General features: G+C 39.8%; 84 protein-coding genes, 1 tRNA gene and 2 pseudogenes. 66 read left to right on the forward strand and 21 right to left on the reverse strand.

Going from position 1 to position 85,496, the window contains the following annotated elements; genetic code table 11:
* Positions 1-41 precede the first annotated feature (41 nt).
* The gene (locus DPG01_RS08055; RefSeq protein WP_110974730.1) at positions 42-893 is read right to left on the reverse strand and encodes an SDR family oxidoreductase; all 852 of its coding nucleotides are present in this window, start codon (positions 891-893) and stop codon (positions 42-44) included.
* Between the two features lie 112 nt (positions 894-1,005).
* Between DPG01_RS08055 and DPG01_RS08060 the strand changes: the two genes are divergently transcribed.
* The 3 genes from DPG01_RS08060 to proB all read left to right on the forward strand — a co-directional run bounded on the left by DPG01_RS08060 (position 1,006) and on the right by proB (position 4,057).
* A complete protein-coding gene (locus DPG01_RS08060) occupies positions 1,006-1,389 on the forward strand; it encodes a winged helix-turn-helix transcriptional regulator (protein ID WP_086210870.1) in 384 nt (127 codons plus the stop codon).
* A gap of 296 nt (positions 1,390-1,685) precedes the next feature.
* Positions 1,686-2,897 carry an Obg family GTPase CgtA gene (gene cgtA, locus DPG01_RS08065; protein WP_086210871.1) on the forward strand — a complete coding sequence of 404 codons (1,212 nt, stop codon included), beginning with the start codon at positions 1,686-1,688 and terminating at the stop codon, positions 2,895-2,897.
* Positions 2,898-2,923: 26 nt separating this feature from the next.
* Complete coding sequence (gene proB / locus DPG01_RS08070) at positions 2,924-4,057, forward strand: glutamate 5-kinase (protein ID WP_005399671.1); 1,134 nt, start codon at positions 2,924-2,926, stop codon at positions 4,055-4,057.
* A gap of 57 nt (positions 4,058-4,114) precedes the next feature.
* Here the strand turns inward: proB and DPG01_RS08075 are convergent, their stop codons facing one another.
* A complete protein-coding gene (locus tag DPG01_RS08075) occupies positions 4,115-4,711 on the reverse strand; it encodes a phosphatase PAP2 family protein (protein ID WP_110974731.1) in 597 nt (198 codons plus the stop codon).
* Positions 4,712-4,919: 208 nt separating this feature from the next.
* Entirely contained in the window at positions 4,920-5,624 is a 705-nt protein-coding gene (locus DPG01_RS08080) for an SIMPL domain-containing protein (RefSeq protein ID WP_086209585.1), read from the reverse strand.
* 473 nt (positions 5,625-6,097) lie between these two features.
* Here DPG01_RS08080 and DPG01_RS08085 point away from each other — a divergent pair, with 473 nt between their 5' ends.
* From DPG01_RS08085 to DPG01_RS08095, 3 genes are all read left to right on the forward strand, one after another.
* On the forward strand, positions 6,098-7,471 hold the full coding sequence (locus tag DPG01_RS08085) for a diaminobutyrate--2-oxoglutarate transaminase (RefSeq protein ID WP_086209584.1): 1,374 nt from the start codon (positions 6,098-6,100) through the stop codon (positions 7,469-7,471).
* Positions 7,472-7,473: 2 nt separating this feature from the next.
* The gene (locus tag DPG01_RS08090) at positions 7,474-9,006 is read left to right on the forward strand and encodes a pyridoxal phosphate-dependent decarboxylase family protein (protein WP_086209583.1); all 1,533 of its coding nucleotides are present in this window, start codon (positions 7,474-7,476) and stop codon (positions 9,004-9,006) included.
* A 272-nt stretch (positions 9,007-9,278) separates the two neighbouring features.
* A complete protein-coding gene (locus tag DPG01_RS08095; RefSeq protein WP_162622329.1) occupies positions 9,279-9,632 on the forward strand; it encodes a hypothetical protein in 354 nt (117 codons plus the stop codon).
* Between the two features lie 120 nt (positions 9,633-9,752).
* Here the strand turns inward: DPG01_RS08095 and DPG01_RS08100 are convergent, their stop codons facing one another.
* Entirely contained in the window at positions 9,753-10,805 is a 1,053-nt protein-coding gene (locus DPG01_RS08100; protein WP_110974733.1) for a Rieske 2Fe-2S domain-containing protein, read from the reverse strand.
* 621 nt (positions 10,806-11,426) lie between these two features.
* Between DPG01_RS08100 and DPG01_RS08105 the strand changes: the two genes are divergently transcribed.
* The 5 genes from DPG01_RS08105 to sohB all read left to right on the forward strand — a co-directional run bounded on the left by DPG01_RS08105 (position 11,427) and on the right by sohB (position 17,496).
* The gene (locus DPG01_RS08105; RefSeq protein ID WP_086209581.1) at positions 11,427-12,452 is read left to right on the forward strand and encodes a substrate-binding domain-containing protein; all 1,026 of its coding nucleotides are present in this window, start codon (positions 11,427-11,429) and stop codon (positions 12,450-12,452) included.
* Positions 12,453-12,555: 103 nt separating this feature from the next.
* Positions 12,556-13,935 (forward strand): phosphate ABC transporter permease subunit PstC, encoded by a 1,380-nt coding sequence (gene pstC / locus DPG01_RS08110; protein WP_110974734.1) that lies wholly within the window; start codon positions 12,556-12,558, stop codon positions 13,933-13,935.
* Positions 13,935-15,323 (forward strand): phosphate ABC transporter permease PstA, encoded by a 1,389-nt coding sequence (gene pstA / locus DPG01_RS08115; RefSeq protein WP_110974735.1) that lies wholly within the window; start codon positions 13,935-13,937, stop codon positions 15,321-15,323. The genes pstC and pstA overlap by 1 nt, the downstream gene beginning before the upstream one ends.
* A gap of 13 nt (positions 15,324-15,336) precedes the next feature.
* Positions 15,337-16,251, forward strand: a complete 915-nt coding sequence (pstB, locus tag DPG01_RS08120) for a phosphate ABC transporter ATP-binding protein PstB (protein WP_110974736.1) — start codon at positions 15,337-15,339, stop codon at positions 16,249-16,251.
* 261 nt (positions 16,252-16,512) lie between these two features.
* Entirely contained in the window at positions 16,513-17,496 is a 984-nt protein-coding gene (gene sohB / locus DPG01_RS08125) for a protease SohB (protein ID WP_322873879.1), read from the forward strand.
* A gap of 78 nt (positions 17,497-17,574) precedes the next feature.
* Here the strand turns inward: sohB and DPG01_RS08130 are convergent, their stop codons facing one another.
* Positions 17,575-18,786 (reverse strand): aspartate aminotransferase family protein, encoded by a 1,212-nt coding sequence (locus DPG01_RS08130; protein ID WP_110974738.1) that lies wholly within the window; start codon positions 18,784-18,786, stop codon positions 17,575-17,577.
* A gap of 162 nt (positions 18,787-18,948) precedes the next feature.
* Between DPG01_RS08130 and grxD the strand changes: the two genes are divergently transcribed.
* Positions 18,949-19,290 carry a Grx4 family monothiol glutaredoxin gene (gene grxD / locus DPG01_RS08135; RefSeq protein ID WP_086209575.1) on the forward strand — a complete coding sequence of 114 codons (342 nt, stop codon included), beginning with the start codon at positions 18,949-18,951 and terminating at the stop codon, positions 19,288-19,290.
* A gap of 55 nt (positions 19,291-19,345) precedes the next feature.
* On the opposite strand, the gene DPG01_RS08140 is transcribed toward grxD, so the two are convergent.
* Positions 19,346-21,979, reverse strand: coding sequence for a Lon protease family protein (locus DPG01_RS08140; RefSeq protein ID WP_110974739.1), 2,634 nt, complete (start codon positions 21,977-21,979; stop codon positions 19,346-19,348).
* Positions 21,980-22,160: 181 nt separating this feature from the next.
* Here DPG01_RS08140 and DPG01_RS08145 point away from each other — a divergent pair, with 181 nt between their 5' ends.
* The 5 genes from DPG01_RS08145 (at position 22,161) to rpmE (ending at position 26,991) form a co-directional block, all read left to right on the forward strand.
* Positions 22,161-24,302, forward strand: coding sequence for an AmpG family muropeptide MFS transporter (locus tag DPG01_RS08145; RefSeq protein WP_110974740.1), 2,142 nt, complete (start codon positions 22,161-22,163; stop codon positions 24,300-24,302).
* Positions 24,303-24,425: 123 nt separating this feature from the next.
* On the forward strand, positions 24,426-24,827 hold the full coding sequence (gloA, locus tag DPG01_RS08150; protein WP_086209572.1) for a lactoylglutathione lyase: 402 nt from the start codon (positions 24,426-24,428) through the stop codon (positions 24,825-24,827).
* Between the two features lie 168 nt (positions 24,828-24,995).
* Positions 24,996-25,967 carry a bile acid:sodium symporter family protein gene (locus DPG01_RS08155; protein WP_110974741.1) on the forward strand — a complete coding sequence of 324 codons (972 nt, stop codon included), beginning with the start codon at positions 24,996-24,998 and terminating at the stop codon, positions 25,965-25,967.
* 255 nt (positions 25,968-26,222) lie between these two features.
* Complete coding sequence (locus DPG01_RS08160) at positions 26,223-26,369, forward strand: hypothetical protein (RefSeq protein ID WP_162622330.1); 147 nt, start codon at positions 26,223-26,225, stop codon at positions 26,367-26,369.
* A gap of 394 nt (positions 26,370-26,763) precedes the next feature.
* Positions 26,764-26,991: a 50S ribosomal protein L31 gene (gene rpmE / locus DPG01_RS08165; RefSeq protein WP_086209570.1), complete on the forward strand. Its 228-nt coding sequence runs from the start codon at positions 26,764-26,766 to the stop codon at positions 26,989-26,991.
* A 147-nt stretch (positions 26,992-27,138) separates the two neighbouring features.
* Here rpmE and DPG01_RS08170 read toward each other — a convergent pair whose 3' ends face one another.
* From DPG01_RS08170 to epmB, 3 genes are read right to left on the reverse strand one after another with little or no spacing between them, the layout of a single operon-like run.
* Complete coding sequence (locus DPG01_RS08170; RefSeq protein WP_110974743.1) at positions 27,139-29,265, reverse strand: EAL domain-containing protein; 2,127 nt, start codon at positions 29,263-29,265, stop codon at positions 27,139-27,141.
* Positions 29,247-30,992, reverse strand: a complete 1,746-nt coding sequence (locus DPG01_RS08175) for a GTPase (protein ID WP_086209568.1) — start codon at positions 30,990-30,992, stop codon at positions 29,247-29,249. The genes DPG01_RS08170 and DPG01_RS08175 overlap by 19 nt, the downstream gene beginning before the upstream one ends.
* 14 nt (positions 30,993-31,006) lie before the next feature.
* On the reverse strand, positions 31,007-32,023 hold the full coding sequence (gene epmB, locus DPG01_RS08180; protein ID WP_110974744.1) for an EF-P beta-lysylation protein EpmB: 1,017 nt from the start codon (positions 32,021-32,023) through the stop codon (positions 31,007-31,009).
* Positions 32,024-32,335: 312 nt separating this feature from the next.
* On the opposite strand from epmB, the gene efp reads away from it, so the two are divergent.
* The 8 genes from efp (at position 32,336) to DPG01_RS08220 (ending at position 40,862) form a co-directional block, all read left to right on the forward strand.
* Positions 32,336-32,905, forward strand: coding sequence for an elongation factor P (gene efp / locus DPG01_RS08185; protein ID WP_086209566.1), 570 nt, complete (start codon positions 32,336-32,338; stop codon positions 32,903-32,905).
* 168 nt (positions 32,906-33,073) lie between these two features.
* A complete protein-coding gene (locus DPG01_RS08190; RefSeq protein ID WP_086209565.1) occupies positions 33,074-35,176 on the forward strand; it encodes a carbon starvation CstA family protein in 2,103 nt (700 codons plus the stop codon).
* 13 nt (positions 35,177-35,189) lie between these two features.
* The gene (locus DPG01_RS08195; protein WP_086209564.1) at positions 35,190-35,492 is read left to right on the forward strand and encodes a YbdD/YjiX family protein; all 303 of its coding nucleotides are present in this window, start codon (positions 35,190-35,192) and stop codon (positions 35,490-35,492) included.
* A 234-nt stretch (positions 35,493-35,726) separates the two neighbouring features.
* Positions 35,727-36,746: a 2-dehydropantoate 2-reductase gene (locus DPG01_RS08200; RefSeq protein ID WP_110974745.1), complete on the forward strand. Its 1,020-nt coding sequence runs from the start codon at positions 35,727-35,729 to the stop codon at positions 36,744-36,746.
* Positions 36,747-36,868: 122 nt separating this feature from the next.
* Positions 36,869-37,825 carry an AAA family ATPase gene (locus DPG01_RS08205; protein WP_110974746.1) on the forward strand — a complete coding sequence of 319 codons (957 nt, stop codon included), beginning with the start codon at positions 36,869-36,871 and terminating at the stop codon, positions 37,823-37,825.
* A 16-nt stretch (positions 37,826-37,841) separates the two neighbouring features.
* Positions 37,842-38,741, forward strand: a complete 900-nt coding sequence (locus tag DPG01_RS08210; RefSeq protein ID WP_086209563.1) for a DUF58 domain-containing protein — start codon at positions 37,842-37,844, stop codon at positions 38,739-38,741.
* Between the two features lie 9 nt (positions 38,742-38,750).
* A complete protein-coding gene (locus tag DPG01_RS08215) occupies positions 38,751-40,742 on the forward strand; it encodes a transglutaminaseTgpA domain-containing protein (protein WP_110974747.1) in 1,992 nt (663 codons plus the stop codon).
* Positions 40,743-40,785: 43 nt separating this feature from the next.
* A tRNA-Val gene (locus DPG01_RS08220) sits at positions 40,786-40,862 on the forward strand.
* Positions 40,863-41,001: 139 nt separating this feature from the next.
* Here DPG01_RS08220 and DPG01_RS08225 read toward each other — a convergent pair.
* The 4 genes from DPG01_RS08225 to DPG01_RS08240 are packed head-to-tail and all read right to left on the reverse strand — an operon-like array spanning position 41,002 to position 43,701.
* The gene (locus DPG01_RS08225) at positions 41,002-42,144 is read right to left on the reverse strand and encodes a phage integrase Arm DNA-binding domain-containing protein (protein ID WP_110974748.1); all 1,143 of its coding nucleotides are present in this window, start codon (positions 42,142-42,144) and stop codon (positions 41,002-41,004) included.
* Between the two features lies 1 nt (position 42,145).
* A complete protein-coding gene (locus DPG01_RS08230; RefSeq protein ID WP_110974749.1) occupies positions 42,146-42,412 on the reverse strand; it encodes a hypothetical protein in 267 nt (88 codons plus the stop codon).
* A complete protein-coding gene (locus DPG01_RS08235; protein WP_110974750.1) occupies positions 42,402-43,511 on the reverse strand; it encodes a hypothetical protein in 1,110 nt (369 codons plus the stop codon). The genes DPG01_RS08230 and DPG01_RS08235 overlap by 11 nt, the downstream gene beginning before the upstream one ends.
* A gap of 4 nt (positions 43,512-43,515) precedes the next feature.
* A complete protein-coding gene (locus tag DPG01_RS08240) occupies positions 43,516-43,701 on the reverse strand; it encodes a hypothetical protein (protein ID WP_110974751.1) in 186 nt (61 codons plus the stop codon).
* Between the two features lie 220 nt (positions 43,702-43,921).
* Between DPG01_RS08240 and DPG01_RS08245 the strand changes: the two genes are divergently transcribed.
* A complete protein-coding gene (locus DPG01_RS08245) occupies positions 43,922-44,833 on the forward strand; it encodes a hypothetical protein (protein WP_110974752.1) in 912 nt (303 codons plus the stop codon).
* A 57-nt stretch (positions 44,834-44,890) separates the two neighbouring features.
* On the opposite strand, the gene DPG01_RS08250 is transcribed toward DPG01_RS08245, so the two are convergent.
* The 3 genes from DPG01_RS08250 to DPG01_RS08260 are packed head-to-tail and all read right to left on the reverse strand — an operon-like array spanning position 44,891 to position 48,381.
* The gene (locus DPG01_RS08250; protein ID WP_110974793.1) at positions 44,891-45,760 is read right to left on the reverse strand and encodes a DNA adenine methylase; all 870 of its coding nucleotides are present in this window, start codon (positions 45,758-45,760) and stop codon (positions 44,891-44,893) included.
* Between the two features lie 20 nt (positions 45,761-45,780).
* A complete protein-coding gene (locus tag DPG01_RS08255; protein ID WP_110974753.1) occupies positions 45,781-47,583 on the reverse strand; it encodes an ATP-binding protein in 1,803 nt (600 codons plus the stop codon).
* Positions 47,584-47,601: 18 nt separating this feature from the next.
* Positions 47,602-48,381, reverse strand: coding sequence for a LexA family protein (locus DPG01_RS08260; RefSeq protein ID WP_110974754.1), 780 nt, complete (start codon positions 48,379-48,381; stop codon positions 47,602-47,604).
* Between the two features lies 1 nt (position 48,382).
* Here DPG01_RS08260 and DPG01_RS08265 point away from each other — a divergent pair, with 1 nt between their 5' ends.
* The 10 genes from DPG01_RS08265 to DPG01_RS08310 all read left to right on the forward strand — a co-directional run bounded on the left by DPG01_RS08265 (position 48,383) and on the right by DPG01_RS08310 (position 55,412).
* A complete protein-coding gene (locus tag DPG01_RS08265; protein WP_110974755.1) occupies positions 48,383-48,628 on the forward strand; it encodes a transcriptional regulator in 246 nt (81 codons plus the stop codon).
* A 24-nt stretch (positions 48,629-48,652) separates the two neighbouring features.
* Positions 48,653-49,102 carry a phage regulatory CII family protein gene (locus DPG01_RS08270; RefSeq protein WP_087011036.1) on the forward strand — a complete coding sequence of 150 codons (450 nt, stop codon included), beginning with the start codon at positions 48,653-48,655 and terminating at the stop codon, positions 49,100-49,102.
* Between the two features lie 9 nt (positions 49,103-49,111).
* The gene (locus DPG01_RS08275; RefSeq protein ID WP_110974756.1) at positions 49,112-50,167 is read left to right on the forward strand and encodes a replication protein; all 1,056 of its coding nucleotides are present in this window, start codon (positions 49,112-49,114) and stop codon (positions 50,165-50,167) included.
* Positions 50,168-50,327: 160 nt separating this feature from the next.
* A complete protein-coding gene (locus DPG01_RS08280; RefSeq protein ID WP_110974757.1) occupies positions 50,328-50,759 on the forward strand; it encodes a hypothetical protein in 432 nt (143 codons plus the stop codon).
* 7 nt (positions 50,760-50,766) lie between these two features.
* Positions 50,767-51,186, forward strand: a complete 420-nt coding sequence (locus tag DPG01_RS08285) for a Mor transcription activator family protein (protein WP_110974758.1) — start codon at positions 50,767-50,769, stop codon at positions 51,184-51,186.
* A gap of 68 nt (positions 51,187-51,254) precedes the next feature.
* The gene (locus tag DPG01_RS08290; protein ID WP_110974759.1) at positions 51,255-51,623 is read left to right on the forward strand and encodes a hypothetical protein; all 369 of its coding nucleotides are present in this window, start codon (positions 51,255-51,257) and stop codon (positions 51,621-51,623) included.
* Complete coding sequence (locus DPG01_RS08295; RefSeq protein WP_110974760.1) at positions 51,620-52,237, forward strand: lysozyme; 618 nt, start codon at positions 51,620-51,622, stop codon at positions 52,235-52,237. The genes DPG01_RS08290 and DPG01_RS08295 overlap by 4 nt, the downstream gene beginning before the upstream one ends.
* A gap of 6 nt (positions 52,238-52,243) precedes the next feature.
* Complete coding sequence (locus DPG01_RS08300; protein ID WP_110974761.1) at positions 52,244-52,837, forward strand: hypothetical protein; 594 nt, start codon at positions 52,244-52,246, stop codon at positions 52,835-52,837.
* 93 nt (positions 52,838-52,930) lie between these two features.
* A complete protein-coding gene (locus DPG01_RS08305; protein WP_110974762.1) occupies positions 52,931-53,428 on the forward strand; it encodes a terminase small subunit in 498 nt (165 codons plus the stop codon).
* Positions 53,421-55,412 (forward strand): phage terminase large subunit family protein, encoded by a 1,992-nt coding sequence (locus DPG01_RS08310; RefSeq protein WP_110974763.1) that lies wholly within the window; start codon positions 53,421-53,423, stop codon positions 55,410-55,412. The genes DPG01_RS08305 and DPG01_RS08310 overlap by 8 nt, the downstream gene beginning before the upstream one ends.
* Before the next feature lie 60 nt (positions 55,413-55,472).
* Here DPG01_RS08310 and DPG01_RS08315 read toward each other — a convergent pair whose 3' ends face one another.
* A complete protein-coding gene (locus DPG01_RS08315) occupies positions 55,473-55,769 on the reverse strand; it encodes an XRE family transcriptional regulator (protein WP_110974764.1) in 297 nt (98 codons plus the stop codon).
* On the reverse strand, positions 55,769-56,113 hold the full coding sequence (locus DPG01_RS08320) for a type II toxin-antitoxin system RelE/ParE family toxin (protein WP_227556864.1): 345 nt from the start codon (positions 56,111-56,113) through the stop codon (positions 55,769-55,771). Before DPG01_RS08320 ends, DPG01_RS08315 begins: the two co-directional genes overlap by 1 nt.
* Before the next feature lie 242 nt (positions 56,114-56,355).
* Between DPG01_RS08320 and DPG01_RS08325 the strand changes: the two genes are divergently transcribed.
* The 26 genes from DPG01_RS08325 (at position 56,356) to DPG01_RS08450 (ending at position 79,172) form a co-directional block, all read left to right on the forward strand.
* A complete protein-coding gene (locus DPG01_RS08325; protein WP_110974765.1) occupies positions 56,356-56,901 on the forward strand; it encodes a hypothetical protein in 546 nt (181 codons plus the stop codon).
* Between the two features lie 8 nt (positions 56,902-56,909).
* Entirely contained in the window at positions 56,910-58,472 is a 1,563-nt protein-coding gene (locus tag DPG01_RS08330; protein WP_110974766.1) for a phage portal protein, read from the forward strand.
* Positions 58,472-60,460: a phage major capsid protein gene (locus DPG01_RS08335; protein WP_110974767.1), complete on the forward strand. Its 1,989-nt coding sequence runs from the start codon at positions 58,472-58,474 to the stop codon at positions 60,458-60,460. The genes DPG01_RS08330 and DPG01_RS08335 overlap by 1 nt, the downstream gene beginning before the upstream one ends.
* A 51-nt stretch (positions 60,461-60,511) precedes the next feature.
* Positions 60,512-60,802, forward strand: coding sequence for a hypothetical protein (locus tag DPG01_RS08340; RefSeq protein ID WP_110974768.1), 291 nt, complete (start codon positions 60,512-60,514; stop codon positions 60,800-60,802).
* A 5-nt stretch (positions 60,803-60,807) separates the two neighbouring features.
* The gene (locus DPG01_RS08345; RefSeq protein ID WP_110974769.1) at positions 60,808-61,131 is read left to right on the forward strand and encodes a head-tail joining protein; all 324 of its coding nucleotides are present in this window, start codon (positions 60,808-60,810) and stop codon (positions 61,129-61,131) included.
* The gene (locus DPG01_RS08350; protein ID WP_110974770.1) at positions 61,128-61,637 is read left to right on the forward strand and encodes a phage tail protein; all 510 of its coding nucleotides are present in this window, start codon (positions 61,128-61,130) and stop codon (positions 61,635-61,637) included. Before DPG01_RS08345 ends, DPG01_RS08350 begins: the two co-directional genes overlap by 4 nt.
* Positions 61,622-62,200 (forward strand): hypothetical protein, encoded by a 579-nt coding sequence (locus DPG01_RS08355; protein ID WP_110974771.1) that lies wholly within the window; start codon positions 61,622-61,624, stop codon positions 62,198-62,200. The genes DPG01_RS08350 and DPG01_RS08355 overlap by 16 nt, the downstream gene beginning before the upstream one ends.
* Positions 62,197-62,721, forward strand: a complete 525-nt coding sequence (locus tag DPG01_RS08360; RefSeq protein ID WP_110974772.1) for a phage baseplate assembly protein V — start codon at positions 62,197-62,199, stop codon at positions 62,719-62,721. Before DPG01_RS08355 ends, DPG01_RS08360 begins: the two co-directional genes overlap by 4 nt.
* Positions 62,721-63,059: a GPW/gp25 family protein gene (locus DPG01_RS08365; protein WP_087011070.1), complete on the forward strand. Its 339-nt coding sequence runs from the start codon at positions 62,721-62,723 to the stop codon at positions 63,057-63,059. The genes DPG01_RS08360 and DPG01_RS08365 overlap by 1 nt, the downstream gene beginning before the upstream one ends.
* Entirely contained in the window at positions 63,056-63,973 is a 918-nt protein-coding gene (locus DPG01_RS08370; RefSeq protein ID WP_110974773.1) for a baseplate assembly protein, read from the forward strand. Before DPG01_RS08365 ends, DPG01_RS08370 begins: the two co-directional genes overlap by 4 nt.
* The gene (locus DPG01_RS08375) at positions 63,970-64,500 is read left to right on the forward strand and encodes a phage tail protein I (protein ID WP_110974774.1); all 531 of its coding nucleotides are present in this window, start codon (positions 63,970-63,972) and stop codon (positions 64,498-64,500) included. Before DPG01_RS08370 ends, DPG01_RS08375 begins: the two co-directional genes overlap by 4 nt.
* Positions 64,497-66,932, forward strand: coding sequence for a phage tail protein (locus tag DPG01_RS18905; RefSeq protein WP_228156978.1), 2,436 nt, complete (start codon positions 64,497-64,499; stop codon positions 66,930-66,932). The genes DPG01_RS08375 and DPG01_RS18905 overlap by 4 nt, the downstream gene beginning before the upstream one ends.
* Positions 66,932-67,390: a hypothetical protein gene (locus DPG01_RS08385; RefSeq protein ID WP_110974775.1), complete on the forward strand. Its 459-nt coding sequence runs from the start codon at positions 66,932-66,934 to the stop codon at positions 67,388-67,390. The genes DPG01_RS18905 and DPG01_RS08385 overlap by 1 nt, the downstream gene beginning before the upstream one ends.
* A 76-nt stretch (positions 67,391-67,466) precedes the next feature.
* Positions 67,467-68,660, forward strand: a complete 1,194-nt coding sequence (locus DPG01_RS08390) for a phage tail sheath subtilisin-like domain-containing protein (protein ID WP_110974776.1) — start codon at positions 67,467-67,469, stop codon at positions 68,658-68,660.
* A 12-nt stretch (positions 68,661-68,672) separates the two neighbouring features.
* Positions 68,673-69,182: a phage major tail tube protein gene (locus DPG01_RS08395; RefSeq protein ID WP_110974777.1), complete on the forward strand. Its 510-nt coding sequence runs from the start codon at positions 68,673-68,675 to the stop codon at positions 69,180-69,182.
* A 1-nt stretch (position 69,183) separates the two neighbouring features.
* Positions 69,184-69,456, forward strand: coding sequence for a phage tail assembly protein (locus tag DPG01_RS08400; RefSeq protein ID WP_110974778.1), 273 nt, complete (start codon positions 69,184-69,186; stop codon positions 69,454-69,456).
* Between the two features lie 218 nt (positions 69,457-69,674).
* Positions 69,675-72,416: a phage tail tape measure protein gene (locus DPG01_RS08405; RefSeq protein WP_110974795.1), complete on the forward strand. Its 2,742-nt coding sequence runs from the start codon at positions 69,675-69,677 to the stop codon at positions 72,414-72,416.
* Positions 72,416-72,874 (forward strand): phage tail protein, encoded by a 459-nt coding sequence (locus tag DPG01_RS08410; RefSeq protein ID WP_110974779.1) that lies wholly within the window; start codon positions 72,416-72,418, stop codon positions 72,872-72,874. The genes DPG01_RS08405 and DPG01_RS08410 overlap by 1 nt, the downstream gene beginning before the upstream one ends.
* A 1-nt stretch (position 72,875) precedes the next feature.
* Complete coding sequence (locus DPG01_RS08415) at positions 72,876-73,085, forward strand: tail protein X (RefSeq protein WP_110974780.1); 210 nt, start codon at positions 72,876-72,878, stop codon at positions 73,083-73,085.
* Positions 73,076-74,065, forward strand: coding sequence for a phage late control D family protein (locus tag DPG01_RS08420; RefSeq protein ID WP_110974781.1), 990 nt, complete (start codon positions 73,076-73,078; stop codon positions 74,063-74,065). Before DPG01_RS08415 ends, DPG01_RS08420 begins: the two co-directional genes overlap by 10 nt.
* Positions 74,066-74,162: 97 nt before the next feature.
* Positions 74,163-74,453 (forward strand): type II toxin-antitoxin system HigB family toxin, encoded by a 291-nt coding sequence (locus DPG01_RS08425; protein ID WP_110974782.1) that lies wholly within the window; start codon positions 74,163-74,165, stop codon positions 74,451-74,453.
* Position 74,454: 1 nt separating this feature from the next.
* Entirely contained in the window at positions 74,455-74,856 is a 402-nt protein-coding gene (locus DPG01_RS08430) for a helix-turn-helix domain-containing protein (protein ID WP_110974783.1), read from the forward strand.
* 60 nt (positions 74,857-74,916) lie between these two features.
* Complete coding sequence (locus DPG01_RS08435; RefSeq protein ID WP_110974784.1) at positions 74,917-75,201, forward strand: HigA family addiction module antitoxin; 285 nt, start codon at positions 74,917-74,919, stop codon at positions 75,199-75,201.
* A gap of 226 nt (positions 75,202-75,427) precedes the next feature.
* Positions 75,428-76,618: a DNA adenine methylase gene (locus tag DPG01_RS08440; RefSeq protein ID WP_110974785.1), complete on the forward strand. Its 1,191-nt coding sequence runs from the start codon at positions 75,428-75,430 to the stop codon at positions 76,616-76,618.
* 3 nt (positions 76,619-76,621) lie between these two features.
* Entirely contained in the window at positions 76,622-78,379 is a 1,758-nt protein-coding gene (locus DPG01_RS08445) for an AAA family ATPase (RefSeq protein ID WP_110974786.1), read from the forward strand.
* Entirely contained in the window at positions 78,372-79,172 is an 801-nt protein-coding gene (locus DPG01_RS08450) for an HNH endonuclease (protein ID WP_162622331.1), read from the forward strand. The genes DPG01_RS08445 and DPG01_RS08450 overlap by 8 nt, the downstream gene beginning before the upstream one ends.
* Before the next feature lie 76 nt (positions 79,173-79,248).
* Here the strand turns inward: DPG01_RS08450 and DPG01_RS08455 are convergent, their stop codons facing one another.
* Positions 79,249-79,728: an Arc family DNA-binding protein gene (locus tag DPG01_RS08455; RefSeq protein ID WP_110974788.1), complete on the reverse strand. Its 480-nt coding sequence runs from the start codon at positions 79,726-79,728 to the stop codon at positions 79,249-79,251.
* A 150-nt stretch (positions 79,729-79,878) separates the two neighbouring features.
* Here DPG01_RS08455 and DPG01_RS08460 point away from each other — a divergent pair, with 150 nt between their 5' ends.
* The 3 genes and pseudogenes from DPG01_RS08460 to DPG01_RS08475 all read left to right on the forward strand — a co-directional run bounded on the left by DPG01_RS08460 (position 79,879) and on the right by DPG01_RS08475 (position 83,033).
* A complete protein-coding gene (locus DPG01_RS08460; RefSeq protein ID WP_110974789.1) occupies positions 79,879-80,676 on the forward strand; it encodes a Bro-N domain-containing protein in 798 nt (265 codons plus the stop codon).
* Between the two features lie 503 nt (positions 80,677-81,179).
* Complete coding sequence (locus DPG01_RS08470) at positions 81,180-82,196, forward strand: tyrosine-type recombinase/integrase (protein ID WP_110974791.1); 1,017 nt, start codon at positions 81,180-81,182, stop codon at positions 82,194-82,196.
* Between the two features lie 30 nt (positions 82,197-82,226).
* Positions 82,227-83,033 (forward strand): annotated as a pseudogene (locus DPG01_RS08475) (phospholipase D-like domain-containing protein).
* 22 nt (positions 83,034-83,055) lie between these two features.
* Here the strand turns inward: DPG01_RS08475 and DPG01_RS08480 are convergent.
* Entirely contained in the window at positions 83,056-83,352 is a 297-nt protein-coding gene (locus DPG01_RS08480; RefSeq protein ID WP_110974796.1) for a hypothetical protein, read from the reverse strand.
* A 474-nt stretch (positions 83,353-83,826) separates the two neighbouring features.
* On the opposite strand from DPG01_RS08480, the pseudogene arsH reads away from it, so the two are divergent.
* Positions 83,827-84,330: pseudogene (gene arsH, locus DPG01_RS08485) on the forward strand (arsenical resistance protein ArsH); the annotation flags it as partial.
* Positions 84,331-84,370: 40 nt separating this feature from the next.
* Here the strand turns inward: arsH and DPG01_RS08490 are convergent.
* Positions 84,371-85,297, reverse strand: coding sequence for a LysR family transcriptional regulator (locus tag DPG01_RS08490; protein ID WP_110974792.1), 927 nt, complete (start codon positions 85,295-85,297; stop codon positions 84,371-84,373).
* Positions 85,298-85,496 lie beyond the last annotated feature (199 nt).

The following is an 85,496-nucleotide window of genomic DNA, read 5'->3' on the forward strand; positions in this document are numbered from 1 at the left end:
AATCATTGGTGGTGTTTTCATGTGAAAATCAAAAGGGTGGCTTAAAGTGCAGCTTTGATCGCATCTTGAATGTTCGTAGTTTTACGTCCAATCAATTGTTCTAGGTCTTGACTGTCACTATACATTGCACCTTGTATAGTTTGAATGTCTGCATCAACGATGACCTCAACTAAGCCAGCAGGTAAGCCCGCCTGAGTTAGGCCTTGAGTGTATTCTTCCGCACTTAGGTTTTGATAATTAATGGTTTTACTCGCTGCTTGACCAATCAATGTTGCAAGCTCTGAGAGGCTAAAGCTTTGTGAACCTGCTAGTTCATAGATTTGATTATCATGGCCAGTTGACGTTAAGACTTTCGCTGCAGCTTCAGCATAATCTATGCGTGATGCCGAGCTAATGCGACCATCTTGAGCTGCTCCAAAAAGCGTCCCAATTTCAATGGTGTGAGCAACACCTGCAAGGTAGTTTTCGCTATACCAGTTATTTCTTAAGAAGGTGTAGCGTAGTCCACTATCTTGAATCAGTTTTTCAGTTTCACGGTGTTCTTGGGCTAAGCCGAGTGGGGATGTATCTGCACGTAGTAAGCTAGTATAAGCAAGATAAGGAACACCGGCCACTTTTGCAGCATCAATCACTGCCTTGTGCTGAGGTGTACGGCGACCGACTTCATTTGCAGAAATGAGTAATAATTTATCTATACCTGATAAAGCAGGGACTAAAGTTTCAGGTCGGTCATAGTCAAACTCGCGCACTTCGATATTTTGTGCTGTGAGATGTGTCGCATTGGCTGGGTTTCGCACAAGCGCAACAATGTTGTTGGCCTCAGTTTGTAGTAAAAGTTTTTCTATCACAATAGAACCCAATTGGCCTGTTGCACCTGTGATTGCAATTTTCATAAGTCACCTATATTGGTTGTTTTCTGTACTTGATGGTTTTATCTTAATCTGATAACTTACTAAATGAAAGTACGTACCAAAAAGTAAGTAATAAACCAAATGGAGAGAAATGATGCACACCTATGCAACAAGCAAACTATTAGGTCAAGTTTTATCCACTGAGTGCCCATCTCGTGACATATTGGAACATCTTACGAGCAAATGGTCAGTACTGGTGTTACGTTGTTTGAGTGATGGCGTACACCGTTTTAGTGAATTGAGACAGCGTATAGAAGGAGTGAGTGAGAAAATGCTTTCCCAAACCCTTAAAACACTTGAGCAAGATGGTTTTATTTTACGGACGGTTTATCCTGTAGTTCCACCTAAAGTTGAGTATCAATTGACGATACTGGGCTCTCAAGCGGCCGAAAAAACCATGTATCTAATTGGATGGATTGAAAAAAGTTTGCCTGAGATCTTGGAAAATAAAGAGCGAGTCTCAGCTTTAAAAAAATAACTTAACAACAAAATAAGCAGAATAAATGGTTTGAATTAAGTGAGTTATAGGTTTCACAAAAAGCCATAGATTTGCTTGTAACAGAGTATATGCTGCTTAATTTATGTAAGTTGAGCATGGGATTAGGTTGATTGTTTTCAGGTACAAAACTGAAGAAAATCAAGAGAAAAAGAGCTAAATGCACGTTTTTAAGTGATTTGTCACTAAATTTCATGTTTCGCTGAATAATTCTATTCGAGAAATTTTGTAAAATATGGCAGAATATGCGGTTTTAAAGTATTTAGAGGATTGGCAGCATGCGCTTTGTTGATGAAGCAGTCATTACCGTAGAGGCTGGCGACGGTGGCAATGGCGTAGCCAGTTTTCGCCGTGAAAAATTCGTACCCTTTGGCGGGCCAGATGGTGGTGACGGTGGTCGTGGTGGTAGCGTATTTATCGAAGCTGATGATAATACCAGTACCCTTGTAGACTTTCGTTATACGCGCCGCTTTCGTGCGGAGCGAGCTAAAAATGGTCGTGGTGCAAACTGCGCTGGCCGTGGCGGTGAAGACACCGTATTAAAGGTTCCTGTAGGTACAACGATTGTTGACACTGATTCGGGTGACATTATTGGCGACTTGGTTGAAAGTGGTCAGCGTGTGCTTGTTGCAGCGGGTGGTGATGGTGGTTTGGGTAATACTCATTTTAAATCATCGACGAACCGTTCGCCGCGTAAGTGTACCCATGGTTTTAAAGGCGAATTCCGTGAAATTCGCTTAGAACTAAAAGTACTGGCAGATGTCGGCTTACTGGGTATGCCAAATGCAGGTAAATCGACTTTTATTCGTGCCGTATCAGCAGCAAAACCTAAGGTTGCAGATTATCCGTTTACTACAATGGTTCCAAACCTTGGTGTAGTCGATGCGGACAGTCACCGTTCATTTGTAATGGCAGATATTCCTGGCTTGATCGAAGGGGCGTCAGAAGGTGCGGGTCTGGGTATTCGTTTTTTAAAGCACTTGGCGCGTACGCGTATTCTGCTTCACATTGTCGATGTTCAGCCGATTGATGGTTCTGATCCAGCATACAATGCAAAAGCGATCTTGGCGGAGTTGGAGAAATTCTCTCCGACACTTTCAAAGTTACCGATCGTTTTAGTGTTAAACAAAGTTGACCAACTGGCAGATGATACGCGTGATGAATGGTGTCAGCATATCTTAGATGAAATGCAGTGGGATGGCCCTGTATTTAAAACTTCAGGTTTGATGTCTGAAGGGACAAAACCAGTTGTGTATTACCTGATGGATCAAATTGAGCAACAACGTGAACGTGAGCTTGAAGATCCAGACTATGCAGCAGAAGTGAAAGCATTCCGTGAGCAGCTTGAAGCTGAAACACGCGAACAAACGATTGCCGCTAAAGAAGCGTATCGTGAAATGCGTCGCCAACAACGTCTTGCGGGATTATTGGGTGATGATGAAGACGATGATGAAGATGATGGCGAAATGGAAGTGTACTACGTACGTTAAGCTCGTAATGAGTAACTGAGGACAAGATGATAGAAGTGGTAGATGGGCAACGTAAGCTCGAAGCTTGTAAACGAATCGTTGTTAAAATCGGATCATCTTTACTCACAGCAAATGGGCAAGGTTTAGATATAGATGCAATTTCGCATTGGGCGAAACAAATTGCAGATCTACACAATGCAGGACATGAGATTATTCTGGTGTCATCAGGAGCTGTGGCTGAAGGTATGGTTCGTATGAAGCTAGACAGCCGACCCACCGATCTACCCAGTCTTCAGGCGTGTGCTGCCATTGGTCAGATGGGCCTGATTCATACATGGTCGAGTGTGCTTGAAAAACACCATATTCAGACTGCACAAGTGTTGTTGACCCATGATGACTTGGCAGACCGTCGTCGTTACTTAAACTCATGTGATGCTTTACAGAACTTGATTGAATGGCATGTGATCCCTGTGATCAATGAAAATGACACGGTTTCGACCGATGAAATTCGCTTTGGTGACAATGACACGCTGGCCGCGATGGTTGCTGGTCAAGTGCATGCAGATTTGTTAATTATTTTGACTGATCAGCAAGGTATGTTTGACTCAGACCCACGTTCAAACCCAGACGCGAAACTGTTCCATACCGTGCGTGCTTTAGATGAAAGCTTGTTTGATATGGCTGGCGGTGGTGGTAAGTTTGGTCGTGGCGGCATGTTGACCAAAGTCCGTGCTGCACGCTTGGCTGCAAAGTCTGGCTGTCCAACGCTGATTGCCAGTGGTGAAAGTGATAATGTGCTTGCACGTTTGATGGATGGTGAAATGCTTGGGACATTGTTTATTACTGACAATGACCGCATTACGGCTCATCAACAATGGTTAGCGGCTCACTTACAAACAGCAGGTCGTTTGGTGTTGGATGATGGTGCGGTTAAGGCCATTAAAGATAATCATCGTAGTTTACTTCCAGTTGGCGTGAAAGCTGTGGAAGGGCATTTTGAGCGCGGTGACGTGGTTGAATGTGTTGATATTCAAGGCGGTCGCGTTGCAGTCGGACGTGTCAACTTTAGTTCGCGTTCTGCGGAGTTGGTCAAGGGCTTGGCGTCAGATAAAGTTCATCAAGTCCTAGGTGAAGCACGGTCACTTGAGATGATTCATCGCAACCACATGGCGATTTACTGAATAAAACGTATGAAAAAATCCTGCTCTCGAGCGGGATTTTTTGTTTTAAAGAGAAAGTTATTTGATATAGCCTTTTTGAATCAGTGGCTTAAATAAGTAAAAGTGAATGGTGAGTACCCATTGCATGATTTTCTCTTTATAGAGATTCCAAAGGGTTAAACCAAAGAAGTTTAAGGCAAAAGCCAATAGAAAAGCGCCGAGCATATCTAAAGGGAAGTGCACACCGAGATAGACACGTGACCATGCAACCAGCCAAGCCACGATCAAGAGAAAAACTCCCAGTTTGCGCTGTGCCGAGAACAGATAAGAAAAGGCAATACTGCTAAAAATCAGCATATGGTCACTCGGGAATGAACCATTAGGTGCATGGTAAATGAGAGTGCGTCCAACATCCATGACAAAAGGCCGCGGGTGATAATACACATGCGAAATACATTGGCTGATCAAAATGGCGATACTGGTAAAGATAAATGCCTTCAATATCTGCTTTTTAGTGTCATAGTTACCACGTAGCCAAAACCAAGCAAACAGTAAAATCATGCAATAGAGCAGGTCATTGGCAATGAAAATAGCAAAATGAATATTGGTATTGCTAGCTTCGGGAGATGCATTAATCCATGAAAAAAGCGATAAATTAAGTTCAGAGAGGGTCATGAAGTAGGGTGATATTTATAAAGTGCGAAAATGTGTCACAATTTTGTCATATTGTTAAAATAAAAAAGACCACAAAAATGTAGTCTTTTTTATCTGCTGCATGGATTTGAGTGAATTGGCTGTCAGCTTTAAAAGTAAAATCACGTTGCGCACTGAATTTAAAAGCTAGGTTTAATGTCGCTTTTCAAATTGCATGAGCGCTATTTCTTTATTTAAATTGAACAGTACCATTTGTATTTACGGTGATTTTAGACTCGCCACCTGCCACATCTTGCATTGGTGCTGCATCAGCCATTGCAAATTTTGCACTTTCAGCACGCATCATCACTGGACGAGGGTAATAGTTACTGGTGTTAATATTCAAGTTCACCAAGTTATAACCTGATTTGTTCCATGCTTGTGCTAAAGATTGCGCACGTTGTTGGAAGTTTTTCGATGCTTCAATAATCAGCTCATTTTCGACTTTTTTACGTTGTGCATCAGATACACTAAAACCAATAGATTGGGTTTGGAAGTTCTGTTGTAACTCACCAATCAACTGACTTGCTGCCTTAAAGTCTGTGCTTTCTAAATTAATTTCTGCACGACCACGCCATTCTTTTAGCTTTTGGTTGTCATCATTATAAATTGGGTAAGTGCTTTGAGAGCCCGTTTCGACTTTTACACTTGGGTATTTGCGTGCTAAAGCAGTGGCTTGATTCATCAACTGTGTAATTTGAGTAGCCAGTTCAGCAGGTTGCTTATTGCTGCGTTCAATGTACAACGTTGCATTCATGAGATCATTGGAAACTTGGCGTGTTGCTTCGGCCTGAACGTTGACAATATTGTAGTTTAATTGGTTATCTGACTGTGCAAAAACTGCGGAGCTAAATAAAGTGCTAAGTGCGATGGCTGGGATGAAGAATTGACGCATTTTTATTCCTTTTTTATTTACGAGGAGTTTTGCAACATTTATAAAAAGCTTAAAGCCAATTTGTGGTGAATTTGCGAAAATATTGTGGTTCGATTGTAAAAATGAGTACATATTATTTTTCAATAAAGTCTAGATATATTTAATTTTTTCAATCGCTTAATTTTCATCTAAGCTGAACTTTATTTTATTTTTTGGCAAAGTTGAAAAATAAATAAAATCATCGGGTTTTCTTTACGTTGTCACACTGTAAGATGATAATTTAAGCTATGGTTTAGGACGATCTATTTTTTTAGTAAATTTATGACAGATAATATCCAAAAGCTGTTTATTTTATTGAAAATTTCTGTATCATCCGCCTCCTAGTTATGAAGTATCTGAACACTATCTAACTAGATTTTATAAAGCGCCGAGTCAAAGGACCAAAAGTCACCCGACTTATTTCTTTCAACCCATATCAGAGATGGTAATTCGATATGAGCGTTTCTTCTGTAAACCCTGCCACTAATTCTACTAACGAATACTATTTGACTCGCCAAAGTCAGATGGAATCCAATGTTCGTAGCTATCCACGTAAATTACCGTTAGCGATAGCCAAAGCATTAGGTTGCTGGGTTACTGATGTTGAAGGTACAGAGTACCTCGATTGTTTAGCTGGGGCAGGAACATTGGCTTTGGGCCATAATCATCCTGCGGTAATTCAAAGTATCCAAGATACGCTTGCAAGCGGTCTACCATTACATACTTTGGATTTAACGACACCTTTAAAAGATGCGTTTACTGAAGCATTACTTGAGCAATTACCTGGTGGTAAAGAAGAGTATTGTTTACAGTTCTGTGGTCCATCTGGTGCAGATGGCACGGAAGCAGCAATTAAATTAGCAAAGACTTATACGGGTCGTAGTACAGTGATTAGCTTCTCTGGTGGCTACCATGGTATGACACATGGTTCGCTTGCTATGACAGGTAATTTGTCTGCTAAAAATGCTGTAAATGGTTTGATGCCAGGCGTTCAATTTATGCCGTATCCGCATGAATACCGTTGCCCACTTGGTTTAGGTGGTGAAGCGGGTGTGGATGCTTTAACGTATTTCTTTGAAAATTTCATCGAAGACGTTGAAAGTGGTGTAACCAAACCAGCTGCTGTGATTCTTGAAGCAATTCAAGGTGAAGGTGGTGTGGTAACAGCGCCAACTAAATGGTTGAAAAAAATCCGCGAAGTGACTGAAAAACACAATATCGTGTTGATTCTTGACGAAGTTCAAGCAGGCTTTGCACGTTCAGGCAAGATGTTCGCATTCGAACACGCAGGTATTGAACCTGACGTTGTTGTCATGTCTAAAGCTGTAGGTGGTAGCTTACCGCTTGCTGTACTGGGCATTAAGCGTAAGTTCGACGCATGGCAACCAGCAGGTCACACGGGTACTTTCCGTGGTAACCAATTGGCGATGGGTACTGGTCTTGCAACCATCAAAACCATCAAAGAACAAAACCTTGCGCAGAATGCGCAAGAACGTGGTGATTTCTTACAAGCTGAATTTAAAAAGCTGGCTCAAGAGTTCCCATGTATCGGTAACGTGCGTGGCCGTGGTTTGATGATTGGTGTTGAAATTGTTGATGAGCGTAAACCAGCGGATCATATGGGGTCTTTACCTGCAGATGGTCAATTGGCAGCAGCAATTCAAGCGGCATGCTTTAACAACAAGTTATTGTTAGAAAAAGGCGGTCGTAACGGTACAGTGATTCGTTTACTTTGCCCACTTATTATCACTCAAGCTGAATGTGAAGAAGTAATTGTTCGCTTTAAGAAAGCAATTGCTGAAGCACTTGTTGCAACTCGAGGCGCGTAATCATGGTTGATTTTGCAGAACACCGTAAGGCGTTACTCTGCAATGATGCTGCATCTATTGCTGACTACTCGTCAGCGATGGATCAAGCGACTAAAGCAGTTGCAGCATGGTTGCAAAACGACAAGATGTACACAGGCGGTAGCATCAAAGAGCTTCGCAGTGCGATTGCATTTAATCCTTCTAAAGAGGGTTTGGGTGTACAAAAGTCACTTGAACGTATGGTTGAGCTTTTCTTAAATAAAAGCTTAAAAGTCCATCACCCACACTCGCTTGCACATTTGCACTGTCCGACCATGGTCACCAGTCAAATTGCTGAAGTGCTGATTAATGCAACCAACCAATCAATGGACTCATGGGATCAAAGCCCTGCTGGTTCTTTGATGGAAGTACAGTTGATTGATTGGCTTCGTCAAAAAGTAGGTTATGGCGCAGGTCAAGCAGGCGTATTCACTTCTGGTGGCACACAGTCAAACTTGATGGGTGTACTGCTTGCACGTGATGCATGTATCGCGAAAAACTGGAAAGATGAAAACGGTAATCCGTGGTCTGTACAGCGTGATGGTGTGCCAGGCGATGCGATGCGTAACGTCAAAGTTATTTGTTCTGAAAATGCACACTTTTCTGTGCAAAAGAACATGGCGATGATGGGCATGGGTTTCCAATCTGTTGTGACCGTTCCTGTGAACGAAAACGCGCAGATGGATGTGGATGCACTTGAAAAAACCATGGCGCACCTTCAAGCTGAAGGTAAAATCGTGGCATGTGTGGTTGCAACTGCGGGTACAACCGATGCAGGTGCGATTGATCCACTCAAGAAAATTCGTGAAATCACCAACAAATATGGTGCGTGGATGCATATCGACGCAGCATGGGGTGGTGCTTTAATCTTATCGAACAATCACCGTGATATGTTGGATGGGATCGAGCTTTCAGACTCCATTACGCTGGATTTCCATAAGCATTACTTCCAAACCATCTCTTGTGGTGCGTTCTTGTTAAAAGATGAAGCGAACTATCGTTTCATGCACTACGAAGCTGAGTATTTAAACTCTGCTTATGACGAAGAGCATGGCGTGCCAAACTTGGTGTCTAAGTCACTTCAAACAACTCGTCGTTTTGATGCGTTGAAACTTTGGATGACTGTTGAAGCACTAGGTGAAGAGCTTTATGGTTCTATGATTGACCACGGTGTAACACTGACCCGTGACGTTGCTGATTATATCAATGCAACTGCGGGTTTAGAGATGTTGGTTGATCCACAATTTGCATCTGTATTGTTCCGTGTGGTTCCAGCAGACTACCCAGTAGAATTGCTTGATACCTTAAACCAAAACGTTGCAGATGAATTGTTTGCACGTGGTGAAGCGAATATTGGCGTTACTAAAGTAGGTCAAAATCAATCATTGAAAATGACGACTTTAAGCCCAGTTGCGACTTTAGATAACGTGAAGAACCTGCTTGGCCTTGTGCTTGCAGAAGCGGATCGTATCAAAGGTCCAATCGCAGATGGAACCTATATACCTGCAATTGCTTAAACGATTGTTTGTGTAAAAAAGGGAGCTCTCATGAGCTCCCTTTTTTACGGCATAATTTCTTTGAAAATACTATTTTAAGAAAAGATATGAATAAAAATGAATATATATTCGACTATTGGCTAAATATTGTGTAACCAATGGTGCAAGATTTCTTTGAATATAAGCATGATCTGCGAAAAGGTAGAATTGCTGCTATTGTTTTAGATCATATGTGAGATTATTGGGCAATTTATCTAAATAAAAATACGGAATGGTCTATTACAGAAAAATTGTTGAAAGAAGAAATTTATAGTATTTGTTCAGAAGTAGCATTGATCCGTGATGTTTGTAATGCAACTAAGCATGGAATACTGAGAGAATCTAAAAGCGATACAAATATTCCAAAAAGTATTCATTCTACAGAGCAAATAAAAGCAGAGCAAAATGAGGGCCTATTTGTTGATGGATTTGATGGCATGTTTGCAGAGTCGAATTTTGTTTTTATCCAGTTTGAACAAGAAATTGAAATAAATGGCGAATATGTCGGGTGTCGATTTCTACATGAAGCTATTTCTGAAGTTATGCGCTTTTGGGAAGAGGAATTAGATTGTAAAAGTCGTGCTTGCGTTTCTAGCGATCAAAAGTAGCAACATCCTATGTAGGCAGCATTGGAGGAATGTCCTATCCCCCAATGCTACCTAATAGCATGTATACAGCAAGTCAGCTAAGTTAACTCAGTCTAAGATTGAGGCATGTATTGATCACTTTTAAGCTGCAAATAATGGGCTAAATCCTTTTTTTCTGAGTAATTTTCGATACATGCTGGAACTGCGATCCGCAGGAAAATGGGCTTCAATACTCAGGTCTAATGGCAAGTATTCAGGTTTTTGGTTTTCAACAATTAGGCGGTCTTCTTCAAAGATTTTTAAGTTAAAAGCATAAGCATCTTCTACAGGTAGGTCTTTGTCATAATCACGGCAAATAGGTGCGAAAAGGCGTGTTTGGCGTGCGGACATGGGTGAAGCCGCGTTCATGATCACTTGTCGTGTCCCGTGTGGAAAATGAATGGTTAAAGTGGCTGTAAAGGGGAGATGAACCTCAAAATGCCTGAGCCACTGGAAGCCTGCTTCGCCACGTTGCACTTCTCCAATTGGATAGCGTCCTACACTGCTTATATAGTCGGCACTAAAACCATTCGCAGTTTCAGTGGTTTTATAATCAGGCACTTCAGCATCGTCTGGGTCACCAAACGTATCGGGATGTACCCATGCAAAATGCGCTACATCAATAAAGCCTTCCAGTTGACGACCTGCGAAGCATTGGATGTCTACAGGTGGACATACCAGTTGTTGAAACTCCATTTCATCCCAATGGGGCATGTCAGGAATATGGGGTATGCTGCCTATTTCTGCTTTGAGAGAGCACCACAGTAAGCCATAACGCTCTACATGCGCATAGGTTTTGAGGTTAAAGCGCTCCGATATCTTGTGTTCGGGATGGGCGGGGATGCGATTGCATTTGCCCTCATGTCCAAAGCGTAAGCCATGATAGCGGCAGACGACACCTTGTCCGTCATTCTTGCCCAAACTCAAAGGGACGCCACGATGGGGGCAGGCATCCTTTGCCACAATGATTTCATCTCCCATTTTATACATGACCAATGGCATGTCTAAAAGCAGAGTTGAAGTTGGTTGTTCCGTTAAGTCACTCACTAAAGCAATGGGATACCAGTATTCAGCCAAAATGTGCCAGTCCTGTTCCTCAAATGTCAGGTGAATAGGAAGATCTGGGTCAAAAGTACGGATTGTTTTGCTATTCATATTCATTTCTTTGCGCTGTCTTTTACAAAATATAGGACAAAGAACTGTTCTCTGAAATTTAAATTATTCGGACAAGTTTTTCTAAAAAATAGAAAGACCTGTGGTGAAGAAATAAAAAATGATGTGACTGTTAATGGTAGGGCTGTCATTTTGTCCGTCATAAATAAGATATGTGAGGGAGAAAAGAACATAAATGATGGTCTATTTTTTCAATATGGCTAAAATTTTTGTCATTTATCTGCGGTTAATTTCTGTGCTCTATGAGGGTGAATTGCTGTAGGTTTATCATTCTAGCAATAGGAGTAAAGTCTAAAATATAGAAAATTAAAAATGTACTGTATTTCTATTAATTATTGATTTTAAATATTTTTATGGATAGTTGTGGCAATGTTTCGACGCAGAATATCATTAATAATCCGTATTTCCCAAGCCGTTTAAAGCAAGTAAAAGGTGAACAAAGTGTAACGAATCATGGACAAATAAAACTAAACATCATGAAAGTGTCACAATGCTGTAACTTGCTTGTCATATTCTGAAATCAAAATGCAGTTATCCAAAAAAGTACAAGACTGAATAAAAAAGTGGCGTACTCCAAAATGTTTAATATGTGAGATAACAAATATGCGCTTAAACCATATCGCACTTGCAGTAGTTGTTTCTGGGGCAGCTGTAGCAACCACGGCAAATGCAGCTCGTGACACAATACAAATTGCTGGTTCTTCAACAGTTTTACCATATGCAAGTATTGTTGCTGAAGAGTTTGGTAATACTTTCCCACAATTTAAAGCACCAGTTGTAGGTTCAGGTGGTACTTCAGGTGGTTTAAAGCAATTCTGTAACGGTGTGGGTGATAATACAATTGATATTGCAAACGCATCTCGTAAAATTAAAGATACAGAGTTGGCTGCTTGTAAGAAAGCAGGCGTAAACCAAATTCTAGAAATCAAAGTTGGTTACGACGGTATTGTGTTTGCATCGAATGCAAACAAAGCAGCTTATAAATTACGTCCACAGCACGTATATGCAGCTTTAGCAGCTCAATTGCCATCTAACGGTAAAATGGTAGCAAACCCATATACACGTTGGAATCAAATTGACAAAAGCCTTCCAAATGAAGCCATCACTTTAGTGATTCCTGCTTCAAACCACGGTACACGTGAAGTATTCCAAGAAAAAATGGTTGATGCAGGTTGCGAAACTTACGCAGCAATCAAAGCAATGGATAAAGATGCACAAAAGAAAGCGTGTTCAACTTTCCGTAAAGATGGCAAAGTGATCGAAATTGCGGGCGACTACACTGAAACGCTTGCACGTTTAAAAACATCTCCAAATGCTGTAGGTGTGTTTGGTCTTGGTTTCTATGACCAAAACCGCGACAAGTTACGTGTAGCGACAGTAAATAATGTTGCGCCATCTGAAAAAACAATCTTGAACGGTTCATACCCAGTTTCTCGCCCACTCTTCTTCTACGTGAAAGGTGAGCACTTAAAATCAATCAAAGGCTTGAAAGAATATACTGAATACTTCATCAGCAAAAAAGTTTCAGGAAAAGGTTCAAAGCTTGAGCGTGCTGGTTTGATTCCAATGTCAGACAAAGAACGTGCAGCAGTGCTTGCGAACTTTAAAGCAGGCAAAGCCGTTAAGTAATTAGCATAGAAACAGTCAACGGTAGGCAAGTCCTACCTTTGGCTTTTTTTACTAGGATCAAGTTTTTTCAAATAATGAAAATTGAAAGAACCGTGGAGAATACATGAATCTGCTACTAATAGGTGTGTTATTGGCACTGATTGCCATAGCCTACCAAATTGGCTTAAGCAAGAGCCGTAACTTAGCAGGTAAGGGAAATAATTCTGCAAAATTACACTCGCGTCCGGGTTATTACGGTGCGTTGGTGGCTTTGTGGTGTGGTATCCCTGCTTTTTTAATTTTGATTGTTTGGAATATTGTTGAACCAAACATTTTGAATCATGTGGTGTTAAACCATGTGCCAGCACAAGTTGCTGCAACCTTAGATGCAGCAAGTACAGATGTGTTGATCAATCGTGTAGAAGCGATTGCATCAGGTTTCGGTGTAACCGATACACCAGCAGCGTATGAACTTGCTGCTGCTGAGCAACTGGCTAAGTTTCAAAGTATTGGTACATTTGCAAAAATAGCCGTGGTGATTTGTGCTGCATTAGCAGGTCTAGTGGTTGCAAAAAAACGTATTGGAACCCAATTCCGTGCACGTAACCAAGTTGAAAAGACCATCAATATTGCACTTGCATTGTGTTCGGGTGTTGCGATCCTAACGACCATCGGTATTGTCATGTCGATGTTTAGTGAAGCAATGCGATTCTTCCACTTTGTGAGTCCACTTGACTTTTTCTTCGGCACAGAATGGAATCCAGGTTTTAGTACATCTGGTAATGCAGAAGGAAGCTATGGTTTGCTGCCATTACTTTGGGGCACGCTTATGGTGAGCGGTATTGCTCTTTTGGTTGCAGTTCCTGTAGGTCTGATGATTGCTATCTACTTGGCTGAATATGCGCCTCCAAGTTTCCGTGCTTGGGCAAAACCAACCATTGAAGTTCTCGCAGGGATTCCAACCATCGTTTATGGTGTTTTTGCACTGATGGTGATTGGTCCATTCTTTAAAATGGTCGGTGAGGTGGTTGGCATTGAAATCAATACAACCAGTGCACTTACTGCAGGCTTTGTGATGGGAATCATGATCATTCCTTTTGTTTCATCACTTTCAGATGACATTATCACTCAAGTTCCGCGTGCACTGCGAGATGGTTCATTGGGGTTGGGTGCGACAAAGTCTGAAACGATCCGCCAAGTAGTATTGCCAGCAGCATTACCAGGGATTACAGGGGCATTTTTACTTGCTGTCTCACGTGCGGTTGGTGAGACCATGATTGTAGTGTTAGCAGCAGGAAACAGTCCGTTACTACATGCCAATCCATTTGAAGCAGTTTCAACAGTAACGGTAACGATTGTTAAACAACTTACGGGTGATACGGATTTTGCCAGCCCTCAAGCCTTGGTAGCATTCGCACTTGGTTTAACTTTGTTTGTAATCACTTTAGGTTTAAACATTATTGCGCTGTACATCGTGCGTAAATATCGTGAGCAATACGACTAATGACGACTTCTAATAGCACAGCAGATCAAGTTTTTGATCCACAACTTGCGGCAGAATTGCGAGAAAAGCGTAAGCAAACGATCAGTAATTCTTTGGCTAAACGTCACCGTAAAGAAAAGTTATTTCGTTTCTTGGGTTTCTCAGCGGTTATTACGGGTTTACTTTTTGTCGCACTTCTTTTCGGTAGTATTTTGTCTAAAGGTCTACCTGCTTTTTGGCAAAGTAGTATGAACCTACCTGTGTACTTTGATCCGGCTATTATTACCACTGGGGCAAAACCAGTGCAGCGTGCAGGTGAATCTCCAGCGCAGTTTGAAGAGCGTTTTATTGCTTGGCAGACTGAAGTGGGGATGGTTGATTGGGATGCGCTCATTGTGAATGCGATGATTGCAAAAGATCCAGCACTTGCAAGCAAGCGTGATGATTTAGCATCTATCTATACCAGTTCGGAGGCATATCGCTTACGAGATATGGTGATGAAGGATCCAACACTCATTGGTAAAAAAGAGGATATTAAAATCCTTGCCGATGCCAATGTGGATGTGTGGCTCGCAGGGAACATTGACCGTGCTTTACCAGATGAGCAACAACAGCTGAGCCCAGAAGTACGTCAAATTGCAGACCAAATGAAAGCTTCAGGTGTGATGGAAAATACCTTTAATACCAACATCTTTGTTAGTCCAGATTCACGTAGTTCTCCTGCAACTTCAGGTTTAGCGGGGGCATTTATGGGATCATTGTTCATGATGTTAATCGTGATCATTATTTCGATTCCAATCGGTGTGGCATCAGCGATTTACCTTGAAGAATTTGCGCCAAAGAACTGGATTACTGATGTCATTGAAGTCAACATTAACAACCTTGCAGCTGTACCATCTATTGTCTTTGGTTTACTGGGTGCTGCGATCTTTATTGGCTGGATGCATTTACCGCTTTCTGCACCCCTAGTCGGCGGTTTGGTACTGAGCTTAATGACTTTACCAACGGTGATTATTACGACACGGGCATCGTTGAAAGCAGTACCACCTTCAATTCGTCAGGCTGCATTAGGGCTTGGTGCATCGCGTGTACAAACCGTATTTCATCATGTTGTTCCATTAGCTCTACCAGGTATTATGACAGGTTCAATTATTGGTATTGCTCATGCTTTGGGTGAGACTGCACCATTATTGTTAATTGGGATGAGCGCATTCGTTGCAAGTGTACCTGCAACGCCGTTTGACCAGGCAACTGCTTTACCTGTACAAGTTTATTTATGGCAAGGGAATGAATTACGGAACTTCTTTGAAGGTCGTACTGCCGCAGCAATTATTGTCCTCCTTGCAATGATGATTGGACTCAACAGTATTGCAATTTGGTTACGTAAGAAATTTGAAGTCCGCTGGTAAGTGAGGGCAAAATATGAATACCGTTGTTAAAAACTCCTTAGATCAGGATCAGACAGTGAATCAAGAACACACTCAATTTACAAACCCAAATCCGACAAATGGTCAGCAGGGTACTTCATTTGTGTCGCAGTTCGAAACACCTGCTTCTGCTAAGAAAGATCAAGCACAAGGCCAAATCAAACTCAGCACGTCAGATGTGCATGTTTACTATGGCGAAGCTGAGGCAATTAAAGGGATTGATCTGAACATTTACGAAAATGAAGTGATTGCATTTATCGGGCCATCAGGTTGTGGTAAATCGACCTTCTTACGTACGTTGAACCGTATGAATGACACGATTGATAGCTGTCGTGTGACGGGCAAAGTGATGTTGGATAATCAAGATATCTATGACCCAAACCTCGATGTGGTATTGCTTCGCGCTCAAGTCGGTATGGTATTTCAAAAACCAAACCCATTCCCAAAGTCCATTTTTGACAACGTGGCTTATGGTCCTAAACTACACGGTTTAGCACGTGATAAGTATGACTTAGAAGAAATTGTAGAAAACAGCTTGCGTAAAGCAGGTCTTTGGGATGAAGTTAAAGATCGTCTAAACCAACCGGGCACAGGCTTGTCTGGTGGTCAGCAACAACGTTTATGTATTGCGCGTACGATTGCAGTGAGTCCTGAAGTGATTTTGATGGATGAGCCATGTTCAGCGCTTGACCCGATTGCAACAGCGAAAGTAGAAGAGCTAATTTCTGAGCTTTCAACGCAGTATACGATTGCTATTGTGACGCACTCAATGCAGCAGGCGGCACGTGTATCAGACCGTACCGCTTACTTCCATTTAGGTGACTTGATTGAAGTGAACTCAACCGAGAAAGTCTTCACTCAGCCAGATCATCAGCTAACCGAAGCCTATATTACTGGTCGTTTTGGTTAATTTGAAATATTTAAAAAAAACAGAGCCTAAGTGCTCTGTTTTTTTATGAACGAGCATTTAGTTTGCTGATTAAACAGCCATGATAATGGGCATTGTGTATTAGAGTCATAGTAGACAATAGGTGAGCAGGTGTGCTGTCTACGAGATTGACTCATCTTATAAATGATTAAATGTAAAAGATAATGCATTACAGAATAAAACAAAAAATGGCTATTGAAAAAAAATGCCATTGACCTAATCTAGGTCATATACCGATGTATTATTTTAGAGAATATAATTTCTATGTTATTTCATTTACCGAAACTTCCCGTTGAAATTCGAATTACACATTTAAACGCGCGTATTAATGAACAACGTAAAAAAATTGCGCAAACAACAGCATCTAAGCTTGAACTATTACAATTGACGCAACAGTTAGCAAAAGAGGCTCGTCACCGTAAGAAAGCTAATCAGAAAATTTATATTTTGGACTTTAAGGGGGATACCGCTGCATCTGCGGTAGAGACATTACGAGAAGAAATCACCTTGATTCTAGCGACAGCCAAAGCAGGGCGTGATCGTGTTGTGGTGCGCTTAGAGAGCCCAGGCGGTATGGTGCATGGATATGGTTTGGCTGCTGCTCAATTAGTGCGGTTACGTGATGCGGGTTTCAACCTCACTATCTGTGTCGATAAAGTTGCAGCAAGTGGCGGTTATATGATGGCATGTATCGCCAATCAGATTATTGCTGCCCCTTTTGCGGTTGTTGGTTCAATTGGTGTAGTCGCGCAAGTGCCTAACTTTAATCGTTTATTGAAAGAGCACAATATTGATTTTGAACTGTACACAGCAGGCCAATATAAACGTACAGTGACGATGTTTGGTGAAAATACAGCAGAAGGTAAGGCGAAGTTTGAAGAAGAGTTACAACAGACGCATGTGCTGTTTAAGCACTTTGTCGAAAAATACCGTCCACAACTCAATGTTGAAAAAGTGGCGACGGGTGAGCATTGGTATGGTCAAGATGCCTTAGATTTGAATTTGGTCGATCAGTTACAAACTTCAGATGCTTATCTATTAAGTTTATTGGCAGATCATGATACGTATATCATCTCAACACGTAAGAAACCAACTTTGGGTGAAAAATTAGGTTTACAGGCCGCGCAAATGGCAGATGCCTTAGTACCAGCTGTCATGAATAAAGTGATGGAAACCTTAACTAAAACCAATGCAAATTTGGTTCAAATACGTGATCCAAAACTTTAATTTTTAGTTAGCCAATTCATCTTAAAAGTCTGGTTCCAAAATGTGCCTAAAGCAATTTTAGAACCAGATTTTTTTGTCTTAAGCCAAGTAAGCTTTAATCATTTTCACTAGACGCTCAATCAATTGATCCGCCTGTTCTTTGCTAATGTTCAACGTCGGTAGTAAACGCACCACAGAACCCGCAGTGACGTTAATAATGGTGTGATATTCATCACGAGCGATGTTGACCAAGTCACCACATGCTTTTGGTAGTTCAATACCAATCATTAAACCAAAGCCACGGACAATCACATTTTGATCGGCAAGTTGCTTACGCAGTTGTTCTACGATGTAAGCGCCTTGTTCAGCTGCATTTTGTACAATGTTTTCTTTCTGCATAATGTCGATGATGGTATACACCACACGAGAAGCCAATGCTGAACCACTATATGTTGAACCGTGGTTACCTGCAGTTAGTACGCCTACACCACGACCTTGAGTCATCACTGCACCAATCGGGAAACCATTGCCTAAACCTTTGGCTGTGGTAAGTACATCGGGAATGATGTTAGTGTGTTGGTAGGCAAAGTATTCACCTGTACGGCCATTCCCTGTTTGAACTTCATCAAGCATCATCAGCCAGTTGTGTTGATTACAGATCTGACGAATCTCTTCCAAATAGCTAAAGCCTTGTGGAGCAGTATTGACTCCACCTTCGCCCTGAATTGGCTCGACAAAGATCGCGACAATGTCTGGATGATGAATTGCTGCTTCTTCAATGGCTTCAATGTCGCCGAATGGGACACGAATAAAACCTTCAACCAATGGGCCAAAGCCTTCTTGGACTTTTTTATTGCCTGTTGCTGATAGGGTCGCCATAGTACGACCATGGAAAGAGTGTTCTGCGACAATGATTTTGGGGTTGGCAATGCCTTGCATGTAACCAAATTTACGGGCAATTTTGATTGCACCCTCATTGGATTCTGCACCACTGTTTGAAAAGAATACTTCCTCCATGCCAGCAACTTCAGCAAGTTTCTGTGCGGCTGCTGTTTGCCAAGGCACTTCAAACAAATTACTGGTATGAATGAGCGTTGCAGCTTGTTCTGCAATTGCTTCTGCAATAACAGGATGTGCGTGACCTAAACCACAAACCGCAATGCCTGTTAGTGCATCGAAGTATTCAGTACCATCCGCTGTATAAAGATAAGACCCTCGGCCTCGGACAAAGCTGATCGGCTGACGGCCAAATACGGGCATCAAATGAGAGGGTTGATCAGTTTGTACAGGAGCAAGGGTAATGTTATTCATGACTAACTCTTATCTGTTAGAGGGTAAGTGAAATCCAATATTAAGCAATTATGCTTGTAGTTTTAAAGCCTAAATCTAAATAAAAGTCGAAATATTGCTTTAGGCATACTGTTTTTCTACGTTTTGGGTATAATGCGGGTTAGATTAGTTGAGGATTGATCAATGACTGAACAAGCACGCGATACCGAAGCGTTAATTCGTGACCAAATTGCAAAACACGCTGTACTTCTTTATATGAAAGGCACCCCACAGTTTCCACAATGTGGTTTCTCTGCACGTGCTGTAGAAGCGCTTAGTCAAATTGGTCGTCCGTTTGCTTATGTGAATATTCTTGAAAATCCAGATATTCGTGCTTTGTTACCACAAATTGCAAACTGGCCTACATTCCCACAGTTATGGATCAACGGTGAGTTGATCGGTGGTAGTGATATTATTTTAGACATGTTCCAAAAAGGTGAATTACAACCTTTAGTTGAACAGTATAGTCCAGCACCTGAAGCTTAATCTTCAGTTGTAAAAAAAGCGCCGTTGAGGCGCTTTTTTTGTTTGAGGGAAGGGGTTAATCCGCTGTAGTTACAGTACTTTCGCTTTCAGGAGATTGTTCCACTGCGTTTTCAGTTGCAACTGTCTTCTTTTCAGCTTTTGTCTTTTTTTTGTCTTTCTTCTTTTTTTTCTTTTTCTTCGGCTCTTCTTCAAACTCAGCACCATCTTCAATGGCTTGCCAATAATCTAGCTGATCCATCACCGCCGCATAAATAGACTTCTTGGTGTAGCGTCCTTTTTTGTCTAAAGTGCCGACTGGTCGAGCCATAAGTAGCTCAAGTGCTTGATCAATCGTGTCTATAGCATGAATGTGGAATTGGCCATTTGAAACCGCTTCAATGACATCTTTACGTAACATTAAATGCTGCATATTCTGACGCGGAATAATCACACCTTGTTTACCAGTTAAACCTTGCAGTTTGCATGCATCGAAGAAACCTTCAATTTTTGCATTGACGCCACCAATCGGTTGAACTTGACCCAATTGGTTCATTGAGCCTGTAATCGCCCAAGATTGATCAATCGGCAGTTGGCTAATTGCTGAGATTAAAGCAGAGAGTTCTGCAACCGTAGCACTGTCACCATCGACTTGACCATAACTTTGTTCAAAGGCAAGTGCTGCAGAGAAATGCAGAGTTTGTTCACGACCGAAATGTGCTTTTAAGAATGATGACATAAGTAACACGCCTTTGGCATGCAGAGAGCCACCGAGCTCAACACTACGTTCGATATCTAGAATATCGCCGCCACCTTGATACACAGACGCTGTTAGACGTGATGGTAAGCCAAACTCAACATCTGCATAGTGAATGACCGAAAGTGCATTAATTTGACCGAGACGGTGTCCACGTGTTTCGATGAGCTGCGTACCACGTGACAAATCCTGCCAATAGAGCTCACGTAAATAGCCTAAGCGATATTTGCGATGGTCTAATGCCATATTAATGTGTTGATCCGAAACGATTTTATCACCCGCTTGAAATGCATGGTGATGGGCTTCACGGATCAAATCCCCCAAAGTGAGGGCATGTAAGGATAGTGAGCTTTGATCTTCAGCTTGGCGGCTCGAATCGGTCAACAGTGCTGATAGAGCAGAGCGGTCAAAGGGGAGGAGTTTATCGGCTTGGACATAGTCTGCAATGAGCTGCATATAGGCTTGTTCATTGGTTTCATTACGCTGTAGCGTGTCGGTAAAATCGGCACGAATTTTAAAAACGCTGCCTAGTTCTGGCTCGACCTCGAGTATTTCATAGTAAATTTCAGGTTCAGCAAGAAGCACCACTTTCAAGTTCAGTGGAATCGACTCTGGTTCAATTGAAATACTCCCCGTAAGCGTTAACATGTGTTCCAAGGAGGATAGTTTTAACTGACCTGACTTTAACGCACGCTTTAAACCCTGCCATGCATAAGGTTGTTCAAGCAGTTGTTCTGCTTCGAGCATTAAGAAACCACCATTGGCTTTATGTAATGTGCCCGGGCGGATTAAGGTAAAGTCTGTAGTAATGGTGCCATGTTGAGTCAGTTGCTCTACGTGACCAAGTAAATTGTAATGGGTTGGGAAATCTTCAAAAATAACTGGTGCGCCAGCATTAGGCTTATGCGACACAATGACATTGGCTTGGTAACGTGAGGGAATACGGCTGAATAGACCTGGGCTAAAATCGTCTTCCTCTTGTTCTAAGACTATTTCAACATTGTTAATAATATCTTCGGCATAATGTTTTAAATAGTCTTTTAAGCCTTCAACTTCAGCAAACTTAGTGAGTAACTGTTCGACTTTAGGCAATAAAACTTGCTTGGCAATATCACGGTTTAATACTTGAACTTTATCGCGGGCATCATCTTCCAAGTCACCTAAATGCATACCCAAACGTTCAAGTTTTTTATCCATATGGCGGATATTGGCATTAATTTCAGAGCGTTCTTTAGAGCTGAGTGCGTTAATGTCAGCTTGTGTCATTTCTAAGACTTTATCGTCTACATATTGGACGGGAATAAAGCAGTGCTCATCATTGCGAGACACCAGTTTCAGATCGAGCTCTTCACCTTCTTTGGTTAGTTCAATCAAAGCTTGTTGCTGAACATCACCCGTTTGTTGGCGAATGGCTTCTATACGGTTGTGGTAGGTTTCAGCAGTAAAACGACGTTCAAGTTGTTTTAGTGTGGTTTGCCATGTTTGATGCAACATGGTTTGAAATTTTACCGCCTGACCTGCAGGGAGCTCTAAAGCAATCGGTTGACGTGGACTTTTAAAATTATAGACGTAAACCCAATCGTTTGGTGTCGGCATATTCTTGGCGTGTTGCTGTAGTAAACGCTTGACCATGGTGCGCTTGCCCAAGCCAGCTGTACCTACGGCAAAGATGTTATAGCCAGAATAAGGTAAGGAAATGCCTGCTTCAACTGAAGCACGTGCACGGTCTTGCCCTAAAAAATTATTGAGCGGTTTAATACGACGCGTTGAGGCTGGAATCTTATCCAGAGCAGGGCTATGCGTCAGTTGCTCTGCTTGAAGTTGAGTCTTTGCTAAAGTCGTTTGAATTTCGGGTTGGTCAAATGCTGAACTAAGGTTGTTTTCTAGAGTTTCTGGGGGATTTAATTGGATATTTGCAGATAAAGAAGAGTTCATTTGATCGTGTTTTTGGGTCACTTTGAAATCCGAAACTAAAGATTGCGTTAGAAACTTAAAGGTATACAGGTTTAGGGTAAAAGATCAAGCAAAGTCGCAGTCTTTGTCGACAAAAATAGAACATTGATTTTATAAATCAGGTTGAAACAAATTGTATTAAGGGTTTGAATAGCAACATTGGTTTTAAGACAACAAAAATGTAATGACAACACAATCTTCAGGATGGAAATCCGCTTTTACTGCATTTTTAGATCGCCGTGCGTTGATCATGCTGTTTTTGGGTTTCTCAGCAGGTATCCCAATCCTGTTAATTTTCTCTAGCTTATCATTATGGTTAGGTGAAGCAGGTATTGATAAAAGTGCTGTGACTTTTTTTAGTTGGGCAGCGTTGGGTTATTCCTTCAAATTTGTTTGGGCACCTTTGATAGATGAGTTACCCGTACCAGGGCTGACTAAACTGTTAGGACGTCGCCGTGCATGGTTATTAATCGCACAAATTTTAATTATTTGTGCGATTTGTATTATGGCCTTTTCAGATCCATCTCTTGGTCAGAGCTATCTTTACCAAATGGCTGCGGGTGCTGTGCTTTTAGGTTTTTCTGCTGCAACACAAGATATTGTGATTGATGCCTATCGTATTGAGCTAGCAGAAACGCAAATGCAAACGGTATTGGCTTCGACTTATAACGCAGGCTACCGCATCGGCATGATCGTTGCGGGCGCGGGTGCGTTATTTTTAGCGGCTTATTTGGGTACAGCCAAAGGCAACTATATTTATGAGGCGTGGAAGTGGACCTATTTGGCAATGGCTGCGGTCATGCTGGTCGGAATTGTAACCACTTTATGTATACGTGAACCACAAGTGGATCGGGTGCGTAAAGAATATAAACGGGTCGATTATTACCGTTTGGTGGCGGTTTTCTTTGTGTCTGTGGTAAGTTTTGTACTGAGTTATATTTACTCTGGCAAGCTTACAGAAATGCTGATTCAGCTTTGGTCGATCAAAGATAGTTTTGCACTGTTTTGTTTTGAAGCTATACGTTTTATTGGCTCTGGTGCTGTGGCTTTCTTTGTGGGTTCAAGCCTAGTAAAAATGGGCGCTGTGAACAAACAAATGGCTTATGAAACATGGGTCAACCCTGTTGCCGACTTTTTCAAGCGTTATGGCGTAAAGTTGGCGTTGGTATTGCTATTGTTGATTGGTTTTTATCGTATTTCCGACATCATTGCAGGTGTGATCTCGAATGTCTTTTATCAAGACTTAAATTTCACCAAAGAGCAGATTGCTGAAGCTGTAAAAGTGTATGGGGTGATTTTTAGTTTGGTTGGTGGCTTTTTAGGAGGACTACTGGCGCAGCGCATGAACATCATGAAATTGATGTTTGTCGGAGCAATCTTGGCCAGTTCGACCAATCTTATCTTTATTGGTTTGGTCAAATCAGGCCAGCCTTTAAATGATGTGGTGATTCATGTCGGTGAGCAAAGTTTCACAGCCCAAGTAGATGAGACAGGTGCATGGAAAATTAAGGTTCCTGTTGAGCAGCTTCAGGCAAATGAAAGTCTAACTGCAACCGCAAGTTTTCAGAATGGTACTTCACAGCCTATTTCGGTCACATTGCCATATATCAGCCAAACAGCTGCATCTACGGCATTGCTGTTGCTTCCGATCACGGCTGATAATTTGATTAATCAACGAGAGGCTGAAGGAAGCATTGTGGTACGAGGTCAATACCTTGCGACACTGGCTGAAAACCAGAGTATTCAATTGAACTTAGATGGTCAAAGCTTTGATGCAAAGTTAGACAAAGACGGTGTGTTTAGTGCAGCTATTCCTGCAAAACAGCTTCTTGATTCAAACTCTAAAAAGCTGAATGCCACATTGATGCAAAATAAGCGCGTACTGCAAGAGGCTACATTAAGCTACAACGTGGACACTGCTTCTGTGAACTCTTCGACTTTAGATGTTGATCTTCAACCAATCAACTTGAACAAAGTGGTTGATGGGCAGTTAGAAGTTAAAGGAAAGGTGATTAAAGAATATAGTTCAAAATGGCTCTATTTTGCGATTATTGTCGACAACTTGGCATCAGGTTTAGCAGGTGCTGCATTTATTGCATTCTTGTCAAGCTTAACCAGTGTGTCTTTTACTGCTGTTCAATATGCAATTTTTAGTTCCTTGATGACATTAACACCTAAAATTTTAGGTGGATACTCAGGGACGATTGTGTCGAATATTGGCTATCCAAATTTTTTCTTGATGACGACACTGATTGGCATACCTATTTTAATTTTGGTGGTTTGGGTGGCGAAACTTCTACGTGAGCATGCTGCTGAACAAAGTTAAAGCATCTATTTATATCGAAATGAGAAAGTAGTCATTGTGGCTACTTTTTTATGGCTGAGATTTGAAATATAGAGCAGCATTGCCTATATTGGGTGGCTGAAACAAAATCAAGAGGTAATTCCAATGCGCATGTTACATACCATGCTACGTGTAGGCAATTTAGAACAATCTTTGGCGTTCTATACTGAAGTGCTTGGTATGACTTTACTTCGTAAGCGAGATTATGAAGAAGGTCGTTTTACTTTGGCATTTGTGGGTTATGGCGATGAAGACAATCATACAGTTTTAGAGCTGACACATAACTGGGATACGGATAGTTATGAATTGGGCAATGCTTATGGCCACATAGCTATTGCTGTAGATGATGCATATAAAGCTTGTGAGGAAATCAAAGCACGCGGTGGCAATGTCGTGCGAGAAGCAGGTCCAATGAAAGGTGGAGTTACGGTGATTGCATTTGTTGAAGATCCAGATGGCTATAAAATTGAACTCATTCAGCAAGATAACAATGCGCGTAATAATTAAGCGGTGGCTCGGCAATGAACAGAGAAAAATTTTCAGTATTAATTAAAAAAATATTGAACATATCCTGTAAATGCTAGCTTTATTTATATAGCTCAGTAAGATGAATTTACCCAAAGGTAAATGAGTCGCTGGGCTTTTTCATTTTTAGAGGAATGACAGGATGTTGGTATGTTGAAATTATTGGCATTTGATCGGTTTACGCTATTACTCTTTGTTATGGTGCTCTTAGCTAGCTTTGCTCCAATTTCTGGTCAGGCTGCAGGTGTATTTAGCGTACTTACGACGGTTGCGATTGCCATATTATTCTTTTTACATGGTGCTAAGTTATCCCGTGAAGCAGTGATTCAGGGCATGATGCACTGGAAACTGCATGCTTTGGTGTTTGCCTTTACCTTTATTCTTTTTCCTATTTTAGGTTTACTGGCAAAACCTGTATTGGTGCCACTACTTGGGCAAGAATTGTACTGGGGATTTTTGTTTATGTGCTTTTTGCCGTCGACAGTGCAGTCTTCTATTGCGTTTACTTCGGTTGCGCAAGGGAATGTGGCGGGGGCGGTTTGTAGTGCATCATTTTCAAATTTGATCGGGATGTTTATTACTCCTGTAATGGTGGCCTTTTTTATTTTAGGCAAGTCAGAACATGGTTTTGACCCAACATCCTCTATTCTTCAAATTACCTTATTGCTTTTGGTGCCTTTTGTGCTAGGCCAAATACTCAGACCTTATGTTTTCCCGTATATGCAAAAGATGCCGAGCATCGTTAAAGCATTTGATCAGGGCTCGATTTTAATGGTGGTGTATGGTGCTTTTAGTGGTGCTGTGGTGGCGGGTTTATGGCAAGAAGTCAGCCTGAGTACACTGCTGATTCTGATTGTCGTTTGTTCAGTGTTACTGACGATTGTTATGCTTTTGGGATTATTTCTGCCACGTTGGTTAGGCTTTAACCGTGCTGATCAGAAAACAATTTTTTTCTGCGGCTCTAAAAAGACTTTAGCTAGCGGTGTCCCAATGGCACAGATCCTCTTTATTGGCCAGCCTTTGGGGATGATCGTTCTACCGATTATGATTTTTCATCAAATTCAGCTGATGGTGTGTGGAATTATTGCTAATTATTGGGCGAAACAAAGTACGGATGAATAATAAAATTTACAAAAGCTAAGTTCTGAACTTAGCTTTTGTAAATGTCTAAACACAGTTGAACACTTTTTTATATTAAATATATTAGAGAATAAAGTTATAAAGATAATAAAAAATATCTATTTTTCTGTGGGTTATAGTAATATCAGCCTTGAAAATGAAGACCTAAACATGAGAACAAATTGAGATATTGTTGAAAAAATACCATTAATGTCATTGCAGCCCATGTTAAATTTTTGTAGAGAAAATCAATCACAGATGAATGTTGAACTGGAGCAAGCTTATTTAGTTGTGAGACAGAAGCTGCTGAATACTGTAAAAGCAGGAAAAGATATCAAGTATAATGGCGTAAGCATCTTTCAAGAGACTGAAATGGATCAATCAATTGATCCTATGTTTAAATAAGAAATACAAAACATGTTGGACGAAATGTTTTCATCCATACGAAAAGTAAATACTAAAAAATATTGTCCTTTTTTGATTGAACGACCCAATCATTTTGATGAAGCTGAATTTCAACGTATGCTAGAAAAATAATATATTAACTATATGAAAAGCGCAGCTCAGAAGAAAGCTCAAAGCCAACAATGATCTATTTATTAATAGATCTATTTCAGTTATAATATTGCCCACTTGTTGTGCTTAGCTCTGACGGTATCCGTCTCGGTGGGCCAAAAGAATGGTCTGTTATGGTGTTGATCTGCAACTTAATTTAATTAAGTGGGCCTTTCCTCAATTTTGAGAGTGATCAATTGCGATGACAGCAAAACCTTCTTTAACTTTTATGGAGTAATCGACGATGCGCGCCGATATTCACCCAAAATACGAAACTTTAGTTGCTACTTGTTCTTGCGGTAACGTAATCGAAACTCGTTCTGCACTTGGTAAAGAAACTGTTTACCTAGACGTATGTTCAGCTTGCCACCCATTCTACACTGGTAAGCAAAAGAACGTTGACACTGGCGGTCGTATCGACAAGTTCAAACAACGTTTTGCTGGCATGTCACGTTCTATCAAACGCGACTAAGAGCAAAAGAAAAAAACGGGCATTTGCCCGTTTTTTTATGTCTATACTTTTTGCTATAAAGTTATAGCTCCTAGAGTTCAACCATATAACAAAAAGACTCCATCTAGGAGTCTTAACGTTTAGAGGTAGAGAACTTAGCTTTAAGCTTTACTGATCTTGCACGTCAATCAGATGATCCAGTTTTTTCTGGAAATAGTCGCCTTGAATAAAGCGGGCATCGACATTCCACGCATTAGCAAACGAAGTCATATCATTCAGATCACGCAACATAATTTGAATGTTTTTCAATTGATGATAGACCGCAACTTTTTCTTGTAATTCTTCTGTGTTGGCATCACTACTGAGCATACGAGTTAAGTTTTCATGCAGAGTCAAATTATTTATATCAAGTTGGCGTAGGATAGATTCGCTATAAATGGTGTTGCCAAAGTCACGAATTGAGATTTCAGCGCCGTATTGACGAAGTTGAGCAATATACTTCTGCGCTTCAGCAAGATTTTGGCTGATGTCATCCTCTGAGAATTGTAAGATAATTGGATGACTGAGTTTGCTACGGACAATCGTAATGAGTTTGGCAATAAACTCAGGGAATGAGCGGTCATTAAAGAGGACAGCTTTGTTTAAGTTTACAATCAGTTTTGCCTCAGGATATTGAGTAATAAAATTATGTAACTGTTTGCATGACTCAACTAAAATCCAACGATCAAGTTTAATAGACAGTTCAGGGTCTTCACTTAACTCTTTAAGACAAGAAAGATCTTTCCATGTGTTGCCATAAATAAAACCACAAGTCACTTCGTAAGTGTATAAATTGGTATCCTCTTTATCATAGAGCTGTTGGTATTTGAGGTGAATTTCACCACGGTCCAATGCTACATGTAAGGCTTTAAGTATCGTTGGTTCGTTTGCTGTTTTTTCAGTTTCGAGAGTTTCATTAACCGTCGGATTGATGAACTCCATTACGGGCATACTGATACTTGTTTTTTGGTCAATTTCGCAATCGTCTTGATTGGTTGGCAAGGAAGTCGTAAATGCAGTACAGAGTAAGCTTTCAAATTGGTCTTGATTTGAAACTTCACCCTTTAACAAAGTGTATCCAATACGCAAATTCACAGGATAGCTACTCTGATCAACAGTAATCAGCTGTGGTTTAGTTAGTGCATTTAAGGCGATGAGCTTAGACTCAAGTTTGGCTTGGGACTCTGCTTGGAATAATCCCACAATCGTTTGTCCACCTGCTTTGAACAGGGGGACATGAGTCTGTTCGTTTAAAAAGCTGTAAATATTATTGAAATAGTCGCGCGTGGTTGCCCAGTTGGCATTAAAAATTTCATCTGGACACGAGCTGAGAGCAAAGCTAACCAAAGAATTGTGATCTGAGGGTTGCTTGGTCAGACTACGATTAATTTGTTGATAAATATTTGGACTTATAGGCTGTTTTTCGTTCGGTGTTGTTGGTGTGGTGGCGATTTCAGATTCAACTTCAATTGTAAGTTGAAGGGCATCGTCTTCAGGAGCTGCTAAGAACTCGATTTTTAATGGATTCTTAGATTGGGCTTTGCTATTAAGGGTATGTACTTCAAATGCACCTAGGTCAAATTGACCTTGCGAAATTTTCTTGAATCGCTGTTTAAAGTCATTTACATCTTGAGGTTGAATAATATCGAGCAAAGGTTGACCGATAATATCGTCCTCAGAGTTTAAGCCGAACAGTTGGAGATACTCTGCATTAGCTGAAACATGAATGCCTTCTTGAATTAATGCGACAGCTTTATTGCTTTCTTCGACCAAAGCTTGCGCCTGATTTTGTGCAGTTTCAAGCTCATTCATGAGTTGCTGTTGGCTTTGAGATAAACGACTTAATGCTAAGGCGCGTAATAAACCTAAATAAAAGGGATCAGCTTGGTTTAAGTCCAAAATGTCATAGACACCCTTACGAATAAAATTTGCGTATTGATTGTCTTGATAGTCATCTGGTTTGAGTAATATTAAAGGTAAATTCACTTGTTTAGAATTGTGAATTAGAGTCAAGGCTTGTTCGTATTTTAAGTCATATGCACGACCAAAAATGACCACATCCCAAGATAGGTGAAGTTGCTTTTCGAAATTTTGTAAATCATCGAGCAAAGTTGCTTGGACTTGATGATCACTAGAAGTTAAAAGGTCACGAATTTGGTTATAACGGATCTGATTATCATCAATAATGAGTAAACGTGTTTCCGTACGTTTTAACTTTTTAGACAATAATGGATTTCTCACTTCAATGCTTCCCATAAATCGTGATTTTTAATAGCATTCATTTGCTTTTGAATAAAACTTTGAACCAGAGGTTCTTGTTGATCGTTTAATAATTCATAGTCAAAACGAATAAAACTTTGTGTAATTAGATGAGCTTTGACTAAATAAATTTTAAGATCTTGATTGCCTAAGCGTAAATGTATGGTCTGCTTTTCACGGTACATATTAGAACCAGGAACGATTAAGCTAGTGTGGACTTCATCAAGCTGTGAGGTTTGAACTAATAGGGCGGGCTGATAGTTCTGGCTATGACGGTCTGTTTTAACCATGACCGCACAAGGGAAGAGGTCTTGTGCCAAGATTTCTAAACCGAGTTCTAAACTTTTTTCGCTTGATTGTTTAATCCATCGAATTACACCGCCACGCCATTGGCTATGTGCATTTTCTTGAACCAAAATGAATTCACCTGTTTTGAGGTGTGCAGGTGTTGGGCCTGTCCAGCGTATACGATAACCATTGACGCTAATATCAAGTACTTCAGCTGGATAAATTTGTTTAGATTCTCGATCAATGACACGAACGGTACTCGTTTCAACAGGAATATTGCTATTCATCGAGTTGATCACGTGACTTTCATTCTGGAAATTATAATTTCCTTCGAGCTCTAAAGTTTCGTGAAAATTCTTGCCTTTAGATAAATAGAAATGCGCTACAGACAAGCCAAAACAAATTTGTAACTGAGCTGAATATTCGTAACGTTCATGTTTACGTTCAATATTATTGGTCAATAAATTATGAATATGGAAATGCAACGCAGGAGTAAGGAAAATCTTTTCATCCCGTGACAGTGGTTCAGCGCGTTTGGTTTGCATCTCTGTCAAATGATCAAGCAAAGCTTGCGTCGAAATAAAAATATTGGGTTGTATGTGACTATTCTTTTGAGAATTATAAGTTGGAGGATAGTCTTTCGACGCATCGACAATATAGCGAGATAAGGTCGTTTCTTTCGGCAGAATTTGTACTAGTTTTGCCCAATCAAAGCTACACAAAAATAAACCTTGAATTTCACCTGGGCGAATTTGGTGCGTATTAAAAATATCTAATAAAATCAATTGTGCATAAGCTTGGCTAATATTGCTAAGTTGATGCTGTGTTCCTTGAACCTGATTGATATTGGTCAAGTAGAAGTTATTTTGAATGGCTGAATCTAATAGTTGGTGTGCAGCGAGCCATTGTCCCGGAATAGGAGAGCTGTACAGTAAATGCTGTTGATATAACAACAAAGATAGTTGCTGTAACGCATAGTAGCTCGACACGGTGCGTGCAGTTTGCAGATTCTTTTTTTGATGAAATGCAAAAAGGGAAAATTTATTTTGAGTGATTTGCTGAGAAACACGTTTTGCAATGTCGATATACACTTTAGCAAAATGACTACGCATTAATAAGGCAAGCTCAATAATGTGGTCATTGCGATCTGTGGTAATTAAACCCTGATTAAAAAAGTGTTTTTCTAAGCTGGTCAGTACATTTTCTAAATTTGAATGAAGAACTTGAACTAAGTCAAAGCGAAGTGTTTCGCTGACTTGAAGTTCTGAAACTTCAAGGAGAGCTTGAAATAGAGAACGAGAAGAGTCGCCCAATTGCAAAATGGATAAATTCGCTAACCATTCTTGTAAGCCTTTGACTGTGCTTGGGCAGAAACTAAGCTTGTCCAACTTTAACTCAGTTGGCTTTTGGAAGATATCTGAAGTACTCGTCATCATCGTTATTATTTAACTCAAAAAGTTGAAACCCCGAAAAGTGGTGTCTTATTCTTTTCTCCCGCAATTTCCCTCACCAATTTGGGAACCAGATAGCCAGGTAGGTTCGCCAATAATGCTTGATAAAGAAAATCAATGTCCTGCGGGTTTAAATCAAAATGGTGCGCACCTTTTACTTTATCTAAAACATGTAAATAGTATGGCAAAACCCCTGCATCAAATAAACGGTAGCTCAAATCTGTCAAAATTTGAACATGATCATTGACCCCTTTCAATAAAACCGCCTGATTGAAAACGGTGATTTCTTCTGCGACTAATTGCTGTAATTGTCGGCAGGTCAAATCATCCAATTCCGATGCATGATTTGAGTGTACCACTAGAATAATGCGCAGCCTACTGTTTTTTAAGATGGAAATTAGCTCTTCATCGACACGGTTGGGGATTACGATAGGAACTCGTGAATGAATTCTCAAAAATTTAAGTTGAGGTAGACTTTCTAAACGCTCAATCCACACTTTTAATTTGCGATTTGACAGGGTTAACGGGTCTCCGCCACTCAAAATGACTTCATTAATGTCAGGTTGTGACCGAATGTAGTTTTGAATATTGATCCAATCTTCTGACTTTGGTAGGTTTTCTTGATAGGGAAAATGTCGACGGAAACAATAACGGCAATGAACAGCACAAGCTCCAGTTAAGGTCAATAAAAAGCGAGTTTTGTATTTGTGTAAAACACCGGGTTGTTGATTGGCTTCTTCTTCACCGAGTGGATCTGTCACAAAGTCAGGATGTTCTTCAAGTTCAAGGTGATGGGGCAATACTTGCAGTAGGAGTGGGTCAAGAGGATTGCCTTTTTGCATTCTGGCCACAAAAGCACGCGGAACACGGAGCTTAAATTGGGTCGAAGCGAGAAGGGCACCCGACAGCAGTTGCTCAGGAGAAAGCTCTAAAACGTGAAGTAATTCTAAAGGATCGGTAATTAAGTCACTGAGCTGAGATTGCCAATTTTGCTCTTGGTACAAATAATGTGTCATGCCAAATAAAGGGATCAAATGCTAGATAAAAGGAAGTTACGCTATCAAAAGTAATGATGCTGAAACGAGTTGTTGAGGTGTCTACAGCTCAAAAAAGATGTTTTCAAAACACATAAACAGACAAAACAGCGCTATTTTATCAAGATCTACGGCGTATAGGCAGTGGATTTTCATTGCTTCATAACGCCTTGCTCATTTACAATACGAGGCATCAAAAAAGATGCCCTATCTTAATAGCTAAGCGTTTCAGCGTTTTAGTGCTTAAGATTAAGACATAAATATTTAAGTTAGTTAGTTTGGAGTGCGCCAGTCATGGCCTATTATTCTACGAATGATTTCAAGTCAGGCCTTAAGGTTATGCTTGACGGTAACCCATGTTCTATCATGGAAAATGAATATGTAAAGCCGGGTAAAGGTCAAGCATTTAACCGTGTAAAACTACGTAATTTACGTTCTGGTAAAGTGTTAGAAAAAACATTTAAGTCTGGTGATTCTCTGGAAGCGGCTGACATCGTAGAAGTAGAAATGGAATACTTGTACAACGATGGTGAAATGTGGAACTTCATGGACCCTGTATCATTTGAACAGATCGCTGCTGATAAAACAGCAATGGGCGATGCTGCTAAATGGTTAAAAGACGATTCAAATGAAAAATGTACCATTATGTTGTTCAATGGCGTGCCATTAACGGTTAGCCCACCAAATTTTGTTGTTTTAAAAATTGTTGAAACTGATCCAGGTGTACGTGGTGATACGTCTGGTGGTGGCGGTAAACCAGCAAAATTGGAAACAGGTGCTGTAGTGCGTGTTCCATTATTTGTACAGCAAGAAGAAAGCGTTCGTGTAGATACGCGTACAGGCGATTATTTAGAACGTGCATAATGGTTTAAAAATAGACTATTATCGGAAGGGATGATGTGAATCATCCCTTTTTTTATGCCAAAGTCTTAGATCAAAACAAGGAGATGCAGAGTAAAGTCGCAAAGGAAAACAGCAGTACCTCGAATAATTAAATACGCTGATTGAATGCAACAAATATGAGGGATTGAAATGGAATCTGTTCAGCCGAAGTCGACCCTGACTTCAAAAATCATTTGGCTACTGGTAGCCATCGTCGGTGCAGTCTCTTTTGGGATCTTGGCACTAAGTCGTGGTGAGCATGTCAATGCCATCTGGCTCGTACTTGCTGCGGGCTGTATTTATAGCATCGCTTATCGCTTCTACAGTTTATTTATAGCAACTAAAGTTTTTGAACTGGATGAACGCCGTTTAACACCTGCACATCGTTTAAATGATGGTTTGGATTATGTTCCGACCAACAAGAGTGTATTGTTTGGACATCACTTTGCAGCGATTGCAGGTGCAGGACCATTGGTTGGCCCTATTTTAGCAGCACAAATGGGTTATTTACCGGGCACCATCTGGTTACTTGTGGGTGTAGTGCTCGCAGGTGCGGTTCAAGATTTTTTAGTCTTGTTTATCTCTACCCGTCGTGATGGACGTTCACTCGGGGAAATGGCAAAACAAGAACTTGGAACCTTTGCCGGCATTGTGGTTATGCTTGGTGCATTGGGGGTCATGATTATTATCCTAGCGGTCTTGGCGCTTGTAGTGGTCAAGGCACTTGCACACAGTCCATGGGGCGTATTTAGTATTGCAGCCACGATTCCAATTGCGCTCTTTATGGGAATTTATATGCGTTTTATCCGTCCGGGTAAGATTGCAGAAGTGTCTGTGATTGGTTTCGTGTTGATGATGCTGGGCATTGTCTATGGTGGAGATATTGCACAACATCCATATTGGGGTGAATTCTTTACCTTATCGGGCACTCAATTGACGTGGGCATTGATTATTTATGGTTTCGTGGCTTCAGCATTGCCTGTTTGGCTGTTGCTTGCACCACGTGATTATCTATCAACCTTCTTAAAAATTGGTGTGATTGCAGGCTTAGCGGTTGGTATTATTTTTGCCATGCCGGAGATGAAACTTCCTGCGATTACTAAATTTATTGATGGTACAGGTCCTGTGTTTGCAGGTTCGTTGTTCCCATTCTTATTTATTACCATTGCCTGCGGTGCAATTTCAGGTTTCCATGCTCTAGTATCATCAGGAACGACTCCTAAACTGGTCAATAATGAGCGCGATATTCGTATGATCGGATATGGCGGTATGCTTATGGAGTCTTTTGTTGCAATCATGGCCTTGATCTGTGCTGCAGTATTAGAACCAGGTGTATATTTTGCAATTAACTCACCAGCAGCATTGATTGGAACAAGTGCTGATACTGCTGCTGAAGCAATACGAAATCTTGGTTTTGTGGTTACTCCAGAAGCTTTAACTTTGTTGGCACAGGAAGTGGGTGAAAGTACGATTCTGTCGCGTACAGGTGGAGCACCAACTTTTGCCATTGGTATGGCACATATCATCACAGAGATTTTCAATAGTCGTGAAATGATGGCATTTTGGTATCACTTCGCTATTTTGTTTGAAGCACTGTTCATCTTAACAGCGGTTGATGCGGGTACGCGTGCTTGCCGTTTCATGGTGCAAGATACTGTAGGTATTGTGGTTCCTGCGGTGAAAAACTCACATAACTTCTTTGGAAACTTGTTGGGTACAGCGGTTGCTGTGTCAGGTTGGGGTTTCTTCGTTTATCAAGGTGTGGTGGATCCACTCGGTGGTATCAATAGCTTATGGCCACTGTTTGGTGTGGGTAACCAAATGCTTGCTGCCATGGCGCTAATGTTAGGTACTGTAATCCTCTTTAAAATGAAGAAAGAAAAATATGTTTGGGTCACGATTGTTCCAACAATTTTCTTATTAGTGACCTGTATGACTGCGGGCTGGCAAAAGATTTTCCATGAAAATCCAAAAATTGGCTTCTTAGCGCAGGCTGAACGTTTTAACAAAGCGATTGCAAATAATGAAATTTTAGCACCAGCAAAAACAGTAGCTGAAATGCAAACGGTTGCATTATCGAATCAGATCAATGCGGCACTGTGTGGATTCTTTATGATTGTGGCGATTGTGATGTTGTTTGCTGCAATTAAGGTCATTCGCCGTGCGCTTGCAAGCCCTGTCCCAACAGTGCACGAAGCTGAAGCGATTTATCGTGATCCTGAAGACATTCAGCCTTCAAAATCTGGACATTAAAAGGGGAATTTAGATGAATCTAAAGTTTGCCAAAAGTGGAAAGACGATGATTTATAAAATCATCAAAATGACCGTAATGTCGCAGAAAGATTTAATTCTCAATCCTAAAAATTGGTCTCGAATTGCGACGCTGTGGCAACGGTTGCAACAAAGTTTCCGTTTGATGGTGGGAGTGCCAGACTATCCCAACTATTTGGAACATATGAAAAAACATCATCCAGATTTAGAGCCGATGGATGCTAAAACATTTTATCGCCATTGTGTGGATGCACGTTATCCGTCTGCAAGTAACGGTATGAAAAAGTGCCCTTGTTGATTGAGTCCGTGACTTAAAAAACGACACTTCGGTGTCGTTTTTTATTGCAAACCAGATGTAATAAGCAAAGCGCCAAGCTGGATTGGGTTATATTATTTGAATTCGATAGCTGGATGGGCTGAGGTATCATCCTACATAGCATATTCACTACATAGGTGAAGATGTCGTATATCTGACAGCTTTGTAGGGAGAGAGGTTTTAAAATTGTCTGAATATTGGGAATAGGGCAATTTAGTGAAAATATTTATTTATGGTGCTGGAAGTATTGGGTGTTATTTAGGTGGAAGATTGGTTGCTGCTGGGAGTGATGTCACCTTTATTAGCCGCCCACGGATTTATCAAGAACTGTCTCAGTTTGGGTTGGAGCTCACTGATTATTTAGGCAATAATATCAAACTTGCGCCCCATCAACTCAAACTGACGACTGATCCTACTCAGGTTGTGGATGCAGACGTGATTTTTATTTGTGTCAAATCGGCTGCAACAGAACAAGTTGCATCTGAACTCAAAGAATATTTAGGGTCTAAAACTCCACTGATCATCAGTTTTCAAAATGGTTTGAGTAATGTCCCTATTTTAAAAAGCATTTTACAACAACATTTGGTTTTAGAGGGAATGGTTCCTTTTAATGTCGCAAGTCAAGGAGCAGGACATTATCATCAAGGCACATCGGGTGCATTAAGCGTTAAGCAATTTCCTCATCAACTTCTATTGGAAAAGCTATTTCAAAAATCGAGTTTGGATGTTGTTTTTGAAAAAGACATGCTTGCTGTGCAATGGGCCAAGCTTTTACTTAATTTAAATAATTCAATCAATGCCTTGTCAAAAAAACCACTAAAAGAACAACTGTCGATCCGCGGATATCGCCAATGTTTGGCTATGGTGCAACAAGAAGCCTTGGCGCTTCTCAGTGAAGCACAGATTAAACCTGCAAAGTTAACCGCAGTTCCTACACACCTCATTCCTAAGATTTTGAGTTTGCCCAATCCTATATTTAAATTATTAAGTCGAAAGATGTTAGAAATTGATCCATTGGCTCGCTCATCCATGCAAGATGATTTACTAGCAGGTCGGCTTACAGAGATTGATTGGATTAATGGTGAGGTTTTAAAACTCGCAGAGCAATTTGGTCAACAAGCTCCGATCAATGCAAGATTAATAGAACTGGTTAAACTCGCTGAGAAATCTCCTCAATCATTTTCAATAAGTGCGAGCGATTTGAAAGATCAGTTGAAGTCTGCTGCCAGAGAGTAGATCTAATAACAATATCTCACCTATTAACGCAAATATTGAATATTTATAAAGTTCATCTTTGAGTATGGTTTAAAAACCTGTATGTTAAACCTTGGTTTATATTTTGATTGGGGGCATACAACGTGCTTTGGGGAACAGAAAAGAAGATTACGCCTACGCAAGTAGATAAACTGGATCAGTCGAAAATCAATGCGTTTTATCCCAAAATTCAAGAATTCCTCAAGCAAGTGAATCAAATTGTTCTTGATAAAAACCAACAAACCAAGTTGGCTTTATCTAGCCTTTTGGCTGGTGGACATATTTTATTTGAGGATTTGCCTGGTTTAGGAAAAACGACATTGGCCAGTAGCTTGGCACATTTGGCAGGTCTTCAATTCAAACGTATTCAATTTACCAATGACATGCTGGCGAGTGATGTGATTGGGGTGAATATGTTTAACCAAAAAGAACATGTGTTTGAGTTTAAACAAGGTCCAATTTTTACCCAAATTTTACTGGCAGATGAAATCAACCGCTGTAGTCCAAAAACGCAAAGTGCGCTTCTAGAGGCAATGGAAGAAGGTGTAGTGACGATTGATGCAAGTCGTTATGTGCTACCACAGCCATTTTGGGTGATTGCAACACAAAATCCTCTTTTTCAAAGTGGAACCTATGCGCTGCCAGAGTCACAACTTGATCGTTTCCTCATGCGGTTATCTTTGGGCTATCCATCACGTCAGGCAGAAAAAGCGTTATTACAACAACAGTCCCGTCATGATTTGATCCAACAATTGATGACGGTATTTTCAGAGCAAGATATCCTTACCTTACAAGTTATGGTGCCGCAGATCTATTTGTCTGAAGAAATATTGGACTATATTTTAGATTTAGCGACTGAGACCCGTAAAGGTCGACATGGTTTATCTACCCGTGGCGTACTGGCTTTAAAAAAAGCAGCGCAAGCTTATGCATTGATAGAATCACGCTCATTTGTAACCCCAGATGATGTACAGGCTGTGTTTGTTGCAGTGACTGCACATCGTATTGGGCAGGGTGAAGCTGAAACTGAGCAACTTCTGAAGCAAGTCAAAGTTTACTGATAGGATAAGCAGACGCATGCTGTGGCAAAACTGGATTACGAAACGCTTTCAATTTAAGGCTGAAAAACAACTGACCCAAAAAGATGTATTGGTGTTTATTTATCAGCAAGGATATTTGTATTTGGTTTTGATTTTCATCACCTTCATTGCAGGGGTGAATTATGCCAATAACTTAATTTTAGCGTTTTGTTTCTTAATCAGCGCTGTGCTGTGTATGAGTTTTTATTTAACTTTTAAGCAGTTGCATGGTCTTAGTATTGATCTGGTTTTACCTGAAATAGGGCAGGTTGAGAGTGCATTGCAATTACAAATGCATTTCAAACAACATCATTCACAGCCTCGATACCTCTGGATTGCTTATGCAGATCATATAGAACAGTTGTTTATTCAAGATATCCATAAGGTGGTCGATTTAAATTTTTTTCCAAAAGATCGCGGGCAGTTTGGTTTCCCTCAAATCAAAATTTACTCAACATATCCGTTTGGCCTTGTTCGTGCATGGAGTTATTTTTTTATCCAAGCACCTGTGTGGATAGCACCTCAAGCTAAGTCTTTGGCGGCTGAAAACAAACAACAGCAACACAGTTTTGAACCTGATATGGATGAATTCCGCGAATTGCGAAATTTTAAAGAAGGTGACTCTCTACAGGCTGTTTCATGGAAACAAGTGGCGCAAGGACAAGGTTTATTCATTAAAGTCTTTGAACAACATCAGGATCAGCACAGTTTAGAAATCCACTATGCACATATGCCGAGCCCTTCGCATGAAGAAAAGTTAAGTTTGATGATGGGCTTGGTTGAACAATGTGAGCAGTTGCAGTACGCCTATGCATTGTATTTACCACATGCTGAGCTAGCCAAAGGCATAGGTCGAGAACAATATTTTCAAGCTAAATTACTTTTGGCACAGGCATAGGAGAGAAATATGCATTCTTCTATTCGTATTGCCATTGTACTGACACTGAGTTTGATTTGGGTCACACAACTAAGTTTTAGCCCTGTGCTATTGAGTGTCATTTTCGCCATTTGTATCGGTTGTCTGTGGAATTTCATGCAATCTACGGGCAACCATTTCCCGAAATGGGCAATTTACATTTTGACCCTTGCTGCTCTAGCGGTCACTTTTTGGAGCTATCAAAGCTTTTTAGGGGTGGAAGCGGGCGTAGCTATTTTAAGCATCTTTCTCTTTGCGAAAGCCTTAGAAACAAAAACGCAGCGTGATGTGATCATTTTGTTTAATTTTGCATTATTTGTTGCGGCGAGTATGTTTCTACATAGTCAGTCATTTATGATGGCTGCCATGGTTTTACTGTGCTTGCTCAGTTGTTTATTGGGACTGTATCGAGTTCAAACCAGTTTTTTCGTATCTCAAAATTCGAGTAGTTTGGCTTTAAAGCAAGATGCAAAACACGTCATTAAATTTGTAGGTCTCGCACTGCCTTTTTTTGTGCTGTTGTTTATGTTTTTTCCACGCTTACCCCCACTTTGGCATATTCCAATTCCTGAAAATAAAGCAGTGACAGGCATGAGCGACAGTATGTCACCTGGTGATATTGCACAATTATCTCAGTCGAGTCATTTGGCTTTTCGTATTATTGGCGATGTTAGTCAGCTCCCAAAGCGTTCTGAGCTTTACTGGCGTGCGATGGTCTTAGATCAGTATGATGGTCAAAAGTGGACCAGTAGTTTTATCAATCAGCAAAGTATTGCAAATGAGACGCTAGGCCAAATATCTGCATCTAAAAAATGGAACTATCAATATTTACCCGCTGATGCCGCGATTCCTTGGATCATGGGATTGGAATATTCACAACCTTTAGAGCGACGTTATCAGCTACGTCAGGATTGGAGTATTCAGGCTTATCGTCAAGTACAGCGTGTAGAGCCGATTTCACTACAATGGATGGGAAATGTCCAACTTACTCAAACTAAATTATCCAATGTGCAACGAAGTATTAACTTAAAAGCGCCTGAGCAAATAGATCTGAAAGCACAACAATTTGCACAACAACTCTTTAAACAAAGTAATGCCAATCCAAACCGTTATATCCAAAATGTTTTGCAGTGGTATCGCAACAATGGCTTTAGCTATACCTTGCAGCCAGGCTTGTTGGGGCAGCATCGTATTGATGAGTTTTTGTTTCAGTCCAAACAAGGGTTTTGTGAACATTATGCCTCTAGTTTTGCGATGTTGATGCGTTATGTGGGAATTCCTGCCCGTATCGTGGTCGGTTATCAAGGTGGCCAGCTTTCACCAGATGCAAAAAGTTGGGAAGTTCGACAGTTAGATGCACATGCATGGACAGAAGTTTTTGTGGATGGGCACTGGAAACGCTATGATCCAACAGCCATGATTGCGCCACAGCGTATTGAACAGGGTATGCAAGACTTAATGAGTCAAGATACTAGGGTTTGGGGGCAGAGTAGTCGGTGGAATGTACAGCGCTATTCCGTATTAAATAAAATGCGGATTTGGAGTGACTATGCCAGTTATCAATGGCAAAGCAAAGTCGTTGGTTATAATGCAGAAACTCAAAGGGGGTGGTTGCAAAAATTGGGACTTCAATCCAGCTATTCATTAGTATTGCTGATTATGATCAGTATTGGTGGATTAGTTCTATTGTACTGGTTCGCTATATTTTGGCGTAAACGTGCTCAGATTTCTGAATATGATCTTGCAATTTTGCATTTTTCTAAAAGCTTAACCGCAGAGCAGCGTAAGCAAAATGCCGAAACGGTAAACAAATGGTTGTTGCGTTTAGCTCAAGAGGTTAAACCTGAACAGCAAGTTTTATTTAAGCAGGCAGCTGATTATTATCAACAAATACGTTATTTCAATCGGTTGAATGCAAAAAATATTCAACAATTTAAACGAATGCTTAAAACTTGCACATCTGCGTTAAAAAACAAGAAATAGCGCTTGTCATACTTTTTAAAAGTGAATATTATGCAGGAACTTTAGGTGTATAGCTCAGTTGGTTAGAGCGCTACGTTGACATCGTAGAGGTCTCCAGTTCGAGTCTGGATATACCTACCAAAATTCGTTGATATTTCAACACATTAAAGCCCACTTAAAAAGTGGGCTTTTTGTTTTCGGGGAACTTTCGGGGTATTTTCGGGGAATGAAATATTTTCCTACTGTTAATAACTCGCCCATTTAAATTTAAAAACGATAACTAACGGTAGCTAATCCGCTCAGGTTTAGGTGCTTCGTGACCCTCTAAATAGTGATCCGTCATTTTCACAGTTGCATGGCCAGCCAGTGCCTGTGCGTATTTCTTTCCATACTTCTGCGTGATGTTATAAATGCCCAAAGCACGTAAATCATGCAGCGATGGTCTTTGGTTTAGTTCCAAATGATCATACGCACCAGACAAGTCCCGATACTTCTTAAACTGCTTGGTAATATGATCCTCCGTTACAGCAAAAGGATGCAGTTTCGCATTGCGGATTTGCTCGTTTATGCGGTCTGGTCGAGTCGAAATCAGGTAAGGGCAGCGTAGTCGCATAGAATGCTCTATACACAGCAATACGACTTCTCGTAGCTCAGGATGCATATCTACTTCAATAAACACGGGCTTGTCGTAATTTAGCGATTTATGCTGCAGTACGGTCATGGTGTTGTCTTTAATGTTAATGCTTGAACGTTCCATCACCACCAGATCGGCACGCCGTTGAATGGAATGCAGTGCAAGATCAATTGCCAGTTTTAACCAGGGCGGACAAACAGCTTTTACAATTTCAAGCGATTCGTTGGAATGTCGCGTTCTGACCTTTTCTGGTCGTATTGGCTTTAAGGTTTTCTCTGCAATATTTTCAGGTGCCCAGCCGTTGGCCACAAAGTATTTCCAAATGTCTATAAGCTGTGAACGGTGCTTTTCTGCCTGAAAGTCGGTCTGCTGTTTCAGGTATTCAGAAATCATGAGTAGGGTAATGTCGGTGCAATAGAACTGCCCCCACATATCCTGATATTTACCAATGTTCGCCGTGACATTCACCAAGGTGTTTTTAGCAAGTTTCTTCTTGGGTAAGTGCAGCTTTTCATATTCATCCAATGCTTGGCCAAAGTTTGGAATATTACTTTGCTTATGTGCTTTTTCTACTGAAGATAGAATTTTAGACACAATGTCTGGGTTACGCTCAAGCACGGTATTGAGTGCCTGAGCTGCCTTAATGGCTTCATTACGGTCTTTACCGAGTGACTTCCGCTGTCCGTTCGGAAGGAGGTAGCGGAAGTACATGGTGCCATTGGGCTTTTTGTCGACTTCGACATGGGGAGGTAAGTCCAAGTTCCCCGACTTGCGACCTCGAGGAGCCATATTAAATCTCCGCTAAAATTCGGTCTGCAATGGAGTTACCCGTTTTAGGTGGAGACTTAAGCTCGACCTTAGGCACTTCATCTGTATAGAACAACGGCGCACCCCAACTGGTACATTCGACATACCATTGTTTACCAATTTTTTTACCACTGAGCCAACCACGTTTGATATGGCTGACCAGTGTGTCACGGCATGGGCGGGATTCTTCATCTTGCCAATAGCGTTCAGCAAATACGCTGAGCTTGAGGCGTTGGATATTAGCAGCCATTTGGAGTTTCCTCCTTTGCTCCTATAGAGTCAGCAGCCTGCATTGAATTCTTTCGTTCAGCGTAGATGCTTAGTAGTTCGTTATGATCGGCTGGTTTAAGTCTTGCTGCTGGAATGGCAGGAGCGAATAGCACTAAATCAGCGATGGTATCTATTTCATAAATACGATTGATTAAAACCTGTTTTCTCTTTTTATAAAACAAATCGACATCGACAGATGAATGAAAACTTTCAGCGCTTTCTTTTGATGCAGCTTGTTCTGCTTCCTTGTTAATGTCATCAAGCAGGTTAGGTTTCACCTCTTGAATTTCAACTTGGGGCAATGCTGATGTATCTAATTTTGGCGCGTATTGTTTAGGATCTAATTCGATCAACTTAGCTTCAACTAAGTCGAATAGATGATGAACATGCTCTCGCTCAAGATAACCATTAGCAGAAAATGCATAACGGAGTGTTAGCAGAGGTTCAACTTTTACGCATTCACTGATCTGAGCCGCAAACTTTTCAACTAGCTTGATAGGATCAGTTTCAATTGCAGGTTCTTGTGGGAGTGTTTTAACTGCTTCTTTAGATGCTAGATCAACATCAGAATCAGTGACTGGTTTATGTTCAATATGCTCTGGCGTTGTATTTTCTTCGGCTTTAGGTTTACGACCACGTTTTTGCTTTGGTTGAGTATCCATTTCAACAATTACTGCTTCACGGTATACACGGTCAAAGAGTTTACAGAAAGCCTCTGCCTGTAGCTGTGCATTATCTGGATCACGTTGTGCAAAGCCACGTGCGATAGATTGATTAAGTGCTTCATTGCAGACTTGGTATTTATAGTGATGTATCTCGCCACTGGCTTGAACAATATAAACATCATCGCCGTGTTGAACTTCATCGGGAGTCAGAGGTTTAGCAAATGTAATACCAGCAACTTCAATGGTTTCAATTTTGATGCAGAACTCATAGCCCTGTGTTGCAAAGATGGTGGCAGGGAAGTTATCGAGAGTATCAAAGTTAAGTAAGTCACTTACATGACGGCATAAGATTTGTTTACCTGCCATCATTGCATCAAATGCTTGAGTGCCTGAAAGGTTAAAATTATTCGTCATGTCCTTACCCTCCAACTGCCATTAAAACTGCAGTGATGACTAACCAGCATACGAAAGCTAAACCAAGGAAAAGGGCAAAGTCGCGTAGATTTACCCAAATGATTGAGCGAAGTGCAGGACGTAGTTCGGTAGTTGTAGGGTGTTGGAAAAGGATAGGTGTCGTTTGACTGGATATAGGCTTTTGTTTCATACTTATCTCGCATTTAGTTGCAAAGCACCCATGAGTTCGAAGGCAGGGGTGCTTTTTTATTGTCTGTAAAACAAATACTACTAAAAGTAGAAAATAAGTCAACATAAAGTATAATTTATAAGAGGATTTATTTGCCACTAGACATAAAGTTTCTGTATTTTTTTGATAATATTGAAAATAAAATATTGGTCTGACTTTAAAAAAAAGATAGGTGCTGTTAATGAAAGAGAAGCCACAATTGATTTTAGTTGCTGATGATGAAAAATTACTAGAATTAGCGAAGGGGTCAAAAATTAAATTTGATAAGCAAATGATGTTAGATATTGCTGAAGTTATTAGTACGGCGTTCTCTTTTAGTCCAGTTGGATCATTGATCAGTTCAGGATTAAGTTTTTTTAGCAAAAAGGACAAAGATAAGGGAGAGGAAAAGGAGGAGACTCAAGCTTTTAAAGCATTACCTGTGCTCAAAGAACAAATCTTGAAACAGATACAAAAAGAGTTAAATCTTTCAACAGAGATTCATTGTGTTTCACCAGTGCAAGCAATGAATATTCAATTTGATATCGGAGATAGGGCGACTAATGGAAGTTTTTTTCTAAAGCATCCATTTCTTGAAAACGTTTACATTCGCCCATGCGATTATGAAGCAACCTTGGCACGTGAAAAAGAAGCAGCATTTAGACGATTAGCTAGTTCTTTAGGTGCAAAATCAATTACTTTAAAAGATGCGAAATTTTTTGATCAGAAAGGAAATTTAAGCGTAGACACTAAATTGCCGCAAGCTATTTGTTCTAATATTGGTATAAGTGCAAATTTTGAAAAAAATGGTGCTGTAATTAGAGAGATTTATAGCGAGTTCGGCACGCCAAGAAAAGCCCCTTATATTCCGGATGAATTAAAATCATGGACTATGATTGATACTGATCTACGTACGATGGCACAAGATCGTCTCGAGGGACATTTAATTAAACATCAAGTGACACTTAAGTTTAAAGATACATTCACAGGTGGTGGGAAAATTGCTGGTGAAATTGCAAACAAAGGTTTAGATATCGGCGGCTCGATTTCTAAAAATGTAAGTTCAGTTTGGTCTTTTGAAGTTGAATATTATCCAATTACAGAAACTGTTTAATAATATCAATGAGTGGGATTTGTTATGCTGAAAATATATGTCCCACTCATTTTTTAATTAGATAAAATCTAACTCAGGTTGTTTATGTTTCATAGACATCTCTACTGGGACAATTGAATTGCAAAAAAACATAACTTCTTTTCCTTTAGAAGTACTATATGCGCTGTAATTTAGTACATATTCATCTTTTTCGTATCCACTATAAATTTCTTTAATAGGATCACAATTGTCATAAGATACAATCCATTTAGTTTTTACTTTATCTAAAGCTTCACGAATCTTTACATGATCTCCGTGAGCGTAAAAGTTCCGATAAAGCCCCTGACCTTTAACATAGTATGGTGGATCCAAATAAATAAGCGATTCTTCAGGTAAGAGACTATCTGCGGTGTTAAGTAACTCTAATGCATCTAAATTATAGACTTTGATACGATCGCTATTTTGCCCAATTTTTTCAATTCGTTTAGATAAATTTTCTTTGTGAAAACGGGCATCTAATTTGTAGTTTCCATCTTGATTTTTTCCACCGATCACACCACCTTTCAATATTCCTGAACGATTAGTACGATTCAGAAAGAAAGTCGCAAAGCCATGTTCAAGTTGGGTGTGTAGTTCAGGTGTGGAAAGAATATATTTTTGTCTATGCCATTCATCAATAGTGATTTCTGTATCATGAACAAGCTTTAAGAACTGTTCAGTATTTTCTGTTACTGACTTCCAAAAATTAAAAACAGCAATATCAAAGTCATTGATGTGGATGTTGTTGCAACAATTACTAAAAAGTAAATCTAAGGCAACTCCAGCACCTCCCGCATATGGCTCGAGATAGTCACCGTGAAGGTTATTTAATGTCATTAAATCTTTGACAAATTTTGCAAATTTGCCTTTACCACCAGGGTATCGAAGGGGGGTGTGATATGTTCTCATGCCGTATTTAATCATAAAACTTATTCAAGAGGCCATTTTTTTGTAGAGGTAAAATTAATAGCAAAATTAAGATCATCTAAAAAATGATCAACAGACTTTTGATTTTCTTTGGCCCAAAGCCCAACTAAATCTATATCTTCAAAGGTGGCTTTATGTTTTTTAAACCAAGTCTTCATTATCTCACGGTATTTTGTATTTGAGACACTTTCAGAAAATTCCAAATCTAGGATACTATTCCCAACATAATCAAAATCTATATAACCGTGATTTATATTTTCAAGAGAATTCCAAAAATTGTCATCATATCCTTCATATTTTCTGTTTAGGAACTCATAAAGAATTCTTTCTGGTGTTCGAAGTTTCTGAGGTGTATTTACGTTAAATGTTTTGTCACCTGGTAATGATAAAATATTTGGATTATTTTTAATTACATCTCTATTTTTCTGCTCAGTCTGAACATCATTATCTGTAATAATAATAACTTCTTTAAAAAAATCATCAGCATTTGCTAAATCTAACAAGATAGAGCAACTTAGTTTCAAAGATACATTTTTAAGATTTACCGAAAATGCTGAATTTAAATTAGTGAGTTTTTGAGATTTTAAAATCTGTTCAAAGAACCATACGGCTTCATCATCTTCAAAATAAACTTTAATTTCTTTTTCATTTTGAACAGGTCTATTGTAAAGGGAGAGTTGATTATTTTTTATGTTTAAGTACGTAGGGCTTTTTAGTATTTTTGGTCTGAAAGTATCATGTAAATACACAACTTTATCAAGTATTTTTCCATTTGAAATTTGTTCTTTAGGGATATCTAAAATATTTTTAAAAATGGTTAAAGAGTGAGTTGTAAAAATAATCTGAAGTTTAAGTCTTCTTGCTTCCTGTTTTAAAAGGTCAAGGAGTTTTTCTTGTGCAACATGATGAAGCCCTGTATCAATTTCATCAATTACCAAGATTCCCCCTTGATACTCAGTTGGATATGATCTCTTAAGACTATAGAATGATACTAATGCTGTGAAAACTGAGCTCAAAGAGTCCTGCCCAAGGGAAATTGAAAAAGGATTGTGGGCTAAATTTGGAATTTTGAATTTTTTATGTGAATGTTTAACATCTAAATCAATAATGTTTTTGTCTTCACTTAGATCATAGTTAATGATTCTTTGGAATAGACTTTGAAAATATTTTTTATCTTCTTCATCCATATTTAGAATTTGTTTAGTTTTAATATTATCGGTTTTTATTTCACCGATAGGTGTCATACGGCTCATGCCTAAATAAATTGTAGGAATAGGAACTTTTGCATCAACACCAATATTAGCTAAAATACTTAATTCTTTGTTTAAGCTTCTAGGTACAATTTTATATCTTAATTCAGATATATTATCTTCTGTTTTGCTATCAATTTCATCAGAGCTTGTTAGCTTATTGTTTTCATGATGCTCAGTAACATTACATTTCTTTATTAATTCAGTTTTCAGTTCACCTTCTAATTCAACAGGTGGTATTTCATAGTAAAACTCAATATTACCTTTAGATTGTAACTCTTTTATATAGTCATTCTCATCTAAGTGAAATAGTTCTTGAAAGTTTGCTTGATATGGTAAATCAAAATAACTTTTCTTACGTATATAAGATTTTGTTTTTGATCTTGGGTCATTTCGTCCGCTCACACCACTAGCATTAGCAATCAATCCTAAAAGGGTAGATTTACCTATACCATTGAGACCGCCTATAACTGTTATTCTATCAGCTATCTCAATTTCTAATGATCTTAGTTTTCTAAAACCGTTGGCATCAAAAATGACTTTTTTTAATTTCACATTATTACTCTTTCAGTATTAAACATCACGATATAGCCCAACGACTTTTCCAACCAATTTACATCCTTCACGGAGCTCCATGATTTTTTCAAGCCATTTCGGGTTTAAGGGTTCTAAATACATACCATTGCTTTCAACGATCAATTTTTTGAAAGTAGCCTCTGTTTCACCATCGCAAGCAACGATAACTAAATCACCTGTTTTTAAATCATTTGTTTGAAAGTCAGGATTCACATAAATTTTGTCGCCAGGGCGGAAGTCTGGAAGCATGGATTCGCCAACAACTTCTAAACCATAGCCATGCTTTCCACATTTAGGATTTGGTGGTAACCACTCATCAAACTGTGTACCTACAGGCACAGCTTCGGCAGTCGTCCAAGCACCCGCTTGTACCCATGAAATAACAGGAACTAAGCGCCCCGCAATAGGAAAAGGCGCAGATACATTTGTCTCAGATCCAGTTCCGTGATCTAAATAACTAATATCGACATCAAACTTTTCAGCCAAGATTTGCATTTTTTCTTCGCGTGGCTTTGCAATACCTAGCGTATATCTACGAGCCATTTCATAAGTGACTTCGATAGCATCTTTTAACTGATTTACAGTTTTAATAGGCGAGCCGTCTTTATCCATAAGACCTTTAAGCCTAGATGCAAATTCTTGATATTTAGCTGTTTGCAATTTTGGTTTCTTTCCATTTTCTACCAATGGTAGAAGTTTACCTCGTATTTTTAGTTGCACCAATTCTATTTTAGGTAGTATATTATCTTCTACTTTTAGTAGTGTTGATGGTTGCATTATGTTATCTCCAAAGGATGCTTTCGAAAAAGCAATAAAAATAGCGGGTAGTAAAGCTGCATTGGCCCGTGGTTTAGGAATTACGCCGTGGGCTTTAAGTAAATGGAATTTCGATAAAATTCCTGAAGAAAGATGTTTGTCTATTGAAGAAATAACTCAAAAAGAAGTTAAAGCAGAGCAGTTAAGACCTGACATCAATTGGACATTCGTTCGTTCTACTAAAAATAGTAATAAAGCTCCCATCTAATAAACACGTTCAAAGGAAGCCGTTATGAACATATTAGATGCTGCTTATCACACCGTGCACGACTACAAAGGTGGAGCAAACGCACTCGCACCCCGTATGGGCATCAAAAGTCCCGCCGTGCTCAATAGCAAAGTCAATCCAAATACAGACACCCATCACTTGACGCTAGTAGAAGCATCCAAGCTGATGGCGCTAACCAACGACTACCGAATACTGCAAAGCCTCAATGCCCAACACGGCAAAGTCGCAATAAACCTGCCTGACATACCCGAATGCAGAGATACAGCACTCACAGACTTAGTGCTGAGCTTTGGGATGAAAGGTGGAAACGTCTACACGCTATTTAAAGAAATGATGGCAGACGGACGCATCACACGCGGAGAAGCCATAGACATGTCTAAGGTCATTCACCGACTACACGAAATACTGGCCGAACTGGATGCACAAATACACCAGTGCGTAGACGACAAATAGAGGTAACCCATGAGCAGATTTGTTCCAAACTCGTTTCAGATCACGAATGCTTTTGTCGATGACGCGATGAATAAGCTTAGTGATGCTTCAGTCAAGATTTACTTACTGATCGTACGTAAAACCCGTGGCTGGGGAAAAGAGAGCGATTCATTATCATTGACACAATTGGAGGAGTTGTCCCGTAAAAGTCGTCCAACGGTTGTGAAATGCCTCAATGAATTAGTAAAAGTTGGTCTGGTGCAAAAACATAACCAATCAAAATTTGGCAATATTTACTCATTGATCGACAACTACAACATCGGCGAATTATATAAATTCCCTAGTAAAAAATTTTTACTAGTAAAGTCCTTCATACCATTTGAAATTGACCTAGTTAAAAATTTTAACCACCTAGCATTTGGGTACAAAACAGGCGTAAAACCTGTTCAAACAGTCACTGAGATCCGCCTAAAGTTCCCTAGTAAAGATTATTTACTAGTTAAAAGTTTTAACCAGACTAGTAAAAATTCTTTACTGCAACTAGTAAAAATTTTTAACACACATAAAACAACTATCAAAAAACACTATCAAAATAAAAAAAAGAACTGGTTGGTTTTGAAAAATTTGAAAGACGAAATTGTTTTGGCAAATGATTCGATACCAGTGGAGAAAATCACAGAAGCGACTTGGTTCAGTCGAGAGCTTGCAGCATTTGAAAATTTTAATGCTGGCAAAAAGCACAATCAGGAGTTTTTAACCTACCTGTTTGCAGATTGGCTGATACGAGCATATTTCAAATATGAAAAACAGGCTCATGCCAAAACTTCGGCAGATAGATCCCAATCTACTGGTTCAGCAAAACCATCGGCAGAACCGAAGCACCTCACTGACAAACAAATCTCAGCGTTTGCACAGAAACTTGCACATCACCCAGAGTTTGCCAGCAAGCACAGCGCACCGGGTGACTCATACGAACAACTTGCATCACGCATTGCCATCAAACTGATGAACCCAGCCCAAGCGAAGAAATGGGAACCATACCTCAAGCAAGTTGGCTTCACTGGAAGTTTACAGGGGGCAGTATGATTCCACACGGCGCAACACACATCGAAAACGATGGAACATTTTGGAAATGCACCAACGGACGTTGGTATTACTGGAAAGAACACTTTGGATGGTGCGGATATATCGGAGTAGTGAACAAAATATTTATGAATAACAAAAACGAATTGGGAATGATGTACGCATGAAAATCATGATTGGAATTGATACAGGGGTGAAGACAGGCTTTGCCATTGCAGCAGACCGTGGCAAGGGTGGAGAGTTAGAACAGGTTGAGTGTTTATCTATCACTCAAGCCATGAGCAAAGTGAAAGAATCAGTACAAACATGGGGCGTTCAAAACGTCTGTTTGTATATTGAAGATGCTCGGCAACGTACTTGGTTTACTGGTGGTCGTGAAAAGGCGCAAGGCGTTGGATCGGTCAAACGTGATGCCCAAATATGGGAGGACTGGTGTAAGGAGCAAGGTTATCTGCACAAAATGATTCATCCCGCAGCCAATGCCACTAAAAAGAAAGCCACAGACTTTTTCCGTATGACAGGTTGGAAAGGCCGTACCAATGAACATGCACGTGATGCAGCCATGTTGGTGTTTCAACGATTAGCGAAGTTTTGAGGGTGCTATGAATAGCTTAAGCGGACTCAGTGGAGATTTAAAAAGTATTGCAGAAGTCATTGGGCGGGATCAGGCCTTGTACTTGGTGAGCCAATGTCGACGCTATAAGACAGAAAATCGGGTCGGTCGAGGCCAGTTGCTACTGTATGTACCAAAGCTGAAAAAATTAACTGCAGAGCATAACTTGGTTCAAGCCTTAGGTTATGACGATGCTCACAAGCTGTCGGCCGTTTTTGGTGGAGAGCTTTTAGTGCTGTCTCACTGTAATCAGATGATTCTGTCGACACGCAATGAAGGCATTAAGAACATGATGAAAAATGGATTTTCAATCACAGAGCTGGTTGAATTCTTTAATGTGACTGAACGAATTGTCCTCAAGATTTTGAAGTCTGAGTTTTACCAAAACCAACTCGATCTGAAATTATGAATAATGAAACTTCTCTGAAATAAGAACAAAAATACCGAATACATCCATAGATTCAGAGACAGAGAAGAATGTCATTTCCAGATTGGTTAGCAGCCGTAGTGAAGTATTTGAGCGAACTCCAATATTTCATTGCAGGATTGATGGGGGCAGCCGTGGCAACTCGATATAACAAAGAACAGCTTAAAACACCCAAAGACTACGCCGTGTTTTTACTGTCAGGTGCATTTACAGCACATTACCTCACTTTACTCATCATGCATTACACGGCGCTCGCACCGAGTCATGCGGGTGGTATTGGCTTTCTGACTGGTGCGCTTGGTGGGTTGGTCCTACAAGAGTTCTTCGCTTGGATTAAGTCAGGAGCTTATAAACAGATTAGCTTTAAAAAATTCTTTGTTGAAATGATGAAGAATTGGAAAAAGGGTGGCAAGTCATGAGCATTGATCAAACGACTCAAATTGCTCAGGCATATTCGTGGTTACGGGCAATGTCAGGTGGCAAGCTTGAACAGTCACAAGTGATTGCTGGTGATGAAATCATTGCATGTCATGGTTTAACAACATTCGCAACGCTAATCGGGTTTTCATTAACCAAAGCCGTAAGTGGCCAGTTTGATATTTCAGGCTATGGCTATGCCATCATCCGCGAAAGCGAAGGCTTTCGGAACCAAGCCTATAAAGATACTGGCGGTGTTTGGACGATTGGCTATGGGACGATCAAATATCCAAATAGTGTGACCGTCAAACAAGGTGATACCTGCACCCAAGGCCAAGCAGACCTATGGTTAATGAATGATTGCAAATGGGTGGATGCATGTCTTGATAAGCACATCAAAGTAAAACTTAATCAAAACCAATTCGATGCACTCGCTTCATTCGTATACAACGTGGGTGAGAAAGCATTTGTAAAAAGCACCATGTTGACACTACTTAACCAATCAAAGTTTGGATTAGCTGCTAATCAGTTCGACCGCTGGATCTATGACAATGGCAAAGTCATTAACGGGCTGGTGAACCGCCGTGCTAAAGAAAAACTCCTATTTTTGAAGTAGGTCGATATGAACATCAAACTCATTGTTGCTCTTGGCTTTTTACTGACCAGTATTTTCATTGGTTGGTGCTGTTATGACTATGGATATAACAGTGCTCAATCAGAACAAATACAGACTTATGAGACGCAGCTCGAAGACCTTAAAACAAAGGCTGATCATGCGTTAAATCGTGAGCGAAATAGTTACAAAAAACAAGAGCAACTTGAGGCTAAGTACCTTGAAAAGATTAAGGAATTACAGCACAATGAAACAACTCTTATTGATGAGTATCGCGCTAACAATCTCAGCTTGCGCGACTCACTCAAAGCCAAGAAATGTCCCGATGTGTCCATCGTTGCCGACAGCACCGTCAGTCATCATGCAGCCACAACAGGCGGACTTCACGACACAGATGTCGAATTTCTTATTCGGTATGCCGCAAGAGCAGACGCCGTAGCAGAGCAACTCAAGAGTGCTCAAGCGCTGATCCAGCAGGACAGAGCCTTATGCAACGGTCAGACCGAACCATCTAATATCAATGAAAAAATAGTTTCCCAAGGTACTTCCAGAGGGGCACCCAAGGCGGGGGCAAAGACCTCGCAGGTTTTCATATCTGCGTGAATTTCAAAACCGTAGTTTATGTTTATGTCTCATTTTTTATAAATATTTGTTTTTAAATATTAATTCTGAAAATCGAAGTAAAAAAGGGATTCCATGTCTGCAGTAATTAAAGGGCAAGAGGTAACCAGACAGGGATTAGCCGATATCTTTGGTGTGTCACTACCAACAATTGATAACTGGGTTCGTAGTGGTTGTCCGTATATTCAAAAAGGTGGTCGTGGCCAAGAATGGAAATTTAATACTGCGACTGTTTCCAACTGGTTACGTGAGCGTGATGTTGAAGATGCGACAGGTGAAATACCTGATGATATTGAATTACTAAGAATTCGAAAACAGAAAGCAGAAACAGAACTTGCTGAGTTGGAACTGGCGACTAAAAAGGGGGAGGTAGCTCTTGTTGCTGAGTTTGAGCGTATGTGGTCTTTGGCAATGGGCCAGCTTAGACAAAATATTTTAGGTGTTCCCCAACGTGCAGTTTTACAGCTCATAGGTGAGACAGATGAACGAAAGTTCAAAACAAAACTCCGTGCTGAAATTGTTCTGGCGTTAGAGCAATCCGCTGAATTAGATTGGCCAGAAGAAGATGAATAGTTTTTCAAATATTGGTGCAGTATATGAAGCCATGCGGCGAGCCATGGTTAATCTACTTCCACCACCTGATATGTTGCCAAGCGAATGGGCAGAAAAAAATATTGTTATCCCTCTGGGTAACACGATACCTGGACCTATCAGTTTTGATAATGCGCCATACCAACGGGGCATGATTGATGCCATTAAAGAATACGATGTACGCCGTATTACCTATATGACTGGTGCTCAATTAGGCAAAACAACGATACAGCAGTGTATTACCGCATTTTTTATTGCCCATGAGCCTAAATCTCAAATATTTGTGCAGCCGACTGAAGGCGATGTCCGAACATTTCTTGAGACCAAGTTGCGGCCAATGCTTGAAGCAAATGATCGCATTTCAGAGAAAATGGCAAAACCTCGCGGCCGTGATGGTGTGAATAATAGTCGCATGATTTCGTATATTGGTGGTTGGTTGATGTTTAGCTGGGCAGGCTCACCAAAAACATTACGTGGACGATCAGCTCCTATCACCCATGCGGATGAGATTGACGGAATGGAGGCTACTGCAGAAGGCGATCCTGTAGAGCTCTTATCACAGCGTTCAGCAACATTTGGCGATCAGTCTTTAAGAACAGAATCTAGTACGCCGACTATTGCGGGTGCAAGCCGGGTTGAGAGTGCATTTAACCAAGGTGATAAGCGCCGTTATTACGTTCCTTGTCCTCATTGTGGTGAAGCTCAATTTTTACGTTGGGAAAATGTGATTTGGCAGGGACGTAAATCGACGAATCTTCAAGATGCAAAAGAAGACTTAGATCAAGATCATGAGGTTAGTACTTCAGCTTATCGCTGTGAATGCTGTGGTGAGTTATGGTCTGATGGTGAGCGTATTGCTGCGATTCGCAATGCTGAAAAATTAGGACATGGCTGGAAGGCTGAAAAGCCATTTAAAGGCCATGTTAGTTTTCATGCACCAGAGATGCTTTCGACTTTCCGTAAGATGCGAGACATTGTACAGTCCTATTTGGATAAGTTAGCCCTTGATGATTTACAGGTATTTGTAAACGTATCACTGGGTGAAACCTACGAGGAAAACGGAGACAAGGCGGATCCTGAAGTACTGCAACTGCGTGCCGAAGAATTTACAGCTCAAATACCCAATGCTGGTGTCTATCTAACTTGTGGCATTGATATGCAGATGGATCGGCTTGAGCTGGAAATTGTCGCTTGGGGTGTAGGTGAAGAAAGTTGGTCCATAGATTATCGAGTACTTTGGGGTGATCCGCTGGGGGATGAGGTTTGGGAAGAGCTCGATGATATTTTAGAAGATACGTATATGCATGAGTCTGGTGCTCAACTCAGTATTTCGGCTGCATGTTTGGATACGGGTGGTACTGCAGGTTATACACAACGGGCTTATGAATATGTAAAGAGCCGTAGGAACAGAAAAGTCTTTGCAATTAAAGGGCGTGCGGGTTGGGGGATGCCAATTGTGCAAAGTCCTCAGCGTAAACAGTCAGGTAAAGATAAACGGAAAATTGATTTATTTATTGTCGGGGTAGACGAAGCAAAACTGACAGTCATGCGCCGTCTAGATTTGGAAAAGAAAGGACCAGGTTATTGTCACTTTCCACATGACCGAGAAATGGAGTGGTACCGACAATTAACGGCTGAAAAATTAATTATTCGTTATGTGAAAGGACAGCCGATTCGTGAGTGGCATAAGCCAGATCGGGCACGTAATGAAGCACTCGATTGTCGTGTTTATGCTTTGGCTGCTTTAAAAATCATGCAACCGAATTTAAAGCGTGTCTCCGAGCGTGTTTCTATTGAAATTGATGAACCTCAGGTGAAAAAAGAGGTTGATCAAAATACTGCAGAAGTTAAAACAGTGCTGAAGCGTAAAGCCGTTAAAAAAACTGCTGTATCGGTAGTGGTTCCAGCTCCTAAAAATACTGTGATTAAAAAGAAAAGGGTTTTTGGGAATAAAAAGCATCCTTAGGATGCTTTTTAGAATCATTATATTTAGGGGGATTGCCCTAAATACTGAATTACATAGGGGTCATGTAGGCACAAGTTCCACTCGAATCTTTTGACCGAGTGCATTTGCTGCACTTGCAAGAGTAGTTAATGTGAGGCTAGTGTCCTCTTCATCAAGCAAGCGGTTTAGAGATGCGCGACTGGTGTGCATTTTTGTAGCCATAGCCGTTTTTGTAAGCTTTTGAGCTTTCATTGCTTCAGCTATTTGCCATGCAAGTACTCGCTTGATTGCAACTGCTGTTGCTTCTTCAAGTAAACCTTCTTCTTGCAAGAAGTCATCAAAACTACTACCAACATGTTGGTCGTTGAAGTTATTCATCATGATCTCCGTGACTGTTTGAGTCTTGTTTTAGCTAAAGCTAAATCTGTCTTTGGTGTACTTTGTGACTTTTTAACAAACCCATGAAGCAAAAGCATGGTGTTGTCGCTAACAGTAAAAAATATGCGTGCAATTCCAAAAGAGATATTAACCCTGATTTCCCAGAGGTCAGTATCCATTTTTCGGACAAGAGGCATACCCAGTGGCCAACCAATTTGAATAGTCCGAATGTCTTCGCCAATAGTTTTTTTATCTATAGGTTGGAATTCTTTAAGCCATTCTTTTACTGGTTCATTACCGCTCTCTGTCTTAAAGAACAACACACTCATTGGTGGTACAGGCATAAGATGCTCCTCTTTAGTGGATTGTACCAAAAAAGGTACATTTTGCAAGTTTTAACTTAGTAACTCTGTATGGATTTACTCTAAAGGCGCACTTGAAATGGATAAATTAATGAAATTTTAGAGTGTTGCATGCTTAAAACCTCGCTATATGTGGGGGTTTTTACAATTGTGAATAATGAAAAAAACCACTTAAAAAATGATGATAAAACCAAGAAAAAGCGCATTTTTGGTTAGAAAAATACATGAGTGGTCAATTGTTTCCCAACCAAATCAAAGCGGGTACGACGTTTAAATTTAATCTGAATCTAACTGCGTACCCTGCATCTGATTGGACGATTTATGCATATCTACGTGGTGCAAGTGCAATTGATCTGCAGTCTACAGCGCAGGGAAATATGCATGTATTCAACGTGCCAGCAAATATCTCAAAAGACTATAAAGCTGGTCATTACGGTTTCTCACTTCGTGCAGTGAATTCTGACACGGGTGAGGTAGTAGAACTTGAATCAGGTGTGATTGAGATTAAAGCGGATCTTGCATCTATTACAGAAAATGCCGATTTGAGAAGCCATGCGCAAAAAACTTTAACGGCATTAGAAGCGGTCATTGAAGGTCGTGCCAGCTTAGACCAAGAGCGCTATCGCATTAATAACCGTGAGCTATACCGCACTCCAATGGAGACTTTGATTCGATTGCGTAATCAATACCGCGCTGAAGTTGCTCGTGAGCAGGCGAAAGCATCAGGTAAAAGCCTGTTTAGTCGTGTCGTACGGGTTAAATTGGGGTAATCGCTTGAATGAATATTTTTAAACGCCAAATTGCTGAAGTTCCGAATGTCACGCAGATAAACCCTGTATTAGATGAGTCAGTCGTAAAAAGAGGGAGTCGAGTTTTTCGCAATGCTGTTCGTTGGTTTAAAGCAGGTGTGAGTGATCGTTTAACCTCAGCTTGGCCATCGACACCAATACCCGCAGATTTAATCGTAGAGCGATACCAGCGAACCCTTGTTGCACGTAGTCGGGAGCAATGCGCCAATAATGATTATGGACGAAATTATTTACGCTTAACCCATCAAAATATCGTTGGTCCACAAGGTGTAACGCTTCAGGCTCAGATCCGCAATGCGCAGGGGAAATTAGACAATAAACTGTGTGATGCGGTTGAGCAGGAATGGTCGAATTGGAATAAGAAAAACCACTGCGATATCCAGGGCAAAAAGTCATGGCGTTCTATTCAGCGTTCTTGTGTGATTTCGGCGGCGAAAGATGGTGAATTCTTTGTGCGGATTATCCGTGGTGTTGATGCGGGGAGTTATGGTTTTGCTCTACAAATGATTGATGCTCAGCGCTGCCCAATTATGTATAGCGCAAAACTCTCAGGTGGTCGTTTCATTCGTCAGGGCATCGAATTTAATGCATTTGGGCGTCCGATCGCATACTACTTTGATAGTGACTCAGAAGAAGAAAAACAATACCGATTTGGCTCTGGGAACTATATCCGTGTACCTGCTGAACAAGTCATCCATGGTTATTTAGAAGAAATTGTTGGGCAAAAGCGTGGGATGCCTTGGACGGCTACCAGTCTATTTCGTATGAAACAACTCTCAGAGTTTGAAGATTCAGCGATTGTGAATGCGCGTGTCTCTGCCAACAAAATGGGTTTTATTCAGTGGAAGGACGGCTTTGGTCCCAAGTTTGAAGACGACGATGAAATCCAAATTGAATCACAAGCCGGTGAATTTCCAATGTTACCTGAAGGAGCTGAGCTCAAAGAGTGGTCTCCCAATTATCCAACAGGTGAATTTCTACCTTTCCATAAAGCCATGCTGCGCTCAATGGCCGCAGGTATGGGGGTGCTCTATAACAACTTAGCCTCAGACCTTGAGGGCGTGAATTTTTCCAGTATTCGCCAGGGAACTTTAGATGAGCGTGAGCATTGGAAAGAACTTCAACAATGGTTGATTGAAGCTTTAGTCGAGCCTGTCTATTACGCATGGCTGGAATATGCCTTGCTCAAGGGATTAATTAAGAAAGGTAATGTGCCATTGAAAGCTGTAGATATTGAGCGCTATACGCAAGTCACTTGGCAGCCACGCCGTTGGGCTTGGATTGATCCATCTGCCGATGTAACAGCTGCAGAAAAATCGAAGAACAATATGCTGACGTCTGCAGGAGCCATTATTCGTGAACAAGGTAAGGATCCACAAACCGTATGGTCTGAAATAGCCCGCGATACTCGCGCCATGATTGATGAATTAGTGGCTCAAGGCATCAGTAAAGATACAGCAGAAGAAATGATCTTGGCCAGTATGGGACGGAAACAAACTGCAGCGGTCGGACGACCTAAAGAGGGCATGTAATGAAATTTTTGAAAACTGATTTGGCAATGGCTTTAGCAGGTATGACGTTTACCCGAGATGCTTCTCAAACAATGCCTTTACCTGATTTTAATAAAGACAAACTGGTTCGTAACTATGTCGTTGATGATTTCAAAGTGGACATGGAAAAGCGAACGGTCGAGCTTTCCTTTTCAAGTGAAACAGAGGTAGGCCGTTGGTTTGGTGTTGAAATTCTGGATCATAGCCAAGGGGCAATTGATTTCTCTCGCTTGAATACCCGTGCGCCGTTCTTAATGGATCATAACTCTCGTGATCAAGTGGGTGTGGTTGAAAATGCTTGGTTAGATCATTCTCAGCGTAAAGGACGTGCATTGGTTCGCTTGAGTAAATCCGCACGTGGTGAGGAAATCCTACAAGACATTGATGATCTGATTCGGACCAATATCAGCGTTGGTTACACCATCCAAAAAGCCATTCTGAAAGAGCAACGCAAAGAAGAAGATATCTATCTGATTACAGAGTGGCAGCCCTATGAAATTTCTCTCGTATCTATTCCTGCAGATACAAATGTAGGGGTTGGTCGTTCCGCAATTGTGAATAATGAAAATAACGCTGACGTTCCACAAAATGAGCCTATAGCAATTATTCCAGCGAATCAGCAAAGAGCAAATCGTATGAATTGGGACTACTTTACAGATAAAGACGGTAATCAAGTCCGTCAGCGTGTCAATGAAAATGGTGAGCGTTATGGCGACATTGAAATGGTACGTGCAGTAGGTGATACAGCCGAACGTGGTGCAGAAGCAGAGCGTAAGCGTGTCAGCGAATTAATGCAGTTAGGTGAGCGTTTTGGCGCGAGTGATTTAGTACGTCAGTACATTGATGAAAATAAGTCACCAGCCGATCTGCAAAACGCAATTTTAGAGCGTATGCATGACAATCAGGGTAAACCTATTACTGAGCAGCCAAAAAGCAACAATGCCAATATCGGTCTTACGGGGGATGAAGCACGTTCATTTAGTTTAATGCGTGCGGTACGTGCCATGTTGCCAAATGCCACTCAAGCAGACCGTGAAGCAGCAGCATTTGAGCTTGAATGTTCAGAAGCGGCACAAAAGGCCTATGGTCGTTCAGCTCAAGGAATTTTAGTACCTGCAGATGTGCTGAGTCGCGTATTTGAAGTGGGTACTTCTCAAAATGGTGCAACTTTGGTTGGAACCGACCACCGTTCCGATATGTTCATCGAAATGCTACGTAATCGCTCAACCATTATGAGTTTAGGTTTCATTATGGATGGATTGGTAGGTGATGCCGAAATTCCAAAGCAAACAGGTGGTGCAACTGCCTATTGGCTGGGTGAGGAGGAGGACGTTCCTGCATCTAGTCCTGCAACAGGTCAATTAAAACTAAGCCCTAAAACGGTGGGTGGTCGTGTTGAGATCAGCCGTAAGCTCATGCAGCAAAGTTCACCCGCTGCGGAACAATTAGTCTGGAATGATTTAAACCGTGCTTTGGCTTTGAAAATTGATAAAGCGGCTTATTACGGTACAGGCGGAGATAACCAGCCACTAGGTTTAAAAAATATCTCAGGTGTAAACGCGGTGAGCTTTGGAGCCCTTAATCCGACCTTTGCTGAAATGGTGGCGATGGAATCTGAAATTGCTTCAGACAATGCCGATGTCGATCGTATGTCCTATGTGATTAATGCAGCCATGCGTGGTCATTTCAAAACAGCACCACGAATGGGAGCGGGGACAGAAAGCACGATTTGGGAACCAGGTAATACCGTGAATGGTTATCGAACTGAGGTCACCAATCAAATTGAAGCGGGTGACGTGTTCTTCGGCAACTTTGCAGATTTGATCATTGCGATGTGGGGCGGTTTGGATCTCACGATTGATCCTTATTCGTTAAGTGCTAAAGGCGGTTTACGCATTGTGGGCTTCCAAGATGTGGATTTTGTTTTACGTAACACTGAGTCCATTTGCTACGGCAAGAAAACTGTCTAATTGAAGAGCCACTGCAGTGGCTTATCTTTCCATTTTTGTGAGCATATATCCATGAAAACAACTGTCGTAATTGCTTTAACTTCTGCCGTCGTAATTGAAGGTGAAATTCGTAAAAAAGGTGATGAGGTCGAAGTTCCACATGCTTTAGCACAAGATCTGTTACGCCGTGGTCGTGGCACCTTGGTTGAGAGCGAGGATGAAGATCAGGAAGTAGATTTGGCTACTTTGACAAAGGCACAGCTCATTGAATTTGCTTTACATGAATATGAAATTGAGCTTGATGCTTCACTCACCAAAGATAAATTGATTGAAGCGATTCAAGCTGCTGCAGAAGCCGAGTAAAGCCTATGCCAAGTTGGGAAAATTTGGATGTGTTTCTTCAGACGGATTCTCTTGGTGGATTTGCCATAACAGCCATTTTGCAGTTTGATGACGGCTCAGAGGATAAATCCATTGCAGGAATCTTTGATGAACCGTATTTAAATGCTCAACTTGGTGAATATGAAGTAGATGATGCTCAGCCTCGATTTACTTGTAAATCAGCAGATGTAATAGGTGTAAAACGGGGTGATTTATTGCTGCTCGAAGATGGTCGTAAATTTTATGTTATGACCTATCCACAGCAAGATGGCACAGGTCTTTCGATACTTAAGCTTGAAGCTAACGAATGATTTCACTCGATATAAGTGCCCAGGGCATTGAGGCCATCATTGCTGAGTTAGAACCGACTGAAAAGCAAGTAAACGCAGCATTGAGTCGTACCCTAAATCGAATGTCCAAGTGGGTACAAACCAGAACGGTTAAAGGATTAAGTACTGAATTACAGGTGATTCAAAAGGTCATGCGTAGAAGAATGCGAAAAACAAGCATTCAGAAAACAAGTACAGGCTGGACGATCAAGCTTTGGTACGGGTTGAATGGGATTTCCTTGATTCACTTAAATGCTAGAGAAACCAAGAAAGGCGTTACAGCAGGAAAGCATAAAAGAGATGGTGCTTTTATTGCAAAAGGGCAAGTGTTTAAGCGATCTGGGAGGGGGCGATTGCCGATTGAGAAACAGACACTCGAAATCAAAGCAAAAGCAGATTCGTATCTAGAAGATCAAGCCTTTTCAAGTGGATATCAAGATCAGTTTTTCAAAACTTTGGAGCATGAGTTGAAATGGCAAATGCGATAGCAGGTGTGGATTTAGGTCAATTACATGATGTGATTGAAGCCAAATTTAGAGCGCAATTTCCAGTTTTTCAATTGGTTCAGTTTTATCGTGATGAAGAGGAACGTAAAGCGCCAACGGCAAAAGAACTGCCAGCGCTGCTCCTTGAGCTTACCAGTTTTGATATTGATGAACAGGGTGATCAAGGCACAGAACAACTGCCTTTGATTGCCCGATTTGAAGCACGAATTATTGATACGTTTAATCAACGTAGAGCCAAGATTAATGTCCGAAAACTAGCGGTAGGTTTGGCTCTCTATATTTTCAAGAATAAGCACTTTACCCAACTTGGGAAATTTGGTGTTGGAAGCAGTTCACTGGGAGACATTTCAGAAGATGGATTTTTTCCTGAGCTTGATCGTTTTGAGGTATGGCGCGTGGACTTCTCTACTCAAATTTTAGTCGGTGAAAATGTATGGGCTGAATCAGGAATTACACCTTCTCCTGTTTTTAGTTATTCGCCTGAAATTGGTTTAGGTCATGAAGATAACTACCAAGAGCTTCCTTTAAATCAGGAGATTCCATGAGTTATGCACTAGCACAAATGGACAGGATCCTTGCGAATTTAATCCGTTTTGGTCGAATTCATGCTGTTGATTTGGATGCGGGTACAGCAACAGTCGATTTTGATGGTGAGCTTGTTTCGGACTTAGAGTGGGCGAAAGATCGAGCAGGTGAGGATCGCTCATGGAATGGTGGTTATTCCAAAGGTGAGCAGGTTTTAGTGCTCTCACCATCAGGTGATCTGTCTCAAGGCGTAATTGCTTTTGCTTTATCTCAAACTGCCTTCCCTAATGCGGGCACTACTGAAAATCCAAAGCATATTTATGCGGATGGCACTGTGGTTGAGTATGACAAAGCCAGTCATACCTTAAATATTGATTTATCAGGCAGTGGCGGGAAAGTTTTTATTAATGGTGGTTTGGTCGTTGATGGTCTTGTTGAATTTAACGGATCTGATGTAAAGCACAAAGGCAAAAGCATTGGGGGAGCTCATACGCACAAAGGTGTGCAATCGGGTAACTCCAGTACGGGAGGGGTCAATTAATGGGTATGAATGTACTTAATGGCAGATCCTTAACTGGTCTTGATCATTTAAAACAATCCATTGCGGATATTTTAAATACGCCAATTGGTTCACGTGTGATGCGCCGTGATTATGGCTCTAAGTTATTTTCTCTAATTGATGCCCCACTAAATCGTGGCACATTGGTAGATATTTATGCGGCCACTGCTGAAGCACTAATGAAATGGGAAGATCGCTTGCTTGTCAGTGCAGTTGATATTACCAGTGCACAGCTGGGTCAGATCACTTTAAAAATCACAGGTAAATATGTTTTAGACGGCAAAACCGTTCAGTTAGATGGAATAGTGGTGAGCTCATGAGTACTGTTGATTTTTCTCAACTACCACCGCCAAGTCTGATTAGCGAATTAAGTTTTGAGACGATTTTTGAAACAAGGAAAGCAAATTTTATTGCTCTCTTTGATGCGGAAAAGCAAGATGAAATTCGAGAAACTCTTATGCGCGAGTCAGAACCAGTTACTAAGCTTTTGCAAGAAAATGCCTACTTAGAATTACTTTACACTGCGAAGTGTAATTCTGATGCACGCTCATTGTTACTGGCTTATGCAGAAAAAGCAGACTTGGAACATTTAGCATTAACCGAATATGGTTTAGTCCGACTTTTAGTCACACCTGCTGATAATACAGTTATCCCACCAATTGATGCAGTCTATGAGTCAGATGAGCGTTTGCGGGAACGTTGCTTGTTGTCTTTTGATGGAATGAATACAGCTGGGTCAGCCAATGCTTATCGTTATTTTTCCCTATCAGCGGATGGTCGGGTTGATGGTATTAAGGTTCGTTCAGATGAAGTTAATCCATATCTACTCGATATTGTCATTACACAGGTAGATAGTTTAAATGGTGAAGCATCAGAAGAGTTAGTTTTAGCCGTCCAGAAAGCCTTAGATCCTGATCAAGTACGTCCAGTCTGTGATAGGCCAACGGTTAAATCGAGTATAGCGACTAATTATCAAATTGAAGCCCAGCTATACGTTGGAAAAAATGCTGAGGATGCCTTGTTGCTTGAGGCTGCAAATATCCGTTTAGATAAATATATTAAAAATGCCCAAAAGAATGGGGAAAGTATTTATAGATCTGCCATTTTTGCAGCTCTACATGTAGATGGCATTCAGCGTGTTGTTATTACGTCACCAGAAAATGATCTGATTATGGATGGTTATCATCACCCATTTTGTACTGATAAAACGATTGGTATTGGAGTTGCTGAGTGAATAGTTTATTACCTCCAAATGCCAGCGAATTGGAACGTAAAATTGCTCAAGTGGGGAAAGCAGCGTTTGACCTTACTTCAATCCGGGTGATTAAAGATATAGATGCTGTTCCATCTCAATTTCTGCCATTTATCGCATGGCAAAAATCAGTGGATTACTGGGATGAGAACTGGCAGGAATCATTAAAAAGAGATGTGATTAGGAATTCTCGTGTTCAACATCGAATTAAGGGAACAGCTGCAGCAATTAAACGAGCATTAGAGCCCTTTGGTTATGAAGTAAAGTTGATTGAATGGTTTCAAGTTGAGCCTAATTTAATACCAGGTACTTTTAATCTGGAACTTGATCTTATCGGTAAAAGCTTAAATCAAGAAGTTTATAACGAGATTAATCGGCTTGTTTCCGATGCAAAAGCTGCTTCAAGACATTTAACAAATCTGACGATTACAACAAATCCTATTTTAACCGTTTGCAATATTCTTGCACATCAAACAGCGTTTACTTTTTCTAGCGAGCCAAGAGCATGAGCGATTATTTTAACGTCACAACTAATGTTGGCGATGCGGCAATTGCTACTGCGATTGTTAATAATACAAAACTGAATATCACCCATATCGCATTTGGTGATGGTAATGGTTCAGTTCCAACACCAACCAAAACAAGATCAACGTTGGTGAAGGAAGTTCACCGCCAAGCTGTTACTAAATATACAAAGCACCCAACCATTGCAAATTACATTGTGATTGAGACCATTATTCCCTCAAATATTGGTGGGTTTTGGATTCGTGAAATGGGAATTATTGCTGATAATGTGCTTATCTCACATGGTTCGCATGCACCATTTTTCAAAGTTGCAGATCCTGATGGAGTAAGTGAATATCGACTCAAGTTTACTCAAAACGTTCGTGATGGAAATGTAGTCGAAATTTTTCTGGACGAATCATTAATCTATGCGAGTCAGGCATGGGTCAATGAAAATTACATTCGTAGAAATGAATTGGTCGATAACCTCACCACCAATGATTCAACCAAGCCCGTGTCAGCTCGCCAAGCCAAAATTTTACAAGAGTCAAAGGTACAACTTGATAATTCACCGACATCTCAAGGCGCTTTCGTTTCTTGGAATAAAAGTGAAGGACAAGGGGAAACAGACTTTATTAACCATCGTGGTTTAGGCGCTGGCGGGTTCCGTTTTTACAATGGTGACAACGATAAATTTAATTTAATTGCATATATTGATGGTAGCGGTACATTCACTCCATTAAATGGCATGAGTGGTAATGCTTCAACAGCAACCCAACTTAAAACCGCACGAAAGATTAACAATATTGAATTTGATGGCTCAAAAGACATCACCATTAAAGATGACACCAAGCTACCTTTATCGGGCGGGGAAATTACAGGCGACTTAGCCATTGGTGGCACCATCACTGTTTCAAATGTTGGTGATCAAACGGGTGCATTTAAGAAACTGATTCAAGCTTACACCACAACAGATGGCGGGTACTTGGCTGTAGGTAACACCGGGCAAGACAGAGGTTTTGTTGAAATCGGGACCACAGATGACAATGATGCCGAGATCTATGCAACCCAACGAGATGCATCAAGCAACATAATCCGTAGAGCAATATTATTGGATGGTGTCGGTAATACATCTTTTCCTGAACATGTATATGCCAAAACATTCAATGGTGGTTTGAATGGTAATTCATCTACAACAAGCAAATTACAAACGGCTCGAGACGTTAGCTTTTCAGGTGCAGCGACAGGTTCATTCAATTTTGATGGCTCTGCCAATGCATCCTGCATTCTCACCTTAGCCAATTCAGGTGTGGTGGCAAGTACTTATGGATCAACCCTAAAAATTCCTGTGCTTACGGTCAATGCCAAAGGTCTTATTACAGGGGTGTCAGAACAGAACATTCCAATGGTTGACGACTTAACCACCGATGATGGAACTAAACCCCTGTCAGCCCGACAAGGTAAAAAATTACAGGATGAAAAGTTTCCACTCACTGGAGGCACTTTAAATGGAAGTATGAGAGCCATTACGCTTTGTGCAAATGGTCAAGCGGATTACACACCATCACAACAGGGGGCGTATTTATCTTGGAATAGAACCAGTGGATTGGGTAAAACTGACTTTATTAACCATAAAGGAGGTGGCGGTGGTGGCTTCGATTGGTGGAATGGCAATCAAGACAGTTACACTTCATTGATGAATCTAGATCCGAATGGTGTTTTGTATTCACTCGGTGGTTTTGCTGGAAATGCGAATACTGCAACCAAGTTAAAGACACCGAGAACTATTTTTGGTCAGACATTTGATGGTTCAGATCATGTGAGTGGGACGGTGACAGCCTCAACAGGCCTCGTACAATCCGATGAATATCACTATATAGATATGGGCCGTAATGGTCTTGATCGGATGAATTTTTATAGTTATGGGGCTACATATAATTTCGTAGATACACAGAATGGGAATATCGTTGCACGTTTGACATCTACAGGGATCGACTGTAATTCAGCCACGACAACCAAACTCAAGACATCTCGGAACATTGCTTTATCTGGTGCTGTTTCAGGTAATGCAGATTTTGATGGCTCAGGCAATATCACGATAAATACACAGTTGAAAGAAAATACGGCTGTCGCACGTGCCTATGTCAATTTCAGTGTATCAGGTGGTGTTGTCAGCATTCATAAATCCATGAACATCGTCAGCGTAGTGAGAAACTCAAGTGGTGTATTTACCCTAACATTTGCGAATGCACTGGATGATGCGGAGTATGTATGGGCAGGATCTGCTTATCATCCATCAACTACAAAAATTCCAGTTGCAGTAAATGGCTCTAGCGACTTAGTTAAATCAACAACCCAATTACAAGTTCTCACAACTTATGCATCTTCAAGTACTGGCACGATAGATGCTGGTCAAGTATCTGTGGTGGTATTCTAATGATCGTAATTATTTATGAAAATGAAGATAAGTCTTTGTCAGTGATGACAACAGTTGAAGCTCTAACGCTTGATTCAGATGTATCCCAATATATTTCCAATGAACGGTATGTATTGATCGAGAGTGAAGAAATTAGCGATATTGATGCATGTGTTTTTGATGATGAGTTGAATATTATTATTGATGCGGATCGAGCTACGATATTAAAAAGACAACAGCTTTCTTCGCTCACTCGTCGTCAGTTTAAATTGGCATTACTTGAAAATGGGCTGTTGGAAACTATCGAGCAGATGATTGGTGCAATTGAGGATCCAACCCTCAAAAGCCGAATTCAGATTGAATACAGCGAGTCTGAACGTTTTGAACGGACCAATGATTCAGTGCAATACATGCTTGGCGTACTTAATTTGAGTTCAGAACAAGTGGACGACATTTGGCTTTATGCGATGACGTTGTAAAGTACAATACTGAATAATGAAAAGTACTGAGTAAATCGCAAAAATGAACCAAAATCTTAAACTGAGATTGTGGTTCATGAGCGATATTTTTTTACATGGGATTCAAAACGTCACGGTAGATGATGGTTCACGTCCTATTACTACAGTTCGAAGTTCGACCATTGGGATTATTGGATCGGCTCCCAATGCTGATCCTTTAATTTTTCCTTTGAATAAACCTGTACTGATTGCAGGCTCTCGACTCGAAGCAGCTAAACTTGGTGAGGCTGGCACTTTACCTCAAGCTATTGATTCTATTTTTGATCAAATTGGCGCTGTGCTGGTCGTAGTTCGTATTGAAGAGGGTGAAACAGATACAGTAACTTTGGCCAACGTTTTGGGTGGTGTTGATTCAAACACGGGGACTTATGAAGGGGTGCATGCTTTCTTAGCCGCAGAAAACATTGTTGGTTTCGTACCTAAAATTTTAATTGCACCAGGATATACGCATACACGCACTGCAGCAGTTGGCCAGACTCCCGCGACTTCGAATCCAGTCGTTGCTGAACTAAACGGTATTGCTGAACGATTAAAAGCAGTCATTATTGCTGATGGTCCAAATACAAATGATGTAGATGCAATTGCATATTCAAAAGACTTTGGTTCTAAGCGTGTATTCCTGGTTGATCCTAAAGTTTTAAAAACAGTTGATGGCGAAACATCACAAGAATGGGCGAGTGCCTGTGTCGCTGGTCTGATTGCTAAATCGGATAATGAGCGTGGTTGGTGGTGGTCACCATCAAATCAAGAAATTAACGGCATTATTGGGACATCCCGAGCCATTGATTTTGCAATGGGTGATGCTAGTTGTCGTGCAAATTTACTGAATGAAAACAACGTTGCCACGATTATTCGGCAAAATGGCTATCGCCTTTGGGGAAATCGGACACTTTCAAGTGATCAAAAATGGGCATTCCTGTGTGTTGTCCGTACAGCAGATATGATTGATGAGTCATTAAAAGCTGCACATTTATGGGCTGTCGATCGTGGTATTACTAAAACCTATGTTTCTGATGTGGTTGAAGGCGTAAATGCATACTTACGTTACTTAACCAATATTGGTGCGGTTTTAGGTGGGTCTTGCTGGGCAGATCCTGATTTAAATACAGCGGACCAGATTACTCAAGGTAAAGTGTATTTTGATTTTGACTTCACACCTGTGTATCCAGCAGAACATATCATTTTCCGTTCTCATCTGGTCAATGACTATATCAAAGAGATTTTTTCTTAAGGAGTATTTGAAATGGGTGTAGCACAAGATATTCGCAAGAATTTTAATCTCTTTGTCGATGGTAAAGGTTACGCAGGGAATACTGATGAAGCCAACATGCCAGAGCTAGCGCTTCAAACTGAAGAGTATCGTGCAGGTGGTATGGATGCACCGATTGATATCACTATGGGGATGGAAAAGCTAACTGCTGATTTCACCTTAAACTCACACAGTAAAGATGTGTTGTCGTTGTTTGGAATCAAAGAGGGTAGCACCACATCATTTACCGTGCGTGAAGCGATGGAGTCATTTGACGGTACTGTAACGGCTGTTGTGCATAACCTTACAGGGAAAATCGTTAAGATTGGGCAAGGGACATCAAAAGCTGGTGAAGCGCCAAAAGATAAATATGATTTGTCTTTAACTTATTACAAGCAAACGATTGGCGGCACAGTCGTTCATGAAATTGATGTGATCAACATGGTTCGTATTATTAATGGCACAGATGTATTAGCGGATATTCGCTCAGCGTTAGGAATGTAAAATGACAACTAAACCAAACTATATTCAAGAAGACGAAGGCATCAATCTGATTACTTTAAGTCGTGCCTATGATGGGATTAATCAAGTTCAAATGCGTGAACCTACGGTACAAGACTTACTATCAGCAGAGCTACAAACTAAGGGTAAATCTGATGCCGAACAAGAAATCACCATGTTTGCAAATATCTGCGAGCTTGCTCCTGATTTTTTTAAAAAATTGGGCTTAAAAGATTATAAACGTATTCAAGAGTCTTACCGACTTTTTATCGAATAGGTACAAAAGATATCCGTACTTTTGTACTTGGTCTAGCATCACACACATCATGGTCACTGTCGGAAATCGAAAGGCTCTCAGTTTCTAAGTTATTATGGTGGTGTGATGGACTACCCAAAGAAACCGCTTAAGTGCGGTTTTTCTTTGCATAAGTGAATAATGAATAAAAAACCATAAAAATATCAAAATTGCATATTGGTCTGAGTGTGCTCTATGCAATGGCAAACAAAAAATTAAGTGCAATTATCACGATTGGTGGCGAAGTCGCAGGATCTTTGCGAACAGCCATTGGTAGTACGACTACCCAATTAGGAAAAATTGGCTCCGAAATTCAACGAGTCAAAAAGAATCAAGCGATGCTAGGTGAGTCGATCCGAACCTTTGGTAGCATGGGTAAGAATGTCGATAGTTTACGTATGCGTTACTCTGGCGTGACTGAAGAATTAAACCGACTCACTAAAGCGCAAGAGAAATTAAACCGTGTAGAAGAATTAAGACAAAAGAATGCTTCGTTGAAGAGTGCTGCAGGTAGCGTATTGGGTGGAACAGTTGCAGCTGGTGTGGCCATGGTGGTGCCTGTCAAATTGGCGATTGATTTTGAAAGTTCTATGGCTGATGTTAAAAAAGTTTTTAGTGGGACAGATTCACAATTTAAAGCAATCAACACAGAAATTCTTAAAATGTCTACGACACTGCCAATGGCTGCAAAAGATATCGCAAATATTGTTGCCTCTGGTGCACAGTCGGGTATTGCAGTGGGCGAATTAACAAAGTTTGCTGAAACTGCTGTAAAAATGGGGGTAGCTTTTGACATTGGTGCCGAAGAATCAGGCCAAGCAATGGCAGAGATGCGCACTGCATTTAAAATGTCTCAAGATGAGGTTACTTCGCTTGCAGATAAGATTAACTTCTTAGGAAATAATACACCTGCAGCAGCAAAAGGCATCATGGAAATTGTGCAGCGTATTGGACCATTGGGCGAGGTTGGTGGTTTTGCATCAGGCTCTATTGCAGCACTTGGAGCTACGATCCGTGGTATGGGTGTTGCGGAAGAGATCGCCGCTACTGGTATCAAAAATATGATGCTTGCCTTGGTCGCAGGTGAATCAGCTACTAAAAGCCAAAAAGCTGCCTATAAGGATCTAGGTTTAGATTCTGAAAAAGTGGCCAAAGACATGCAGATTAATGCCGAGGCAACAACATTAAATGTTCTCAAACAGGTTTCTAGTTTAGATAAATACAAACAGGGTGCCATATTAAAAGATCTGTTTGGCTCAGAATCTCTAGGCTCGATTGCACCATTGCTCACAAATATGGAGGCATTAGAAAAAAACTTAAACGGAGTATCTCAAGCAAATAAAAAAGCATGGGATGGCTCCATGCAGGCTGAGTATGAAGCACGAGCAAATACAACTGCAAACAAACTCCAATTGCTAAAAAATAATGCCGTTGGCCTAGGGATTACGATAGGAACTGTATTGTTACCTGTAGTGTCATCAGTGGCAGAAAGTATGTCTCATGTTATTGGATCAGTAACTAGTTGGGCGCAAGCAAATCCACAGTTGGCTTCTACTCTTACTAAAGTTGCGGTTGGTGCTATTGCAGTCGTAGGAGGTATTGCAGCAGTAGCACTTGCTGTGACAACAATTATTGGACCGATTGCGTTGGCTGTAAGTAGTTTTTCTGTTTTGGGAGCTAGCTCAGGTGTGGCAATTACTATGTTGGGCAAGATGATTGCACCTATCAAGATGGTTGGTACTGTATTTGGTCTTGTTGGAAAAGCGATGTTAGCTAATCCAATGATTTTTGCAATAACAGCAATTGTTGCAATTGTGGCAGGCGCAGCATATTTGATCTATAAAAATTGGGAACCAATCAAGGGGTTCTTTTCAGACCTATGGGGTAGTGTTCAGTCGGCTATTGGTTCAGCTTGGGAGGGCATTAAATCCACATTATCGGGCGCTTGGGACGGTATTAGGGATGTATTCGATACTGGTCTTAATTTTATTAAAGGTATCATTAAAAGTGTTGATGAAGTTTTTGCAAACAATCCAATTTTAAATTTATTAGTTCCTATTATTGGTATACCCCGATTAATTATCGCTAACTGGTCCAGTATTTCATCTTTTTTTAGTCAGTTATGGGCGACGATCTCAAGCTATTTTATGGCTGGTGTAAATACAATTAAAACTTATTTTGTGAATGGTTTTAATGCTATTTACGGTGTAGTTAGTACAGTGTGGACTTCAATTGCTTCTTCTATCAGAACTGCATTTACAACGGTATCAGGTTTGATTAGTGCTGGAATGGCTACAATTGGCTCATTTATGTCTAGTGCATGGGTGGGGATCAAAAGTATTGTTTCTAAAGCGTGGACAGGTCTTTGCACTCTATTTTTGACTATCACACCTCTTGGCTACATTGTACAAAACTTTGATGCTATTAAATTGTTTCTGTCTAGCTTGGCAGGAACCTTTATGGCAATTGGAAAGAATATTATTGATGGCCTTATTTCGGGGATATTGTCAGGCTTTGAAAAATTAAAAAGTGTATGGAAAAGTATTAACAGCTATATGCCAGACTTCATGAAAAAGAAGATGGACATTCATTCTCCGTCACGCGTTATGGCAGGCTTGGGTGGGTTTATTGTTGATGGCATTGGTGTAGGCATGGAGAGACGTACTCCTGCTTTAAAACAGCAATTTGGTGGTGTTTTAGATACGTTTAATCAGTCTGTATCCACACCAAGTTTAAGATCAAATACTCCCCAATCTACTCCAATAGATACACTCTCAGCTAATAGCAATAGTGCAGGATTAAGCCAAAATATAACAATCATTATTCATGGTGCGCCTGGACAAAACGTAAATCAACTTGCAGACCTTGTAGCACAAAAAATTAATCGAACAAAGGCTGTAATTCAACGTGGCTCAATGGTTGATGCGGGGTATAGTCAATAATGGATGGTCAGATCTATGGCACATTTCTAACGATGATGCGACTTGGTTCCTATAAGTTTTGTATCTATACCGCAGCTTACCAAGAGCTAAATCGCACCACTAACTATAAATGGGGCGAACAAGCCGTATTTGGGGATTGGGATAATTTACAGTTTTTAGGGCCTGGTGAAGATACGCAGTCATTAACAGGCGTGGTTTATCCTGAATTTAAGGGTGGTACTGGGCAGATTGATGAACTTCGTAGTTTGGCTGCGACGGGTGTTCCTCAATTATTGATCAGTGGCACAGGCAAGATCTTGGGCTATTGGGTCATCAATAGCATTACAGAAGGTCAGACCAAGTTTGCTGCATTTGGTGTACCACGCCGTCAAGAATTTACAATCAACATGCGTAAATACTCAGATAGTACAGCCCGTTTAGGTCTGTTGTCTGGAATCATGAATGCGGTAGGGTTTTAAGATGGCACAATATTTAACTAAAGCTGGAGATATGCTGGATGAAATTGCATATCTATATTATGGCAACACCAATAACAAAGTGGTTGAACGAATTTTAGAAGTAAATTTTGGTATATCTCAATATGATGCGTTATTGCCAGCTGGCGTACTGATTGAGTTACCAGAAGTACAACAAAGCACTGAAACACGCAAGGTGAAACTATGGGACTAAGACCTTGTTTTTCCGTGATTGCGAATGGTGCAAATATCACATCGGTTATTGCAGATCTCTATGAGTCTATTACGGTTACAGATGGTACAGGTTATGAATCAGATACCTGTGAGATTTCATTGATAGATGATCCGATCCGACCGATTGAGTTACCTAAAAAAGGTGCAGAATTAAGAATCTCTATGGGCTATGACTATGACATGACAGATATGGGGTTATTTATCGTCAGTGAAATATCATTATCTGGTCCGCCTGAAAAAATGGTCATTCGTGGTCGTGCGGTACCACAATTGACCAGTAAAAGCGGAATGACTTCATTGTCTTCTCAAAAAACACGTTCATGGCCAAAAGGTACGACGATCTCTGCTGTCGTGACTAAGATCGCAAGAGAGCATAGCTTAGATCCTATTGTGAGTAATTCTGTATCGGCTTTAAAGCTTCCTCATTTTGATCAGTCGGACGAGTCTGATTTAAACTTTTTAATGCGCATCGCCAAAAGGTACGATGTGGTATGCAAGCCTGCAGGTGGAAAGTTACTTTTTGTTAAGCGTGGTGAGATTGAATTGCCAAGTTTAACTTTAGTGAAGCAGCAGGTCGGTGATTGGGAAATGACATCCAGTACGAGCGATAGTGTTGGGACTACGATTGCATATTGGCATGATAAAAAGGGTGCAAAAAAGCATGAGGTGAAAGTTGGTGATGGAGAGCCAGTCAAAAGACTCAGGCACATCTATCAGGATGCTAAAAGTGCGCAATCAGCAGCTCAAGCATCATTAGATCAATCGCGCCGTGGAGAAGAGCGCTTAATTTTAAATTTACCAGGTAATCCCGAAATCTCAGCCGAGAAACCGCTTACTCTTGTAGGGTTTCGGGAGGGGATTGCGGGAGATTGGGTTATTGAGCAAGCCACACATAGCATTGATAAATCGCTTGGATTTAAGACGAGTATTCAGGCTGTGAAAGATTTGAGCGATGGATAGACAAGGCTATCCTACCTATTTGGTATTCGTATTTAAAATATTGCAAAATGCGATAAATAGGTTATACTTTGTTTATAGCAAAATGCGATAAAATATTATGCATGTGATCACTCACGCTCGAATTATAGAAGCAATGCACAAGTGGCCACAGGCTGAAACAGCATTAGATGGTTGGTATCGAATTATAAAGGCAAACGATCCGAAAGATTTTGCTGAGATGAAACATCTCTTTCCAGAGGTCGATAAAGTTGGAAAGTTCCATGTATTCGATATTGGCGGGAACAAGATCCGACTTATTGCAGTCGTGATGTATCAAGCAAAACGTGTGTATATCCGTGATGTCTTGTACCATAAAGAATATGACAAAGGTCATTGGAAGGAAGGTTAGTATGAACGCGATGATTAAACAGGCCGTAGACCACTGGCACTACGTTGCACCATTGCTCAGCAAGCCAGAAAATGAAGACGACTTTCATACACTTGTTGAAGCTTTAGATGAACTTTTAGATACTGTTGGTGATGACGAGTCCCATCCTTTAATGGGGCTTACTCATCAGCTTGGTGATTTGGTTTCTGATTATGAAAATGAGCATCTTCCTATGCCCAAAGGGGATGGTCGCGCTGCGTTGGCTTTTTTGATGGAGCAACATGGTTTAGGTCAGTCTGACTTGGCAGAGGTTGCAACCCAATCTGTGATTTCTGAAATTTTAAGTGGTAAACGCCAACTGAATATTCGTCATATTAAGGCATTGTCTGAGCGGTTTAATGTATCGGCAGATACGTTTTTCTAGATGATAGAGCGCTGTATTGTGGATTATCTGGACTATCACTAAGGTGTAGGAGTACGAACTATGAATATGATGTTTAACGCACCACATCCTGGCGAAATGTTGCGGGAATACATGGGTGAAACTCCTGTGACTGAGGCTGCTCAAGCGCTAGGTGTTACTCGAGCAAATCTTTCTCGTATTTTGAATGGCCATACAGGTATTTCAGCAGATATGGCGATTCGTTTAAGTGAGGCTTTAGAAACTTCACCAGAGTTTTGGTTGAATTTGCAGATGCAACATAACTTATGGAATGCGAGTCAGCGTCAGCGACCAGTTATAAAGAAATTGGTTCAGGATTTTGCATAAGAAAAGCGCCGTGAGGCGCTTTATTTTTAATGCTAAATAAATTTGATTGACAAAATTTAATTTAGAGTTGAACAAATCTACGGATTGATGATTCTAAAAAGTTTAATTTGAAGGTAACTTGTTATTTTTTGATCTAGCTGTAAAGTAATCACTGCACGTTTAAAAAAATACTGTGTTAACATGCTCAGTCGATATAAAAATCCGAAGTTTTTCGTTAGGTTCATCTATGCAGTTAGCTCATCCATTTCAAAGAGAAGTTGTACCACCTCATTTGATAAAATACATGGGCTCTAAAGCAAATATTATTGATTTTATAGTAGATAATATTCATAAGATAAATGCTAATGGGAGTCGAACAGTTTATGATTTGTTTGCAGGTACATGTATTGTTTCTGCACACTTAAATCGTAGTTATGATGTAGTCATTAATGATGTACAAGAATACTCAACAATTCTTGGAAAGTCGTATCTAAAAAAAGTACAAAAAAGTGAAATAGATGTAGTTAGTTTTGTCGAACAAGTAGAAGAATACGTTGAATTTTTTAAGAAAAAGTACAACATCAACTTTTTTTATGAATCAAGTGTTAGTCGTGATGAATACTTAGAAGTTGAGCAATTAGAAAGACAGTTGATGACTAAGAGTTTTAGCCAAACTGATCATCATCTATTCGTACAGAATTACTCTGGAACATATTGGTCATTTCAGCAATGTCTATATATTGATGCGATATATCGGATCGCTCAAAAATATCGAAATACTACAGTTTATGAACTAATTTTAAGTTCTTTAATGTTTGCAATGTCGTATTGCTCTCAGAGTACAGGGCATTTTGCTCAGTATAGAGATGTGAAAGATGATAAAAACTTCAAAGATATTCTGTTGTATCGAGTCAAATCAGTTGTGGATTTATTTGTTTCAAAATTGAATCAACTGCTTGCTTATGATCGCTCCTCTAACAAAGAGTTTGAAAGCTATACATTATCATTTGATGAGCTGTTAAAAAAATCTGATAAAAATTCGATCATTTATGCTGATCCACCTTATGGAAATGTGCATTATTCACGCTTTTATCATGTGCTAGAAACTTTGGTTAAGTATGATTATCCGGAAGTTAAATTTAAGGGTAGATATAGACAAGATCGTCATCAATCACCTTTTTGTAAAAAGAGTGAGGCTAGTGATGCTTTTGAAAAAATGTTCTCTTTAATCAAAGAGAAAGATTCAGCTATGGTATTGAGTTATAGTGATGGTGGTGTTATAGAGTTAAACAGTTTATTGGCTCTTGCACAAAAGACTTTTGGTGAATCTTATGATGTAAGTATTCAAACTATGGAATATTTACATAGTAGACTTGGTCGCACTGGTGGAAAAAATATCAATGTCAATGAAATATTGATTATTGCTGATAAGGTATGATCTATGGAATATGATGTTACCAAATTAAAAACGTCTTGGACGAAATATGATATTGTTCAGACTTTAGATTTACTTTTCGATAAAGATACTCTAATTTCTTATATAGAGGCTGCTAAAGCAGGGTCTCCCAAAATTAATACTCCTATTTTAAAGGCATTTTTAGGAGTTGAAAATTTAGATATTGAAACATTGCCTTTCTATTGGTTTGAGATTTTAAAATATCCTAAAGAAAAAAAACTATTTGGGTTGTTCTCTCTAATACTTACACACCATGAAGTAATAGATGTTTTTAAAAAATCATCATATTCAAATATGATGGGTAGTTTTATTTTTGAACGGACAACAAAGCAAAACACTAATATTCGTAGTTGTTTAGTTGAGTCTGAGGCAGCTAAGCCAATTTTTAGAAGGGAAAAAGAAGTTCCATATAATTTTTCTACCATTCTATTAAATAAGAAAGTTGGTGCATTATTTAAAGAGTTATTAATTGATCGTTTAAATTTAATTTCATTGACTACTGAAGTGAATGAAGAAAATTACTATAATTTAGTTGAAGAACTTGAACTCTATAAATGTTTTTGTTGTGATAATGGGGTATTTAGAAATTGGCTTGAAGAATCATCATTTTCTATAAATAATAAAAATGTAAATTTCCCACATCTAAAGGAAGTTAAAATAAATCAATTTTACTCTATTGAGGAAGAGATTGAGCTTGATTTTGAAGAATCGAAAGAGATTTATTTTGTTGGTGAAAATGGTGATGGTAAGTCCTTGATATTAATGGCAATGTATTTGGCATTTAATAAAGAATATATTTTTGAATATACTGATCAAGAAAAAACAGGAAAAATTAGAGATATAATTAACGATAACCCAAAGCTAAAGTTGTCTGGAAAAGATACAAATGAAAATTCAAAGCATTTAATTAATTTCTTTACCTATGGAACTCATCGTGGCAGATTTTCAGCAGAAAATTATGAACAATATGGGTTCATGTCTTTATTTGATTCTAATGAAACTTTAATTAGTCCTGAACAATGGATAAAAGATCAAGCATTACTAAATATGAATAATGCTGGTGTTAGTATTGAACTTATTAAGCAGACCTTGTTTGAACTTCTTGATAAAACAGTAAATATTGAATTGAAAGAAACGGAACTATTTTTTGAAGAAAAAAATAAAAAAGAGCTAAAGTTCGATCAACTTTCTGAAGGGTTCAAAAGTATTACAATTTTTGTTGTTGATCTATTGTTCAGATTGCAAAAGATATCTGGCGATAACAGTGATATTTTTCAAACTTCAGCAATCGTTGTTATTGATGAAATAGACTTACATTTACATCCGAAATGGAAACAAACAATAGTATCAAAGCTGAGATCAACCTTTAAAAATATTCAATTTATCTTTACTACGCATAGCCCGACTATTATTCAAGGGGCATCTGATGATGCAATTATATTTCGTGTATTTAGAAATGAAGATGGCATAACTCGTGTTACGGATAAGTATTACCGTAAAGATTTAAATAATATGATGTTAAATACTTTGGTAACGTCATCATTATTTGACTTAAAGTCTGCTAGGCTAGATGAAGATAATGATAATGCTGATACAAGTGATGATTACTTGTTGTCAAAAATACATCAGCAAGTTCGTGATAGATTAGAAAATCAGAAACAACAAGGTGAAAAGAAATTCATCTCTAGTGAAGATGTAAATAGATTGATCCAAGAAGTTCTAGATGAGTTTGAAAATGATTAAAGTTGACAAAGACTTGAATGATATTCCCCCTTCATTAAATTCTAGACCAGAAACTTTGGCTGGCAATGAACGAACAAAAGCCAGAACAACTCATTCTCGTAGATTAGAGCTTATCTCTGCAAAAAAATATATAGATCATAAAAATTACAATAGTAGATATAAAGTTAAAGATATAAAGGATGCACTAGATACTATTTATAGTAAAAAATGTGCATATTGTGAGTCTGGTATAGAGGATAGACATGTTGAACATTATCGACCTAAAAGCACATACTATTGGTTAGCTTATAGTTGGGATAATCTATTGATTGCTTGTTCTACATGTAATAGTAAAAAACTGGCAAAATTTGCTACTTTAGCAGCTAAAGTAAGGTTTCGACGTGGTTCAAAAATAATTTTAAATATAAATAGCTTATCCGAACGTTATAATGCTGCTGAACAACCCAAATTAGTTAATCCTGAAATTTTTGATCCATCTCCTTATTTGCTTTTTGATATATTGGGGGGAATTTCATCAACACATATTAACGTAGATTATACTATTGAAACTTGTAAGCTAAATAGAACTGAATTGAAAGATAAGCGTAAAAAGTTAATTAATGATTTTAGAGATGCTCTTGAAGCGGAAATAACATTACTTAAAAATCCCGACGAACAATATAATGCTGCTAAAGTTTTATTCCGAGATTTTGTTAGAAAATCTCGGAATAAGGAAGAGGTGTTTTTGGCTTTTAGAAAATTTCATATAGATAATAATAGTTTAGAATTAATAATCAATCAACTTTTACCATAAGGTGCTTTTTAGACACTAAAACTCTCATCTCTAAGAATAGAGCCTTAGGTAGCACCTGTAAAAAGTAAGCGGTGATTTACTTTTCGTTATTTTTTTTATGAAGATTTTCCATATATTTATCTGTAATATGGTCTTCGACAATCAACCATCCAAGACTTTTTTTACCGTTGTCTACAACATCAATATGATTGTCGCCTTTATAAACTAAAACGTCTTTATTAAAAAACTTTAATGAATTCCAAAAAGAAGAGCCACTTAATACTTCAAGAGAAAGATGAATATCATCTCGAAGTTGGTCAAGTTCTTGTGTGTAATCTAAACTAAAATTATTTATAAGTTTTCCATAAATAACACGTTTTTTTCCATTGGCTAGATGAACGATTTTTACATCAGATCGTGCAGGTGAAGAAACATCCTTCTTTAAAAAGCTCTCTTCCAATCTCGCCACAATATCCGCATTCATAGAGCGGTTTAGCTCCTTAGCCGATTCTGCAATTTTATTTTTTAGTTCTTGTGGTAAGCGCAAATTATATGCGACACCTAAATGTTTACCCATGACTTCATCCTGAAAAATTCTGTTGACATGGTATCAAGTGGACATATATATTTGCAATATGTCCAGTGGACATTATTTTAAATAAAAAATACCCCGAACATTCTTGGCGGAAGACGGGGTATCTACCAATTATTTTCGAGAACAATTGATATGAACAGTCTAACATTTAATTCCATGCAATTTCATCCAATAGAACTCAATGATCAGCAAATTTGGATTACATCATCTGATCTTGCTCGTGCATTAGGATATGCGCGAGAAGATTCAGTATCTCGTATTTATGATCGTAAAGCAGATGAATTTACTTCTGATATGACGAAAATTGTCCCCAATCCTCAGACCGTCAATTTGACGGTACGGGTTTTTTCATTACGTGGTTGCCACCTCATTACATTCTTCGCCCGCACACCAGTCGCTAAAGAATTCCGCAAATGGGTACTCGACGTACTCGAAAAAGAAATACAGCAACAGCAAATCGACACACGAGTAAAAATCAACGCAGAACAACAAGCTGAACTTAAAGAAATCGTAGACCGACGCTCCGAGGGCAGCACAAAGAAACGTACTGAACTTTGGGCAAGACATAACAAACACTTTCGCATTTCACGTTATAGCGAACTCTTGGCTATGCACTTCCAAGACGCTGTGGACTACCTAGAAACCATGCAGATCAAAGCAAAAGGGGATATTCATATAGATGAAAACCAATCTATAGAAATACTCTGTGGCCAAGCCAAACTTTTCCAAGCATGGTGGAATACCCATAGCCCGACACTGGTAAAACTAAATCCATTACTGGTGTCCATGTTGCATGACAATATGTTCTATATGACCTATGCCATATCGGATCTATGCAAAAAGTACCATGTAGAACTGCCAGCATACGACTACCAACACATGTTCGAGTTAAAGACCTTTCCGCATCAAAGGTACAATTTATTGAAGTGAAAATGACCGCCTGAAAGGGCGGTTTTTTATATCTTGTGTTCGTAGATTGCAAGCCAACTTTTAAGACAAAATTTCTATGAGAAATTTGAAGCAAAAGACGAAAAAAGCTGTAGAGAAATGATGCTCTAAATTATTGATTTTATTGGGTCTAGTTTGGTAAGAAAGTGACTAAAATACGCTCAAAAATAAGCAATGAAATTGTTATATTCTAAAGGCTTAGGTCGGGTTTTGACTTCATCTTGACATCGTAGAGGTCTCCAGTTCGAGTCTGGATATACCTACCAAGATATATATTGAGTAAAATCAATATTTTAAGGGGAGTATTGTAACGATATTTCCCTGTTTTTATTGTCAAATAGGTCAGCTTTGGGGAATCAAAATACCCAAAATTTGCATTAAAAACTGCTTTATATTTCGCTTTCGGGCGCCATTTTGAGATGGTCGTATGTATCTCAAGATGGATGGCGCCCGTTTTCGGCACCAAATATTGAGAGTTTATTAATATGCAAAAACCTGTCAAACGCGGCAATGCCTGGCGCATCCAAGTCAAATACAAGCATCTTCGTGATGCCGCAACTAAAGATACCTCACAAGAATGTATTCAATGGGCGCACAAGCGACTCATGGAATTACAGCTTGAGTATGAGAAGCAGCTCAAAAATTTAGATAAACCCCAGTACACCGTAAAGCAGCTATTTAATATCTATTACGAAAAAATTGGTCAGTTTACTAAAAGCAAAGTCTACATCAAAAATCACATTAAATATTTAGAACGGTATTACGGCAAGCTGACTGAATATTCTATTTATGATCTCACGCCAAAGCTAATCACTGAAAATAGAGAAAGACGACTGCAGTATGTGAAAGCAGGGACGATTCATAAAGAAATGAGCCTTGGATCTTCTGTTTTCACATTTGCAGTACGTGAACTATTCTTACTGCCTTCTAATCCATTTAATTTGGTTAAGAAGCCAATTAAACCACCTGCACGAAAGAACCGTATAAGCCAAGATCAAATCAAAATGGTTTTGGTGGGTTTAGATAATTATGAAGAAGGTATGGTACCTAAAACACCAGCGCACTATGTAGCTTGGAGTTTTCTATTTGCATTGGAAACTGCTATGCGTAAAGGTGAGATATTAGGAATTGAGAACCAACATGTCTTTCCTGATTATGTTCATTTGCCTGATACTAAGAATGGTACCTCACGAGATGTCCCACTAACGACAAAGGCAAGAGCGCTATTAGATATACTGCCTAAGCGCGAAGGGTTACTGGTCAAACACAACTCCAATTCGTTTAGGTTGCTTTGGCAGCGTAATTTAAAGCGTGTCGGACTTGCTGGAGCATTTACGTTCCATGATTCACGTCATGAGGCCATTACACGCTTTGTGAATAACCAAAAATTGCCTGTTGAGATATTAGCTAAGTTGACTGGGCATAAAACCATTGGGGTTCTTGTGAACACATACTACAACCCAACCGCTTCTGAGATAGCAAAAATGCTAAATGCTGCTTAAGATATGCCCCATTGAATGGGGCTTTTTATTATGCAGATTTCTGATTTATCATTAAATGAATTAACAACAGTAATTTTGCGTGAATTTTCTTCAGAGAGGAGATCGGGCCCTGATATTGTAAAACTATTTAATTATTTCGGCTTCAGTGATGATTATTGGGAGTTGAATAAAAAAGGGGAATTTGGTAGTAGAAGGGACTTTACAAATAAAAAGCTTGCTGAGATAAATGGAACTTTTAAATTAATTTCCTTGATCGAGATTTTGGTTGATGATCGCCAAACACAAAATCCTGATGAGATTGCATGTGAACTCAATAAAATATTGAAACATGATGGTTTATTGCTTTATAAAAATGAGAATGAAATCTATAAAATTGGTGGAAAATCTATTCAAGAGGATTTACAGCTCAAGCCTGTTTTTGAAAAAATAGAGAAAGAAATAATAGAACATATCAAAACTAGTAAGTATTCCGTATGGGTTGCGGTTGCATGGATTACTTCTAAGCCGATAGCTGAGGCACTTTATAGGCAACATCAAAAAGGGGGTAACATAAGAATTATAGTGAATGATGATAGTTTGACTGAAAGCAAGGGAATACGCTTTGAAAAATCTGAGATCGAATACTATTAAGTCTCACCTAAAAATGGCAATTTCAATAATTTAATGCATCATAAATTTTGTGTTATTGATTTCAAGAAAGTTATTACGGGTTCTTTTAATTGGACTGTGAAAGCATCATTTAATAATGAAAATATAACTGTGATTGAACAAAAAGATCAAGCTGAGAAATATGCGGACGAATTTATAAAGCTCATCAAAGATTTACCAAGAAGATAGAGAGCACTAAGCCCCCATTTTTTTAATTTTTACGCCGTGCTCCACGTTTAGAAGCCATCACGTTGAAATTTTCTAAGATGGGCATTACCTCTCTGGGATCATATAGATGCTTGTTATCGTCACCTTTATTAAAAGCACCAATCTTTTCAATAATGGTTTTACGAGAAAGGTTAAAGCGCTGCGCTAGCCATGCTGCAGTTACTCGATTCGGGAATTCCTCTGCTTTAAGTTCAAGAACCTTACCAACATTTGGAATAGTGTCATGTAGGAAGACTTGCGGCGGATGTTCTGCTTCAACAATAACAATATATTTATTCATACCCATTTTATTATCCTGTGAAACTGGTGTTCTTATGAAATGATCACAGAGGGTCAGCTATATGATCACTTCACAAGAACACCAGAATAAAAACTTAAGATCCACATTATCAAAATATTTTAAAAAAAGATGAGAAAAGTTTAAAAAAACAAAAAAAAGGTTTATTTTTTAATTTATTATATCAGTAAAATAATCCAAAGTTTATTTGGGTGGGGTTTTGTAAAATGTGTAATTCTGTTTTGTAAAGTGATTTGTTGAAAATATTATTATAAAATAAGAGTGTTAAATTTTTAGAAACGCAAACTGCTTAACCGACCTTTAAAAAGGGTCGGCTATTAACGCATACTGCTTTTTCTTTTAGTTTTTTACTTATTTATTCATCATAAATTTTAAACGGATTATTTAAGTTGAGCAAAATGGAGTTCTTTTTATTGCTAAGCTCTCTACCAATTTCAGAGATATTAAACTCATTAAGGTTTACCCTTACCCGAAGATGCGGACACTGAACATCCAAAGGTTAAAGAATTGCATGATTTACTGGCTTGGGCAGAAGGTATGGTGTGGTGCTCACCTGAACGCCATGGCTCAATGAGTTCAATTTTTAAATCGCAAATTGACTGGATACCTCTAGCAGGTGGTGCGATTCGTGCAACACAAGGCAAGACTTTGGCCTTGATGCAGGTGAGTGGCGGTTCGCAGTCTTTTAATAGCGTCAATCAAATGCGTATTTTAGGCCGTTGGATGCGTATGATCACTATTCCGAACCAATCCTCTATTCCTAAAGCTTTTTTAGAGTTTGAAGAAGACGGCAGGATGAAACCTTCAGCCTTTTATGATCGAATTGTCGATGTCATGGAGGAGCTATATAAATTCACGCTACTGACGCGTGGACAAAGTCAGTACTTCACAGACCGTTATTCAGAGCGGAAAGAGTCGGCAGCAGAATTATCTAAGCGTGTTAATCAGCGGAGTTTATAGGATTAACTGAAAATAAATATGGGCACTGTATGCTATCTAACTATAAAATATTATCCCAATAAGGAGGGGTACCAATTTCTTTCATTATAAAATCAACTACGGTTCTTACTTTTTGTGAACGAATTCTGTTTTCAGGAGAAACAAGATGAATTCCAATAGAATGAGAGTCGACTGTACTAGTCCATTGAGGAAGTAAAGGAACTAGTTTTCTGTTTTTGAAGTTATCATGTTCAAAAATCCAAGTAGGGAATAGCACAATACCTCTTCCTTCTAAGGCTGCTGCAACTAAGACTTCTGCATTGTTACTCTTTAATGTACCTTGCGGTTCTAATACAATAGGTTTGCTACTATGTTCCTGTCGGAAGTACCACCTTTGAGTGCCTGAAAGCCCCTTATAAACAAGACATAAATGTTTTTTGAGATCTTCGGGTGAATCTGGTATGCCATATCGTTCAAGATATTCAGGACTAGCACACAAAACATACTGCTGGTCACAAAGCTTTCTTGCAATTAAGGCAGAGTCATGTAATAAGCCAATCCGTATTGCAATGTCTACACCTTCCTGTACAGGGTCAATAAATGTATCAGTTAGAGTTAATTCAACCGATAAATCAGGATATGTGTCTTGTAATTTATTAATGATAGTTGATATATGTAGCCGACCTAATGCAACGGCTGTATTAATACGTACTAACCCTTTTACGCCAAAATTCTTACCTGCAACTTGCTCATTCGCAAAGTCAAGAGTATCAAGTACATCCCTTATTTGAACGTAGTACTTTTCCCCAATTTCAGTAAGTTTAACAGACCGTGTATTACGGTAAAAAAGTTGCTGTCCAATTTCTTGTTCAAGTCCCGATATAAATCGGGACACAGAAGAGGGAGGAACTTGAAAATGCTTTGCTGTAGCTGCAAAGCTACCTGTCGTGGCAACCATAACAAAATAACGTAGTGCGTTTAATTGCATTCTTCGTCAGTTCCTAGAATCTAATTTAAGGTTTAATTGTTGCTAATATAGCAACTATGTTTTGATTAATTGATGAATTGTGGTGTCTAAGACAATTAAATACAATCTCATCTTCTCTTGTCGTGGAAATAATTTATGAAACAGTTATGGATTTTTCCATTAGTTGTTTTTGCTGGTATGGGATTGTCTGTTGAAGCGG

The organism is Acinetobacter sp. WCHAc060042 (assembly GCF_003231195.1).
Classification (GTDB): Bacteria; Pseudomonadota; Gammaproteobacteria; order Pseudomonadales; family Moraxellaceae; genus Acinetobacter.

What these genes read in the sequence shown, in the direction of transcription:
- DPG01_RS08055 (WP_110974730.1), bottom strand. Translation starts at nt 893, where the DNA reads ATGAAAATTGCAATCACAGGTGCAACAGGCCAATTGGGTTCTATTGTG.
- DPG01_RS08060 (WP_086210870.1), top strand. Translation starts at nt 1,006, where the DNA reads ATGCACACCTATGCAACAAGCAAACTATTAGGTCAAGTTTTATCCACT.
- cgtA (WP_086210871.1), top strand. Translation starts at nt 1,686, where the DNA reads ATGCGCTTTGTTGATGAAGCAGTCATTACCGTAGAGGCTGGCGACGGT.
- proB (WP_005399671.1), top strand. Translation starts at nt 2,924, where the DNA reads ATGATAGAAGTGGTAGATGGGCAACGTAAGCTCGAAGCTTGTAAACGA.
- DPG01_RS08075 (WP_110974731.1), bottom strand. Translation starts at nt 4,711, where the DNA reads ATGACCCTCTCTGAACTTAATTTATCGCTTTTTTCATGGATTAATGCA.
- DPG01_RS08080 (WP_086209585.1), bottom strand. Translation starts at nt 5,624, where the DNA reads ATGCGTCAATTCTTCATCCCAGCCATCGCACTTAGCACTTTATTTAGC.
- DPG01_RS08085 (WP_086209584.1), top strand. Translation starts at nt 6,098, where the DNA reads ATGAGCGTTTCTTCTGTAAACCCTGCCACTAATTCTACTAACGAATAC.
- DPG01_RS08090 (WP_086209583.1), top strand. Translation starts at nt 7,474, where the DNA reads ATGGTTGATTTTGCAGAACACCGTAAGGCGTTACTCTGCAATGATGCT.
- DPG01_RS08100 (WP_110974733.1), bottom strand. Translation starts at nt 10,805, where the DNA reads ATGAATAGCAAAACAATCCGTACTTTTGACCCAGATCTTCCTATTCAC.
- DPG01_RS08105 (WP_086209581.1), top strand. Translation starts at nt 11,427, where the DNA reads ATGCGCTTAAACCATATCGCACTTGCAGTAGTTGTTTCTGGGGCAGCT.
- pstC (WP_110974734.1), top strand. Translation starts at nt 12,556, where the DNA reads ATGAATCTGCTACTAATAGGTGTGTTATTGGCACTGATTGCCATAGCC.
- pstA (WP_110974735.1), top strand. Translation starts at nt 13,935, where the DNA reads ATGACGACTTCTAATAGCACAGCAGATCAAGTTTTTGATCCACAACTT.
- pstB (WP_110974736.1), top strand. Translation starts at nt 15,337, where the DNA reads ATGAATACCGTTGTTAAAAACTCCTTAGATCAGGATCAGACAGTGAAT.
- DPG01_RS08130 (WP_110974738.1), bottom strand. Translation starts at nt 18,786, where the DNA reads ATGAATAACATTACCCTTGCTCCTGTACAAACTGATCAACCCTCTCAT.
- grxD (WP_086209575.1), top strand. Translation starts at nt 18,949, where the DNA reads ATGACTGAACAAGCACGCGATACCGAAGCGTTAATTCGTGACCAAATT.
- DPG01_RS08145 (WP_110974740.1), top strand. Translation starts at nt 22,161, where the DNA reads ATGACAACACAATCTTCAGGATGGAAATCCGCTTTTACTGCATTTTTA.
- gloA (WP_086209572.1), top strand. Translation starts at nt 24,426, where the DNA reads ATGCGCATGTTACATACCATGCTACGTGTAGGCAATTTAGAACAATCT.
- DPG01_RS08155 (WP_110974741.1), top strand. Translation starts at nt 24,996, where the DNA reads ATGTTGAAATTATTGGCATTTGATCGGTTTACGCTATTACTCTTTGTT.
- DPG01_RS08160 (WP_162622330.1), top strand. Translation starts at nt 26,223, where the DNA reads ATGAATGTTGAACTGGAGCAAGCTTATTTAGTTGTGAGACAGAAGCTG.
- rpmE (WP_086209570.1), top strand. Translation starts at nt 26,764, where the DNA reads ATGCGCGCCGATATTCACCCAAAATACGAAACTTTAGTTGCTACTTGT.
- DPG01_RS08170 (WP_110974743.1), bottom strand. Translation starts at nt 29,265, where the DNA reads ATGGGAAGCATTGAAGTGAGAAATCCATTATTGTCTAAAAAGTTAAAA.
- DPG01_RS08175 (WP_086209568.1), bottom strand. Translation starts at nt 30,992, where the DNA reads ATGATGACGAGTACTTCAGATATCTTCCAAAAGCCAACTGAGTTAAAG.
- epmB (WP_110974744.1), bottom strand. Translation starts at nt 32,023, where the DNA reads ATGACACATTATTTGTACCAAGAGCAAAATTGGCAATCTCAGCTCAGT.
- efp (WP_086209566.1), top strand. Translation starts at nt 32,336, where the DNA reads ATGGCCTATTATTCTACGAATGATTTCAAGTCAGGCCTTAAGGTTATG.
- DPG01_RS08190 (WP_086209565.1), top strand. Translation starts at nt 33,074, where the DNA reads ATGGAATCTGTTCAGCCGAAGTCGACCCTGACTTCAAAAATCATTTGG.
- DPG01_RS08195 (WP_086209564.1), top strand. Translation starts at nt 35,190, where the DNA reads ATGAATCTAAAGTTTGCCAAAAGTGGAAAGACGATGATTTATAAAATC.
- DPG01_RS08210 (WP_086209563.1), top strand. Translation starts at nt 37,842, where the DNA reads ATGCTGTGGCAAAACTGGATTACGAAACGCTTTCAATTTAAGGCTGAA.
- DPG01_RS08215 (WP_110974747.1), top strand. Translation starts at nt 38,751, where the DNA reads ATGCATTCTTCTATTCGTATTGCCATTGTACTGACACTGAGTTTGATT.
- DPG01_RS08225 (WP_110974748.1), bottom strand. Translation starts at nt 42,144, where the DNA reads ATGGCTCCTCGAGGTCGCAAGTCGGGGAACTTGGACTTACCTCCCCAT.
- DPG01_RS08230 (WP_110974749.1), bottom strand. Translation starts at nt 42,412, where the DNA reads ATGGCTGCTAATATCCAACGCCTCAAGCTCAGCGTATTTGCTGAACGC.
- DPG01_RS08235 (WP_110974750.1), bottom strand. Translation starts at nt 43,511, where the DNA reads ATGACGAATAATTTTAACCTTTCAGGCACTCAAGCATTTGATGCAATG.
- DPG01_RS08240 (WP_110974751.1), bottom strand. Translation starts at nt 43,701, where the DNA reads ATGAAACAAAAGCCTATATCCAGTCAAACGACACCTATCCTTTTCCAA.
- DPG01_RS08245 (WP_110974752.1), top strand. Translation starts at nt 43,922, where the DNA reads ATGAAAGAGAAGCCACAATTGATTTTAGTTGCTGATGATGAAAAATTA.
- DPG01_RS08250 (WP_110974793.1), bottom strand. Translation starts at nt 45,760, where the DNA reads ATGAGAACATATCACACCCCCCTTCGATACCCTGGTGGTAAAGGCAAA.
- DPG01_RS08260 (WP_110974754.1), bottom strand. Translation starts at nt 48,381, where the DNA reads ATGCAACCATCAACACTACTAAAAGTAGAAGATAATATACTACCTAAA.
- DPG01_RS08265 (WP_110974755.1), top strand. Translation starts at nt 48,383, where the DNA reads ATGTTATCTCCAAAGGATGCTTTCGAAAAAGCAATAAAAATAGCGGGT.
- DPG01_RS08270 (WP_087011036.1), top strand. Translation starts at nt 48,653, where the DNA reads ATGAACATATTAGATGCTGCTTATCACACCGTGCACGACTACAAAGGT.
- DPG01_RS08275 (WP_110974756.1), top strand. Translation starts at nt 49,112, where the DNA reads ATGAGCAGATTTGTTCCAAACTCGTTTCAGATCACGAATGCTTTTGTC.
- DPG01_RS08280 (WP_110974757.1), top strand. Translation starts at nt 50,328, where the DNA reads ATGAAAATCATGATTGGAATTGATACAGGGGTGAAGACAGGCTTTGCC.
- DPG01_RS08285 (WP_110974758.1), top strand. Translation starts at nt 50,767, where the DNA reads ATGAATAGCTTAAGCGGACTCAGTGGAGATTTAAAAAGTATTGCAGAA.
- DPG01_RS08290 (WP_110974759.1), top strand. Translation starts at nt 51,255, where the DNA reads ATGTCATTTCCAGATTGGTTAGCAGCCGTAGTGAAGTATTTGAGCGAA.
- DPG01_RS08295 (WP_110974760.1), top strand. Translation starts at nt 51,620, where the DNA reads ATGAGCATTGATCAAACGACTCAAATTGCTCAGGCATATTCGTGGTTA.
- DPG01_RS08300 (WP_110974761.1), top strand. Translation starts at nt 52,244, where the DNA reads ATGAACATCAAACTCATTGTTGCTCTTGGCTTTTTACTGACCAGTATT.
- DPG01_RS08305 (WP_110974762.1), top strand. Translation starts at nt 52,931, where the DNA reads ATGTCTGCAGTAATTAAAGGGCAAGAGGTAACCAGACAGGGATTAGCC.
- DPG01_RS08310 (WP_110974763.1), top strand. Translation starts at nt 53,421, where the DNA reads ATGAATAGTTTTTCAAATATTGGTGCAGTATATGAAGCCATGCGGCGA.
- DPG01_RS08315 (WP_110974764.1), bottom strand. Translation starts at nt 55,769, where the DNA reads ATGAATAACTTCAACGACCAACATGTTGGTAGTAGTTTTGATGACTTC.
- DPG01_RS08320 (WP_227556864.1), bottom strand. Translation starts at nt 56,113, where the DNA reads ATGCCTGTACCACCAATGAGTGTGTTGTTCTTTAAGACAGAGAGCGGT.
- DPG01_RS08325 (WP_110974765.1), top strand. Translation starts at nt 56,356, where the DNA reads ATGAGTGGTCAATTGTTTCCCAACCAAATCAAAGCGGGTACGACGTTT.
- DPG01_RS08330 (WP_110974766.1), top strand. Translation starts at nt 56,910, where the DNA reads ATGAATATTTTTAAACGCCAAATTGCTGAAGTTCCGAATGTCACGCAG.
- DPG01_RS08335 (WP_110974767.1), top strand. Translation starts at nt 58,472, where the DNA reads ATGAAATTTTTGAAAACTGATTTGGCAATGGCTTTAGCAGGTATGACG.
- DPG01_RS08340 (WP_110974768.1), top strand. Translation starts at nt 60,512, where the DNA reads ATGAAAACAACTGTCGTAATTGCTTTAACTTCTGCCGTCGTAATTGAA.
- DPG01_RS08345 (WP_110974769.1), top strand. Translation starts at nt 60,808, where the DNA reads ATGCCAAGTTGGGAAAATTTGGATGTGTTTCTTCAGACGGATTCTCTT.
- DPG01_RS08350 (WP_110974770.1), top strand. Translation starts at nt 61,128, where the DNA reads ATGATTTCACTCGATATAAGTGCCCAGGGCATTGAGGCCATCATTGCT.
- DPG01_RS08355 (WP_110974771.1), top strand. Translation starts at nt 61,622, where the DNA reads ATGGCAAATGCGATAGCAGGTGTGGATTTAGGTCAATTACATGATGTG.
- DPG01_RS08360 (WP_110974772.1), top strand. Translation starts at nt 62,197, where the DNA reads ATGAGTTATGCACTAGCACAAATGGACAGGATCCTTGCGAATTTAATC.
- DPG01_RS08365 (WP_087011070.1), top strand. Translation starts at nt 62,721, where the DNA reads ATGGGTATGAATGTACTTAATGGCAGATCCTTAACTGGTCTTGATCAT.
- DPG01_RS08370 (WP_110974773.1), top strand. Translation starts at nt 63,056, where the DNA reads ATGAGTACTGTTGATTTTTCTCAACTACCACCGCCAAGTCTGATTAGC.
- DPG01_RS18905 (WP_228156978.1), top strand. Translation starts at nt 64,497, where the DNA reads ATGAGCGATTATTTTAACGTCACAACTAATGTTGGCGATGCGGCAATT.
- DPG01_RS08385 (WP_110974775.1), top strand. Translation starts at nt 66,932, where the DNA reads ATGATCGTAATTATTTATGAAAATGAAGATAAGTCTTTGTCAGTGATG.
- DPG01_RS08390 (WP_110974776.1), top strand. Translation starts at nt 67,467, where the DNA reads ATGAGCGATATTTTTTTACATGGGATTCAAAACGTCACGGTAGATGAT.
- DPG01_RS08395 (WP_110974777.1), top strand. Translation starts at nt 68,673, where the DNA reads ATGGGTGTAGCACAAGATATTCGCAAGAATTTTAATCTCTTTGTCGAT.
- DPG01_RS08400 (WP_110974778.1), top strand. Translation starts at nt 69,184, where the DNA reads ATGACAACTAAACCAAACTATATTCAAGAAGACGAAGGCATCAATCTG.
- DPG01_RS08405 (WP_110974795.1), top strand. Translation starts at nt 69,675, where the DNA reads ATGGCAAACAAAAAATTAAGTGCAATTATCACGATTGGTGGCGAAGTC.
- DPG01_RS08410 (WP_110974779.1), top strand. Translation starts at nt 72,416, where the DNA reads ATGGATGGTCAGATCTATGGCACATTTCTAACGATGATGCGACTTGGT.
- DPG01_RS08415 (WP_110974780.1), top strand. Translation starts at nt 72,876, where the DNA reads ATGGCACAATATTTAACTAAAGCTGGAGATATGCTGGATGAAATTGCA.
- DPG01_RS08420 (WP_110974781.1), top strand. Translation starts at nt 73,076, where the DNA reads ATGGGACTAAGACCTTGTTTTTCCGTGATTGCGAATGGTGCAAATATC.
- DPG01_RS08425 (WP_110974782.1), top strand. Translation starts at nt 74,163, where the DNA reads ATGCATGTGATCACTCACGCTCGAATTATAGAAGCAATGCACAAGTGG.
- DPG01_RS08430 (WP_110974783.1), top strand. Translation starts at nt 74,455, where the DNA reads ATGAACGCGATGATTAAACAGGCCGTAGACCACTGGCACTACGTTGCA.
- DPG01_RS08435 (WP_110974784.1), top strand. Translation starts at nt 74,917, where the DNA reads ATGAATATGATGTTTAACGCACCACATCCTGGCGAAATGTTGCGGGAA.
- DPG01_RS08440 (WP_110974785.1), top strand. Translation starts at nt 75,428, where the DNA reads ATGCAGTTAGCTCATCCATTTCAAAGAGAAGTTGTACCACCTCATTTG.
- DPG01_RS08445 (WP_110974786.1), top strand. Translation starts at nt 76,622, where the DNA reads ATGGAATATGATGTTACCAAATTAAAAACGTCTTGGACGAAATATGAT.
- DPG01_RS08450 (WP_162622331.1), top strand. Translation starts at nt 78,372, where the DNA reads ATGATTAAAGTTGACAAAGACTTGAATGATATTCCCCCTTCATTAAAT.
- DPG01_RS08455 (WP_110974788.1), bottom strand. Translation starts at nt 79,728, where the DNA reads ATGGGTAAACATTTAGGTGTCGCATATAATTTGCGCTTACCACAAGAA.
- DPG01_RS08460 (WP_110974789.1), top strand. Translation starts at nt 79,879, where the DNA reads ATGAACAGTCTAACATTTAATTCCATGCAATTTCATCCAATAGAACTC.
- DPG01_RS08470 (WP_110974791.1), top strand. Translation starts at nt 81,180, where the DNA reads ATGCAAAAACCTGTCAAACGCGGCAATGCCTGGCGCATCCAAGTCAAA.
- DPG01_RS08480 (WP_110974796.1), bottom strand. Translation starts at nt 83,352, where the DNA reads ATGAATAAATATATTGTTATTGTTGAAGCAGAACATCCGCCGCAAGTC.
- DPG01_RS08490 (WP_110974792.1), bottom strand. Translation starts at nt 85,297, where the DNA reads ATGCAATTAAACGCACTACGTTATTTTGTTATGGTTGCCACGACAGGT.